This window comes from Dokdonella aquatica (assembly GCF_051987395.1).
Lineage (GTDB): Bacteria > Pseudomonadota > Gammaproteobacteria > Xanthomonadales > Rhodanobacteraceae > Dokdonella.
The window spans coordinates 2,055,413-2,170,755 of sequence record NZ_CP197094.1; the positions used below are offsets into that span (position 1 = coordinate 2,055,413).

Here is a 115,343-nt window from a genome sequence, read left to right on the forward strand (position 1 = left end):
AAAGTGCGGGCAGGAACAGCAAGGTCAATACGGTCGCGACGGTCAATCCGCCCATGATCGCGACGGCCATGGGACCGAAAAAGGCGCTGCGCGACAGCGGGATCATCGCCAGCACGGCCGCGAGCGCGGTCAGCACGATCGGGCGGAAGCGGCGCACCGTGGCGCCGACCACGGCGTCGTACGGCGCCACGCCGGCGGCGATGTCGTGGTCGACCTGGTCCACGAGGATCACCGAGTTGCGCATGATCATGCCGAACATCGCGATCGTGCCGAGCATCGCGACGAACCCGAACGGCACCCGGAACACGAGCAGGAACAGGACCACGCCGATGATGCCGAGCGGTGCCGTGAGCACCACGAGCATGACGCGCTGGAAGCTGCGCAGCTGCAGCATGAGCACGCTCAGCACGACGACCAGGAACAGCGGGATGCCGGCATTGACCGAGCCCTGCCCCTTGGCCGACTCCTCGACCGCGCCGCCGACCTGCAGCAGGTAGCCGGGTGGCAGGTCCGCGCGGACCGCGTCGAGCGCAGGCAGGATCTGTGCGGTGACCGTGGCCGGTTGCATCGTGCCGTCGGTGTCGGCGCGCACGGTCACGGTCGGCAGGCGGTTGCGGCGCCAGATGATGCCTTCCTCGAAGCCGTACTCGAGCGTCGCGATGTGGGCCAGCGGCACGCTGCGGCCCGAGGCGGTCGGCACCGACAGGTTCGCCAGCAGGCTCAGGCGCGCGCGCTCCTCGGCAGTGCCGCGCAGCACGACGCCGATGAGCTGGTCGCGCTCGCGGTAGGTCGTGATCGGCACGCCGGTCAGCGAACTCTGCATGAAACCGGAGAGATCCTGCGAGGTGACGCCGAGTGCACGTGCGCGCTCCTGGTCGACGACGAGGCGAACGGTCTTGCTCGGCTCTTCCCAGTCGAGGTTGACGTTGCGTGCGTGCACGTTGCCACGCACGACGTCGGCGACACGTCGTGCCAGCGTGCGGACCGTGGCGAGATCCTCGCCGGACACGCGGAACTGCACCGGATAGCCGACCGGCGGCCCGTTCTCGAGGCGCACGACGCGCGCGCGCAGCTCGGGGAAGTCGTTCTCGAAGAGCGCGAGCAGGTCGCCGCGCAGCTTCTCGCGCTCGGGCAGGCTGTGGGTGAGCAGCACGAACTCGGCGAAGCTCGCCTGCGGCAGCTGCTGGTCGAGCGGCAGGTAGAAGCGCGGCGAACCCGAGCCGACGTAGCTCACGTAGTTCTCGAGTTCCGCGCGCTCGGCCAGCCAGGCCTCGAGCTTGCGCACCTGCTCGGCGGTCGCATCGAGCGAGGCGCCCTCGGCGAGCTTGAGGTCGACGAGCAGCTCGGGACGCGTCGAATCGGGGAAGAACTGCTGCTGCACGAAGCGGAATCCGTACACCGAGAGGCCGAACAGCAGGATCGTGGCCGCGATGACGATGCGGCGGTGATCCACGCACCAGCCCACGAGGTCGCCGAAGCGTCGGTAGAACGGTGTCGCATAAGGATCGGCGGCATGCGCCGCATTTGCGCCACCACCGCCGAGCCAGCCCGGCAGGCGTGCCCGCAGGCTCGCGAAGCGCGCAGCCAACGAGCCCGGTGCCGGTTCACGCGCGGCATGCGGGTCGGGCAGCAGGCGATGGCCGAGGTAGGGCACGAACACGACCGCGGCGATCCACGACAGCAGCAGCGCGATCGTGACGACCTCGAAGATCGCGCGCGTGTACTCGCCGGTGCCCGACTTCGCGGTCGCGATCGGCAGGAAGCCGGCCGCCGTGACCAGCGTGCCGGTCAGCATCGGGAACGCCGTCGAGGTGTAGGCGAACGCGGCCGCGCCGGCGCGGTCCATGCCCTGTTCCATCTTGATGGCCATCATCTCGACCGCGATGATCGCGTCGTCGACGAGCAGGCCGAGCGCGAGCACGAGCGCACCGAGCGAGATCTTGTGCAGGCCGATGCCGAAGTAGTGCATCGATGCGAACGTCATCGCGAGCACGAGCGGGATCGTGATCGCCACGACGAAGCCGCTGCGCAGGCCGAGCGAGAAGAAGCTCACGAGCAGCACGATCGCGACCGCCTCGGCGAGCACCTGCACGAACTCGCGCACCGAGCGCTGCACCGCGGCGGGCTGGTCGGACACCTTGTGCAGCTCGAGACCGACCGGCAGCGAGGCGCCGATGCGCGCGGTCGCGGCCTCGAGGTCGTGGCCGAGCGCGATGATGTCACCGCCGCTGCGCATCGACACCGCGATGCCGATCACGTCGCTGCCCATGAAGCGCATGCGCGGCTGCGGCGGGTCGACGTAGCCGCGCTCGACCGTGGCGATGTCGCCGAGCCGGAACGTGCGACCGTTCGAGCCACGGATCGCGAGCTCGCGGATCGCCTCGACCGAGTCGAGCGCGCCGCTCGTGCGCACGTGGATGCGGTCGGTCGCGGTCTCGAAACTGCCGGCCGGGATCACCGCGTTCTGCGCCTCCAGCGTGCGCTGCACTTCGGCGAACGTCACGCCGAGCATCGCCAGCTTGGCGTTGGACACCTCGACGTAGACCTTGGGATCCTGCCGCCCGACGAGTTCGATGCGCGCGACGTTCGGCACGCGCAGCAGCTCCAGGCGCACGCGCTCGGCGTACTCGCGCAGGGCCTCGTCGTCGAAGCCTTCGCCGCCGAGTGCGTAGATGTTGCCGTAGGTGTCGCCGAACTCGTCGTTGAAGAACGGGCCGCGGATGTCGGCCGGCAACTGGTGGCGCATGTCGCCGATCTTCTTGCGCACCTGGTACCAGACGTCGGGCACGCGCGAGGACGGTATCGAGTCGCGCACGATGAAGAACACCTGCGACTCGCCCGGGCGCGCGTAGCTGCGCAGGTAGTCGAGCTCGGGGAGTTCCTGCAGCTTCTTCTCGATCGCCTCGTTGATCTTGTCGGCGACCTCGGTCGCGGTCGCGCCGGGCCACAACGTCTGCACGACCATGATCTTGAACGTGAACGGCGGATCCTCCGCCTGGCCGAGCCCGCGGTACGACCAAGTGCCGATCGCGCCGAGCAGCACGATCACGTAGAGCACGAGCGCCTTGTTGCGCAGCGCCCAGGCGGAGAGGTTGAAGGCGGACATGCGTCGCGACCGGCTCGTGGGAAAAGGCCTCCCCGCCGTGCCGCCGCCTGGGGGAGGGCGTTGCGGCGACGCAGCGGGGAGGGTTTGACCTCGGGATTCAGAACATCACGGGACGATTGCGTGCATCGACCGGCCGCACGACCTCGCCGTCGCGCAGGCGGTGCACGCCGGCGGTGACGATCCACGCGTCGGGCGTGACGCCGCCGACGATCGCGCCGTGTTCCCCGTAGCTCGCGACCGTGACCGGCACGAGGCCGACCTGGTGCGTCTTCGCGTCGATGCGCCACAGTGCCGGCTTGCCGTCGCGCTCGTGCAGCGCGCTCAGCGGCACCAGCCACTGGTCGGCGGCTGCGTCGCCGCCGAAATGCACGCGTGCGGTCTGGCCGAGGCGCGGCGGTGCCGCGTCGCCCTCGAAGGCGACGCGCACGCGGTAGGTGCGCGTGGTCGCGTCGGCGCCCGGTGCGACCTCGCGCACGCGGCCGCGGCGCGGCTCGCCACGATCGGCCCACAGGTCGATCATGGCGTCCTGGCCTGGCGCATAACGTGCGACCTGCTGCTCCGGCACGCTGATCTCGACCTCGTTGGCCCCGTCATGGGCGAGCTGCACGACCACGTGGCCGGCCGCCACGACCTGACCCGGTTCGGCGCCGACGGCGGTGATGACGCCGTCGGCATCGGCGCGCAGTTCGGCGTAGCCCGCCTGATTGCGCGCGACGTCGAGCGCGGCGCGCGCTTCGGTCGCACGCGCCTGCGCCGCGGCGAGGGCGTTGGCCTTGGCGTCGAGCTCGAGCTGGCTCACGAAACGCTTCTCGTGAAGTGCTGCGAACCGCTCGTGCTCGGACTCGGCGAGCTTGAGCGCGGCCAGCGCGGACGCATGTCCCGCGGCGGCGCTTGCGCGCCCGAGTTCGAGGTCGCGCGGGTCGAGTTCGGCGAGCAGGTCGCCCTTGGCGACGCGCGAGCCGACGTCGGCATGGCGCGTGCGCAGCTTGCCGGCGACACGGAAGCCGAGCCCGCTCTCGTGGCGCGCGCGTACTTCGCCGGGATAGATTGCTAGGATCTGTGCATCGGCCGGTTGCGGCTGGGCCGCCCGGGCCACGCGGGGCGGCGGAGGGGGTTCGGCGTGCGAGCTGCAGGCATGGCAGGCGACGGCCAGCAGGGCGGCCAGCGCGCGCGTGACGACCGTCGAGGCATGCATCGTTCGAAATCCCTGACGACAGATGATGAACTGCGTGGTATAGTAATTAAACAGAACCCGTCAGTCCAGTATTTTTTTAGATGAACGCAGCCATCGCCAGATCGTCCGGTCCGGGTCGTCCGAAGGACCTCGAGAAACGAGCCGCCATCCTCGAGGCCGCCAAGCGGCTGTTTCCCGAGCACGGCTTCGAAGGCACCAGCATGGACGCCATCGCGGCGTCGGCCGGTGTGTCGAAGCTGACCGTGTACAGCCACTTCAAGGACAAGGAGACGCTGTTCGCCGAGGCCGTGCGCATCAAGTGTGTCGAGCAGTTGCCGCCCGAGTTGTTCGACGTGCCCGTCGAAGGCTCGCTGCGCACGCAGCTGCACGTGATCGCGCGCGCGTTCTTCGGCCTCATCGTCAGCGAGGAGTCGATCGCGCTGCACCGCCTGCTCACGGCCGGCACGGGCAGTTCGCAGAAGCTTGCGCAGGTGTTCTGGGAAGCCGGGCCGCAGGTCGTGCAGCGCGTGTTCGGCGACCTGCTGCGCCGCGAGATCGCGGCCGGGCATCTCGAGATCCCTGATGTCGAGCGCGCCTCGTCGCAGTTCTTCTGCCTGCTCAAGGGCGAGCTGCACGCGCGCCTGCTGTGCGGTTGCTGCGGCGGGCCGTTCGGCGAGGCCGAGATCGAAGCGCACCTCGGCGCCACCGTGGACATGTTCCTGCGCGCCTACGCGACGCGCGGCTGACCGGCGTCCTTCGCCCTAGTCGGCGAGGTCGCCGAGCCAGGATTCGACGACCGCGCGATCGTGCGGGGCGATGTCGATGAACTGGAAGCCGATCCAGTACTGGCCGGGCACGTTCGCGGGCTCGCTCCACTGTTCGTGCACGCCGACCTCGAGCGCATGCGGTCGGCCGTCGGCGTCGGTGAGCTCGAACGTGAGCTGGAACAGCGCGTTGTCCATCACCGCGCGGTTGCAGACGAGCAGCATGCCGTCGGCCGACAGGTTGCCGATGCGGCCGAACGGTTCTTCGGTCATCGCGTTCGTGACGGGGATCGTCACGTAGGCGGTCTTGCGCGGCGAGCGGCGGTGTTCGTTCATCGCAGGCCCCTCACGCGGGCATCGCGTTGCCGGGATGCCCGGCGAACTGCTGCAGCGTGCCCATGATGGCCTTCCAGGCACGGTCGATCATGCTCTCGCCCTCGGCGTTGTAGAGCTTCACCTGGCCGCGTACGAGGTCGCGCGCGAGCTGGTCCATCGAGCGTTCCTCGGCGCGCGCGCCGCGCTGGTTCACGAACAGGCAGCGCCCCGTGACGGTCGAGAACCACGCGAGCTTGCGGCGCACCGTGGCGCCCTGCTGGTTGGTGACGAACTCGAACCACGTGCCGAACGGCAGCGATCGGATGCGCTGCAGCATGCGCTGCTCCTCCGCGGTCAGCGGTGCGGGTGCGACCTTCTCGGCCGGCTCGGCCGGCTCGTGCGTGGCACCGTCGACGCCGAGGCGAGGCTTGCTCTTGAGCGTGAAGGCGAGCTCGGTGTGGCTGGTCTTCTTCTCGCCGGCAGTCCCGCCCGGATCGAACAGCTTGCCGACCACGCCGTCGACCTCCTCGGCGTGCAGGCCGACCTGCACGAGGCCGTTACGCACCTCGTCGCGCAGCGCGGCGTCGACGCGAGAGGCGGCATCGCCCTCGCCGAGCTTGAGCAGCTGGTCGGCGACGGCGAGGCGACGACGATACGCCTGGCTCTCCTCGCCCTGGCGCAGCAGCGTGAGCGCAAGGACATCGGTCCACGCCTGTTCGAGCACCGCGCGCACCATCGGCGGCACCTTGCCCGACCGTGACAGCAGCCGCGTGATCGCGCCGTTGGCGCGCTCGCGGGCGAGATCGAGCTTCTCGCGGCCCTTGGCGGCATCGATGTGGCGGCGCTCGGCCATCTCGGCACGGCGCGTGAGCTGGGCGACGTGGCGACCGAGGTCGCCGACGAGGTTCTCGATCAGCGACACGTCGCCGTCGAACTCGTTCGTCACGCGGTCGACGAGCGAGGTCATCTTGTCGGCGAAGCCGCGGTCGCCGTCGTCGTCACCCATCCACAGCGTGCCGGCCTCGGCCACGCTGTTGAGCAGCACGCGCGCGGGATGCTCGCGGTTGGTGAAGAACGTCTTGTCGCCGAGCGCCGTGCGCAGCACGGGTACCTGCAGCCGCGACATCAACGACTGCGCGGCCGCGCCCTGCGTGCCGAGGCTCTGCGCGATGTAGTCGAACAGCATGCCGACGAGGTCGATCGTGTCGGAATCCTCCTCGGCCAGGACCGGTGCGCGCCCTTGCGGACTGTGCGCGCGCAGCTGGTTGAGGAGGTCGTGCTTGAGATGGCCCGGCGCCCGTCCGCGCGGATCGCCGATCGAGCCGGCGGGACGCTTCTGCAGCGTGTCGAGCACGCTGCGCAGGTCGTCGCGCGTGGCGAGGTAGGACGCGGCCGGAGCCGTGTTCGTCACGCCGAGGCTGCGGCGACGCTCGGCGAGCAGCTGGCGCAGGGTGGAGAACAGCACGGCGTCGCGCTGGGCGGCGAGATCGGCCGAACCGGGGGGCGGTGGCGACGGCGCGGGATCATGCGCGGCAGGCGACGCCGTGGCGTCGCGAGGGGAGTCCGCCCGCGGATTCGCCGTGCCGGTTCCCGCTTGCGCCGCCGCCTGCGGTGTCGCCGCGTCGTCGTCGGGTGACGGCGATGCCTTCGCTTCGGATGCCTTCTGCTCGGCCTTGGCCTGCGGGTCTGCCGCCTTCTGGGGCACGTGCCGCTGCACGCGCGGCTGCAGGTTCGCGAGCACGCGCTGGTCGGAGAGGTACTGGTTGCAGGCCTCGTAGAACGTGCCGACCTGGCCCATGACGACGCGGTCGAAGGCCTGGAAGACGAGGATGCGGTCGTTGACCCCGATGTCGACGGCCTCGATCGCGTAGCGCATGGCCTCGACGAGCGCGAACGGCGCGAGTGGCATGTCCTCCGCGTCGAACGCGGGGCGGCCCGCCATCACGCCGAGGCGGTGGCCGAGCATGTGCAGCGCCTGGGTATGGCGGATCTCGCTCTTGCTCGCGATGTCCTGCATCGCGAGCGACACCTCGAGATCGCTAGAGTCGACGAGTTCGAGCTTGGTCGGTGACGACGCACGCGTCGTCGGGGTGCTGTCACGCAGCGACGCGATCTCGTCGAGCTGGGCGAGGCGCGTCTCGAGGTGCACGAGGAAGCGCGGCATGATATCGGCCTTGCCGCGCTTGATCGCGCGGATCGACTCGAACATGCGTGCCTGTTGCTCGTTGGTATGGGCCCGATCGGCCTGCTTGAAGAGATGCTGCTCGATTTCGTCGAACAGCAGCGACAAGGCGGTGTCGAAGAAGGCCGTGCGTGCGAGCAGACCCTCGAGAAGGGCGCGCACCCGGCGCGGAAACGTGCGCTCGGCCACGCGCACGACGCGCAGAGCGCCATCCTGCGATCCCGTCCCTCTGGCCATCCGGTCCACGGCGTCTCCCCGTCCGCGTGCCTCGGCATTCTGGCACGGCCGCGAGGGGGCGAACAGGCCCGATCCGCCGCACCGGGAAGGCGCGGCGGATCGGGGGCGTCACTTTGCGGGCGACCAGGTCACTTCGACGAAACCGGTGCGGCCCGGCGTGTTGTAGCCGTAAGCGAGCTCGTAGTCGCGATCGGTCACGTTCTCGACGCGCGCGGCGAGCGACCAGTCCGCGGCGAGGCGCCACGTCGTGCGCAGGTTGAGCAGCGTGTAGCTCGACAGGTCGATGCCGCCGACGTCGTCGCGGCTGCCGGCATGCAGGACTTCGGCGCCGACCGTGCCCGCATCGCCCAGGCGGTAGTCGGCGACGGCAGACACCTTCTGCTTCGTGCGGCGCAGCAGCATGGTGTCGGTGTCCTCGTTGCGCGGATCCTGCCAGGTGAACGTCGCGCCGAGGTTCCAGTCGCCGAAGCGGCCGTCGTAGGCGAGCTCGCTGCCGCGGATCTTCGCGCGGGCGACGTTCTCGGCCTGGAAGTCGACACCCGTGAAGCTGATCAGGTTGCGCACGCGGTTCGAGAACACGTTGACCTTGAAGCGCTGTCCCTCGGCGGGCGTGAACTCGACGCCGATCTCGGCATTGCGCGACTTCTCGGGATCGAGCTCGGGATTGCCGGCATAGAAGCCACCGAAGCCCGGCGAGAACTGCTCGTTGAGCGTCGGCGCACGGAAGCCCTGGCCGTAGCTCGCGTAGGCACGGGCGGCGTCGCCGAAACGCCAGCCGAGCGCCCCCGATCCCGTCGTCGCGTTGCCGAACTCGCTGTTGTCGTCGTGGCGCACCGAAAGGTCGGTGTCGATCGCGCCGAAGCTGCCGATCCAGCCGAGGTGCAGGCCGGTGTTGTCGCGCTTCTCGACGTAGCTGCCGCGGTTGTCGCCTTCCTCGCGCACGTGGTCGATGCCGGCGACGATGCGCTGGTTCCCGGCGATCGCGACGTCGTGGCGCCAGCCGATGCTGTCGCGGCGGCTGCGGTAAAGCGAGAAATAGGCCGGCGTCTCGTAGTCCTCGCGCGTGTTGCCGAGCTGCAGGCGGTGCTGCCACTGTGCGCCGAGCGCGCCCTCGAGCACGCCGCTGATCACCTGCTGCGTGAAGCTCGAGTCGCCGCCGGCGAACTCGACGTCGCCTTCGCTGCGCGTGATCGAGCCCGACAGCGTCTGCGTGCCGAGGCGCGCATCGCCGCCAACCGTCGCGTAGTGGTTCTCGAAACCGTGGTCCCTGGGCTCGTAGCCGAAGCCGTTCTCGTTCTGGCTCGGGAAACCGTCGGTCGCGCGCCAGCCGAACTGCACGGCGAAACCGCCGGCGTCGCCGCGCGCGCCGTAGCCGGCGGTCGCCTTGCGGTCGTTGTCGCTGCCGTAGCCGAGGCTCACGCGCGCGCCGTCGAGCTTGCGCGTGAAGATCTGGATCACGCCGCCGATCGCGTCGGAGCCCCAGTAGCTCGCGCGTGGGCCGCGCACGATCTCGATGCGCTCGATCGTGTCGAGCGGAAGCGCTTCCCACGTGAAGGCGCCGGTGCCGAGTGCGGCGGCGCGCACGCCGTCGACGAGCACGAGCACGTGGTTGCTGTTGGTGCCGCGCAGGAACACCGAGGTCTGGCTGCCCGGGCCGCCCGTGCGCGCGATGTCCACACCGGCCTGCAGGCGCAGCAGATCGCTGGTGTCGCGCGCGACGCTGGCGTCGATGTCCTGGCGCGTGATGATGCTGACGTCGGCGAGCACGGTGTCGACGGTCTGCGACACGCCCGAAGCGGTCACGACCACTTCGGGCTGCTCGGTGGCCTCGAAAGCCGAGGCGGGCGCCGCGAACGCGGCGAGGATCGAAACGGAAAGCAGGGAAGGACGGAACATGGGGTTTCTCCGGTACGCGCACCCGCGACACCAGGCGCGCACGGAGGAACGGGCGGACGAAGCCGGGCTTCGTGCCATCCGGTCCGTCGCCCGCCGCGACGCCTGGAACTGTGGACGTCGTCGACGTCCGCCACGGGCCGGTCTCCGGGCTTGCAAGCGATGCCTTGCGGCATCGACCCGGTCGCCTTCCCGTGCTCGGCACAGTGGCGTTTCGACCAGGCTTGGCTTGCCTACCGTTGCGGGGGCAGCGCCGGAATGGAAGGTGCGGGCGATCGTCGCCCGAAGCAGTCTTCGCACCGGCTTCCCGTTTCACCCCGACGTCATGGACGGCAGGGCACCTGCGGCGGCGCGGAGTGTAGGTGCCGCCCGGGGTGCCCGCAAGCGAAGGGGGATCGGAGGCGCGTCATCGCGCCGCAGGCCGTCAGTCGCTGTCGCGGCGCGTCGACACGCCGACGAGCTCCTCGTCCTCGCCGACCTGCACGTGCACCTCGATCGGGCGACAGCAGATCGCGCAGTCCTCGACGTAGGCCTGCGAGCCGGCCGAGCAATCCACGCTGGTCTCGAAGCCTTCGCCGCAATACGGGCAATGCACGACGACGAACTCAAGCATGCTCGCGCTCCGGCAGGAACAGGCCGATCACGTCGTTGAGCAGGCGCTGGCCCTCGTCCGTCGTGCGCAGCACGGCCTCGTCGCGTGAGATCCAGCCGCGTGCCGTCGCCTCGCCGAGCGCGTCGGCGAGGGCGGTGTCGTCGAGGCCCGTGCGCGCGGCGAAGTCCGCGCGCGGCACGCCGTCGACGAGGCGCAGCGCATTCATCATGTACTCGAACGGCAGGTCGGCCGATGCGAGTGACGTGTCGCTGGCGATTCGTCGCGCCGTCGCCGCGTGTTCGAGATAGGCGCGCGGCGTGCGCTGCTTGGCGCGTCGCGTGATCGTGCCGGCCGCGGCATCGGTGAGCTTGCCGTGCGCGCCCGCGCCGATGCCGAGGTAGTCGCCGAAGCGCCAGTAGTTGAGGTTGTGCGCGGCGCGCCGGCCCGGGCGTGCGTAGGCCGAGACTTCGTACTGCGCGTAACCCGCCTCGGCCAGGCGCTGCTGGCAGTGCTCCTGCATGTCCCAGGCGGCGTCGCTGTCGGGCAGTGGCGGCGGTCGCGACGCGAACAGCGTGTTCGGTTCGAGCGTGAGCTGGTAGTGCGAAAGGTGTTCGGGCGCGAGCGCGAGCGCGCGCTCGACGTCGGCGAGCGCGCCGTCGAGATCCTGCGTCGGCAGCGCGTACATGAGGTCGAGGTTGAGGTTGTCGATGCCGGCGTCGCGCGCCTCGCCGATCGCGCGGGCGGCGTCGTCGGCCGAATGGATGCGGCCGAGCCGGCGCAGCTTGTCGTCGTCGAAGCTCTGCACGCCGAAACTCACGCGGTTGACACCCGCGCTCCGGTAGCCGTCGAAGCGGCCGTGCTCGATCGTGCCGGGATTGGCCTCGAGGGTGATCTCGATGCCGGGCGCGAAGCCGAGGCGCCGCTCGGCGCCGTCGAGGATGCGGCCGATCGAGGCCGGCGAGAACAGGCTCGGCGTGCCGCCGCCGAAGAACACGCTCGCGAGCGGGCGGCCATGCGACGCCGCGCCGAAATCCGCGAGGTCGCCGTCGAGGTCGGCCAGCAGCGCGTCGACATAGGCGTCCTGCGGAATGCCGTCGCGAACCGCGTGCGAGTTGAAATCGCAGTACGGGCACTTCTTCACGCACCACGGGATGTGCACGTAGAGCGACAGCGGTGGTGCGGTCAGCGGCATGGGATCACAGCATGGTGGCGCGTCGGCGGCCCGGCAAGGCACGCGGCGGCTTCAGGCGAGCCGCCCCTCCGCGGGCCAGAGGGCGCGCAGCCGCTGCAGCGCCTGGCCGCGATGGCTGATCGCGTTCTTGTCGGCGGGGTCGAGTTCGGCCGCGCTGAGGCCGCTGGCCGTATCGAGGAACACCGGATCGTAGCCGTGCCCGCCGGCGCCGCGCGGGGCGTCGAGGATCGCGCCGCGCCAGCGCCCTTCGGCGACCAGCGGGGCCGGATCGTCGGCGCTGCGCAGCAGGGCGAGCACGCAATGGAAGTGCGCGCCGCGCCGGTCGTCGGAAACGCCGTGCAGCGCGAGCAGCAGCTTGGCGATGTTGGCCGCGTTGTCGCCATGGCCGCCGGCGTAGCGCGCCGACAGCAGTCCCGGTGCGCCGCCGAGCGCGTCCACGCACAGGCCCGAATCGTCGGCGAGCGCGGGCAGCCCGCTCAGGGCGGCCGCGTGGCGTGCCTTGAGGATCGCGTTCTCGACGAACGTGAGACCGGTCTCCTCGGCATCGCCGATGCCGAGCTCGGACTGCGCGACGAGCGTGATGCCGGTGTCGGCGAGGATGTCGCGGATCTCGGCGAGCTTCCCGGCGTTGCTGCTGGCCAGCACGATGCGTGTCATCGAGTTCTCCGCGTCGGGTGGCGGCGGACCGTAGGCCCGCCGCCTCAGCCGGCCGCGAGCGCCTCGCGCTGCAGGCGGCACAGTTCGGCGATGCCGGTCGAGGCGAGGCCGAGCAGGGCGTCGAGCTCCTCGCGCCGGAACGCGTGCCCTTCGGCCGTGCCCTGCAGCTCGATGAAGCCGCCGCCGTCGTTCATGACGACGTTCATGTCGGTGTCGCAGGTCGAATCCTCGGCGTAGTCGAGGTCGAGCACGGGCATGCCCTGCCAGACGCCGACCGACACCGCGGCGATCGCGCCGACGATCGGGTCGCGCTTGAACGCGTTGCGCGCCTTGAGGCCGGCGATCGCGTCGACGAGGGCCACGTAGGCGCCCGTGATCGCGGCCGTGCGCGTGCCGCCGTCGGCCTGCAGCACGTCGCAGTCGAACGTGATCGTGCGCTCGCCGAGCGCGCCGCGGTCCACGCAGGCACGCAAGCTGCGCCCGATCAGGCGCTGGATCTCCATCGTGCGGCCGCCCTGGCCGCCACGCGCGGCTTCGCGCTGGGTGCGGTCCTTGGTGGCGCGCGGCAGCATGCCGTACTCGGCCGTGAGCCAGCCCTCGCCCTTGCCGCGCAGGAACGGTGGCACCTTGTCCTCGACACTGGCCGTGCAGAGCACGCGCGTGTCGCCGAACGAGACGAGGACGGAGCCTTCGGCGTGGCGCGTGAAGCGCCTTTCGAAGGTGACGGGGCGCAACTGGTCGGGCGCGCGGCCGCTGGGGCGCTGCAAGGACATGCGGGAGGGGGTGCTTTGGCAATCCGGCCGCGCAGTTTACCATTGCGGGCCTTTCCCCGATGGCCGGCGCCCCATGATCCGCAGCATGACCGCTTTCGCGAGCGCAGAACGCGAGACGGCGCACGGCAACCTCGGCATCGAGTTGCGCTCGGTGAACCACCGATACCTCGAGCTGAGCCCGCGCCTCCCCGACGACCTGCGCAGCTTCGAGCCGCAGCTGCGCGACACGCTCAACGCGCGACTGTCGCGTGGCAAGGTCGACGTTACCGTGCGTTTCAAGCCCGCCTCCACGCGCGCGGCGGCGCTGGTGGTCGATCAGGAGGTCGTCGACCGTCTCGCCGACACGGCGGCCGCGCTGACCTCGCGCTTCCCGTCGATGCGCGTGAGCTTCACCGACGTGCTCGGCTGGCCCGGCGTGCTTCGCGACACCTCGCCCGACGCCGACAGCCTGCGCGAGCAGGCGCAGTCGCTGCTCGACGAGGCGCTGGGCGAGTTCATCGCCACGCGCGAACGCGAAGGCGAGCGACTTGCCGGCTTCGTGCGCGAGCGGCTCGACGGCATCGAGGCGATCGTCGCAGGCGTGCGCGAGCATCTGCCGGAAGTGCGTGCCGCTGCACGTGCGCGGCTCGACCTGCGCCTCGCCGAGATCAAGCAGCCGGTCGATCCGGGCCGCATCGAGCAGGAAATCGTCATGCAGCTGCAGCGTCTGGACGTCGACGAGGAGCTCGATCGCCTGAGCTCGCACATCGTCGAGGCGCGCCGCATCCTCGGCCTGCGCGAGGCGGTCGGCCGCCGCCTCGACTTCCTCATGCAGGAGTTCAACCGCGAGGCCAACACGCTGGGCTCCAAGGCCGCCGATCCGCGCACCACCAAGGCCGCCGTGGAGCTCAAGGTGCTCATCGAGCAGATGCGCGAGCAGATCCAGAACCTGGAGTGACCGTGTCCGGCACGCTCTACATCGTCGCCGCGCCATCGGGCGCAGGGAAGACCAGCCTCGTCAAGGCGCTGCTCGAGCGCGAGCCGTCGATCGCGCTGTCGGTCTCGTACACGTCGCGCCCGCCGCGTCCCGGCGAGGTCGATGGCCAGCACTACCACTTCGTCTCGCGCGAGGTGTTCGAGCACATGGCGCAGGCCGGTGCGTTCTTCGAGTACGCCAACGTGCACGGCGACTACAAGGGCACGGCACGCGCCGCGGTCGAGCCGCTGCTCGCCGAAGGCCGCGACGTGCTGCTCGAGATCGACTGGCAGGGCGCGCGCCAGGTGCGCGAGAAATGGGAGGAGGCGCTCAGCATCTTCATCCTGCCGCCGTCCCGCGCGGAGCTCGAGCGCCGCCTGCGCACGCGCGCGTCCGACAGCGCCGAGCAGATCGCGCGGCGCATCGCCGATTCGCGCGTCGAGATCGGGCGCGCGGTCGATTTCGACTACGTCGTGATCAACGACGAATTCGGACAGGCGCTCGCGGACCTGCGCGCGATCTTCATCGCGCGGCGCCTGCGCCGCGACGTGCAGCTCGTGCGCAACTCGGTGCTGCTCGACGACCTGTTGAAGCCCGAATGACGACGACGTCCGGCGTTTCCGCGGCGCCGCCCGCCGCCTCGGCCGTCGAGGTGCGCGGCCTGCGCACCGTGCTCAACGGCAAGATCATCTTCGACGGCATCGACCTCGACATCGCGCGCGGTCGCGTGACCGCGATCATGGGGCCGAGCGGTACCGGCAAGACCACGCTGCTGCGTCACGTCACCGGCCAGCTCGCGCCCGACGCGGGCAGCGTGCGCGTCGACGGCGAGAACGTGCCGACGCTGTCGCGCGCGAAGCTTTTTGCGCTGCGCGAGAAGATCGGTTACCTGTTCCAGAATTCGGCGCTGCTCACCGACTTCACGGTGTTCGAGAACGTCGCATTCCCGCTGCGCCAGCACCTGCGCCTGCCCGAGGAACTCGTGCGTACGATCGTGCTCACGCGCCTGCAGGCGGTCGGCCTGCGTGGTGCTGCGCACCTCATGCCGGCGGAACTCTCGGGCGGCATGGCGCGTCGCGTCGCGCTCGCTCGCGCTATCGTGCGCGACCCCAGCCTCATGATCTACGACGAGCCGTTCGTCGGACTCGACCCGATCGCGCTCAACCAGGTGCTCAAGCTCATCCGCACGCTCAACGACACGCTCGGCATCACGAGCATCCTCGTCGCCCATGAGTTCGCCGCGGTGCGCCGCGTCGCCGACCATGTCTACCTCATCGCGGGTGGCAAGGTCGCCGCGCAAGGCCATCCCGACGAACTCGCCGAGCGCGACTCGCCGTGGACGCGCCAGTTCTTCGGCGGCGAGGCCGATGGCCCGGTGCCGTTCCAGTACCCGGCGCGCGACTACGCGGCCGACCTCGGTTTCCCGGAGGCGCGCCGATGAATCTGCCGCGTCGTCCTTCCGTCGTCTCCGAGTCGCTGGCCCAGCTCGGCTCGGCGGGACTGTTCCTGTTCGGCATCCTCGCCGCGATCCCGCGCAGCCTGCGCCACTTCCAGGAAACGGTGCGCCAGGTCTGGTTCGTCGGTGCGATGAGCCTCGTCATCGTCATGACCTGCGGCCTGTTCGTCGGCATGGTGCTGTCGCTGCAGCTCTACTACACGCTGTCGATCTTCGGCGGCACCGCGGCGCTCGGCACGGTCGTGGCGCTGTCGCTGTTCCGCGAGCTCGGGCCGGTCGTCACCGCGCTGCTGTTCGCGGGCCGCGCCGGCACCTCGGTCACCGCCGAGATCGGCCTCATGCGCGCGACCGACCAGCTCTCGGCGATGGAGATGATGGCGGTCGACCCGATGGCCTACGTCGTCGCGCCTCGTTTCATCGCCGGCATCCTCGCGATGCCGCTGCTCGTGTGCGTCTTCAATGCCCTCGGCATCCTCGGTGCGCACCTCGTCGGCGTGAGCTGGCTCGGCCTCGACAATGGCACCTTCTGGGGCAACATGACCGCGAGCGTCGACGTCTGGAAGGACGTCGTGAACGGCGTGGTCAAGAGCACCGTGTTCGGCGCGGTGATCGCCCTCATCGCCACCTTCCAGGGTTACACGACGCCTCCGACCAGCGAGGGCGTCGCTTACGCGACGACGCGCACGGTCGTGTCGTCGTCGATCGTCGTGCTCGCGCTCGACTTCGTGATGACCGCCTTCCTGATGTGACCGGACCCGCCATGACCCAATCCAAACGTTCGTTCCAGATCGGCAGTGGCCTGTTCATCCTGCTGGGCTTCGCCGCGCTGGCCTACCTCGCCACGCAGACCACGTCGCTGGCCAACTACCGGCAAGGCGACACCTACGTCGTCAAGGCGCGTTTCTCCAACATCGGCCAGCTCAAGCTGCGCGCGCCGATCAAGATCGCCGGTGTGCGCATCGGGTCGGTGCAGTCGATCGCCCTCGACGACAAGGCGCTCGACGCGGTGGTCGAGCTCGCCATCGACACGCGCTTCGCGGCACTGCCCGACGACTCCGCGGCCGCGATATTCACCAGCGGTTTACTGGGTGATCAGTACGTTGGCATTCAGCCGGGTGGCTCGCCCGACGTGCTCAAGAACGGCGACGAAATCGTGTTGACCCAATCCTCGATGCAGCTCGAGGACCTCATCGGCAAGTTCCTCGTCGGCGGCGACAGCAAGACGCCCGCCAAGACGGACGGCGCCGAGGCGTCGCCCCAGCCATGAACCTGATCAGGAGATCCACCATGCAGCGTGTGCTCGGATGGGCCGCGGCCCTCGCCCTCGTGTTCGCGCTCACCGTGCCGTCCGCACAGGCACAGGGCACGCTCGCGCCCGTGCAGGTCGTGCAGAAGATCGCCGACGACCTCGCCACGACGATCGGCGCGCGCCGTGAGGAGCTGCGCAAGGACCACGACAAGCTGATCCAGGAGATCGACGGCATCCTGCTGCCGCATTTCGACATCGACTACGCGTCGCTGCTCGTACTCGGCCAGTCCGCGCGCACCTCGTCGCCCGAGCAGCGCTCGCGCTTCGCCAAGGCGTTCTACAACTCGATCGCCCATCGCTACGCCGAAGGCCTGCTCAACTACACGCGCGGCAACGTGCGCGTGCTGCCGTTCAACGGCGAGCTCAACGACAAGCGCACGATCGTGCGCACCCAGGTCGTGCTCGACGACGGCAAGACGGTCGCGGTGGATTACGCGTTCCGCAAGTCGTCGGCGGGTGACTGGAAGGCCTACGACGTCATCATCGAGGGCATTTCCTACATCACCAACTACCGCAACCAGGTTGCCGCCGAGATCAAGGCCTCGAGCCTGGATTCGCTGATCCAGCGCCTCGAGACACAGGGCGAGAAGGCGCTCGAGGGCATGGAGAAGCGCCAGCAGGGCGGCGCGTGAGCGGGACGGCCTTCTCGATCACGCCGGTCGAGGCCGGCGTGCGCGTGGCCGGCACGATCGATGTCGGCAACGCGCCGCGCGTGCTGCGCGAAGGCGACGCCGCGATCGCCGCGGCGAAGCAGCCGGTCGTGGATGTTTCGACGCTCGCAAGCGCCGACAGCGTGACGCTCGCGGTGCTCGTCGCATGGTCGGCGCACGCCGCAAAGGCCGGGCGCCCCGTCTCGTTCCGTGGCCTTCCCGAGCGCCTGCGTGCGCTGGCCCACCTCAGTGACGCCGAAGGCCTGCTCGGCCTCGCCTGACGTCCTGGTCCCGTCTCAGGGCGACGTGCCGCCGCCCTTGTCCTTCTCGTAACGCTGCTGTTCCTCGAGCAGCGAGTCGATGTCGTCGTCGTCGATGCCCTGCATCTCCTGGATCGCGTCGATCGGCGGCTCGCCGTCGTAGATCAGGTAGAGGCGGCGCTGGCGATACGCATCGCGGTAGAACACGTATGGATCGTACGTGCCCTGCAGCAGGTTCTCGGCGTCGATCGCCCCCGCGCGCAGCGTGACGAGGAACAGCATGTTGGGCCAGTGCTGCTGCTTGTACGGGTGGTCGTGCCGGCGCGCGTAGCGCGACATCGGGTCGAAGTAGTAGCTGTCGACCGGCATGCGCCAGATGTCGCGCGCGGTGGACGATCCGACGAACGGCAGCACGAGGTAAGGGCCTTCGCCGACACCCCATTTGGCCAGGGTCACGCCGAAGTCGGTTTCCTGCTTGGGCAGGCGCAGCTGGCTGGCTGGGTCGAAGAAGCCGAGGAAGCCCGCCGTGCTGTTGACGACGAAGCGCCCCGTGCCACGCGCCGCGTCCTTGACCTCGCCCTGCAGCAGGTCGTTGGCGATCGTGATCGGCATGCGCAGGTTGGCGAAGAAGTTGCTGATCAGGCGCCGCGTGTTCGGCGTCGTGACCTTGCGGTAGCCGACCGCAACCGGGCGGATGACCGCGCGGTCCATCGTGTCGTTGAACGCGTAGACCTTGCGGTTGAACTTCTCCCACGGATCGTCGGTGCGCGGCTTGGCGACGGCGCAGCCGGAGACGGCAGCGACCATCGCGAGCGCGGTGACGAGGCGGGACGGGACGCGGAAGCGTGCGGGGAACGACACCATCAGGGGAATCCTTGCGTCTCCGCGCACGTGGCGGAGGTCGGCGACCGAAGTCCAGACCGGGAAGCGTATGCGAAACGGCCCCCGTACGTCATGCGCCGTGCTTCGCCCGGCGTGCCCGTGGCAGATGCGGGCGGAGGGGGCGCCGGGCAAGGGCAGGCGGGCCTGTTTGCACCGCACAAACGCCCACCGGTACACTACACGCCAAACACCCGTCGCCGGGCGGCGGACGTATCCCTACTTTTCCATAGGCTCCATACGATGGCGCGCATCACCGTGGAAGACTGCCTGCAGGTGGTCGACAACCGTTTCGAACTCGTCCTCATGGCGACCAAGCGCGCTCGCCAGCTCGCCAAGGGTGCCGAGCCGGCGGTCAATGCGTTCAACGACAAGCCGACCGTCGTGTCGCTGCGCGAGATCGCCGCGCGCAAGGTCGATCAGGGCATGATCGACGAGATCGACCGCCAGGCCCGCGAGAAGGCCGAACGCGAAGCCCTCGAGTGGGCCGCGGCCGAAGTCGACGACGACCTCTCCAAGGGCGGCGACGACATCTGATCCACGCTACGCCACGCGGAAGCGCCGATCGCGCTCCGCGCTGATCGCCCACGCACGCCGAGGTGGTGATGAAGGCAGCCGTCGAGTCGCATGACGCCAAGGCGGGCAAGCCTCCCGCCTACGTCGTCGCGCTCGAGGATCGGCTGTCGTACCTCCCCGCGGCGCAGCTCGCGCTCGTGCGCCGCGCCTATGAGGTCGGCGCGCGTGCGCATGACGGCCAGACCCGCAAGAGCGGCGAGCCGTACATCACGCACCCGATCGCGGTCGCCGGCATCCTTGCCGACCTCGGCATGGACGTCGAGACGATCATCGCGGCGATCCTGCACGACACGCTCGAGGACACCCCGCTCAGTCCGGACGAACTGACCACCGAGTTCGGTGCGACGGTCACCGAACTCGTCGACGGCGTCACCAAGCTCGACAAGCTGCACTTCAAGAATCGCCAGGAAGCGGCCGCCGAGAGCTTCCGCAAGATGCTCCTCGCGATGGCGCGCGACTTGCGCGTCATCCTGATCAAGCTCGCCGACCGCCTGCACAACATGCGCACGCTGGGCTCGATGGAAGTCGGCGCGCGCCGCCGCATCGCGCGCGAGACGCTCGAGATCTACGCGCCGATCGCGCAGCGCCTCGGCATGAACCGCTTCAAGGCCGAGCTGCAGGACCTCGGTTTCCGCGCGCTGTACCCCGATCGCCACCGCGTCATCGCGGCGCGCATCCGCACCGTGCTCGGCAACCGTCGCGAGGCGATGGGCAAGATCGAGGCGTCGCTCGAGGCGCGCCTGACCGCGGAAGGCATCACGCATCGCATCGTCAGCCGCATCAAGTCGCCCTACAGCATCTACACGAAGATGCGTGGCGAGCAGAAATCGTTCGCGCAGGTCATGGACGTGTACGGTTTCCGCGTCGTCGTCGATTCCGTCATGCAGTGCTATCACGCCCTCGGCGCCGTGCACGCGCTGTTCAAGCCGCTCGACGGGCGCTTCCGCGACTTCATCGCGATCCCGAAGGCGAACGGCTACCAGTCGCTGCACACGGTGCTGTTCGGCTCGTTCGGTGCGCCGATCGAGATCCAGATCCGCACGGCCGACATGGACGCCGTGGCCGATCGCGGTGTCGCCGCGCACTGGTCGTACAAGGACGGCTCGGGTCCCGGCAACAGCGCGCAGAACCGCGCGCGCGAATGGCTCTCGGGCCTCGTCGACGACCAGACGCGCACCGCGTCGTCGCTCGAGTTCATCGAGAACGTCAAGATCGACCTGTTCCCGGACGAGATCTACCTGTTCACGCCGCGTGGCCGCATCCTGTCGCTGCCGCGCAATTCGACCGCGCTCGATTTCGCCTACGCGGTGCACACCGACGTCGGCAGCCATGCGGTCGCGGCGCGCGTCGACAAGAAGCTAGCGCCGCTGCGTGCGCCGCTGACCAGCGGCCAGACCGTCGAGATCATCACCGCGCCGTCGGCCGTGCCGAGCACGCAGTGGCTCGAGTGGGTCGTCAGCGCCAAGGCGCGCACCGCGATCCGCCACTTCCTCAAGCGCCTGCAGCACGAGGATGCGATCGAACTCGGCCACCGCATGCTCGACCGCGCGATGGACGCGCTCGGTGCCTCGCTCGAGGTATTGCCGCCCGATGCGCTGACGCGCTACCTCGAGGAGAACAAGCTGCGCGCGCTCGAGGACCTGCTCGCCGACATCGCGCTCGGCAACCGCGTCGCCGACCAGGTCGCGCGCGCGCTGATGCATATGCAGGAAGGCTTCGCGGCGTCGTTCCGCCCGCATGCCGCCGAGAAGATCCTCATCACGGGCACCGAACGCGGCGTGCTCACGTTCGGCAACTGCTGCCATCCCGTGCCGGGCGACGAGATCATGGGTTACCTGTCGACCGGCAAGGGCATCGTCGTGCACCGCATCGAGTGCCCGAACGTCGCCGAGTACCGTGCGTTCCCCGAGCGCTTCATCGAGATGGCCTGGGACCGCGACGTCAGCGGTGACTATCGCGTCGAGCTGCGCATCATCGTCGCCAACAAGCCCGGCGTGCTCGCCCAGGTCGCCGCGGCCGTCGCCAACGCGAGTTCGAACATCGAGAACGTCGAGTACAAGGAGCGCGACCTCATGACCGCGACCCTGCTGTTCACGATCGAGGTGTCGGGACGCAAGCATCTCGCCGACGTCATGCGCGGCGTGCGCCGCCTCGCCGTCGTCAACGCGGTCTACCGCCATCCCATCTGAACCCGGAGTTCCACGCATGGCCTCGCGCAGCATCATCCAGACCGCCGACGCGCCGCAGGCGATCGGTCCGTACTCGCAGGCCGTGCGCGCCGGGCAGACGCTGTACCTGTCGGGACAGATCCCGCTCGATCCGGCCACGGGCCAGCTCGTCGACGGCGACATCACGGTGCAGGCCGAACGCGTGTTCGCGAACCTCGCCGCCGTGCTCGGGGCGGCCGGTGCGACGTTCGCCGATGTCGCGCGCGTCGGCATCTACCTCACCGATCTCGGCGACTTCGCCGCGGTCAACGCGGTCATGGCGCGGCACTTCGAGGCGCCGTTCCCGGCGCGCTCGACGATCGAGGTATCGGCGCTGCCGCGTGGTGCTGCCGTCGAGGTCGATCTCGTTGCCGTTCTGGACGACTGACGCGCGCTGCGTGCGCGGCTAGTCTAGGCGGATGCCCCGAGCGCCCGCGCCCGCCGACACCTCCCTCGATCCCGCCCTTGCGCCGGTCACGACGCTCGCCGGCGTGGGCCCCGCGCTCGCCGAAGCGCTTGCGCGCCTCGGCATCGTGCGCGTGCAGGACCTGTGGTTCCACCTGCCGCTGCGCTACGAGGACCGCACGCGCATCACCGCGATCCGCGACCTGCAGCCCGGCGCTCACGCGCAGGTCGAAGGGCGCGTCGCCGCGGTCGAGCGGGGGTTCCGTTTCCGCCCGCAGCTGCGCGTCGCGATCGAGGACGACAGCGGTGCGACGCTGACGCTGCGGTTCTTCCACTTCCGCAAGACGCAGGTCGACCAGCTCGCGCCGGGCACGCGCCTGCGCTGCTACGGCGAGGTGCGCGTCGGCCATCAGGGCGCCGAGATCGTGCATCCGCAGTACCAGCGCGTCGAGGCGGCCGGCGCGCCGGTCGAGGAGCGGCTGACGCCGGTGTATCCGGTCACCGAGGGCCTGAGCCAGAAGCGTTTCGCGACGTTGACCGGCCTCGCGCTGAGGCACCTCCCTGACGAAGCCGCGCTCGAACTCGTGCCGGTCGGTCTGCGGGGTGGGCTCGCGTTGCCGTCGCTGCGCGCCGCGCTGCAGCTCGTGCACCGCCCGCCGGCAGATGCCGACGTCGCGGCGCTGTTGCGTGGTGCGCACCCGGCGCAGAGGCGCCTCGCACTCGAGGAGTTGCTGAGCCACCACCTGAGCCTCAAGCGCCTGCGCGCGCAGGTGCGCGAGCATCGCGCGCCGGCCCTGCGTGGCGACGGGCGCCTGCGCGAGGCGTTCGCGTCGCGGCTGCCGTTCGCGATGACCGGCGCGCAGCAGCGCGTCAGCGTCGAGATCGAGGCCGATATAGGGGCTTCGTCGCCGATGCTGCGCCTCGTCCAGGGTGACGTCGGCTCGGGCAAGACCGTCGTCGCGGCACGTGCTGCGCTCGCCGCGATCGAGGCCGGCCACCAGGTCGCGCTCATGGCACCGACCGAGCTGCTCGCCGAACAGCACCTGCGCAACCTGCGCACATGGCTCGAGCCGCTCGGCATCGCGCCGTTGTGGCTCGCCGGCAAGGTGCAGGGCAGGGCGCGCCGCAGCGTGCTCGAGGCGATCGCGGGCGACGGTGCGCTCGTCGTCGGCACCCATGCGCTCATGCAGGAGGGCGTCGTGTTCCGGCGCCTCGGCCTCGCGATCATCGACGAACAGCACCGCTTCGGCGTGCACCAGCGCCTCGCGCTGCGCGACAAGGGCCGTGAAGGCGACAGCGTCCCGCACCAGCTCGTGCTGACCGCCACGCCGATCCCGCGCACGCTCGCGATGACCGCGTATGCGGATCTCGACGTGTCGGTCATCGACGAGTTGCCGCCCGGGCGCACGCCCGTGCAGACCGTGGTGGTCTCGGCGGCGCGTCGAGGCGAGGTCGTCGAACGCATCCGCGCAGCCTGCGCCGAGGGTCGCCAGGCCTACTGGGTCTGCACGCTCATCGAGGAGTCGGACCTGCTGCAGGCCCAAGCCGCCGAGGTCGCGCTGGCCGAACTCACGGCTGCGTTGCCGGGCCTGCGCGTCGGTCTCGTGCACGGCCGCATGAAGGCGGCCGAGAAGGCCGAGGTCATGCAGGCGTTCCGCAACGGCGCGATCGCACTGCTGGTCGCGACCACGGTGATCGAAGTTGGCGTGGACGTGCCCAATGCGAGCCTCATGGTGATCGAGAATCCCGAGCGTCTCGGCCTCGCCCAGCTGCACCAGCTGCGCGGCCGTGTCGGTCGCGGACAGGTCGCTTCGAGCTGCGTGCTGCTGTACCAGGGGCCTCTGTCGGCGCTCGCGCGCGCGCGCCTCGAGGCGATGCGCGAGAGCAACGACGGTTTCTTCATCGCCGAGAAGGACCTCGAGCTGCGCGGCCCGGGCGAGCTGCTCGGCACGCGCCAGACCGGCCAGCTCGCGTTCCGCGTCGCCGACCTCGCCCGCGACGCGGATCTCCTGCCCGAAGTGCAACGCATCGGCGCGGCGATGCTCGAGCAGCATGCGGAGCTCGCCGAGCGGCTGGTTGCGCGCTGGATCGGAGGTGCGACACGCTACGCCGGCGCGTGAAGCGCGAATGCACGCACGGATGCCCGCATGCCCCGCTGGAATACCTGGCTCGATCCACCTCCCGTCCTGGCCGACCGTCTGGGGCGGGGCCCCGACAATGTCCGCCTGCTGCGCCACGTCGCGGCGGCGATGGTCGTCGTCGGGCATTCCCCCGGTCTTGCCTGGCAGGCTTCGGGGTTCGACCTGCTCGCCGTGTTGCTGCCGGGGTTCTACACGGGCAGCGTCGCCGTCTGCGTGTTCTTCGCGCTGAGTGGCTGCCTGCTCATGCACAGCTGGCGGCGACATTCCTCGTGGCCGCGTTTCGCGCTCGCGCGGGTCAGGCGCGTCTATCCGGCCTACCTGGCCTGCCTGATCTTCGGTGTCGCACTCGGCGCGGCGTTCACGTCGCTCGACCTGCAGGCCTACGTCGCGGCACCGGAGTTGCGCGAGCATCTCTGGCGCAATCTCGATCTCGCCGGCCTGTCCTATACGCTGCCCGGTGTGTTCGAACACAACCGCGCGCCGGGTGTCATCAACGGCTCGCTGTGGTCGCTCGCGCTCGAGGTGCGGTTGTACGTGATCCTCGTCGTGCTTGCCGCGATCGGCATGCTGTCGAGGCGGCGCCTGCTCGTCGCCGTCGTGCTCGCGTGGATGTTGTGGACAATGGCCGGCTGGTGGCGCGAGGCACCGGGCCACCAGGACAGCGACGCGCTGACCGCGCTGTTCTTCGCCGGGGTGGTTGCTGCGGCATTCCCCGAGCGCGTCTGGCTGTCGACGCGCCTGCTCGTCGTGCTGGGTGTCGTCGCATTCGCGGCGCAGGGAACCGTGACGGCCGTGCCGGCGACGATGCTCGGCATCGGCTACGCCGCGTTCTGGCTCGCGTGGCGCGTGCCGCCGCTGCCCCTGCCATGGCGCGGCGACTACTCGTACGGCGTGTTCCTGTACGGGTTCCCGGTCCAGCAGGCGATCGCCGCACTATGGCCCTCGCTGCCGTCCTGGGGCTTGTCGCTCGTCGCGCTGCCCGTGGCACTGCTGCTCGCCGCGATCTCGTGGCATGCACTGGAAAGCCGGGTCCTCGCAGTGGAACAATCCCCGGTTTCTCCGAAGGCCTTCGCACGATGACGATTCCCCTGCTGATCGACACCGATCCCGGCGTCGACGACGCACTCGCGATCCTCATGGCGTACGCCGAGCCGTCGGTCGAGGTCGTCGCGCTGACCGTCACGGCCGGCAACGTAGGACTCGCACACACGAGCGCGAACGCGCTCAAGCTCGTCGACCTCGTCGGTGCCGAGACGCCCGTGCACGCCGGCTGCGCGACGCCGCTCGTGCGCCCGGCCGAGGACGCCGCCTACGTGCACGGCAACGACGGCTTTGGCGACACGGGCTACGAGCGTTCCACGCGCGAACTGGCGGCCAGCCACGCCGCGCAGGCGATCCTCGAGGCCTCGCATGCGCACCCCGGGCAGCTCATGATCGTGGCGCTCGGGCCGCTGACCAACCTCGCACTCGCGTTGCGCCTCGATCCGAGCCTGCCGCAGCGCGTCGCGCGCCTCGTCGTCATGGGCGGCGCGGTGACGGGGCGCGGCAACACCCATCTCGTGCCGGCCGAGTTCAACATCGGCTTCGATCCCGAGGCCGCGCACGTGGTGTTCTCGGGCTGGCCGTCGTTCGAACTCGTCGACTGGGAAGCCACCGTGCGTCAGGGCCTCGCGTTCGAGGACGTCGAGCGCTGGCTTGCCGCCGCCGATCCTCGCGCGCGCTTCTACGCCGCGATCTCGCAGCGCACGCGCGACTGGACGCGCGAACGCGGACGCGGCGGCCTGCTCGTCGCCGATGCCCTCGCCATGGCGGCCGCACTGGAGCCGGCCGCGTGCACACGTGTGGAAACGCGCCACGTCGCGATCGAGCTCGACGGCACCCTCACGCGCGGCGCCACCGTAGTCGACTGGGAGGGCCGCATGGGCCGACCGGCCAACGCTCGCATCGTGCTCGAGGTGGCACAGGCGCGTTTCGAGGCCCGCGTGGCCGGCGCGCTCGGCGCGGCCTGAGGGCTTGCGGGCTTCGCCAAGGGCCCGCTATACTCGCGCTCTTTTCTTTCCGCCCGATTCCGGATCCGACTCATGAAGCCCGATACGCACCCGAAGTACAAGGAAGTCGTCTTCCAGGATCTGTCCAGCGACTTCTCGTTCCTGACCCGTTCGACCATGTCCAGCAAGGACACGATCAAGTGGGAAGACGGCAACGAATACCCGCTGATCAAGATGGAAATCACGAGCCACTCGCACCCGTTCTACACGGGCAAGCACAAGATCCTCGACACGGGTGGTCGCGTCGACAAGTTCCGTCGCCGCTACGCGAAGTAATCGCGCGGCACCCGGACGCCACGGCGCCGGGCGACATGTTCCACGAAGACGCCGGCCCCGTGCCGGCGTCTTTCGTTTGCGCGCTTGTCAATAGGACCCTCGTTACCTGCCGGCGGCGTGGTGCTATGCAATAATCCGCGGCATACGGTCGCGCATGTGCACGCACGTGGGCGGTCGCTAAGCCGGTGGATTTCCCGCCGCGCCAACCCCTTCCAAGCCCGCCCGCGGCGCATGCGCCCGCGCGGCGTGTCCAGCCCCGAGGAGTCCGCCGTGTCCGACAAGTCCGTCCAGCTCACCGACGCCGCCAACGACCGCAGCACGTCGCTGCCCGTCGTCACCGGCACGCTCGGTGATCCCGCGCTCGATATCGCCAAGCTCAACAAGGACACCGGGTACTTCACCTACGACCCGGGCTTCGTCTCGACGGCGAGCACGCGCAGCGCGATCACGTTCATCGACGGCGACAAGGGCGTGCTGCTGTATCGCGGCTACCCGATCGAGCAGCTCGCCAAGCAGTCGACGTTCCTCGAGACCTCCTACCTGCTCATCAACGGCGAGCTGCCGAACAAGCAGCAGTTCGATGCGTTCGAGCACGAGGTCACGCATCACACGATGATGCACGAGGCGCAGAAGAACTTCCTCAACGGCTTCCACTACGACGCGCACCCGATGGCCGTGCTGTGCGCCTCGATCGCATCGCTCTCGGCGTTCTACCACGACACGCTCGACATCAACGATCCCGAGCAGCGCCGCCTCGCCGCGATCCGCCTGCTGGCCAAGATGCCGACGATCGCCGCGGCCGCCTACCGCTCGTCGATCGGCTGGCCGATCCGCTACCCGCGCAACAACCTCGAGTACGTCACGCGCTTCCTGCACATGATGTTCGAGGTGCCGAGCGAGCCGCTCGAGATCAACCCGGTCGTGGCCAAGGCGCTCGACCTGCTGTTCATCCTGCACGCCGATCACGAGCAGAACGCGTCGACGTCGACCGTGCGCCTGGTCGGCTCCACCGGCGCGAACCCGTACGCCTGCGTCGCGGCCGGCATCGCCGCGCTGTGGGGCCCGGCGCACGGCGGCGCCAACGAGGCCGTGCTCGAGATGCTGCAGGACATCGGTGACGCGAAGAACGTCGCCAGTGCCGTCGCCAAGGCCAAGGACAAGAACTCGGGCTTCCGCCTCATGGGCTTCGGCCACCGCGTGTACAAGAACTTCGATCCGCGCGCGACGATCATCCGCGAGATGACCCACAAGGTGCTGGCCGACCTCAACGTCAGCGATCCGCTGCTCGACGTCGCGGTCGCGCTCGAGGAGGTCGCGCTCAAGGATTCGTACTTCGTCGAGCGCAAGCTGTACCCGAACGTCGATTTCTACTCGGGCATCATCTACAAGGCGCTCAAGATCCCGACCGAGATGTTCACGGTCATGTTCGCGATCGCACGCACGGCCGGCTGGGTCGCGCACTGGCTCGAGCAGCAGGTCACGCCGGACGCGAAGATCGGCCGTCCGCGCCAGGTCTATACGGGTGCCACGACGCGCGACTACGTCGCGCTCGACAAGCGCGGCTGATCCGGCCGCGTGATCGACCGCGGTGGCGCAAGGCCCCGCGGTCCCGGTCGACGCCTCAATCCTTGGGCGGGGCGTCGCCTTCCGAAGCCAGCAAGGCCTGCAGCGCGGCCAGTGTCATGCGTCGCATCGGCTGACCGCTGACGCGATCGAGCGGTGCGTGCGCGAGGCGCTCGGGTGGCAAGATGGTCAGGTCCACGTCGACGTCGCCTGCCGACAGCACGAGCACGGCGTGGTCCTTGGTATCGTCATGCGCGGTACGCAGGCGGCGCGTACGTTCCTCGAACGGGATGCGGTGATCCTCGAGGAACATGAGCACCTCGCCCGGATCGTCGCGGAACAGGTGCAGGGTCACGCTCGAATGTGCATCCGCGGTGCCTTCGGCAACCGGCCCGACCAAGCGCGGCTCGAAGCGTGCGAGGAAGCGCATGGCCTCGACGGCCGCCTCGCGCAGGCGGCGCAGCTGACCCGGTTGCGACCCTGACTGGAACAGGCGCTGGTGTTCGCGCAGCGCCTCCTCGATCTCGGTGTTGCGCGGCAGCGCGTCGTCGTCGTGGATGCCGAGCCGGCGCGCGGCCTTGAGCTTGGCATCGTGGTAGTCGCGCAGGCCCTGCTCGGCGATGAGCCGCGCGGCCTCGACGGCGATGCGACGGCGCATGGTCGACACGCCGTCACGCGGGGAGCGCGTCGGACGCCGCGCCATCAGAACACGTCGTAGGCTTCGCGCTGCTCTTCCGAGGGTTGGTCGGGGCGCGTGGCGAGCCTGGCGACATCCTCGGTCCTGAAGAACTCGTTGATGGCGTCGGGATCGCCGGCCGGTGCGAGCAGGCCGCTCTCGCGGTCGACGCGCGCGGTCGTGATGCCGGGCGGCATGTCGAACGGGCGTTCCTCGACGTCGCGCACCGCTTCGCGCATGAAGTCGATCCAGACGGGCAGTGCAGCCTTGGCGCCGAACTCGCCGCGTCCGAGCGAACTGAAATCGTCGAAACCGACCCATGCGCTCGCGACCATGCTCGCATTGAAGCCCGAGAACCAGGTATCGCGGTGGTCGTTGGTCGTCCCGGTCTTGCCGGCAAGGTCGCCACGCTTGAGCACGAGCGCGGCCGAGCCCGTGCCGCGGCGGATCACGTCGCGCATCAACGACGTGACGAGGAACGCGTTGCGCGCGTCGATGACGCGAGGCGCGAGGCGCGGTTCGCCTGGCGCGCGCGGCACATCCGCAACGGCCGCATTGGCGCTGCGGATCGGACTCCAGCCCTGCGAGGCGGGTGCCACGCCCGGGGCGGGCGCCGCGCCGAGGCGCTCGCGCTCGTCCTCGAGCAGGCGCTGCGGGCAGTCGCGGCATGCGCGCACCGGATCGGCCGTGTAGACGATCTTGCCGTCGCGATCGGCGATCTCGGCGATGAAGTACGGATCGACGAGAAAGCCGCCGTTCGCGAACACGGCGTAGCCGCGGGCCATCGCGAGGGGCGGCACCGCGGCCGTGCCGAGCGACATCGAGAGGTTCTCGGGAACCTGCTGCGGAGACAGGCCGAAGCGCGTCACGTACTCGTGCGCGTAGCGCACGCCGATCGCATCGAGCAGGCGTACCGAGACGAGGTTCTTCGAGCGCACGAGGGCTTCGCGCAGGCGGATCGGGCCATCGAACTTGCCGTCGTCGTTGGACGGCGTCCACAGGCCGTTCGGGCGCGACACGTCCGGGAACACGAGCGGCGCATCGTTGACGACCGATGCCGGGGTGAAGCCGTGTTCGAACGCCGCCGAGTAGATGAAGGGCTTGAAGCTCGAGCCGGGCTGACGGTTCGACTGCGTCGCGCGGTTGAACTTGCTGCGTCCGAAGCTGAAGCCGCCGACCAGCGAGCGGATCGCGCCATCGTCGGGATCGATCCCTGCGAGTGCGCCTTGTACGGACGGTAGCTGGGCCAGCGTCCACGCGCCTTCGTCGTCGCGCGACAGGCGCACGATGTCGCCGGCCTTGATCACCTCGTCGACACGCTTCGGCGCCGCACCGCGCCGGCTTTCGTCGAGATAAGGGCGTGCCCATTCGACGGCCTTGAGGTCGAGGCCGACGTCCTGGCCATCCGACAGCAGCACCTGCGCTTCCTTGGCATCCGACACGACGACCACGCCGGGTAGCAAGCCCGCGACGGCGCGATAGCCCTCCAGATGCTTGACCTGGTCCTCGGGCGTGCCGTCCGCGCCGAGCTCGACCTTGGCTTCCGCACCGCGGTAGCCGTGGCGGCGGTCGTAGGCGATGAGGGCGTCGCGCAGCGCGCGGTTGGCCGCATCCTGCATGCGCGACTCGACCGTCGTGCGGATCACGTAGCCGTCGTTGAGCGCCTCGTTGCCGAGCCTTTCGATGGCCTGCTGGCGCACCATCTCGGCGACGTACGAGGCCTCGATCTCGATCGGCGGCTCGTGCGCGAACGAAAGGTCGGGCTCCTTCGTCGCCACGTCATGCGTGGCCTGGTCGATGTAGCGCAGGTCGAGCATGCGCCGAAGGACGTAGGCGCGGCGCAGCAGCGCGCGCGGGCGGTTGTTGATCGGGTTGCCGGTCGACGGGAACTTGGGCAACGAGGCCAGCATGGCCGACTCGGCGAGCGTGAGCTGGTCGAGCGTCTTTCCGTAGTAGAACTCGGCTGCGGCGGCGATGCCGTAGGCGCGATTGCCGAAGAAGCTCTTGTTGAGGTAGAGCTCGAGGATCTCGTCCTTGCTCAGCGCGCTCTCGATGCGGAAGGCGAGGAACATCTCCGACAGCTTGCGCGTGTAGGTGACCTCGGGGCTCAGGAAGAACTGGCGCGCGACCTGCTGCGTGATCGTGCTGCCGCCGGCGACGTGCTTGCTGCCCGTGGTCGCGACGAGCCACACCGCGCGCAGGATGCCGCCGATGTCGATGCCGCTGTGGCTGTAGAAGTCGGCGTCCTCGGCAGACAGCACGGCCTGCTTGAGGCGGTCCGGTACGTCGCCCATGCGGATCGGGATGCGGCGTGTTTCCCCGAAGGTCGCCATCAGCTTGCCATCTGCGGAGAACACCCTCAGCGGCACCTGCAGGCGCACGTCCCGGAGGGTCTCCACGGGGGGCAGGCGCGGCGAGATCAGCCAGTAGGCCACGCCGACGGCGGCGGCTCCGGCGACCACGCCGGCGAGCCCGAGATAGAGCGCGTAGCGCGCCAGGCGAAGGAGGATTCTCATGCCGCGGACAGGACTTGTGATGTCAGTCAAGGTTAGTGACGCAAGCCCCGGAGTATAGAGCTATTGCCGTTTCCGGGACGCGGGGAAAGGTGTCCGGATGAGGGCAAAACGGGGGCAAAACGCCGATTTGGAGACGGGGTCGACGTCTTTGACGACCCCCTGTTGATAATTGGTTAAAGTTTGGATTTAATGTTGTGGCGCATCTTTCGCTCGTAAGAGCGCGTGGGAAGGGGAAAAAGTGTGGGACTCTTCACTCCTAAAGCTCCGCCGCTGATCGGTGTGGACATCAGCTCCACGGCCGTCAAGCTGCTTCAGCTTGGCCAGACCGGCGGGCGCTACCGCGTCGAGCACTATGCCGTCGAGCCGCTGCCGCCGAACGCCGTCGTCGAGAAGAACATCGTCGAGGTCGAAGCCGTGGGCGATGCGATCCGCCGCGCGCTGAACCGTTCAGGCACCAAGACCAAGTACGCCGCCGCCGCCGTGGCCGGCTCGGCCGTGATCACCAAGATCGTGCCGATGCCCGCCGACCTGTCCGAGGAGGACATGGAGGCGCAGATCCAGATCGAGGCCAACCAGTACATCCCGTACCCGATCGAGGAAGTCAGCCTCGATTTCGAGGTGCTCGGCCCGGTCAAGGACAACCCGGACATGGTCAACGTCCTGCTCGCCGCCTCGCGCACCGAGAACGTCGACCTGCGCGTCGCCGCGCTCGACCTCGGTGGCCTCGGCGCGAAGACGATGGACGTCGAGGCGTTCGCGATGGAGAACGCGTTCAAGCTCATCTCCGACCAGCTCTCGGTGCCGAAGGAAGCCGTCGTCGCGGTCGTGGACGTCGGCGCCACGATGACCACGCTCATCGTGCTGCGCAACCAGCGCACGATCTACTCGCGCGAGCAGGTCTTCGGTGGCAAGCAGCTCACCGACGAGGTCATGCGCCGCTACGGCCTCAGCTACGAGGAGGCCGGCCTCGCCAAGCGCCAGGGCGGCCTGCCCGAATCCTACGAGATCGAGGTGCTGGAGCCGTTCAAGGAGGCCATGGTCCAGCAGATCAGCCGCCTGCTGCAGTTCTTCTTCGCCGGCAGCGAGTACAGCCGCGTCGATCAGGTCGTGCTCGCCGGTGGTTGCGCCTCGATCCCCGGCGTCGCCGACATGGTCGAGGAGCAGCTTGGCGTGCCCTGCGCGGTCGCCAACCCGCTCGCGAACATGTCGCTCTCCAACCGCGTCCAGGCCCAGACCCTCGCCCAGGACGCGCCGGCGCTCATGATCGCTTGCGGCCTCGCCATGAGGAGTTTCGACTGATGGCAAGAATCAACCTATTGCCGTGGCGCGCGGAGCGGCGCAAGCAGCGCGAGCGCGAGTTCTACATGATGCTCGGCGCGTCGGCCGCCGGTGCCGCGCTGGTGGTGTTCCTCGCGTACTCGTGGATGGGCTCGCGGATCGAGGCGCAGAACGGGCGCAACACCTACCTGACGGAGCAGATCAAGCTCCTCGATACCAAGATCGAGCGCATCAAGGACCTCGAGAAGACGCGCGACCAGCTCCTCGCGCGCAAGCAGATCATCGAGGACCTGCAGTCGAACCGCTCGCAGATGGTCCACATGTTCAACGAGCTCGCGCAGACGATCCCGGACGGGACGCGGCTGACCTCGCTCAAGCAGGCCGGCGAGATCCTCACGCTCGAAGGCGTGTCGGAATCGAACACGCGCGTCGCGACCTACATGCGCAACGTCGAGACCTCGCCGAATCTCGGGCGCTCCGATCTCGCCAAGATCGAGAACATGGCCGGCAAGCAGAATGCCGATCGCCGCATGCCGTACGAGTTCCAGCTCGCGATCAGCCTCCGCAAGCCCAGCGTGAACGGCGAGGAGCTCCCGCTGCCGGGAGCCGACGCGACGGGCGCGGCGATCCCGCCGGCCGCGCCGCCGCCCGCGGTGCCTGCACCCAGCGTGGAGAAGAAGCCGTGAGCATCATCGACGACTTCCGCAACCTCGACCGCAACAACGTCGGTGGCTGGCCCCAGCGCGTCAAGACGGCGCTGGCCATCCTCGTCGTACTCGTCATCGTCGGCCTCGGCGCGTACCTCTACATCCTCCCGCAGCAGGACGAGCTCGAGCTCGCCGAGAACAGGGAGGCCACGCTCAAGGCCGACTTCGCGAAGAAGCAGGCCCAGGTCGTCAACCTCGAGGCGTACGAGAAGCAGCTCGAGGACATGAAGGAAGAGCTGCGCCAGCTGATCGGCCAGCTGCCCAGCAAGACCGAGATGCCCGAGCTGATCCTCGCGATCTCGCAGGCCGCGCTGCGTTCGGGCATCGAGACGGAGCTGTTCCAGCCCGGTCCCGAGGTAAGCAAGGAAGGCTTCTACGCCGAGAAGCCGATCCAGTTGCGCATGGTCGGTACCTATCACCAGTTCGGTGCCTTCATCAGCACGGTCGCTTCGCTCGAGCGCGTGGTGATCCTGACCATGCACGACGTCGCGCTGCGCCCGGGACAGGGCGGCGCCGCGGCGCCGCGCGCGCCGGGCGCCGCAGCGCCTGCAGCGCCCGGGACGCTGACGCTCGAAGGCACGGTCAAGACGTACCGCTACCTCGATGCCGACGAAGTCGCGCAGTACGAGGCCGAGCACGCCGCGGCCGCGGGCCAGCCGCCGGGCGCCGCCCCGGCCACGGGAGGTAAGTGACGTGCGCGCACCATTCGACAGGATGATCCGTGCCGCCTGTGCGTTCGCGCTGTGCGCGACGCTCGCCGCATGCGATTCCGGACGCGGCAGCGTCGAGGACTGGGTCGCCCAGGAAAAGGCCAAGAAAGGCGCTCCCCTGCAGGCACCGCCCGTCATCAAGACCTTCGAGACGGTCGAGTACACCGCCCAGCGGCGCGGTCTGCGCGACCCGTTCGAAGGCGGTACGAACGAGGAAGAGCTGGCGACGACGAGCGGCCCGCGTCCCGACGAGAACCGTCCGAAGGAACCGCTCGAGGCGTTCGCGCTCGACGGCCTGCGCATGGTCGGCACGCTCGGCGCGCCGTCCGCGCCGGAGGGGCTGGTCAAGGACCCCGAAGGCGTGATCCACCGCGTGCGCTCGGGCAACTACCTCGGGCAGAACTACGGGCGCATCACTTCCGTTGCCGAAGATCACATCGAGCTTGTCGAACTGGTGCCGAACGGCACCGGTGGCTGGATGGAACGTCAAACCACGATTGCGTTGGCGGATGCCAACCCGAAATGACCGACCCGTTGGGGGTAACGATGATGTTTACGACAGCGACTGACTTCCACGGGCGTGGCAAGCGCGCAGCGCGGGCAGGCCGATCGCGCCTGGCGGCGTTGCTCGTGCTGCTCGGGCTCGCCGGCGCGATGCCGGCGTCTGCGCAGAACGTCCTCGAGGACATGACCTACGTGGCCCAGCCAGGCGGTCGTGTCGAGCTGACGCTGCGTTTCGCCGAGGCGGTCAGCGATCCCCAGGCGTTCACGACCGAGACGCCGCCGCGCATCGCGCTCGATCTTGCTGGCACGCGCAACGGCCTCACACAGCGTCGCATCGACATCAACGCGGGCGCGACCTCGGGTGTTTCCGCGGTCGAAGCCGGTGGCCGCACGCGCGTCGTCGTCGACCTGTTCCGCCCCGCCTCGTACGAGACGCGCATCGAGGGCAACAAGCTCGTCGTCGCGATCGCCTCGAACCTCGGCGGTGCGACACCTGAAGCCAAGTCCCTCGCGAGCGCCGACCCGACCAAGGCCATCGGCGGTCGTGACATCCAGCTGGCCAATGTCGATTTCCGCCGCGGCAAGGCGGGCGAGGGCCGCATCATCGTCAACTTCTCGGCGCCGGGTGCCGCAGCCGACCTGCGTCGCGAAGGCGACCGCGTCCTGCTCGACGTCACCAACGCGAAGCTCACGCCCGAGGCCGCGAAGCGCTTGGACGTGCTCGATTTCGCCACGCCCGTGCAGTTCATCGAGACCCGCGGCCGCGGCAATGGCGCACGCATCGAGATCACCGCGAAGCCGCCGTTCGAGCAGCTCGCCTACCAGACCGGCAACGAGTACGTCGTCGAGATCGCGCCCAAGCGCGAGGACAAGCCCAAGGACAAGAACGCCGAACCCGTCTTCAATGGCAGCCGCGTGACGTTCAACTTCCAGGACATCCCGACGCGCTCGGTGCTGCAGCTCATCGCCGACGTTTCCGACCTCAACATCGTGGTCGCCGACAGCGTGCAGGGCAACGTCACGCTGCGCCTCATCAACGTGCCGTGGGACCAGGCCCTGCACATCGTGCTGCAGGCCAAGGGCCTCGACCAGCGCCGTCAGGGCAACGTGATCTGGGTTGCCCCGCAGAAGGAGATCGCCGATCGCGAGCAGGCGCTCGCCGATGCGCGCCTGCAGATGGAGGACAAGGTCGAGCTGATCTCCGACTACATCCCGATCAGCTACGGCAACGCGAAGGACATCGCCGCGCTGCTGACGCAGGAGACCAAGGGCAACCAGCAAGGCGGCAGCCAAGGCCAGGACCAGAACTCCCGCCGCGGCTTCCTCTCGCAGCGCGGCACGGTGACCTACGACGACCGCACGAACACGCTGCTGCTCAGCGACACGCCGCAGAAGGTGCAGGAGATCCGCGCCCTCATCACCGTGCTCGACCGTCCGGTCCAGCAGGTCCTGATCGAGTCGCGCATCGTCATCGCGACCGACTCGTTCGCACGCGAACTCGGCGTCAAGTTCGGCATCAGCGGTGGCTACGAGGACCACAACGGCAACGTCGTGTCGACCGCGGGCACCGCCACGGGCACCGACCGCATGAGCAACCTCGCATTGACCAACCGTTTCGGCGGCGGCCGCGGGCTCCCGGTGTTCCGTCCGGGCACGGTGCCGTCGAGTTCGGCGGGCACCGGCGGCGGCATCGCCGTGCCGAGCCTCGACGACCGCCTCAACGTGAACCTTCCCGCGTCGACCCCGGCGGGCAGTTTCGGCCTCGCGATCCTCGGCGCCGACTACCTGCTCGACCTCGAGCTCTCGGCCGCGCAGACCGAGGGTCGCGGCGAGGTCGTCTCGAGCCCGCGCGTCGTCACGGCCAACCAGCGCGAAGCCGTCATCAAGCAGGGCCAGGAAGTCGGCTACGTGACGTTCCAGAACTCCGGCGGCGGTGCGGGGAGCGGTACCGCGACCGTGCAGTTCAAGGAAGCGGTCCTCGAACTCAAGGTCACGCCCACGATCACCGCCGACGACCGCGTCGTGCTGAACCTCGCGGTCAAGAAGGATGCGATCGCCGGCTTCATCGCCAATCCGGGCGGCGGCCAGGTGCCGCAGCTCGACAAGCGCGAGATCAACACGTCCGTGCTCGTCGACAACGGCCAGACGGTCGTGCTCGGCGGCGTCTACGAGGTCGAGAAGCGCGACGACATCACGAAGGTGCCCGTCCTTGGAGACGTGCCCGTGCTCGGCAATCTCTTCAAGCGCAAGGGGCGCACGGACACGAAGGCCGAACTGCTGATCTTCGTGACGCCGCGCATCCTCAGCGAGAGCCTGAAATAAACCACGTCCAGGGGCGGGAACCCACGCGTGCGGGGGTTCCCGGGGTGACGACGAGCCACAACAAACCACGATGCGATCCTGGAGAACTCCCATGAGACTTCCCTTCAAGCCCCTCGGCCTGCTCCTCGCAAGCCTGGCGCTCGCCAGCTGCGGCGGCGGTGGCGGGGATGGCGGTGGCGCGACGTCGCCGCCCGCCAACGGCACGATCACGCTGTCGGCGACGCGCACGACGTTGCCGTTGAACCCGACCAACGTCGGTCCCTACATCGGCTCGCCCTACATGGCGGAAGTCGCCGTGTCGTTCCGCAACGCCGCGGGCACGCTCATGGCGCCGAACGGCCAGGCGACGATGACGATCGCGCCGTCGACGGTCGCGGCCATCTCGCCGCCGGATGATCCGACGACCACCGACGTCAACGAGTTCACGACGTTGATGGTCTCGTTCCCGCAGATCCTCAACAACGGTTCGGGCACGGTCTACGTGCACAGCGGCGACGTGGCCGGCACGGCCACGCTGACGGTGTCCGCGGTCGATCCGAACACGGGCCGCACGGTGTCCGCCACGCAGACCTTCACCATTGCGGGCGCGACGCCCCTGCCGGCGTCGGTGGCCGCGGTGGCCAATCCGTCGGTCCTGTATGTCGGCGGCACGGGCGGCGCGACCAGCGCACTCGTCCGCGCCAATGTCCTCGACGGCGCCAACCAGCCCGTGCCCGACCCGGGTGCCGCCGACAACGTGCGCTTCGAGATCATCGGCAATGCAGGCGGCGGCGTGCTCTCCTCGAACACGGGATCGGGCTCGTCGGTGACGGCCAAGACCGTCAACGGCATCGCCACGGTCTCGTTCCAGGCCGGCACCACGCTGCCGCCGGACAATCCGGTGCAGATCCGCGTCACCGCGGACCGGACCGACAACAACGTGTCCAACGGCATCGCCAACCCGGTGTCGACCACGACCAGCATCGCGATCTCCGACGGCCAGCTGTTCTCGCTCGTGATCACGTCGCCCGACGTCGAGGCCATCACGCAGAACCTGGTCTATGACGGCGTCGACGCCGAGGGCAACCCGGTCGGTTCGCCCGACGGCACCTACAGCTTCACGATCAGCGCGCTCGCGACCGATCGCCAGGGCAACCCGGTCGCGCCGGGCACGACGATCCAGTTCGGCGTCATCGACGCGCCGGTCACGGGCTTCCCGGGCCAGGGCGGCGGTACGTTCCAGATCGCCGGCAGCAACGGCAATCCGCTCGAGGGCGGCACGACCTTCACGGCGCCGACCGGCCAGTTCCGCACGGCGGGTGGCGGTGCAGGCCCCGGTGACACGGTGCTCGTGTTCGGCCAGCTCGTCACGGGCAACGCCGACCTCGAGAACATCCGCTTCGTGCAGACCGTGCCGACGCAGACCACGCTGACCACGACGACCGCGTTCAACCGCAACGACACGACCGGCGCGTCGGTCGACTACGGTCCGGTGCTGCCGTACGTGATCGGCCGTGCCACCGAGGTCAACGTCACGGCCAGTGCGACGACCAACAGCCTCGGCGTCGCGACGACCAAGATCAACTATCCGGTCTCGCGCCTCGGCAAGCAGGTCATCGTGTGGGCGCAGGGCAATGCGCAGACGTCGGCGACGCCGAAGACCGTCGGCGACATCCAGCCGCTGCGCCTGCCGGGCGTCGCTCCCGCGACCCTCACGATCAGCCCGACGCCGATCGCGGGCAACCGCTCGACGCAGGTCACCGCTTGCCTCTTCGATGCCTACCAGTCGCCGATCCTCGGCGCCTATATCGGCTTCAGCTTCTCGGGCCTCGGCGTCGGCACCGGTTCGATCGACGGGACCTCGGGCTCCGGCGTCATCGCCGCGCCGACGGGTCTCGACGGCTGCACGACCGGCCTGCTCGTGACCGCGGGCCTGTCCTCCGCGGACGACGACGCGTCCGTCGTCTTTACCGCGGGCGGTCAGCCGGTCGAGGTTCCGATCATCACGGGCACGGAACTCGTGCTGCAGGCGTTCCCGTCGACGGTCGTGGCGGGTACGGGTACGTCGAGCGTGAACCTGCGTCTCAGCGACGGTGCCGGCAACGGCGTGCCGAACACGCAGCTGTCGGGTACCTGCGAGGCCGGTGCCTCGATCACGGGTCCGATCGCACCGACCAACGCGACGGGCAATACCACGGCCAACCTCTCGGGCCTCGGCCTCTCGGTCACCTGCCCGGGCGAGGAGCGCGACTCCGCGCAGTGCACGTTCCGCACGCCCGTGAACGGTGGTCCGACGGCGGTCGTCACCGTCCTCGGCGTGGTGTCGGGTGACGTGTGTTTCAGTCCCAACACCTGCACCTGCCCGACGACGCCTCCGTCGACCCCCTGACGGGACGAGATGGTGTCAAGGAGAAAGGGCCGCGCAAGCGGCCCTTTTTCTTTGTGGAACTCGGGTAGCATCGCGGAGAGGGACGCCGCCGACGACGCCCCGAGACACGCGTGCCCCGGGGGAGATCGGTATGGCTGCAGACCGCTTGCGCATCGCCGCGGGAGCGACCGTGTTCGTCGAGGGGGATCCGCCGACGACCGCGTTCCTGATCGAGGCGGGCCGTGTGCGCGTCAGCACGCACCAGCACGGCGAAGCACGCGTCCTCGGCGACCTCGGTGCAGGCGCACTGCTCGGTGAAATGGCCGTCATCGACGATTCGCCGCGCTCGGCGACCGCCACCGCGATCGAGGACTGCGTCCTCACGCCGATCGACCGGCACCAGTTCGCCGAGCGTCTCGAGGTCGCCGATCCCATCGTGCGCGCGTTGCTGCTGAGCCAGGTGTCGCGTTACCGGTCGGCGCTCGCCACGCTGACCGGGGACGGCGACCGCGGTCCGGTCACGTCGCGGACTCCCGACGAGGCCGACGCCTTCGACAAGATCAGGCTCGAGAGCGAGCTGCGCGGCGCGCTCGAGCGCGCCGAGCTGAAGGTGTTCCTGCAACCGCTGTTCGACCTCGAACAAGGTCGCGTCGCCGGCTACGAGGCGCTCGTGCGCTGGCATCATCCGGAGCGAGGCGCGGTGTCACCGGGCGAGTTCATCCGCCTCGCCGAGGAAACCTCGCTGATCGTGCCGGTGGGCGACTACGTGCTCGCGCGCGTCTGCGAGATGCTCGCCGAGCTGCGGCGTCGAGGACGCACACCCTTGCCGTTCATCGCGCTCAACGTGTCGGCGCGCCAGATCGAGGACGAGTCGCTCGTCGACCGCATGCTCGCGCGGCTCGCCGAACACGGCCTGCCACCCGATCGGCTCGAGGTCGAGATCACCGAGAGCCTCGTGCTGGACAGCCCGCGCGTCGCCGCGCTGATCGCGCGCTGCCACGCCGCCGGCATGCACGTCGCGCTCGACGATTTCGGTACCGGATACTCCAACCTCGCGCCACTGCTCAAGCTCGACGTCGACCGCATCAAGCTTGACCAGGCGTTCGTGCGCGCGCTCGACACGCCACGTGGCGCGGCGCTCGCGGCCGCGATCGTCGGCATGGCACACGCGCTCGACTGCGAAGTCATCGCCGAAGGCGTCGAGACCGACGGGCAGCGCGATACATTGCGCGGGATGGGCTGCCGCTACGCGCAGGGATGGCTCATCGGGCGCCCGACGCCGCTCGACGACGTGCTCGCGTCGGGCTGATCCGTCCGAAACGGGCGCGCTCCTGCGTCTCAATCTCCGGCAACTTCCTGCTTCCGCCGCGGTCCGAGCCTGTCTCCCGTCCGCGTGCCATCATTCCGGACCCCGTCGCCGATCCCATGGACATGCCCGAACCGACCACGGCTGCGGCCGCCTTTGCCGACCTGCGCCAGGAGCTCTCCCGCTGCATCCTCGGGCAGGAGGCACTCGTCGACCGCCTGCTCGTCGCGCTGCTTGCCGACGGCCACCTGCTCGTCGAAGGTGCCCCCGGCCTCGCCAAGACCACCGCGATCAAGGAACTCGCCGCGCGCCTGGAGGCCGATTTCCACCGCGTCCAGTTCACGCCGGACCTGCTGCCGGCCGATCTCACCGGCACCGAGATCTACCGGCCGCAGACCGGCCTGTTCGAGTTCCAGCGTGGCCCGTTGTTCCATAACCTGATCCTCGCCGACGAGGTCAACCGCGCACCGGCCAAGGTGCAGTCGGCCCTGCTCGAGGCGATGGGCGAGCGCCAGATCACCGTCGGCCAGACGACCTATGCGCTGCCGCCGCTGTTCCTCGTCATGGCGACGCAGAACCCGATCGAGCAGGAAGGAACCTACCCGCTGCCCGAGGCCCAGCTCGACCGCTTCCTGCTCCACGTGCGCATCGGCTACCCGGGCGCCGATGCCGAGGCCGCGATCCTGCGCCTCGCGCGCGACCGCGCCCGCGCGGGAAGCGTGACCGGCGCGACGCCCGAGTGCCGCGTCACGCAGACGCAGGTGTTCGCCGCACGCGCCGAGGTGCTCGACCTGCATCTCGCGCCCGCGCTCGAGGCCTATCTCGTCCAGCTCGTGCTCGCGACGCGCGAACCGGCTGCGTACGGAGCCGAGCTCGCGCGCTGGATCGCCTATGGCGCGAGCCCGCGCGGCACCATCGCGCTCGACCGTTGTGCACGCGCACACGCCTGGCTCGCGGGCCGCGACTATGTCACCCCGGAGGACATCCACGCCGTCGCGCCCGATGTGCTGCGCCACCGCGTGCTGCTCAGCTACGAGGCAGAGGCCGAAGGCGTCGATGCCGACCGCGTGCTCGGCCTGCTGCTCGAACGCGTGCCGTTGCCCTGAGCGGCGGATCACGAGTCCACCTTCGATGACGACCCTTGACGCGCCCGGTCCCGGTGTCCGTGTCGCGCTCGACGAGCTGCTCGCGCTCGTCGCGCACGCACGCGGCACGCGGCTCGCCGAAGTCCGCAGTGCCGCGCAGCGCAGCGGCCCTCACGGGTCGCGCTGGCGCGGGCGTGGCGTCGACTTCCGCGAATCGCGTGTCTACCAGGCCGGCGACGACATCCGTCACATGGACTGGCGCGTCACCGCCCGCAGCGGGCGGCCGCACACGAAGCTGTTCGAGGAAGAGCGCGAGCACGGACTGCTGCTGCTCGTGGATCACAATCCGTGCATGCGCTTCGGCACGCGCGTGCGCTTCAAGAGCGTGCAGGCCGCGCGCGCGGCCGCGTTGCTCGCGTGGATCGCCACCGCAGGCGGCGACCGCGTCGGCGCGATCGGCTTCGGCGGCGGCATCCGTGGCGAGGTCAAGCCCGCCGGTGGCCGGCGCGGCGCGCTGCGCGTGCTGCGCGCGCTGCGCGACTGGGACGCCGCGGCGATCGGCGTCGCCGAGCCGCTGTCCGCCGCGCTCGAGCGCACGCGTCGCCTGCTGCGCCCGGGCATGCGACTCGTCGTCGTCAGCGACGGCTTCAGTGTCGACGCGGAAGCGTCGTCGGTGCTCGCGCGGCTCGGCGCGCGCCACGAACTCGGACTCGTGCTCGTCGCCGATCCGCTCGAGCTCGCGCCGCCGCCACCGGGACGTTACGCGCTGAGCCTCGGTGGCACGCGCCGGTTGCTCGACTTCGGCGAGCGCCGCCTCAGGCACGCATGGCCGCAACCGTTCGCCGCGATCCGCGAGCGCCTGCGCGAGGACGCACTGCGCGCGGGCGGGCGCGTCGTCGACGTCACCACCGACGGTGACGTGCGCCGCGCGATCGCACCGCTCACCGCTCGACCGGTCGCCCCGATGGACTCGTCCGCGTGAACGCAGACGGTCCGGTCCTGCGCGACATCCACCTGCCGCCCGATCCGTCGTGGTGGCCGCCGGCGCCGGGCTGGTGGATCCTCGCCACGCTCGTCCTCGTCGGGATCGCCGTGCTGGTGCGTGCGGTCCGCGGCATGCGCCGGCGCCGGCGCTGGCTGCGCGCGCTGCACGGCCAGATCGACCGCCTCGATGCGCTCGACGTGCGCGACGGCAGTGCACTCGCCGCCGACGTGTCGCAGCTGCTGCGGCGAGCGACGCTTCTCGTCGATACGCGTGCGGCGGCGTTGACCGGTCCGGAATGGCTACGGTTCCTCGATGCGCGCCTCGGTGGTGATGCGTTCGAGCACGGCGTTGGGCGTGCCCTGCTGGATGCACCGTGGCAGAAGGGCGCCGTGATCGACGGTGCCGCGCTCGTCGCGCTCGCGCGACGCTGGATCACCACGGTACTGGCGGAGCCTCCGCGCCATGCTTGAGCTGGCCTGGCCCTGGTGGCTCGCCGCATGGCCGTTGCCGTTCCTCGCGGCATGGCTACTGCCGCGCGTGCACGACACACCCGGTGCCGCGTTGCGCCTGCCCCATGCCGGCGTCGCACTGCCCGAGACCGCCACGCATGCCGGCGCGCCGCGTGCGCGGCGCTGGTTCGCGTTGCTCGCGTGGACGCTGCTCGTGTTCGCCGCGGCCCGTCCGCAGTGGCTGGGCGAGCCCGAAGACGTGCCCCGCAGCGGTCGCGACTTGCTGCTCGCGGTCGACACGTCGGGCAGCATGAGCATCCAGGACATGCAGCTCGGCGCGGCGGAGGCGGACCGCTTCTCGACCGTGCAGGCGATCGCGACCGACTTCGTCGAGCGTCGCCATGGCGACCGCGTCGGCCTCATCCTGTTCGGCTCGCGCGCCTATCTGCTCACGCCGCTCACGTTCGACCTCAAGACCGTCGCACGCCAGCTCGACGACGCGACGATCGGCCTCGCCGGTCGCGAGACCGCGATCGGCGATGCGCTCGGACTCGCGGTCAAGCGCCTGCGCGACCGGCCCGAGAACCATCGCGTGGTCGTGCTGTTGACCGACGGCGTCAACAACGCCGGCGAGCTCGATCCACCCAAGGCGATCGACCTCGCGGTCGCGAACAAGGTGCGCGTCTACACGGTCGGCATCGGCGCCGATTCGGTGCGCGTCGACAGCCTGTTCGGCAGCCGCACGTTCAATCCGTCGGCCGAGCTCGACGTCGCGCTGCTCACGTCGATGGCCGAGAAGACCGGCGGGCGATTCTTCCGCGCACGTGACACGGCCGAGCTCGCCGGCATCTACCGCGAGATCGATGGCCTGGAGCCGGTCGACGCCGATGCCGAGGCGCTGAGGCCGGTCGCCGAGCTCTACACGGTCCCGCTGGCGCTCGGCGCGTTGTCGGCGCTGTTCGCGTTCGTGCCCGTGGGGCGTCGCCGCGTGTCGCGGACCGAGGGCTTCGCGTGAGCGGCGCACTCGCGGATTTCCATTTCCTGAGGCCGTTGTGGCTGATCGCGCTCGCGGGATTGCCGTTGCTCGCCTTCGCATGGCGGCGCGCGCGGACGGCGTCCGTGGCCTGGCGTGGTGTCGTCGATGCACACCTGCTGCCGCACCTCGTCGATCGCGACGCCGTGACGCGAGGATCGCGTGGTGCATGGATCGCGGTGGCGGTATGGACGGTCACGACGTTCGCGCTCGCGGGGCCGGCGTGGGAGCGCGAGGCGTTGCCGCTCTACCGCAACGAGGCGGCCCGCGTCATCGCGATCGAGCTTGCGCCGACGATGCTCGCCGCCGACCTCAAGCCGAACCGCCTGGCCCGTGCGCGCTTCAAGATCAACGACATCCTGCGTGCGAGCCGCGACATGCAGACGGCGCTCATCGGTTACGCCGGCGACGCCTACGTGGCCGCGCCGCTGACCGACGACGTGAACACGGTCGCCAACCTCGTCGATGCGCTCGATCCCTCCGTGATGCCTGTCGCGGGCAATGCCGCCGAGACCGCCATCCGCGAAGCCGTGAAGCTCGTCGAGCAGGCAGGCCGCAAGCAGGGTGAGCTCATCCTGCTCGCCGACGGTGCGAGCAGCGCCGCGATCGACGCCGCGCGCGAGGCACATGCGCGAGGACTCGTGGTTTCCGTGCTCGGTGTGGGCACGCCGGCCGGCGCGCCGGTCGCACTCCCGCAGGGCGGCTTCCTGCAGGATGGTGCGGGCAACATCGTCGTGCCGAGACTCGACGAGGGATCGCTGCGCTCCCTCGCCGAGGCCGGTGGCGGTCGCTACGCAACCTTGTCGACCGATCGTGTCGACCTCGATCTCGTGCTCGGTGCGGGAGTCGATGCGTCGTCCACGGCACACGAGGGCGATGCGGGGGACGCGACGAGCGAACGCTTCCGCGATCGTGGCCCCTGGCTCGTCCTCGCGCTGTTGCCGCTTGCACTGCTCGCGTTCCGACGCGGCTGGCTCATGGCGTTCTCGCTCGTGCTGGTGCTACCTGCCGGGCGCGCGCATGCGTTCTCGTTCGCCGACCTGTGGCTGCGTCCGGACCAGCAGGCCGCGCGCGCGCTTGCCGAAGGTGATGCGCAGCGTGCACGGGAGCTCGCGCGTGATCCCGCGTTGCAGGGCGGCGCGGCGTACCGGGCCGGCGACTTCAAGGGTGCCGAGGAGGCGTACACGCGGGCCGCTGGTGCCGAAGCCGACTACAACCGCGGCAACGCGCTGGCGCGGCAAGGCGACTACGAAGGCGCGCTGAAGGCCTACGCAAAGGCCGTCGAAGCGCAACCCGGCCACGAGGACGCGCGCGCCAACGAGCAGGCCTTGCGCGAGTGGCTCGAGAAGCAGGACGCGCAGTCGCCGGACCAGCAGGGCGACAACAGCGACGAGAGCGGCAAGGGCAAGAACGATCCGTCGAAGGGCGGCGAGGGCGAGCGCAAGCCCTCCGACGAGCAGCAGCCCAACGAGGGTGCGTCGGCACAGGAGGGCGAGCAGGGCGACAAGGACGAGCGGCGCTCCGAGCAGAAGAAGCCGGAGCAGGGCGACGACGAAGCGACCGGCAAGGATGCGCAGGGCGATGCGTCGCAGGAGAGCGAAGCGCAGGCGCGCGAGAAGCAGCGCGAAGGCCAGCAGCAGCTCTCGCAGGCGATCGACGAGGCGATCAAGGACGCGCCTCCCGAGAAGGACGCCGCACAGGTCGCTGCCGATCCCGAGCAGGAAGCCGCACGCGAGCAGGACCAGGCGCTCAACCAGTGGCTGCAGCGCGTGCCCGACGATCCTGGCGGGTTGCTGCGGCGCAAGTTCCTGCTCGAGCACGAAAGACGACAGCGCGGTGGAGGTGGACGATGAGGCGATGGCTCTGGATGCTGCTGGTCGTCTCGATCGGCGTGATCGCGTGGCCAGCGATCGCGTCGGCACAGGCCGCGCGTGCGTGGCTCGATCGTGACTCGATGCAGCTCGGCGAGACCGTCACGCTCAACGTCGAGGTCGACGGCAACGCCGGCATCGAGCCCGATTTCTCGGTGCTCGGCAGCGACTTCAACCTGCTCGGCACGCAGTCGAGCCGGCAGTTCAGCCTCGTCAACGGACAGAGCACGGCCAAGACGGTGTGGGCCGTCGGCCTCGAGCCGAAGCGCGCCGGCGCACTCGCGATTCCCGCACTGACGATCGGCAACGCATCGACCGCGGCGATCACGCTGACCGTGCTGCCCGCACCGGTCGGTGCGCAGGGCAAGCCGGGCGACAATGTCTTCGTCGAGGTGACCGCCGATCCGGTGTCGCCCTATGTGCAGCAGCAGGTGCGTTATACGGTCAAGCTGCACTACGCGATCGATCTCACCGAGGGTTCGCTCGACGAGCCGACCGCGGCCGGCGTCGTGGTGCAGAAGCTCGGACGCGACCGCCAGTACGTCGCCACGCTCGGCGAGCGTCGCTACAACGTGCTCGAGCGTCGCTACGCGCTGCTGCCCGAGCAGAGCGGCACGCTGACCCTGCCTGCGCTCGCGTTTCGCGGCAGCACGCCCGACACCTCGGATCCGACCGGCTTCTTCCGGCGTGGCCGTGCGGTCGGTGCACGTTCCGATGCGGTCACGCTCGATGTACGTGCCAAGCCGACGACGTGGGGCGCAGCGCCGTGGCTGCCCGCGGTGTCGCTCACGCTCACCGACGACAACGCGATACCGCCCGAGGTGCCGGTCGGCGAGCCGATCACGCGCAGCGTGCGACTGCGCGCGCAGGGCCTCGGTTACGAGCAGTTGCCCGAACTGCGTTTCGAAGCCCCGGCCGGGACCGAGGTCTATCCCGACAAGGCCGAGACGCAGACGCGCGACGATGGTGCATGGCTCTACGGCGAGGTGTCGCGGAAATTCGCCGTCGTGCCGACGCGACCGGGCAAGCTCGTGCTGCCGGCCATCGAGGTGCAGTGGTGGGACACCGCGCACGAGCGCATGACGAAAGCCGTGCTCGCTGCACACGAGGTCAACGTGGTGCCGGCCGTCGGTGCCGCCGCGAACCCCGCGGCACCCGCGCCGGAGCCCTCGAGCCCGCCGTTCGTGATGCCGGGCGGCGACGTGAGCGCTCCCGCGGTCGCCGATGACACGCACCTGCGTGCCTGGCGCACCGCGGCGATCGGACTCGGCATGCTGTGGCTCGCCACGCTGGTGCTGTGGTGGCGTTCGCGTCGTCGCGTCGTCGTCGCGCCGGCGGTGCCCGAAGCGCCCCGCGGTGGAGACGCGCGTGCGGCGTTCCTGCGCATGTGTGCGCTCGGCGACATCGCCGGCGCCGAACGCGCGCTCGTCGCGTGGGCGCGCGCCGAGCGTGCAGGCGTGCGCAACGCGGGCGACCTCGCATCGTTGCTCGACGACGCGGCACAGCGCGACGCGATCGCCGACCTGCAGCGCGCACGCTATGCCGGTGGTGCGCACGACGGCCTCGGTTCGCGCCTCGAAGCGGCGTTCCGCGGCGGTCTCGCATGGATCCGCGTCGCCGCGCCCGCGCCGGAGCCCTTGCCGGATCTTTACGACCGCCGCCGTTGAGTCGCGGCCGCGCGGTTTGGCGGCCACGGAGGCATGCGGCACACTAGCCGCCTGACCGTCGAGCGTGGGGAATTCCGGGTGAAGTGCAGCGAGACCAGGCGACACGCCATGACCACGGGATTCCACCGCCGTTCGGAGCACGCCGCATGAACACGACCGGCGGCATGCCGCTGCACACGAAGATGCTCATCGGCTTCGTCGCGGGCCTCGCGATCGGCCTCGTCGTGCACGCGACCGCCGATGGCGGCAAGGCCGAATGGGTGCAGCTGCTCACGACCTGGGTCACGCAGCCGATCGGCCAGCTGTTCCTGCGCCTGCTGTTCATGCTCGTGATCCCGCTGCTCTTCTCGGCGCTCGTCGTCGGCATTGCCGAAATGGGCGACATCCGCTCGCTCGGCCGCGTCGGCTGGAAGACGCTCGGCTATACGGTCATCGTGTCCTCGATCGCGGTGATCATCGGCCTCGTGCTCGTCAACGTGTTCCGGCCGGGTGACGGCGTCGATCCCGCCGTCGCGCAGAGCCTGCTCGCCGACGCGAGCGAGGGTGCGCAGAAGATCGTCGCCGGCAGTGCGCTGCAGGGCTCGGGACCGAGCCTCGTGCTCAACATCGTGCCGACCAACGTGATCCGTGCGGCCGCCGACAACGACATCCTCGCGGTGATGTTCTTCGCGCTCATGTTCGGCATCGGCATCGTGCTGACGCGCTCGCCGCTCGCACAACGCACCAAGGAGGTCGTCGAGGGCGTCTTCGAGATCGCGATGAGCCTCATCCATCTCGTGATCCGCTTCGCGCCCTACGCGGTCGCCTGCCTCGTGTTCAACCTCGCCGCGCAGTTCGGCTGGGAGCTCATCTTCAAGCTCGCGGGCTTCGTCGGCGTCGCCGTGCTCGCGATGGCGATCCACTTCTTCGTCGTCTACTCGGCCAGCGTGCGCCTGCTCGGCGGCATGTCGCCGGTGCGCTTCTTCAAGGGCTCGCAGGAAGCGATCGTCATGGCGTTCTCGACCGCGTCGAGCAACGCGACGCTGCCGACCGCGCTCAAGGTCGCCGAGGAGGACCTCAAGCTGCCGCGCAAGGTGTCGCGCTTCGTGCTCACGATCGGCGCGACCGCGAACCAGAACGGTACTGCGTTGTTCGAGGGCATCACGGTGCTGTTCCTCGCGCAGTTCTTCAACATCGAGCTGAGCCTCGGCCAGCAGCTCGTCGTCATGCTCGTGTGCATCCTCGGCGGCATCGGCACGGCCGGCGTGCCGGCGGGATCGCTGCCGGTGATCGCGATGATCTGCGGCATGGTCGGCGTGCCGCCCGAAGGCATCGGCCTGATCCTCGGTGTCGACCGGTTCCTCGACATGTGCCGCACGACGCTCAACGTGACCGGCGATCTCGCGGCCGCAGTAGTCGTGTCCAACGGCGTCGTCGAGGACCCGGCGGAGTCGTCGACCGGCTAGGTGTGAACAGGGGGAGGGCATGGCGGAGCGGAGTCGTCGCGCGGTCATCGGATGCGTCGCGTTCGCGTCGCTCGGCGGCGCGTGCGAGGCCGAGGCGCTGCCATGGGAGGTCTGGTCGTCGCCGCTGCACTTCGCCGAGCTCGACGGCAACGACATCGTCGTCACGCATTCGAGCCGTTGTCCCGACGGTTGCCGCTACGACCGCAGCCTGCGCGGGCCCGAATCCGTCCAGACCAATCCGTTTCCGCTGCGCTGGCTGTACCGCGACGGTGACGAAGCCGTGCTGTTCGACGAACGTGGTCCCGGTGCGTTGACGCGCCTGTGGATGACGACCGGCGACGGCATCTCGCGCTGCATCGATCCGGCGATCCGCGTGCGCTTCCGCTTCGACGGCGAGGCCGTGCCGTCGATCGACCTGCCGCTTGCTTCGCTCTTCGACGGCTCGACGCCGCCGTTCACCCCGCCGCTCGTCGCCGATCGGCTCGCGTCGAGCGGTGGCTACACGATGCACGTGCCGATGCCCTACGCGCAGTCGCTGCGCGTGAGCCTGCTCGGAGCCGAGACGCCGTCGACCGTCTGCGATCCGAGCGGCTGGGGGTTGCTGTGGTACCAGTTCACCGCACACCGGCTGCGTCACGGCACGTCGGTCACGTCGTTCCCGGCATCGCCCGATGCACCGGCGTGGCGGGATTTCGTCGGCCATGCGGGCGACGATCCCTGGCACGGCATGCTCGCACCGCAGCCGTTCTCGGGTGTGCTCGCCGCGGGCGAGACACGCGTGCTCGTCGACGAGGTGGGTGAAGGTGTGCTGCGCGGCCTGCGTCTCGACATCGCCGCGGCCGCCCGTGCCGACGTCGTGCTGCGTGTCGAGATCGACGGCGCGACGGCGGTCGACCTGCCGTTCGATGCGTTCTTCGCCGCATGGACCGATGCACCGCTTGCCGCGCGCAACGCGCTGTTCGGCGAGGACGTCGGTGGACGACTCTATTCATGGTGGCCGATGCCGTACACGCAGTCGCTGCGCGTCACGCTCGTCGCCGACGCTTCGCGTCCGTCACCCGGCGCGTTCGCAGGTGACGTGTCGATCGCCGTGATGGTCGTGCCGCCAGAGGTCGGGCGCTATCGCGCCTGGCGCAGCGAAGCCTGTGCCGCGGGCAGCGACATCGAACTCGCGAACCTGCACGGTGCCGGGCGCATCGTCGCGCTCTCTACGCGCCTGCGCGCCGATGGCGCTTCGACGCTGGCCTACCTCGAAGGCGACGAGCGCATCGTCGTCGACGGTGCGCGCGCACCGTCGTGGCATGGCACCGGCGTCGAGGATCTCTACTCGGGCGGCTTCTACTTCGATCAGGGCGTGTTCGTCGGCCCGTTCGGCGGCGCGACGCGCGTCGACCTCGACGGCAGCGGCACGACGGCCGCGCATCGGCTCATGGCGACCGATGCGCCCGTGTGGTCGAGCACTCTGCGCATGACGCTCGAGGCAGGTCTTTCACCGGCCGAACCCGTGCCGATGTGTGCGCAGCACGTGGTCCACGCCTACGTCAGCGACTATGCGACGAGCGTTGCTCGCGGCGGCTTCGACGTCGGTACGCCGGCTGCGTCGGCACATGCCTACGTACTGCCCGCAGGCACGTCGTGCGAGGCCCGCACGGGACGCTTCTCCGACGAACCGCCCACCGTGCGCAACGCGGCGGTGTGCGGCTTCGCCTCCGGCACGAGCCGCTTCACGTTCACGCTGCGCGAGCCTGCGCAGGGGCTGCGCCTGCGCCGCACGATCGATGTCGCTTCGGGCGAACCGGGACGTGTCGCCGGTGCGCCGGCAGCGCGTGTGCGCATCGATGGTGTCGAGGTCGGACATTTCCCGCCCGCCGCGGCGAATCCTGCGCGGCGCTGGGACGAGCAGGAGATCCTTCTCGCCGGCCAGTACGATGCGGGGGAACTCGCCATCGAGATCGTGCCCGAGCATGGCGTGCATGCTGCGATGCACGGCGAATCGGGCTGGTCGCTGTACAGCGCGTGGATCGACGCGATCCATCACGACGGCTTCGACGGAGAAACGGTGCGATGAGCCTTCGCGATGACGCCGCACGCATCCAGGCCTTGTTCGGCGAGGTGCGCGACCTGCCCGCGACGGCACGCCATCGCCGCCTCGCCGAGCTCGGTGCCGATACGGCCGCGATCGCGCAGGTCGAAGCCCTGCTCGCGGCCGACGACGAAACCTCGGCGATTGGCGCAGGAAGCGAAGAAGCGGGCAGCGAGTGGAGCGCCGGCGACCTGCTCGGCGCATGGCGTCTTCTCGGCGAGATCGGCCGTGGCGGCATGGGCGTCGTGCATCTCGCCGAGCGTGCCGACGGACACTTCGAGCAGCGCGCCGCGATCAAGCTCATGCGCGGCATTCCCGATGCGCAGACCTTCGTGCACTTCGCGCGCGAGCGGCAGATCCTCGCGACGCTGCAGCACCCGGGCATCGCGCGCCTGCTCGACGGCGGCGCGACACCGGGCCACCAGCCTTACCTCGTCATGGAGCATGTCGAGGGCGAGCCGATCGATGCCTACTGCAGGCGCCTCGGTCTCGGGCTCGCAGCGCGCTTGCGCCTGTTCCAGAAGGTCTGCGAAGCGGTGCAGTTCGCGCACCGGCGTTTCGTCGTGCACTGCGATCTCAAGCCGTCCAACGTGCTCGTGCGCGAGGATGGAACACCGGTGCTGCTCGACTTCGGCATCGCGCGCGCGCTCGACAAGACCGCCGGCGCCGGTGACCGCGCCGCGGCCGCGTGGATCACGCCGCGCTATGCGAGCCCGGAGCAGCTGCGCGGCGAAACCGTGACGACGGCGAGCGACGTGTTCTCGCTCGGCCTGATCCTGTTCGAGCTGCTCGCGGGTCGCAGCGCGCGCCTCGATGCCGACGACCACACGATCACGCTGCTCGGTCGTGCCGCGGTCCGGCCGAGCGATCTCGCCGCGGCGATGCCGTGGCGGCAGCGCCTGCGCGGCGACCTCGATGCGATCGTGCAGCATGCGACGGCGTCCGAACCGGTGAAGCGCTACGCTTCGGTCGATGCGCTCGCTGCCGACATCGACCGCCACCTCGCGCTGCGCCCGGTGCATGCCCGCGGTGACGATCGCGCCTATCGCGCGGCGCGCTTCGCGCGCCGCCACTGGATCGCGTTGTCGGTCGCCGCACTCGCCTGCGTGTTCACCGGCGTCTCGATGTGGCGCATCGCCGCCGAACGCGACCGCGCGCTCGTGGCCGAGCGCGAGTCGGCGATCCAGGCCGGCACCGCGAACGAGGTCAGCGCGTTCCTCGTGTCGGTGTTCAACGTGTCCAATCCGCGCGTCGCGACGACGCGCGGTCTGAGCGCGCGCGACGTGCTCGATCAGGGTGCGACGCGCATCGGCACCGAACTCGACGACCAGCCGCGCGTCAAGGCGAAGCTGCTCGAGGTCCTCGGCACGGCCTACCGGCACATCGGCGAGCCCGCACGCGCGAGCGACCTGCTGCGCCAGGCCGCGGCGCTCTACCAGTCGCCGGACGTCGACGATCCGCTCGCCGCGGCGTCGGTGCTGAGCCAGCTCGCCGTGGTGCTCGGCAACCTGCGCATGCCCGGAGGCGAGGCCGAGCGCATCGCGCACGAGGTGCTGCGCCTGCGCGAACGGCATGCGTTGCCTGGTTCCGCGGAGATGGGCGATGCCTACAACACGCTCGGTGTCGTCGCCGAGGGCGAAGACCGCCTCGACGACGCCGAAGGCTTCCTGCTCAAGGCGCTCGCGATCCGCCGCACGTTGCCGGCTGGGCCGGGGAACTCGATTGGATCGACGCTGCACAACCTTGGCCTCGTCGCACGTGCACGCGACGACCATGCCGGCGCGGAGCGCTGGTTCGGCGAGGCACTCGTGATCAAGCGCGCGCAGTCCGGCGAGCGCAGTGCCGACACGCAGAGCACGCTCGAGTCGTATGCGATCGAGGTCGGCAAGAACGGCGACCGTCCGCGCGCGATCGCGTTGCTGCGCGAGAACCTCGCGATGGCCGTCGAGCTCTACGGCCCCTCGGGGCGCGATGTCGGCGACGCCCACAACGAGCTAGGCTCGCTGCTGCACGACGACGGCCGGTTCAACGATGCGGCAGGCGAGTACCGTGCCGCGCTCGACGTCGCCAACGCGCAGCCCGAATCGGTGGAGCAGGCCGCACTCTTCCCGCTCAACAACCTCGCTTCGGCTTACGAGGACATGGGTGACTACGCTGCGGCCGAACCGCTGTTCCGCGACTCGCTCGAACGCCGGCGCAAGCTGCGCGGCGACGAGGACATGTCCGTGCTGCGCGCCGAGTACAACCTCGCGCGCGTGCTGACGCGCGCGGGCAAGCTCGCCGATGCGAGACCGCTGATCGATCGCCTGGCCAAGGGCTATGCGGTGCGCATGGGGCCGACGCATTCGAACGCGGCCAAGGCGATCCTGCTCGAGGCGGAATGGCTCACACGGTCCGGCAGGCCCGACGATGCCGCGCGCGTGTTCGCGACCCTGCTGCCGTCGAAAGATCCGGCGCTGCTCGCGCGCACGCATGCGATCGCCTCGCGCATCGCGCTCGCGCAGGGACGCGGCGGGGATGCCATTCGCGAGGCCGAGGCATCGGTCGAATCCGCGCGCAAGGCGTACGGCGAGCAGCATCCGCTCACCGCCGAGTACCGCCTTGCCGAGGCGGCCGTGCAGGCGCGTCTCGGCGAGGCCGCGCAGGCCAGGGACATCGCAGCGGGCATCGCCGAACGCATCGAGGCCTCGTTCGCGCCCTCTTCACCGCAGCGTGCGGATCTCCAGGCACTGCTCGCATCGCCGGGCGTCGCGCGGCGCTGAGGCACAAAAAAGCCGGCCTGCTTTCGCAGGCCGGCGGCAAACGGCAAACAAGCCTGTGGTCGCCGTTGGAGTGCCCTTTAGAAGCGTGCCTCGGCGCTGACCGAGACGAGATCGGTCTTGAGGTCCAGCCTGTTCTTGTCGACCTTGTAGTAGTCGTAGTTCAGGCCCACGCTGAAGTTGTTGCTGAAGTCGTAACCGAAGCCCGCGCCGGCGTACCAGCTGTTCTTCTTGTCGTCGCCGCTGACCGGCAGGCCCGCGACGAGGTAGTCGCCCTTCGCGTCGGCGCGGAAGATGCCCGTGCGACCGCTCAGATACCAGTTGTCGGTGACGTTGAAGTGTCCGTTGACGCCCGCGTTCCAGCCTTTCAGTTCGGCCTTGCGCAGGAACTCGCCGCTCGGCAGCACGCCGACCGCGCCGGACTTCGGCGAGAACGTGCCGAGGTCCGTGTAGCCACCTTCGACACCGAGCGCCACGTTCGGGTTCAACGCCCAGCGGTAACCGAGATTGACGCCGTAGCCGGTGTCGTCGTCGTCGTACACGCCACGGTCGAGGTTGGCCTGGCCGGCGTTGCCGTTGACGAAGAAGCCGCCCTTGTCCTGGCCTTGCGCATGCGCAGCGGACGAGACGGCGACGAGACCCGCACTGGCGAGGGCAACCGCAAGCATCGTGTTTTTCATGATCGTACTGCTCCAGCTTGTTTCGGGGGACGCACGCGGCGGGGCGCCGCAGGCATCGCGAACTTCGACGGCAGGAGCGCTCTGGCGTTCCCGTCGTGGTCGCGAGTCCTAAGCTGGTGTTCATGCCTCCGTATTTCAATACTTATGGGTTTAGTTATTGTTCATCGACGTGACTTCATGAGTAAAATCAGTGCCTTGCTTCATGCCTCGTGGCGTGCCGTTCAACGCTTTTCCAACATTCCGTGCATGCCTTCTCCACGGTTTCTCTTCGATCGCGAAGCGGCGCATCGCAACTGCCGCGTTGTGGCTTCGTCCAGCCTCCGAGCGCCGCCACGGGGGGACAAGCCGGGACGGATCGGCGACAATGCGCGCCCCTCGCGGCCGGCCGTCGGGCACGCCGCTCCCCTCCGAGTCGAGTCGATCAATGCCGAGCCGTACTGAACTCGCCAACGCGATCCGCGCGCTGGCCATGGACGCGGTCGAAGCCGCGAAATCCGGTCACCCCGGCATGCCGATGGGCATGGCCGACCTCGCCGAGGTGCTCTGGAACGACGTGCTGCGCCATAACCCGGCGAACCCGAAGTGGGCCAACCGCGACCGCTTCGTGCTGTCGAACGGCCATGGCTCGATGCTCATCTACGCGCTGCTGCACCTGACCGGCTACGACCTGCCGATCGACGAGCTCAGGCGCTTCCGCCAGCTGCACTCGAAGACCGCCGGCCATCCGGAATACGCCGAGACACCTGGCGTCGAGACGACCACGGGTCCGCTCGGCCAGGGCCTCGCCAATGCGGTCGGCATGGCGCTAGCCGAGAAGGTGCTCGCCGCGCGCTTCAACCGCGACGGCTTCGACGTCGTCGACCACCGCACGTTCGTGTTCCTCGGCGACGGCTGCCTCATGGAAGGCATCTCGCACGAGGCCGCGTCGCTGGCCGGCACGCTGCGCCTCGGCAAGCTCGTCGCGGTATGGGACGACAACGGCATCTCGATCGACGGCGAGGTGCACGGCTGGTTCACCGACGACACGCCGGCGCGCTTCGAAGCCTACGGCTGGAACGTCGTGCGCGGCGTCGACGGCCACGATCCCGACGCGATCGCCAGGGCGCTCGCCTCGACCGCCGCTGCCGACCGTCCGACGCTGATCTGCGCGAAGACCATCATCGGCTTCGGCGCACCCAACAAGCAGGGCAAGGAAGCGAGTCACGGCGCGCCGCTCGGCAAGGACGAGATCGCCGGTGCGCGCGAGCGCCTCGGTTGGTCTCACGCGCCGTTCGAGATCCCCGCCGACATCTACGGTGCGTGGAACGCGCGCGAGCGCGGTGCGCAGCGCGAAGCCGAGTGGAACACGCTGTTCGCGGGCTACCGTGCGGCGCATCCCAAGCTCGCCGCCGAGTTCGAGCGCCGCCAGGCCGGCGTGCTGCCCGAAGGTTTCGGTGCCGCGGCCGACGCGTGGATCGCGAAGCTGCAGGCCGAAGGCCCGGTCGTCGCGTCGCGCAAGGCCTCGCAGATGGCGCTCGACGCCTACGGCCCGCTGCTGCCCGAACTGATCGGCGGTTCGGCCGACCTCGCCGGCTCGAACCTCACGATCTGGAAGGGCTCCAAGGACGTCAACTCGTCCGATGCCTCGGCCAACTATGTCTACTACGGCGTGCGCGAGTTCGGCATGAGCGCGATCGCGAACGGCCTCGCCCTGCACGGTGGCTTCATCCCGTACGACGCGACGTTCCTCGTGTTCTCCGACTACGCGCGCAACGCGGTGCGCATGAGTGCGCTGATCCCGACGCGCGCGATCCACGTCTACACGCACGATTCGATCGGCCTCGGCGAGGACGGCCCGACCCACCAGCCGGTCGAGCACCTCGCGAGCCTGCGCATCATCCCGAACAACCACGTCTGGCGCCCGGCCGACGCGGTCGAGTCGGCGGTCGCGTGGAAGGCCGCGATCGAGCGCAGCAACGGCCCGTCGTGCCTCGTGTTCTCGCGCCAGAACCTCGCCCACCAGGCGCGCACGCCCGAGCAGGTCGGCGACATCGCGCGTGGCGGCTACGTGCTGTCGGATCCGGCCGAAGCGCGCTTCGACGTGATCCTCGTCGCGACGGGTTCGGAAGTCGAAGTGGCCATGCAGGCGATGCGCATCCTCGCCGACCGCGGCGTCGCCGCGCGCGTCGTGTCGATGCCGTGCACGAACGTGTTCGATGCGCAGTCGCCCGAGTACCGCGAGGGCGTGCTGCCGTCGTGGTGCCGCAAGCGTGTCGCGATCGAAGCCGCCGTGACCGATTTCTGGCGCAAGTACGTCGGTCTCGATGGCGAGGTCGTCGGCCTCGACACGTTCGGTGCCTCGGCACCGGCCGATGCGCTGTACCGACACTTCGGCGTCACCGCCGAGCGCACGGCCGACGTCGCCGCCGCGCTGCGTTGATCGCAGGCCGCGCCCCGTCCGCGGGGCGCGGCCGCATGTCGCGCGTCGCCCATGCGGCGCGTCGACACGGCACAATGTGCGGGTCCGTCGCCTGCGACCGGACCCGATGCGCATCGCGAACCCGCCGGTCCACGCGATGCCATGCCAGCGTCACCGTGCCGCAGCCTCGCAGCCCGGATCGCCAGCCCTTCTTGATCTCCGCCAAGGCGCCACGGCGCCGGGCTTTCGACCATGCGGATCCCGACGGCGCGTCTGCGCCGCGATCCTCCGACAGGTGACAACGTGGCAGCCTTCAACACCGAGCACGTGCTGAGCGTGCGGCACTGGAACGACTTCCTCTTCAGCTTCACGACGACGCGTGATGCCGGCCTGCGTTTCGAGAACGGCCAGTTCATCATGATCGGCCTGCCGGTCGAGGGGCGCCCGCTGCTGCGCGCGTACAGCATCGCGAGCGCGAACTACGAAGAGCAGCTCGAGTTCTTCAGCATCAAGGTGCCGAACGGTCCGCTCACCTCACGCCTGCAGCACCTCAAGGTCGGCGACGAGATCCTGATCGGCAGCAAGCCGACCGGCACGCTGCTGCTGCACGACCTCAAGCCCGCGAAACACCTCTACCTGCTGTCGACCGGCACCGGCCTCGCGCCGTTCCTCGCACTCGTGCGCGATCCCGAGACCTGGGAGCGCTTCGACAAGGTGATCCTCACGCACGGCGTGCGCACGGTCGCCGATCTCGCCTACCGCGACTATTTCGAGCACGAGCTGCCGAACCACGAGTACTTCGGCGAGGCTGTGCGCGAGAAGTTCGTCTACTACCCGACCGTCACGCGCGAAGCGTTCCGCAACACGGGTCGCCTCGACGAGCTGCTCGACAGCGGCAAGCTGTGCGCCGACATCGGCCTGCCGCCGCTCGATCCCGCCAACGATCGCGCGATGATCTGCGGCAGCCCCGCGATGCTCGCCTCGATCTCGGCGCTGCTCGACCGCCGCGGCTTCGTCGTCTCGCCGCGCATCGGCACGCCGGGCGACTACGTGATCGAGCGCGCGTTCGTCGAGCGCTGAGCCGGCGCGCGTTCGCGGCAAAAGCGAAGGTTCCTATCGTCACGAAGGGCGCCGGCGACATCGGCGCGCCCGACGCTTGACTTGATCGTTTACGCATGTAATCGTCAGTCATCGATTACGGATGTAAACGACATGCAGATCAGTGATGCCGAAAGCATCGTGATGGACGCGCTGTGGGGGCGCTCGCCGCTCAGCGCCGAGGAGATCGTCGCACGCACGGCCGACGCGCAAGGCTGGCAGGAGGCGACGGTCAAGACCCTGCTCAACCGCCTGCTGACGAAGAAGGCGATCGCGGCCGAGCGCGACGGACGGCGCTACCTGTACCGGCCGCTCGTGCCGCGCAGCGACTACGTCGACGCCGAGAGCACGTCGCTGCTCGATCGGCTCTTCGGTGGCCGCGTCGCGCCGCTCGTCGCGCATTTCTCCGAGCAGCGCAAGCTCACGAAGAAGGACATCGCCGAGCTCAGGCGCCTCATCGCGGAGATCGACGATGGCGAATGATCCCGCCCTCATGCTGCTGTGGTCCGCAATCGTGTCGAGTGCCGCGATCGCGCTGGTGCTCGTGCTGCGCGGAACCCTGCTCGCACGCTTCGGCGCGCGCCTGGCCCATTCCGCGTGGAGCCTCGTGCCGATCGTCACGCTCGTCTCGATGCTGCCGGGAGGCGAGCAGGTCGGTGACGTGCAGAGGTTCGTCTTCGACGCGCCGCAACCGCTCGTGTTGCCTGTCGTGGGTGCAGCCGGCGACACCGCGGCCGTCGCCATCGATGCGCGTCCGTGGCTCATGGCCGGCTGGGCACTCGGTGGCATCGCGTACGCGATCGTGCTCGTGCGGCGGCAACGGCGCTTCGTGCGCTCGCTCGGTCGGTTGCAGGATGCGGGATCGGGCATCCTTCGCGCGTCGAGCAGCACGCACGCACCGGCACTGGTGGGCCTGCTGCCGGCGCGCATCGTCGTGCCGGCGGATTTCGATACGCGGTATGATCAGGACCAACGCGAGATGATCCTGCGCCACGAGCGCGTCCACCGCGCACGTGGCGACCACTGGTGCAACGCGTTCGCGTCCCTTTGGCAATGCGTGTTCTGGTTCAACCCTCTCATGCATGCGGCGGTGTCGCGTTTCCGCCGGGACCAGGAAATGGCATGCGACGCCTGCGTCGTCGACGGTTGCTCGCCGTGCCAGCGCCGCGCGTACGCGAGCGCGATGCTCGATGCGGAGTCTGGCGCGACGCCGTTGCCTGCAGGCTGCACGTGGCGGTCCGTCCATCCCTTGGTCGAGCGCGTCGGGATGTTGCGCCATGGCGACGTCGCACCGACCCGACATCGTCTCGGTGTCGCGATGGTTGCCGTGCTGACGGCATCGGCCAGCCTCGTCGCATGGTCCACGCAACCCGCGACGCCGTCACAGCAGATCGCCGTCGAACTGACGTTCGCGGCAAGCGGCCGGGCCGGCACGCCGGACGTGTCGACCCGCCGTGCATTGCTCGCCGTGGGAGCGCCGCTCGTCGTGAGCGTGGGCGAGGGCGCGTCGCGCAAGGAGCTCGAGATCACATTCCAGCCGTCCGCCGGCGGTGCGATCGAGGCGCGTGGCGTCGTCCGCGACAATGGCATCGTCGTCAGTTCGCCGTCGCTGGTCTTCATGCCGGGGCGATCCGCGTCGATGAGGATGGGCGAGCCTGGAGCCGAGGCAATTTGGACGCTCGAGGTCGCGGCGCGGTTCGTCGGCGCAGGGACAATGGGCGAATCGGACCGGAGCGGGAACGAGGCGCAGGCCGCCATGCCCTCCGCGGGATCCACCACGCTATGCGCGCATCAGTCCGCCCATCCAGCCGAAAGACGATAACGGTCGGTCGATCGAAGGGCGCGTGCACCTCGACGTGCTCGTCGGGCGTGACGGCATGCCGCTCGACATCGTGCGCGGACGTATCGAACCCGAAGCGCTGCACGTGGCGCTGGCCGACCGTCTCGCGGACAGCGCGATCGCCGCGGTGCGGGCCTGGACATTCGAGCCCGCGATGCGCGATGGCGCGCCGTACGAGGCTCGCGTGATCGTGCCGATCGCGTTCGGCGCTGGTGTTGCCGCCGATGTCGCGGCGGCGGCCGACGGAGACGTCACGGCACTCGACACGATCGTCGTGCGCGAACCCTGACGCGGGCTACGGTTCCGCATGTGGGCAAGCGCCGCCGGCTCTTCGCGCCATGCGGTGCCGGGCTGCGGCACCGCGCGTGCGCGCATCAACGCACCAGAGCGCGCTCGAGTGTCGCCGCGAGGCGCGTGGCAGCTTCGCGCACGCGGCGCTCGGCGAGCGGGCGCATCGTTACCGGATACGACGACTCGAGCTTGTGCTTGCTCGGATAGACGCCGTCGTCGCGCGTGATGCGGCACGACTCTTCGGCCCAGTCGCGCGGCATGCCGGCGACCTCGAGGCGCGGTTCCTTCGCGAGGCGCTCGGCATAGTCGCTCCAGCCGATGCGGCGGCTGCCGAGGATGCGCGAATCCCACACGGTGTGCAGGTTGGTGCCCTTGCCGTCGAGCTGCACCTGGTAGTCGTTGCCGCCGCGATCGGTACGGTAGCCCGCGTGCAGCGGCTGGTGCGCATCGCCGACGAAGTGCACGACGAAACTCAGCGCATCGGCGCGTTCGGCATCGGGCTTCGTGCGGTCGCCGAGGATCGCGGCGTAGGTCGCGACACCGCCGACCACGCACTGACCGCCGGCGCAGTCGCGCGCGGCATCGTAGCGGCAGGTCGAATCCGCGAAGTTGATGAAGTGCAGGCGCGAGGTCGCTTTCGACAGCGCGCGCTGCTTCGGATCGTCGCGCAGTTCGTCGGGCCAGGTGGCGACATCGGCGAGGTGTGCCGCGCCACGCACGGCGAGCAGGCGCTGCGCTTCGGCACGCGCGGCCGGCGAGAGCTGGCGTTCGGCGAGCTCGGCGATCATGCGATGGCCGGCACCGCTCCACGCGAGCGCGGTCGTCGGCAACAGGACGGAAAGCACGAGCGCGGCACACGCGGCGATCGAGCGAATGGGAGCGCGGCGTGCGTGTGGAACGGTCGAAGGGAAGCGTGGCATCGTCCTAGTGTGCGCGATCGCGTGTGACGCTTCGACCCTCGTTCGTCACATGGGCGCGGCCGGCGAGCCTGCGGCACGGTGCCGCGGTGACGCGTCGTGGAACCTCTCCGGTGCCGATCCGGCCTGTTCCGGGCGTGTGGCGAGGTCCGGGCGATTGGCCCCATCGGAGTGGCTCCGTGCGACGCAAGGGCAGGGCCGCTAGAATGCCGGTCCCCTTTTCCGTCGCCCTTCGAGGAGTGTTCCCATGGCAGTCAAGGTCGCCATCAATGGCTATGGCCGCATCGGCCGCAACGTCCTGCGCGCGCTGTACGAAGCCAAGCGCAACGGCGAGATCCAGATCGTCGCGGTCAACGACCTCGGCAACGCCGAGACGAACGCGCACCTGACCCAGTACGACACCGCACACGGCCGCTTCCCGGGCGAGGTGGCGGTGGAAGGCGGCGACCTCGTCGTCAACGGCGATCGCATCAAGGTGTTCGCCGAGCGCGATCCGGCCAAGCTGCCATGGGGCGACCTCGGCGTCGACGTCGTGCTCGAGTGCACGGGCCTGTTCACGAGCAAGGCCAAGGCCGGTGCGCACCTCGCCGGTGGCGCGAAGAAGGTCATCATCTCGGCGCCGGGCGACAAGGACGTGGACGGCACGTTCGTCTACGGCGTCAACCATGATGGCCTCAAGGCCTCGCACGAGGTCATCTCGAACGCGTCGTGCACGACCAACTGCCTCGCCCCGCTGGCCAAGGCGCTGCACGAGAAGATCGGCATCGTCCACGGCCTCATGACGACGATCCACGCCTACACGAACGACCAGGTGCTGACCGACGTCTACCACTCCGACCTGCGCCGCGCGCGTTCGGCCACGCAGTCGCAGATCCCGACCAAGACCGGCGCTGCCGCCGCGGTCGGCCTCGTGCTGCCCGAGCTCAACGGCAAGCTCGACGGTTTCGCGATGCGCGTGCCGACGATCAACGTCTCGGTCGTCGACCTCGTGTTCACGGCCGCGCGCGCGACGACGAAGGACGAGATCGACGCGATCGTGAAGGCGGCCGCCGAAGGCCCGCTCAAGGGCGTGCTCGGCATCAACGAGAAGCCGCTCGTCTCGATCGACTTCAACCACAATCCGCTGTCGTCGATCTACGACGCGACGCAGACGCGCGTCATGGACGGCACGCTGGTCAAGGTGCTGAGCTGGTACGACAACGAGTGGGGTTTCTCCAACCGCATGCTCGACATGACGCTGGCGCTGGTCGCCGCGAAGTAAGCGTCACGGTCAGGTGGTCACGAAGAAGGCGCGCTCCGGCGCGCCTTCTTCGCTGCGGCATCGCGCGTGCTCAGTGCGCGACCAGCAGCGGGATGTCGCTGTGCTGGAACAGGTGGCGCGTGGCGCCGCCGAGCACGAGTTCGGCGATGCGCGACTGGCCCCAGGCGCCGGTGACGAGAAGATCGGCCGCGTGCGAGCGCGCGGCCTCGAGCACGGCAGGGCCGTGCGCACCGTCCGGCCGGAACGCGTGGAAATGCGCATCGATGCCGCGTCGCGCGAGCCACGCGCGCAGGTCGAACGCGGGCAGCGCATTCGGCATCGCAGGATGCGGCGGCAGGCCGTCGAGCACGTCCACGGACGCCGCGAGCCGCAGCAGCGGCAGCGCGCCGCGGATCGCGAGCATCGCCTCGCGGCTGCCGTTCCACGCGATCACGATGCGTTCGCCGATCGAGGCGACGCGCGCGACGTCGGGCACCACGACCACCGGCGTCGCCGCGTCGAACACCGTGCGCGAGACGATGCCCCAACCCACGGGCGCATCGGGGTTGCTCACCGGGCGCTCGGCGACGACGAGATCACACCAGCGCGCCGCGTGGCACAGCGCATCGACGGGATCGCCCTGCACGACCTGGAACGCACCTTGGACGCCGAAACGCGCGAGCTGCGCGTCCCACCAGGGTTCGCGTGCACGCGCCTCGTCGCTGAGATGGTCGGCCTCGTTGACGTGCACGGCCACGGCTTCGGGCGAAACGAACGCGGCGGGCGGAATCGCGACGACGTGAAGTCCGAGCGCGTGCGCGCCGAGGCGCGCGGCGAGGCGCAGGCCCGCTTCGGCGGCGATCGGTTCGCCTTCGCAGCGGCGCAGGTGGATGACGAGATCGACGTCGGACATGGCGTGGCATCGGCGATCGGCAGGCCGGGAGCATACGACGGCGCGACGTGCCCGCGCGATGAACGAGGCCCAACCGCGAGGGTCGTCCCCGATTGTGCGCGACATGTGCCGCTGCGCAGAATGGCGATCCGTCATGCAAGAGGGATCGCCATGTCCAGGTCATTCGTGCTCGCCGCCGCGCTCGTGTTCGCCGGCACCGCGACGTCGGCATCGGCCGCCAAGCTCGATTGCGAGATGACGTTCTCGATGTCGGGCTGGTCCGCGTTCTACAAGACCGCCTCCGGCAACGGCACCGTGCGCTGCAGCAACGGCACCTCGATGAAGGTCAAGATCAGCGCGAAGGGCGGTGGCGTGTCGTTCGGCAAGTCCGAGATCGACGACGGCATCGGCAAGTTCTCCGAGGTCTACGACATCGAGGACATCATCGGCGGCTACGCGACCGCCGAGGCGCACGCGGGCGCCGTGAAGTCGACGAGCGCGCGCGTCGTCACCAAGGGACCGATCTCGCTCGCGCTGAGCGGCAAGGGCCGCGGCTGGGATCTCGGCGTCGCGTTCGGCAGCTTCATCATCGAGAAGCGTTGAGGCCACGCGTCGCCTGAGTCATGCTGGACGCCCGTCGCGAGACGGGCCCTGGCGCAGCAGACGAGGTGGTCGCGATGGCCCCTGCCGGCACATTCGATTCCCGCATCACGTTCCGCGACGAGCTCGCCTCGACGGCGATCCACGGTCTCGGCATCGTCCTCAGCATCGCCGGCCTCGCCGTGCTCGTCGCGTTCGCGAGCCTGTACGGCAACGCCTGGCACATCACCGCGAGCGCGGTGTACGGCACCACGCTGATCCTGCTCTACACCGCGTCCACGCTCTACCACGGCATCCCGAATGCCGGCGCCAAGCCGGTGTTGCAGCTCATCGACCATGTCGCGATCTTCCTGCTCATCGCGGGCACCTACACGCCGTTCACGCTGATCGGTCTCGGTGGCGTGTGGGGCTGGTCCTTGTTCGCGGCGGTGTGGACGCTCGCGATCGTCGGCATCGCGATGAAGCTTGCGCGTGTGCGGCGCCACGGCATCGTCGTGGCGTTGTACCTCGGCATGGGCTGGATCGGCATGCTCGCGGCGGTGCCTCTGTCCGAACGCCTTGGCGCCGGCGGCATGGCACTGCTGATCGCGGGCGGCGTCAGCTACACGCTCGGCGTGCCGTTCTACCTGCGCGAACGCATGCCTTACCACCACGCGATCTGGCATGTGTTCGTCCTGCTCGGCAGCGTGCTGCACTTCTTCGCGATCCTGTTCCACGTGCTGCCGGACGCGCCGGGCAGCCGTTGATCGCCGCGTATCGCTCGCTCAGATCAGCAGCGCGAGCACGAAGATGCCAAGCATCGTGAAGCACAGCGCGATCTTGGCCAGCGTGCCGAACACGAAGCCGAGCCAGGCGCCGACGCCGACGATCGCCGAGCGGCGCAGCGTACCGCCGGCGATCAGTTCGCCCGCGACCGCGCCCACGAACGGCCCGAACAACAGGCCCGGGATGCCGAAGAAAAGGCCGACGAACGTGCCGAGGCCGGCACCGAACAACGCCCAGCCACTCGCGCCGACACGCTTGGCGCCGAGCACGCCGGCGACGAAGTCGACGATGATCGAGAGCACGCACAGCACGCCGAGCAGGGTCAGCGTCGGCCAGCCGATCAGTGCAAAATCACCGGCCCAGGCGGCCACGAGCATGCCGACGAACACCAGCGGCACGCCGGGCAGGGCCGGGAGGATCGTTCCGGCGATGCCGACCAGCACGAGCACGGCGGCGAGCACGTAGAGCAGGATCGTGACGGTCATGGGCGGCGGGGTCGGGGCGGGTCGCGCAGTCTAGGGCAAGTGAGCTGCCCGGCAGCGCCGCGACCGTGTGACCCGAGATGTAAAGATGTGATATGGCGCACTGCACGATGCGCCTGGCCCGTGGTCATGCCCGATAATGCGCGCCGCATGAACACCGAACTGCTCAAGGCCGACGCACTCGGCCGCATCGAGACCTGCCGCGACGGCGAGCGCATCTGGATCCGCCGCGACACGCGTGCGGCGCACCTCGGCGTGCGCTGGATCGCGCGTACCGCCGCGGCGCGCGAGGCGCGCGTGCTCGATGCGCTCGAAGGCGTCGATGCGGTCCCGGCGCTGCTCGGCTGGCAGGCCGGCGTGCTCGAGCGCAGTTTCATGCCGGGCATCCCGATGCAGCAGGCCAAGCCCCGCGACCCGGGTTACTACCGCGCGGCACACCGCCTGCTCAAGGCGATGCGCGCTCGGGGCGTGGTCCACAACGATCTCGCCAAGGAGCCGAACTGGCTGCAGCGCGTCGACGGCTCGCCGGCCGTCGTCGATTTCCAGATCGCGTGGTTCCGTCCACGCCGCGGACGGCTGTTCCGCCTGCTCGCGCGCGAAGACCTGCGCCACCTCCTCAAGCACAAGCGCACGTACTGCCCTCAGCACCTCACGCCAACCGAGCGTCGCGTGCTCGCGCGTCGCTCGTGGATCGCCGAGGCCTGGCGCGCCACCGGCAAGCGCGCCTACAAGTTCGTGGCCCGCAAGCTGTTCGGCTACTGGGACAACGAAGGCAACGGCCGCGTCCGTCCCTAGTCGGCACGCAATCTGAATGGCCGGCCACCCAAAGGCCCAAAACGCCACTCCTCAGGGCATGCCTGTCGCAGCGTGAGACAGGCTGCGTGATGGCGCAATTCGGATAATTGGCCTCATCTCATTGATTTTCATCAATTAACCGCTTCTTGTGGGCGGGTGATCATGTTGTTTGTGAACAGGTATACAAGTTGCATCTTCCTCGCGTCCCCTCGTGCGCGGCCGTCGCCGACGCCGGTGAAGGGAGGAAGCCCATGGCCACCGACAACCCTGAGTGCATCGAATCGGCATCGCCCCGCAGCGTCGCGCGGCGCCTGCCGCTCGAGTTCGGCCTGCTGATCGTCTTCGCCGCCGTTGCCGCGGTACTGACCTCGACCGTCCTCGAGATCCAGGCAGGTGCAACGGCCTACATCGTCGGCGAGAGCCACTGGTCCAAGGGCCAGCAGGATGCCGTGCGCGAGCTCTACCAGTACGCGGAGCACGGCCAGAACGAGGACCTCGTCCTCGCGCGCGAGGCACTCGCGGTGCCGCTCGGCGACCTGCGTGCGCGTCTCGCGCTGGACCTCGATCCTCCCGACCTCGCCGCCGCACGCGAAGGCTTCCTGCAGGGCGGCAACGCGCCGCAGGAAGTGCCACGCCTCATCCGCATGTACCGCTACTTCCGCCACGCCCCGTACTTCCGTGATTCGGTCAGGCTGTGGCGCGAGGCCGACGACCACATCCTGCAGCTCGCCGCGCTTACCGACGAGATGGAGCGGCGCATCAGCGCCGGTCCGATCACGACGGCGGAAGGCAACGCGTTCCAGGAGCGCGTCATCGTGCTCGACGAACGCATGCGCCCGCTCGAACTGGCGTTCTCGGCATCGCTCGTGCACGGCGCGCGCGCGCTCAATGCCGTGCTCATCGCGAGCAGCGTCGCGCTGTTCGCCGTGATCGCGTGGCTCGCGCTGCGCATCCTGCGTTCGACGTTGCGCCGCATCGCCGAGAGCGAGGGCATCTACCGTGCGGCGTTCCACCAGGCCACGGTCGGCATGCTCAAGATGGACCGGCAGGGCCGCTTCATCGAGGTCAACGACGCGATCGGACGCATCCTCGGCTGGCCCGCCGCCGCGCTGCGCGGCAAATGCCTCGACGACATCGCCCATCCCGAGGAGCTCGAGGCGCTGCGTGCCGATCTCGTCACGCCGGCCGGAGACCGTCATGCACCGCCGACGGATCACCGCTTCGTGCATCGCGACGGCGGTACGCGCCTGCTGCGCTGGAGCACGTCGCACGTGCAGGTCGCGGGTGGCCGTGAGCCGCGCGTATTCGCGCTCGCCGAAGATGTTTCCGAAGCGCGCGAGCTCGCGGGCGAGATGGCGTGGCAGGCGAGCCATGATGCGCTGACGGGTCTCATCAACCGCCGTGAGATCGAGCGGCGCCTCGAACGCGCCACGGCGAGCGCGCGCGCGAACGGTACCAACCACACGCTGTGCTTCATCGATCTCGACCAGTTCAAGATCGTCAACGACACCTGCGGGCATGCTGCGGGCGACCAGCTCCTGCGCGAACTCGCGGCGCTCCTGCAGAGCCATCTGCGCGCGAGCGACTGGGTCGGACGACTCGGCGGCGACGAGTTCGCGCTGCTGTTCGAGCGCACGGCGATCGACGAAGCCGAGCGGGTCGCCGAGCGTCTCGGTCGCGCGATGGCCGACGCGGCATTCGTGTGGGAAGGGCGCAATTTCGGCGTCACCGGCAGCATCGGCCTCGTCGAGATCGACGGCCGCACGCGCGACGTAGGCGACCTGCTGCGTGCCGCGGACCGCGCCTGCTACGTGGCCAAGGACCAGGGCCGCAACTGCATCCGCACCTACCGCGACACCGACGAGGCGATCTCGCGGCGTCGTGACGCGATGGCCTGGGTCGGCGGTATCCGCAAGGCCGTGCAGGACCGCCAGATCCTGCTCTACGCGCAGCGCATCCAGACGCTCGGTGCACCGGACACGCTCGGCTACGAGATCCTGCTGCGTCTGCGCGACGACGCGGGCCGGCTCTACATGCCCGGCGAGTTCCTGCCGGCGGCCGAGACCTACGGCGAGATCGTCGCGCTCGATCGCCTCGTCGTCGCGACCACGCTCGAGCGCCTCGCCGAATCGCCGCAGCATCTCGCGCGACTCGGCCTGTGCCACGTCAACGTGTCCGCGCAGTCGATCGTGCAACCCGCGTTCCGTGCGCACGTCAGCGCACTGCTCGAGCGCTTCCCGGCCGTCGCGCGCAAGCTCTGCTTCGAGATCACCGAGACCGCCGTCATCGCCGACCTCGTGCAGGCACGTGCGTTCATCGACGACGTGCGCGCGCACGGCTGCAGCGTGGCGCTCGACGATTTCGGCAGCGGCATGTCGTCGTTCGCCTACCTCAAGAACCTGCCGGTCGACATCCTCAAGATCGACGGCGCGTTCATCCGTGACCTCGCGCGCAACGACGTCGATCCCGTGCTCGTGCGCTCGATGTGCGAGATCGCGCGCTGCCTCAAGCTGCGCACGGTCGCCGAGTCGGTCGAGAGTTCGCGCGTGCTCGCCAGCCTTCGCGAACTCGGCGTCGACGCCGTGCAGGGTTTCGCGATCCACACGGCCGTGCCGCTCGACGACCTCATCGCCGAGTCGGTCGTCGAGCCGGCGGTGCAGGAAGGGCCGCACGCCGAGTTCGCGTTCGCCGTGCGCCCCGCGTTCGCCTGAGGCTTCAGCCGCGGTCGATCGTGAACGCGATCGGCACGAGGCCCCACGCCGGTCGCGGCACGCCGTCCACGATGACGGGCCGGAAGCGCGATTTCTGCACGGCGTCGCGTGCGGCACGATCCAGGCGCTGCGAGCCGCTGCTGCGTGCGACCTCGATCGTGTCGACGCGTCCCTCGACGTCGACGAGCACGCGCAGCAGCACGGTGCCTTGTTCGCCCTTCTTGCGCGAGGCATCCGGATAGCTCGGCTGCACGAGGGCGGCGTAGGCCAGCGTCACGTTGGCGCCGGCCGACGTTCCCGGGCCCGGATCGGCGACCGGTGCGTCGACGATCGCCGGGCCTTCATCGATCACGTCGGCGACGGGTGGCACCGGCATCGACGTGGTCGCTTCGGCGACGATCGGGATCGGCTGGGGACGCGCGACGGGAACGGGCTCGCGGCGCGGGCGAGGCCTGGGCTGAGGTTCCGGTGGCGGCGGCAGCATCACGGGCTCGGGAGGCTTCTCGTGCATCGTGATGGTCGTCGCGACCACTTCGCGCACCGCCGCCACGGGCGCGGTGCCGGGCAGGGCGAGCATCGCCACCGCGGCGACGTGCACCGCGAACGTACCGGCCATGCCGGTGATTCTCTGTGCGCTCCAGCGCGTGTCGTGCCGCGTCGATGCCTGCGTCGCCATGTGCGTCCCCTCGGGCCAGTGACGCACGATCCAACGTGGCACGTGGCGCGGCGGGGTTCGGCGTCGGTCGCATTGCTGTCCGAGAAGGGTTCGAAGCGAAGGCTGGGAAGCGTTGCCGCATCAGACATCCGGCGATGAATGCCGGGATGTCGACTCGTTCTCGCGGCAACGCGGCATCGCGTGCTTTCTTTTCCTTCTCCCTCCGGGAGAAGAGCCTGCCCCGTACCCCGGTACGGGGTGGCCCGCAGGGCCGGATGAGGGTCCGGGATCGCGACATTGATCGGACGTGGTCACGATCCCGCACCCTCTCCCCAACCCCTCTCCCGGAGGGAGAGGGGCTCAAGCGCAACGCCAGTGGGGAAGACGTGTCGAGACTGTGGAGTCGCACGACGCCGAGCGCCGGGAACCACCACGCGACAGCCCCGCTGACGGCGCGACGCGGTGCGCGGATTTTCCCCTGACAGCAGTAGCGTCAGTCGAGGCGTTTGCGGAAGCGCCGCACGGCGATCGAGAGCACGATCGTGATGAAGGCGGCCAGCGCGGCGAGCGAAGGCCAGAGCTCGTCGAGGCTTGCGCCGCGCAGCATGATGCCGCGGATCAGGCGCAGGAAATGCGTGAGCGGGAACACCTCGGCCAGCCATTGCGCGGCGCGCGGCATGCCGTCGTAAGGGAACATGAAGCCCGACAGCAGGATCTGCGGCAGGAACAGGAAGAACGCCATCTGCATGGCCTGGAACTGTGTCTTCGCGAGCGTCGAGACGAGCACGCCGAGCGCGAGTGCAGCGCTGATGTAGGCGAGCGCGGCGACGTAGACGTCGACGAGCCCGCCGCGGATCGGCACGTCGAACACGGCAATGCCGAGCAGCAGGATCAGCGTGACCTGGATCAGGCCGATGCCGATGTACGGCAGCACCTTGCCGAGCGTGAGCTCGAACGACGACAGCGGCGTCGCGATGAGCATCTCCATGTTGCCGCGTTCGCGTTCACGCACGATCGCCATGGCCGTGAACACGACCATCGTCATCGTCAGGATCACGCCGATCAGGCCCGGTACCGTATTGACCGGCGCGCGCCGCTGCGGGTTGTAGAGGTTGACGATCTCGACGGCCGGTGGCGTCGCCTTGGTGCCCGCGCGCAGCGAGGCCGTCGGGAATGCCGCGAGCTGACGCGCGGCGGCCTGCACGGACTGGTCGGCGCCGTCGACGACGAGCTGCCACGCCGGCTCGCCACCGGTCTCGAGGCGGCGCTCGAGATCGCGCGGGATCACCACGACGGCGCCGATCTCGCCGCGTCGCAGCAGCTCGTCGGCCTGCTGCGGCACGGCCAGGCGATGACGGAAGTCGAGCACCTGCGATGACGCGAGTTCTGCGACGAGTTCGCGCGAGCGCCACGTGCCGGCTTCGTCGAGCACGGCGGCGGGCAGGTGGCGCACGTCGAGGTTGATCGCGAAGCCGAACAGCAGCAGCTGCAGGGTCGGGATGCCGACGATCATGCCGAACGTGAGGCGATCGCGGCGTAGCTGGCGCAGCTCCTTGGTGACGACGGCGAGCAGACGCGAGAGCTTCACGGCGACGCCTCGCGCGCGCGCGTCGCGGCGACGAACACGTCCTCGAGGTTGGGCGGCGTGTCGTCGACGTCCGCCTCGAGGCCGCGCTCGCGCAGCGTCGCGGCAAGCCAGGTGACGCCGTCGTCGCGGCGGTCGGTGAGCACGCGCAGGCTCGCGCCGATCTGCGCGACGCCGATCACGTGCGGCTCGTGCGCGAGCGCCTGCTGCAGGCGCCGCGGTGTCGGCGTGTCGACACGCACCGTGCTGCCGGGCAGAGCGGCCATGAGGTCGTGCGGCGTGCCGTCGGCGACGAGGCGGCCGCGGTCGAGGATCGCGAGGCGGTGGCAGCGCTCGGCCTCGTCCATGTAATGCGTCGACACGAGCAGCGTCGTGCCGGCATCGGCGAGATCGAACAGCGCGTCCCAGAAGTCTCGCCGCGACTGTGGATCGACCGCACTGGTCGGCTCGTCGAGCAGCAGCAGCTCGGGGTCGTGCAACACCGCTCCTGCCAGTGCGAGGCGCTGCTTCTGGCCGCCCGACATCGCGCCCGCGAGGCGTCCGCGCAACGCACCGAGGTGATAGCGCTCGAGCAGTTCGCCGATGCGTGCACGCCCCTTCGTGCCGGCGAGGCCGTGCACGGCGGCGAGGAACGCGAGGTTCTCGCCGACCGTGAGGTCCTCGTAGAGCGAGAAGCGCTGCGTCATGTAGCCGATGCGGCGCTTGACCGCCTCGGCGTCGTCGGGCAGCTCGTGGCCGAGCACGCGCACGCTGCCCTCGCTCGCGCCGAGCAGGCCGCAGAGCATGCGGATCGTCGTCGACTTGCCGCAGCCGTTGGGGCCGAGGAAGCCGTAGACCTCGGCGCGCCGCACGGTGAGGTCGAGGTGATCGACCGCGACGACATCACCGAAGCGTTTGGTCAGGCCACGCGCGACGATGACGGCATCGCCGCCCGGATCGCGCGTATCGGCATCGCTTCGGGCAATCGCGTTCACGGCGTCGCGCCCGGTTCCCTGCGTTCGCAGTCGGCCTGCACGGGCAGGCCGGCCGGCAGGCGCACCGCCGCGACGTCGTCGAGCACGATCTCGGCACGGTAGGCGAGGCGGCTCGCGTCGTCGCCCGACAGCGCGTAGTACGGCGTGAACGCGGGATCGGCGCGCAGGCTGCGCAGGTGCGCGCCGTAAGGCGTCGCGATGCCTTCGACGACGACCTGGCAGCGCGCCTGAAGATCGAGGCCGGCGCGCAGGCTCGCCGGCACGTAGACGCGCGCATAAGGCGCCTCGCCCGCGAGCAGGCTCACGGCCGTCGCGCCGAGCGGCGGCTGGTCGCCGAGCTTGAACGGCAGGGCGTCGACGCGCGCATCGCGTGGTGCGCGCACTTCGAGGCGCTCGCGCACGAGCACGAGGCGATCGCGCGCCGCGCGCGCGGCGTCGAGCGCGGCTTCGGCCTGGTCGAGATCCTCGATGCGCGCGCCGTTGCCGAGTTCGCGCAGGTTCGCACGCGAGCTGCCGGCTTGCGCCTGCGCGGTGCGCAGCGCCGTCTCGGCGCGGTCGAGGTCGGCCTGGGCGACGAGCCCGCGTGCACGCAGGTCGGCGAGGCGGTCGCGCTCGCGGCGCGCGTTGGACGCTGCGGCGTCGGCGCCGGACAGCGTCGCGCGGGCCGCATCGAGCGTCTCGCGTCGCGTGCCGTGGCGCAGCTCGTCGAATGCGGCTTCGGCACGCCGCACCTCGGCTTCGGCCTGGGCGAGTTGCGCGTCGGTGCGGCGCGTGTCGAACGCGAGCAGTGGCGCACCGGCCTTGACGTCGTCGCCTTCGGCGACATCGATGCGGACGATCGGCTCAGAGGCTTCGACCGCGACCCCGATGCGCTCGCGTTCGAGCGTGCCCATGAGCGGCAACGGAGCTTCGCGCCGGCATCCGGTGGCGAGTGCGAGCGGCACGAGGGCGACGGCGGACAGGATCCGGGTGCTTCTCATCGGGGCGGCTCCAGGACACGTTCGAGCAAGGCGATCGTGTGGTCGGCGAGTATGGTCGTGGTGATGTCGTCGGCCTCGAGCAGCGGACGCCAGACCGGCGCGGCCGCGTGCGGGAAAAGGGTCAGCGAGATCAGCGACACCACGAGCAGGCGCGGGTCGAGTCGCGCGTCGATGACGCCCTGGGCCTGCGCGCGCGCGAAACGATCGCGCAGGCCGCGCGCGACCGGCGTCGCGAACGTGCCGACGAGGCGCTCGCGCAGCAGCCCGCCCTCGCTGAGCACCTCGCGCAGCCACAACGGTGGAAACCAGGGGTGGGCGGTAACGCCCTCGGACATCGCGCGCACGAACACGCGCACGATGTCGCGCGGCGCATCGGGCGCCGCCGCGACCGCGGCACCGATCGCGCCGATCGCAGGCGCGATGCGCTCGTCGACCAGCGTGTCGACGAGACGGTCCCGGTCGCCGAAGTAGTAGTGGAGCAGCGCGGGCGCGACATGCGCCGCACGCGCGATCTGCGTCATCGAGGTCGCTGCGATGCCTTGCCGGCTGAACAGCTCGATGGCGATATCAAGGATGCGTGTGCGGCGGTCGGCGTCGTCGCCGGCACCGGGGCGGCCGCGCGTGCGCGGTGGGGAGGGGCGAGACATGTGTGAAATATTAAATTGAACAATAATTCAATTTCAAGCGCCGCGGTTGGAGGCAGGAGTGGCCGTCGCGGGGTTCGGCGTCGACGCCGTCCCCGAGCCTGGACGGCGCGCACGTGGATCTCGTCGTCCTCCGCCCCCTCTCCCCCGGCCCCTCTCCCGCGAGGGGAGAGGGGAGGCAAGCGTTTTCGTCACGCCGTGCTGGCCTGCGCCCGTGGACGCTTCCGCGGCGATTCGCGGTTGTCCGGCAGATACTCCACATCATGCTCGTCGCCGGCATACGGCATACGGCATACGGCATACGGCATACGGCACAAGGAGCAAGGCACAAGGAGCAAGGCACAAGGAGCAAGGCACAAGGAGCAAGGCACAAGGAGCAAGGCAAAAGGAGCAAGGCACAAGGAGCAAGGCACAAGGAGCAAGGCACAAGGAGCAAGGCACAAGGAGCAAGGCACAAGGAGCAAGGCACAAGGAGCAACACGTCGCGACGCGGAAGGCGTGACCATCTCCCGGCGTGGGGGCGCTGAAGGCGCGACCCTTTCCAGGCGGAATGCCGCCTCATCTCCCCACCTAGGGCTGCTGAAGGTGTGCCTACCTCCCCTCTCCCCTCGCGGGAGAGGGGCCGGGGGAGAGGGGGCGGACGGGCGACGAGCGCTCATGCATGTGTCGTCGAGGCTTAGCCACATCGTCCCGCCCGCACTTCGCGCCGGGTCGTTCGGCCCGACATCACGGGCGCCCCGTCAGCGCGGTTCCATGTCGCAGCGCATGACCGGGTAGAGGTTGGACGCCCCGGGGTCAGGTTCATTTTCCAGGCAAGGCTGGCCACCCTTTGCCGGCCACGAAGAAAATGAACCTGACCCCATGCGGCATCGCGCCCGCGAAGCCCGTCCGCGTGACGCCGTGTCGCTGTACGTCACGGGACAGGGAGTCGAGCCCGGGGTCAGGTTCATTTTCCAGGCAGTGCCGGCGGCGCTCTGCCCGCAACGAGAACATCACCCTGACCCCAGGTCGGGGTCGGCGCCCGAACAGCCCCTCAGTGCGGTTCGACGTCGCTGCGCATCACCGGATACAGGTCGAGGCGCTCGTCCCACGAGCTGTGGCGGCGCGCGAAGAACTCGAGGCGGGCCGCCGGACTGCGCGCGAACGCCTCGTCGGTCGCGAGGCGTTCGTTGAAGGCCTTGGCGACCGCTGGATCGTCGCGCAGCATCGCGCGGGCCACGTCCTCGGCGACGTACTCCTCCATGTATTCCTTGCGCTCGAACGCGGTGTTGAAGCCGCCCCAGGCTGCGATCGAGTCGGGCGCCTGCGGTTCGAGGATCGCGACGACGAGGCGTGCCTTCGGCTGCGCGATCGGCACGTACAGCGCGCCGGCCGGGATGTCGCGCGGTTCGTGCTGCCAGCGGCCTTCGAGGGCAAGGCGCTGGTGGCCTTCGACGGTGCCCGTGCCGAACGTCGCCTTGGTCGCCCGGAACACCTCGACATCGGCGTGCGGCCGTGCGGCGTCGAGCGTGCGGAACGTGATGCCGTGGCGCGTGAGCCATGCCGACACGAGCGCGGCATGCGCGGGCGGGACGATGTAGCCGCCGCGCGGTGCGGTCACCTGCAGCTGCGGTTGCACGTCGTCGCGCAGCGGGATGTTCCAGACCTGCGGGGTGCGCTCGTCGTAGCGCGTCATGAGCGCGCCCGAGACTTCCGACGGCGTGCGCGTGTAGGCGTAGCCGCGGAACGCGATCGTGCGCGCCTTGTCGGTGGCCTTGTAATCGAGCGGCACGACCGTGCCGCCGAGCTGGGCTGCGGCGGCATCGGCCTTCGTGGCGAGCACACGCCAGCGCGCACCGTCCTTCGCCGCGTGCTCGACGAGCGCGACGATCGTGTTGCGCGTGATGCGCACGCGGGTCGGGTAGTCCTTCCACGAATGCGTCTCGACGAGCACGCCGAAGCGGTTGCGCAACGGGAAATAGCCGTGCGAGAAGCGCGGTGTGGCGACGTTGTCCTCGAAACCCGAAGCCGGGTTGTCGTACTCGACGAACGACGGATAGAACGGCAGCGGCAGCGAGCCCTGGCGCGTGAGGTCGGCGAGCAGCGCGTCGCGCAGCGCGACGCCGGCCTTGCGCAGGCCCGGGTCACCCGAATGCGAGGGCTCGAGGTTGATCGAGATGTCGTGCTCGAACTGCGCGCCGTCGGTCACGTGCAGATCGGTGTAGGCGATCGGGTCCCAGGCGTCGACGAGGCGCAGCATCGCCTGCATCTCGGGCGCATCGGCCTTGACGTAGTCGCGGTTGAGGTTGAGGTTCTGCGCGGTGGTACGCCAGCCCATCTCCTCGGGGCCGCGCTGGTTGGGGCGGTTCCAGCGTCCCGTGCGCTCGTGGCCGTCGACGTTGAATACCGGCACGAACACCACGACGACGCGCTCGAGCGCGCCTTTCGCGGCGGTGCCGTCGAGCATCTCGCGCAGTGCGAGGAAGCCGGCATCCTTGCCGTCGATCTCGCCGGCGTGGATGCCGCCCTGCACGAGCAGGACCGGCGTGCCGCGGCGACGTGCATCGGCTGCCGTGAGCGCGCCGCTGCGCGAGGCGACGAGGGCAAGCATGGGGCGACCTTCGGGGGTGCGGCCGAACGTTTCGCATCGCACCGCATCGGGCCAGCGCTCCGCGTAGGCCGTGCACAGCGATTCGACCTCGGCGTAGCGGCCCGTCTGCGTGAATCCGGAGCGCTCGGCGTGCGTCGTGATCGGTTCCGCCGCCATGACGGGCAGGGACAACGCGGCGATCAGCGAGGCAGCGAGGCGGAAACGCATGTCGGGAATCTCCTGCGGGAGCCGGCGATGGTAGCCGTCGCGCCGGCCCGCGGGCAGGGCCACCGGGGCGCGGATGGACCGGTACCGCCGGCAGGAACAGCTTCGGCGCCTCCATTCACCTAGCTGCACGGAAGATGAACAAGGCGGTCCACCGACGAGTCGGTCGCGAGAATGTGGAGGCTGCCGCTGCGCTTCTTTTCGCCATCTTCGGGAATCTTTGCATCGGACGTGACTCCCAGCACCTCGCGGAAACGCCGTGATCCGTGGATCATTCGCGCCCCGGAGCGTGCCTCGGCCCGCCCGGTCGCCATGCGCCGGCAAGTCGACACCTCGCCGGCACCGTAGCCCAGATGAAAGGAATGCAGCGCATGTCGCGCGGAAAGTGGATCGGTATCGCCGTCGTGGCGCTCGTCGCGTTGGCAGTGGGCTCGAGGTTCGTCGGCCGAGAAGGCCAGAAGCGCGGTCCGCATGAGGGACGCGACGATGCGCCCGTGCCGGTGACCGCGGTCGCCGCGGAAGCCCGCGATGTCCCGCTGTTCCTGACCGCGCTCGGCACCGTGCAGGCGCTCAACACGGTCACCGTGGCCGCGCAGGTCGGCGGCCAGCTGCAGGCCGTGCATTTCCGCGAAGGCCAGGAAGTGCGCAAGGGCGACCTCATCGCCGAGATCGATCCGCGCACCTACCAGGCCGCGCTCGACCAGGCGCTGGCCAAGAAGAAGCAGGACGAGGCCCAGCTCGCCGCATCGCGCAGCACGCTCAAGCGCTACGAGGAACTGATCGGCCAGAAGTTCGTGTCGGCGCAGGATCTCGAGAACCAGCGCCAGACCGTGCGCCAGCAGGAGGCGCTGATCGCCTCCGACGATGCCGCGATCAGCAACGCGCGCACCCAGCTCGGTTTCACGCGCATCGTCGCGCCGATCGACGGCCTCGCCGGCATCCGCCAGGTCGACGTCGGCAACCTCGTCACCGCCAACGGCAGCGGCATCGTCGTGCTGACCCAGGTGCAGCCGCTCAACATCGTGTTCAACCTGCCGCAGCAGGACATGGCCAAGGTGCGCGAGGCCGACGCGACGCCGCTCAAGGTGCTCGCGCTGTCGCGCGCCGATGCGAAGACGATCGCCGAGGGCGAACTCGTGGTGATCGACAACACGATCGACACGAGCACCGCGACGTTCAAGCTCAAGTCCGAGTTCGCCAACGCCGACCGCAAGCTGTGGCCGGGCGAGTTCGTCAACGTGCGCCTGCAGGTGCGCACGGTACAGGGCGGCGTGGTCGTGCCGGCGACGGGCGTGCAGCAGGGCCCGGAAGGCGAGTACGCGTGGCTCGTGCAGGGCGACGACACCGTGAAAATGCACAAGCTCGTGACCGGCGGCACGCTCGACGGCGGTGACGTGCTCGTCACCGAGGGCCTCGCGGTCGGCGACCGCATCGTCACCGAGGGCCAGTTCCGCCTCAAGGCCGGTACGAAAGTGAAGCCGATGGCGCCGGGCGAAGTCGCCGCGCCGACGCCGCCGTCGGCACCGGTCGACGGCAAGCCCGCGGCCGGCGGCTGACCACGCCGTTCGACCCACCCGAAGCCGCGGCCGACCGCCGCGGCGCCACGCTCCAGCAGGAATCCTGACCCGTGGGCTTCTCCACTCTGTTCATCCGCCGCCCGGTCGCGACCTCGCTGCTCATGGCGGGCCTGCTGCTGCTCGGCTTCATCGGCTACCGCCAGTTGCCGGTGTCGGCGCTGCCGGACATCGACGCGCCGTCGATCCAGGTCACCACGCAATACCCGGGCGCGAGCCCGACGACGATGGCGGCGCTCGTCACGACGCCGCTCGAGCGCCAGTTCGGCCAGATCTCGGGCCTGTCGGTGATGACCTCGGATTCGTCGGCCGGCCTGTCGACGATCCTGCTCACGTTCGCGATGGACCGCGACATCGACGCGGCCGCGCAGGACGTGCAGTCGGCGATCAATGCCGCGCGCGGCACGCTGCCGAACAACCTGCCGTACCCGCCTGTCTACAACAAGGTCAATCCGGCCGATGCGCCGATCCTGACCCTGGTCATGCAGTCTGACGCGCTGCCGCTGCGCGAGGTCAACAACTACGCCGATTCGATCCTGTCGCAGAAGCTCTCGCAAGTCGCCGGCGTCGGCCTCGTCAGCATCGCCGGCAACGTGCGCCCGGCCGTGCGCATCCAGGTCGATCCGGCCGCGATCGCCAACCAGGGCCTCACGATCGAGGACGTGCGCTCCGCGCTCACGCAGGCCAACGTCAACGGCCCCAAGGGCACGATCGACGGCGCCGCGCAGTCGTTCACGATCGGCGCGAACGACCAGATCTCGAGCGCCGACGAATACCGCAGCACGATCGTGAGCTACAAGGGCGGCGCGCCCGTGCGCCTCGGCGACGTCGCGCGCGTCGTCGACGGTGTCGAGAACGACCAGCTCGCGGCATGGGCCAACGGCAAGCCGGCCGTGTTGCTCGACGTGCGCCGCCAGCCCGGCGCGAACATCGTGCAGACCGTCGACGCGATCAAGGCGATGCTGCCCGAGCTGCGCCAGGTGCTGCCGGCCAACGTGCACCTGGACGTGTTCGCCGACCGCACCGTGACGATCCGCGCCTCGGTCGAGGACGTCGAGTTCACGCTCATGCTGACCGTGTGCCTCGTCATCGCGGTGATCTTCGTGTTCCTGCGTCGCCTGTGGGCGACCGTGATCCCGAGCGTCGCGGTGCCGCTGTCGATCATGGGCACGTTCGCGCTCATGGCGTTCGCGAGCTTCTCGCTCGACAACCTCTCGCTGATGGCGCTGACCGTCGCGACCGGCTTCGTCGTCGACGACGCGATCGTCATGATCGAGAACATCGTGCGCTACCTCGAGAAGGGGCGCTCGCCGAAGGAAGCCGCCGAGGAGGGCGCGCGCGAGATCGGCTTCACCGTGCTGTCGCTGACCGTGTCGCTGATCGCGGTGTTCCTGCCGCTGCTGCTGATGCCCGGCGTGACGGGACGCCTGTTCAAGGAGTTCGCGGTCGTGCTGTCGATCGCGGTCGCGCTGTCGATGGTGGTGTCGCTGACGCTGACGCCGATGATGTGCGCCTACCTGCTGCGCCGCGAGAACGCGCCCAAGGAAGATGCCGAGGACGACCATACGCATCCGCCCAAGCGCGGTGCGACGTGGTGGGATCGTCTCGTGCACGCCTACGCGCGCAGCCTCGACTGGGTGTTCGAGCACCGCGCGCTGACCATGCTCGTGCTGACCGCGACGGTCGCGCTGACCGTCGCGCTGTTCGTGCTCATGCCCAAGGGCCTGCTGCCCGACCAGGACACCGGCATGGTCACCGGCGTCGTGCAGGCCGACGAGACGATCGCATTCGAGGCGATGCTCGAGCGCACGCAGCGCGTCGCCGAGGCCCTGCGCGCCGATCCAGCGGTCAGCGGCGTCGCCGCGTTCATCGGCGCAGGCTCGATCAATCCGACCCTCAACCAGGGCCAGCTCAGCATCGTGCTCAAGCCGCGCGCCGAGCGCGGCGGGCTCGCCGAGGTGCTGCCGCGCCTGCAGCGCACGGCGGCCGACATCCCGGGCATCGCGCTGTTCCTCAAGCCCGTGCAGGACATCGCGCTCGACAACCGCATCGCGCCGACCGAATACCAGTACGCGCTCACCGACGTGAACGCCGAGGAGCTCAACGCGTTCGCCGAGAAGATGACGGCGGCGCTGCAGCAGCGCCCCGAACTCGCCGACGTCGACAACAACCTCGCCGCGAACGGCCTGCAGCTGCAGCTCACGATCAATCGCGACCAGGCCAGCCGCCTCGGCGTGCCGATCCAGACCATCGACGACACGCTGTACTCGGCGTTCGGCCAGCGCCAGATCTCGACGATCTTCACCCAGATCAACCAGTACCGCGTCGTACTCGAGGTCGATCCGCAGTACCGCACGAGCGCCGACCTGCTCAACCGCCTCGCCGTGCGCGGCAGCGGCAACGGCGCGCTGACCGGCAGCAACGCGACGACACTCGGCCAGGTCACCTCGAGCAACTCGGCCACGCCGAGCGGCATCGGTGCGCAGGGCAACACGGGCATCTCGCTCGGCGGCGGCGGCACGATCCCGATGGCGTCCCTGGTCGAGGCCAAGGTGATCAACGCGCCGCTCGTGATCAGCCACCAGAACCAGCTGCCCGCGGTGACGATTTCGTTCAACCTCGCACCGGGCTACTCGCTGTCCGACGCGGTGCGCGCGATCGAGGACATCGAAGGCACGATCGGCATGCCGCCGCAGGTGCGCGGCAACTTCATCGGAAAGGCTGCGCAGTTCTCGGCCTCGATGACCGACGAGGTGCTGCTGATCCTCGCCTCGCTGATCGTCATCTACATCGTGCTCGGCGTGCTCTACGAGAGCTACATCCACCCGATCACGATCATCTCGACGCTGCCGCCGGCCGGTGTCGGCGCGCTGCTCGCGCTCGCCGTGTGCGGCTTCAGCCTGTCGATCGACGGCATCGTCGGCATCATCCTGCTGATCGGCATCGTCAAGAAGAACGCGATCATGATGATCGACTTCGCGATCGACGCGCAGCGCGAGGGCATGGCCGCGCACGACGCGATCCGCCGCGCCGCGCTGCTGCGCTTCCGGCCGATCCTCATGACCACGGCGGCGGCGCTGTTCGGCGCGCTGCCGCTCGCGCTCGGCACCGGCATCGGCTCGGAGCTGCGCCGCCCGCTCGGCGTGTCGATCGTCGGCGGCCTGCTGCTGTCGCAGCTCATCACGCTGTACACGACGCCCGTGCTGTACCTCTACATGGAACGCGTGTCGGACTGGCTGAAGGCGCGCCGCGAGCGCCGCGCGCTCGCGCACGCGGGGAGGGTGGCGTGATCACGCCGTCGCCCAGGGTCGCGCGTCCGGGCGGGGTGCGTCCGTGAACATCGCCGCGCCGTTCATCCGTCGTCCGATCGGCACGATCCTGCTCGCGCTCGGCGTATTCGTGGGCGGCCTCATCGCCTACTTCCAGCTCGGCGTGGCCGCGCTGCCGAACATCGAGTTCCCGGTCATCTTCGTCGTCGCCAACCAGCCCGGCGCCGATGCCGAGAACATGGCCTCGACGGTCGCCGCGCCGCTCGAGCGCCACATGGGGCGCGTGTCGGGCGTCGACCAGATGAGTTCGAACAGCCGCCAGGGCACCGCCGTGGTGATCCTGTTCTTCAAGCTCGACAAGAATATCGATGCGGCCGCACGCGACGTGCAGGCCGCGATCAACGCCTCGATGGCCGACCTGCCTGCCGGATTGCGCACCGCGCCGATCTACCGCAAGGCCAACCCGAACAACGATCCCGTGCTGCTGCTGTCGCTGACGTCGAAGACACACACCACGGCCGACCTCTACAACATGGCCGATTCGCTGCTCTCGCAGCGCGTGCGCCAGCTGCCCGGCGTCGCCGACGTCAACATCACGGGCGGCGCGACGCCGGCCGTGCGCGTCGACGTGGACCTGCGCAAGCTGTCCTCGATGGGCCTCTCCGCCGACCAGGTACGCAACGCGATCTCGGCCGCCAACGTGACCTCGCCGCAGGGCTTCCTGAGCAACGGGAAGTCGATGATGACGATCGCCGCGAACGACGCGCTGCGCGACGGCGCCGATTTCGCCGACATCGTCATCGCCGTGCGCGACGGCGTGCCGATCCGCCTGCGCGACGTCGCCGAGGTCGGCGACGGACAGGAGAACAAGAACCAGGCCGCGTGGTTCAACGGCGAGCGCGCGATCCTCATGGTGATCAGCAAGCAGGCCGACGCCAACGTCATCAAGACCGTCGACAGCATCTACGACCAGCTGCCGCTCATGCGCAGCTGGCTGCCCGAGGGCGTCGAGCTCACGCCGTTCAACGACCGCACCGCGACGATCCGTGCCTCGGTCATGGAAGTGCAGATCACGCTGCTGATCAGCGTCGCGCTCGTCATCATGACGATGCTGCTGTTCCTGCGCCGCGTCGCCCCGACCGTGATCGCGGGCCTGTCGGTACCGCTGTCGCTGGCCAGCGCGTTCATCGTCATGTACGCGTTCGGCTTCACGCTCGACAACCTCACGCTGATGGCGCTCGTGATCTCGATCGGCTTCGTCGTCGACGATGCGATCGTCGTGATCGAGAACATCGTGCGCCACATGGACATGGGCAAGCCGCGCCTGCAGGCCGCGCTCGATGGCGCGAAGGAGATCGGCTTCACGATCGTCTCGATCACCGCGTCGCTGATCGCGGTGTTCCTGCCGCTGCTGTTCATGGGCGGCTTCATCGGCATGTTCCTGCACTCGTTCGCGGTGACGATCTCGGCCGCGATCGCGATGTCGGCCATCGTGTCGCTGACGCTGACAGCTGCGCTGTGCGGCCGCTACCTGCAGCCGCACGAGGAGCGCCCGCCGACCTGGCTCGGCAGGCGCATCGACGCGATGCACGCGGGCATGCTCGCCGGTTACCGCAGCGCGCTCGACTGGTCGCTGCGCCATCCGCGCTTCATGAGCCTGCAGCCGCTGCTGCTCATCATCGTGACCGTCTGGTTGACCACGTTCCTCCGGTTCGGCTCGGTGCCGCAGCAGGACACCGGCATGATGCAGGGCACGACGGTCGCGAGCGCGACCGTGTCGTACGAGACGATGGTGACCCTGCAGCGCACCGTTGCCGACGTCGTCATGGCCGATCCGGCCGTGGTCAGCGTGGGTTCGTCGCTCGGCAGCGGCGGCGGTCCGAATGCGAGTGCCAACCGCGGCCAGCTCTTCATCAACCTCAAGCCGCTCGGCGACGGCCGCGAGGAGTCGACGTTCGCGGTCATGGACCGCCTCACGAAGAAGACGTCCGACATCGCCGGCATCCAGCTGCGCCTGCGCAGCGTGCAGGATCTCGGCGGTGGTGGCGGCGGACCGCGCGGCGGCGACTCCCAGTTCAGCTATTCGCTCAAGGGCAGCAACTACCAGGAGCTGCTCGAGTGGGGGCCGCGCCTCGCCGACGAGATGAAGAAGCTGCCGCAGCTGACCAGCGTCGGCACCTCCCTCGACGACGGCGGCATCGAACAGAACCTCGTCATCGATCGCGACACCGCGGCGCGCCTCGGCGTGTCGATCGGCGCGATCTCGAGCGTGCTCTACAACGCGTTCGGCCAGCGCCAGATCTCGACGATCTACTCCGACCTCAACCAGTACCGTGTCGTCCTCAATGCGATCACCGGCGAGACGCCCGGCATCGACACGCTCAAGCGCCTCTACGTGCGCGCCAACAGCGGCGCGATGGTGCCGCTCGACGCGCTCACGCGCATCGAGCCGAGCCGTGCGCCGCTGACGATCCAGCACGACTTCCAGTTCCCCGTGTTCGACCTCACCTTCAACATGGCGAAGGACGTCAGCATGGACCAGGTCATCCCGCTGATCGACCAGACCATGCGCAACCTGCGCATGCCGGGCAGCATCAGCGGCGAGTTCGGTGGCGAGCTGCGCCGCTTCCAGCAGCAGCAGTCGAGCCAGGGCTTCCTGCTCATCGCGGCGATCATCGCGGTCTACCTCGTGCTCGGCATCCTCTACGAGAGCCTGATCCATCCGGTCACGATCTTGTCCACACTGCCGTCGGCCGGCATGGGCTGCCTGCTCGCGATGATCGCGACCGATACCGAGCTTACGCTGATCTCGATCATCGCGATCGTGCTGCTGATCGGCATCGTCAAGAAGAACGCGATCATGATGGTCGACTTCGCGCTCAGTGCGGAGCGCGCCGGCGCGACGCCGTTCGAGGCGATCCGCGAGGCCTGTCTCGTGCGCTTCCGTCCGATCATCATGACCTCGATGGTCGCGATCCTCGGCGCGGTGCCGCTCGCGATCGGCTTCGGCGTCGGTTCCGAGCTGCGCCAGCCACTCGGCGTCGCGATGATCGGCGGTCTGCTCGTGTCGCAGACGCTGACGCTGCTGTCGACACCGGCGCTATACCTCGTGTTCGCGCGCATCGCCCTGCGTCGCCGCGAGAAGCGTCGCGCGCGTCGCGAGGCGCGTGCGCTGGCCCGCGCCGCATCGTGAGGCTGCCGCGAGTCATCGGGGATTAATCCCCGTCCGCCGTGATGGCGGCACCATCCCTTCACCGGCCCTGCGACGACGCGTCGCGCGCGGTCGATCTTCTCGAGGAATCGTCATGGCATCTGGTCACTTCCCGCGTGCGCGTCACGCGCCGCTCGCGCTTTCCGTCGCCGTCGTCGCCGCGCTCGGTGCGGGTGACGCGATGGCGAGCGCATTCCAGCTCAAGGAAAACAGCGCGCAAGGCCTCGGCCGCGCGTTCGCCGGCAACGGCGCGGCACCCGGCGACTACGCCGTCGTCGTCAACAATCCCGCGGCGATGTCGGAGCTCGAGCGGGCCGGCTTCCAGGCCGATCTCACCGGCATCAACGTCAGCATGAAGTTTCATGGCGAAGGAACCGACGCGCTCGGTCGGCCGCTCACGGGCAGCAATCGCCAGGATGCCGGTGCGACCAAGCCGGTGCCTGCGATGTATTACGCGACGCCGGTCGGCGAGCGCTGGGCGTTCGGCGTCGGCGTGAGTGCGCCGTATGGATTCGTGTCCGAATACGACGCGGGCTGGGTCGGCCGCTACCACGCGCTCAAGTCCGAGCTGCAGTCGATCGCGACCACGTTCTCGGCGTCGTACAGGCTCAGCGACAGCTTCTCGATCGGCGGCAGCGTGATCGCGCAGCACACGAGTGCCGATCTTTCCAAGGCGATCGATTTCGGCGCGATCCTCGCCGGTCCGACCGGCGGCGCGGTGCTGCCGCAGGCGGCCGACGGCAAGGTGCGCATCGAGGGTGACGACTGGGGGTATGGCTGGCAGCTCGGCCTGCTGTGGAAGCCGACCGACCGCGACCGCATCGGCCTCAACTACCACTCCAAGATCGACCACGAGATCCAGGGCGATGCGACGTTCACGGTGCCGCAGGCGATCGCGCCGCTGCTCGGGCCGACCTTCCAGAGCACCGGCGGCAACGCCGACTTCACGACGCCGGCGTTCGCCGAGCTGAGCTGGTGGCACACCCACGACGAGCGCCTGAGCTACGGCGCGACCTACGGCTGGACGCGCTGGTCGACGTTCAAGGACCTCACGGTCACGTTCGACAACCCGGCCCAGCCCGACAGCAGCGAGATCTTCCGCTGGCGTAACTCGACGTTCGGCTCGGTCGGCGCCGAGTACAAGCTCAGCGACGCGCTGGTGCTGCGCGGTGGCCTCGCGGTCGACGGTTCGCCGACCTACGAAGGCACGCGCTCCCCGCGCGTGCCCGATGCGACACGCCGCTGGGTCGCGCTCGGCCTCGGTTACGCGCCGAGCGACGCGATGCGCTTCGACGTCGGCTACGCGCACCTGTTCGTGAACGATTCGCACGTCGACGTGCGTGGCGAGACCGGTGATCACGTCGTCGCGCGCTACGAGAACTACGGCAATCTGCTCGCCGTGTCGGGGCAGTTCCGGTTCTGAGCCCGCTCCGCCGCCCTCCCGTGCGGAGGGCGGCGGACGTTGCAACGTTGTGCGGCGCGCTCGTGCAGGCGGCGCCATCGAGATGGGCGACGCGTGCGCGAGTCCACGTCGCGAGTGTCGATCGCGTCACGCCGGCTCGCCCGACTCGGCCGCGAGGTTCCCTTGTCACGCCAAACAAGGCACGCTTGGGGGCCCAGGAAGGAGGAATCCCATGAAGCGTTCCCGCACCGTCGCCCTGCTCGTCATGGGCACCGCGCCGTTGTTCCTCGCTGCGTGCAGCAAGGAGTCGGAAGTCGAGGGTCTCTACACCTCGCTGGAATCCTGCGTCGCGCAGACCAATGACAGCTACACCTGCGGCGAGGCGTTCAAGAACGCCAAGCAGGAAGCCGAAGCGACCGCGCCGCGCTACGCGTCGCGCGAGGAATGCGTCGCCGCGCACGGCGAAGGCCAGTGCGAGGCACGCCAGGCCGGCAGCCAGTCCTATTTCATGCCGCTCATGACGGGCTTCCTGCTCGGCCAGATGCTGCGCGGCGGCCAGACCGCCGGCTTCACGAGCAGCCCGGCTTTCAAGGACCGCAACGGCAACTGGCAGCGCCCCGCGCCGGGTGCCGGTGCCGGTGGTGTCTACCGTCCCGGTGCCGCCACGGCGATGGCGCCGGTCTCGCAGCAGCCCGACCGCAAGCCGACCGCGTCGCGTGGCGGCTTCGGCGACCGCAGCGGCGATCGCGGCGCGGCGACCTGATGCGTCGACTCGCGATGCCCGAGCGCGTCAACTGGCGCGCGCGTGCGGCCGACAGCGGGTTCGTGTTCCACACGATCGACGGCGAGCCGTACTGGGACGAGAGCGCCTGCTACGCGTTCACGATGCGCGAGATCGAGGAAGGCCTCGAGGCGCCGACCGAGGAACTGCACGGCATGGCGCTCGACCTCGTCGGCGACATCGTCGCGAGCGAGGCGCGCATGCGCGAGCTCGACATCCCCGAGCCGTTCTGGGACTGGATCGCGCGCAGCTGGAAGAACGGCGACCCGCACCTGTACGGGCGCATGGATTTCGCCTGGGACGGCCACGGCCCGGCCAAGCTGCTCGAGCTCAACTACGACACGCCGACCTCGCTGTTCGAGTCGGCGTTCTTCCAGTGGCAGTGGCTCGACGACCAGCAGTCCTCGGGTCGCCTGCCGGCCGCGGCCGACCAGTACAACTCGATCTACGAGAGCCTCGTCGAGGCCTTCGGTGCGATCGCGCGCCGGCTGCCGCGTCCGTTCCTGTTCGCGGCCGTGCGCAACTCGGCCGAGGACCAGGGCACGATCGACTACCTGCGCGACTGCGCGGTGCAGGCCGGCATCGAATGCGGCTCGATCGCGATCGAGGACATCGGCCTGACCGCCGACCAGCGCTACACCGACCTCGACGACAACGTGATCGGCACGCTGTTCAAGCTGTATCCGCTCGAGGACCTGTTCCGCGAGCCGTTCGGCGCGCACCTGCCGAACGCGGGCACGCTGCTCATCGAGCCGCCGTGGAAGGCCGTGCTCAGCAACAAGGGCATCCTGCCGCTGCTGTGGGATCGCCACCGTGGCCATCCGAACCTGCTGCCCGCGTTCTTCGACGACGGCCGAGACGCGCTGCCGCCCGGCTGGGTGCGCAAGCCGCTGCACTCGCGCGAGGGCGCGAACATCCAGATGCACCTGCCGCACGGCGAGCACCTCACGTCGACGGGGCCCTACGGCGGACCGTTCGTGCGCCAGCAGTTCCACGCACTCGCCGCGCACGACGGTCGCCATGCACTGCTCGGCAGCTGGGTCGTCGGCGACCGCGCCTGCGGCCTCGGCGTGCGCGAGGACGCCTCCGCGATCACGCGCGACGGCGCACGTTTCGTCCCGCACGTGATCCTCGAGGAAGACGGCGGCGTGCTCGAGGCGTGAGCTTTTTTCTCCCTTCTCCCTCCGGGAGAAGGTGGCCCGAAGGGCCGGATGAGGGTGCGGTGGAAGGGCGAGGCTGAAGCCTCGTCTCATCCGGCATCGCCTTGCAACCAGAACATTGCAGCTTCGTGCGGGAACATCCTGCGGAGTGACGACGGAACCCGCGCGGATTCCGTCGTCCCATCGCATGCGTCGACCCTCACGGGTCGACGCCATCGATCAACGCGGCGACAGCTCCAGCGACGGCGGCAGCAGGCTGCCGCGCGAGGCTTCGCGACGCGTCTCCTCGCTGACCTGCGCGACCGACACGAAACGCGCGGCATTCGAGTCGACCTTCGCGGGCTCGGCGTGTGCGATCACGCGCACGGTCGGCAGCGTCGTGGTCGCGAGCAGGTCGGCATCGGCGCTCACCGACACGACCGGCAGCAGCGTCGTCGGCAGCGTCTCGGCCTGCGCGGTGACGGTGACGGTCGGCATCAGCGTGACGGCGAGCGGCGCCGTGTTCGCGACGCTCCAGGTCGGTTCGCGCGAGGGATCGTTCGCATCGGCGACGATGCTCATGGTCGGCATCAGCGTCGCCTGCAGCGGGGCACGCGCCTCGACCGAGAACGCGGCATCGGACGCGTGGGCGCTTGCGGTGGCGCAGGCGAGCACGGCGGCCAGGCCTGCGATGCGGATCGTGGAGGTGCGGAAGGTCATGATGTTCTCCTGAAGACCGGTTGTGCAGGGGAGGTATCGCAAGCACCGTGCCAGCGCGTACCCGGACGTGGTCTTCGGGAAATCAGATGCAGGGACAAGCACTTGGGTTGCTAGTCCGGAAGTCATGCATCGCCAGCGGACGCTTTTCGCGGACGTTCGCGTGTCCGGCCGCGGACGCGTGGATGCGTCGTCCACAGCGCGTTCGACGCGTCAGCGACGCGTGCCGCCGAATGTCGTCGAGGCGTACGGCAGGCCGTTGAGCCAGCCCTCGATGGCGTCGGCGCAAGCCTTCGCACGCGCCTGCAGCAGGAAGTGCGGACCATCGATCTCCCGCACGTCGTGGTGCGCACCGTAGAGCGCACCGTCCATGTGATGGCGAAACACGAGCCGGTCGTGCGTCGGGCGCAGGCAGAGGATCGGCAGATCCGATGGAAGGCTGTCGGTGCTCTCGTCGAGATCGCGCAGCAGGCGCAGGCGCGACCGGAGCACGGCCGTCGGCATCGCGAGGATCGCGGCGCGCAGGGTGGCGAGGTCGGCGGGCGTCGCCCCGCTGCCGAGGCAGAGCGCGCGCAGCACCGCATCGTGCGTGGCGAGCGTGCGCATGCGCGGCGACGCGGCGATGCCGATCAGTGCGCACGCGAGCGGCAGCAGCGGATGCGGCGAGGCGTGGAAGCTCGCGACGAGCACGAGTGCGGCGAGACCGTCGGGTGCCGTGCGCGCCCAGCGCAGCGCGACCGGGCCCGAGAACGACTCCGCGACCGCGACGAACGCGCCGCTGCGCGGGCGCTGGCGTTCGACCTCGGCGACGCAGGCGTCGAGGTCGGTATCGGGATGATCGGGATACCGCACGATCGTCGTGGCGGCGTCGTCGCGTGCCGCCACGAGGTTTGCGAACAGCGTGCCGCCACCGTCGAGGCCGGGCAGCAGCAGCCAGGGCAGCGTGGCCGCCCCGGCCATGCGCTTACTCGCCGAGCGTCAGCAGCGAGGCGTTGCCGCCCGCGGCGGTCGTGTTGACGGTGACGGTGCGCTCGGTCGCGAAGCGCACGAGGTAGTGCGGGCCGCCGGCCTTCGGGCCGGTGCCCGAGAGGTTCTCCCCGCCGAACGGCTGCACGCCGACCACCGCGCCGATCTGGTTGCGGTTGACGTAGCAGTTGCCGACCTTGGCGCGGCGCACGATGTGGTCGATCGTGTCGTCGATGCGGCTGTGGATGCCGAGCGTGAGGCCGTAGCCGGTCGCGTTGATCGCGTCGATGACCTTGTCGAGCTCGCTGGCCTTCCAGCGCACGAGGTGCAGGACGGGGCCGAACACTTCGCGCTTGAGCGTGGCCAGCGACGGGATCTCGTAGGCGCGCGGCGCGAAGAACGTGCCGTGCTCGGTGCTCGCGCCGAGCGCGACCTCGCCGATGCGCGTGGCCTCGCGCTCCATGCGCTCGGCGTGCTCGACGAGGATGCGGTGCGACGCCTCGTCGATGACCGGGCCGACGTCGGTCGAGAGCAGGCCCGGATCGCCGATCGTGAGCTCGGCCATCGCGCCGGCGAGCATCGTCTTCACCTTGTCGGCGATGTCCTCCTGCACGAACAGCACGCGCGCGGCCGAGCAGCGCTGGCCGGCCGAATCGAATGCGGAGGCGACGACGTCCTTGACGAGCTGCTCGGGCAGCGCCGAGGAGTCGGCGATCAGCGCGTTCTGGCCGCCGGTCTCGGCGATCAGCGCGGCGATCGACGAGTCGCGCGCGGCCAGCGTGCGGTTGATCGTCCATGCGGTCTCGGTCGAACCCGTGAAGCACACGCCGGCGATCTCGGGACGCGTGAGCAGCAGGTTGCCGATCATCGAGCCCTTGCCCGGGATGAACTGCAGCACGTCCTCGGGCACGCCGGCTTCGTGCAGCAGCTTCACGGCGGCGTGGCCGATCAGCGTGGTCTGCTCGGCCGGCTTGGCCAGCACGCTGTTGCCGGCGGCGAGCGCGGCGACGACCTGGCCCATGAAGATGGCGAGCGGGAAGTTCCACGGGCTGATGCAGACGAACACGCCACGGCCGTGCAGGAACAGCTGGTTCGACTCGCCGGTCGGGCCCGGCAGGATCTCGGGCTGGCCGAACAGCTTGCGCGCGAGCGCCGCGTAGTAGCGCAGGAAATCGGCCGCCTCGCGCACCTCGGCGATCGCGGCCGGGATGGTCTTGCCGGCCTCGCGCACGGCCATCGCGATGAACTCGGCGCGGCGCGTCTCGAGAAGATCGGCGGCATGTTCGAGGATCTTCGCGCGGCTCGCGGCGGGCAGTGCATCCCAGCCGGGCTGCGCGGCGACGGCATTGGCGAGCGCCTTCTCGATCGTCGCGGCGTCGGCGGCGACGTACTCGCCGATCGTGCGGCGGCGGTCGGCCGGATCGGTCACGGCCTTGGCTTCGTTCGTGGACTTCGCACCCGGCACGAGCGGAGCGGCGCTCCACGGTCGGCGCGCCGCGTTGACGCTGTCGGCGAGGGTGCGCAGGTCGATGTCGTTGGCGAGGTTGGCGCCCATGGAATTCTTCCGTTGTTCGCCGAACAAGGCGATCGGCTGGGGGATGCGGGGATGCGGCTTCTGGTCGAGGTGGCGCACGAGCTCGCAGGGATCGGCGACGAGGTCGCGGATCGACACGTCCTCGTCGACGACACGGTTGACGAAGCTCGTGTTGGCGCCGTTCTCGAGCAGGCGGCGCACGAGGTAGGGCAGCAGGTCCTCGTGGCTGCCGACCGGCGCGTAGACGCGGCACGGCACGCCGAGGTTGCGCTCGCCGATGACCTCGGCGTACAGGTCCGCGCCCATGCCGTGCAGGCGCTGGTGCTCGTAAGGGCGGCCCTTGGCGTAGTGGTGGATCGCCGCGATCGTGTGCGCGTTGTGGGTCGCGAACTGCGGGTAGATCAGGCTCGCGCCGGCCTCGAACATCTGCCGTGCACAGGCGAGGTAGGAGACGTCGGTATTCGGCTTGCGCGTGTACACCGGGTAGCCCGCGAGGCCGTTCTCCTGCGCGCGCTTGACCTCGGAATCCCAGTACGCGCCCTTGACCAGGCGCACGCACCAGCGGCGGCCGGCCTTGCGCGCGGTCTCGGCGAGCCAGTCGATCACGAACGGCGCGCGCTTCTGGTAGGCCTGCACGGCGAGGCCGAAGCCGTTCCAGCCTTCGAGCGACGGATCCGCGAACACCGCGCCGATCACGTCGAGCGAGAGCTCGAGGCGGTCGGCCTCCTCGGCATCGACGGTCATGCCGATCGCGTTGGCCTTCGCCAGCTGCGCGAGCTCGAGCACGCGCGGGGTCAGTTCGGCGAGCACGCGGGCACGGTTGGCGACGTCGTAGCGCGGATGGATCGCCGACAGCTTGACCGAGATCGACGGTGCCTCGAGCACGTCGGTCCACGGGCCGCGGCGGCCCAGCGAGGCGATCGCGTCGCGGTAGGCCTGCAGGTAGCGCTCGGCGTCGCGCGCGGTCAGCGCGGCCTCGCCGAGCATGTCGTAGGAATACCGGTAGACGCGGTGCTCCTTGCCCTCGGAACGGTCCTGCGCCTCCTCGATCGTGCGGCCCATGACGAACTGGTGGCCCATGATGCGCATGGCCTGGCGCACCGCGAGGCGGATCACCGGCTCGCCGGCACGGCCGACGAGGCGCTTGAGCGCACCCGTGAAATTGCTGCGGGTCTCCTCGGCGAGGCTGACGAGGCGGCCGGTCAGCATGAGGCCCCAGGTCGAGGCGTTCACGAACAGCGACTCGCTGGCGCCGACGTGCTTCTTCCAGTCGGCGTCGCCGAGCTTGTCGCGGATCAGCTTGTCGGCGGTCTCGGCGTCGGGGATGCGCAGCAGCGCCTCGGCCACGCACATGAGCAGCACGCCTTCCTCGCTGGAGAGGTCGTACTCGCGCATGAACGACTCGACGGCACTCTGGTCGGAGGCCTTGGCGCGCACGCGCGCGACGAGTTCGGCGGCGCGGGCCAGCACGAGCTCGCGCTCGGCGGGCGGCAGGCTGGCCTGGGCCAGCAGTTCGTTGACGGCCTCGGTCTCGTCGCGCAGCCAGGCGGCGGTGATGCGCGCGCGCGCAGGCTCGGCCGGGCCGGGCAGTTCGGGGCTCAGGATGTCGCTCACGGGATGCGTTCTCGCGGGCTGGCGGGGCGGCACGGTGCCGCAGGTCGGCTAGTGTAGTGAGGGGCCCGATGGCGGCCAAGCACGCGCTGCGGCACATTGACCCAGAGCGGTCCGGGCGGGGGGAGGCCGTTGTTGCCGCTGGCTCGGGGCGTCCACTATCATTCGGCGGTTCCACGCCTGTTGTTTTGACGGACAGCGGGCGCCGCGAGGGGTCGAGCGCGGCGTGTGGGTACCCAGGGTTGCGTGTCGTGACGACCGGTCCTCCGGCGCACGATCCGAATGTTTCCGTATTCCAAGGTGATGGCAATGACGTCAGTAGGGACCTCGCGAATCCGCCGCGTGCTCGGCGTGTCGACCCTGATGGTTTCGGGCCTGCTGGCCAGCGCCGCGCAGGCCGCCAACCCCGAGCGTTGGCAGCTCAACATGACCAGGGGCGTCACCGAGACGGCCCGCGACGTCCACGACATCCACATGGTCATGCTGTGGATCTGCGTGGTCATCGGCATCGTCGTGTTCGGCGTCATGTTCGTGGCGATGTTCCGCTTCCGCAAATCGCGCGGCGCGGTCGCGCAGACGTGGAGCCACAGCACCAAGCTCGAGGTGGCCTGGACGGTCATCCCGATCCTCATCCTGATCGGCGCCGCCTGGCCGGCGACGGCCCTGCTGCTGCGCATGGCCGACACCTCGGAATCCGAGATGACGATCAAGATCACCGGCTACCAGTGGAAGTGGCGCTACGAGTACGTGGACTACTTCGGCCAGGCCACGCCGGTCAATTTCATGTCGACGCTCAAGCACGATTCCAACCGCGTGCGCCAGCTCGGCTCGGGCATCGACCCGACCTCGGTCAAGGACGGCGAGTACGCGAGCTACCTGCTCGACGTGGATCGCCCGCTCGTGCTGCCGGCCGGCGTCAAGGTGCGCTTCGTCGTCACCGCCGACGACGTGATCCACGCGTGGTGGGTGCCGTCGCTGGGCTGGAAGCAGGACGCCATCCCCGGGATCATCAATTCGGCCTGGACCAAGGTCGACGAGCCCGGCGTGTACCGCGGCCAGTGTGCGGAGCTGTGCGGCAAGGACCACGGCTTCATGCCGATCGTCGTCAAGGTCGTGCCGAAGGCCGAGTTCGAGCAGTGGCTGGGCGAGCAGTCCTCCCCCGCCGCGCCGGCCACCGCCCAGACCATCGTTCCGTCGTCGGCCCCGCAGGGCTGAATCCCGAATCCGCAATTGAGGTGCAGGCCATGGCCCACGCTGCCGTCCACGACGACCACCACGACGACCACGACCACAAGCCCAAGGGCTTCCTGAATCGCTGGCTGTTCACGACCAACCACAAGGACATCGGTACCGCGTACCTGGTGTTCTCGCTGCTGATGTTCTTCATCGGCGGCTCGATGGCGATGGTCATCCGCGCAGAACTCTTCCAGCCGGGCATGCAGCTCGTGGAGCCCGAGTTCTTCAACGAAATGACCACGATGCACGCGCTGATCATGATCTTCGGCGCGGTCATGCCGGCGTTCGTCGGCCTCGGCAACTGGATGATCCCGCTGCAGATCGGCGCGCCGGACATGGCGCTGCCGCGCATGAACAACTGGTCGTTCTGGATCCTGCCGTTCGCGTTCACGCTGCTGCTGTCGACGCTGTTCATGCCGGGCGCCGGCCCGCAGGGCGGCTGGACGCTCTACCCGCCACTGTCGATGCAGGGCGGCAACTCGGTGGCCTTCGTGATCTTCGCGATCCACCTGATGGGCATCAGCTCGATCATGGGCGCGATCAACATCATCGCGACGATCCTCAACATGCGCGCGCCGGGCATGGACCTGCTGAAGATGCCGATCTTCGTGTGGTCGTGGCTGATCACGGCGTTCCTGCTGATCGCGGTGATGCCGGTGCTCGCGGGCGCGGTGACGATGCTGCTCACCGACAAGTTCTTCGGCACGAGCTTCTTCAACGCCGCCGGCGGCGGCGACCCGGTGATGTTCCAGCACATCTTCTGGTTCTTCGGGCACCCCGAGGTCTACATCATGATCCTGCCGGCGTTCGGCATCGTCTCGGAGATCATCCCGACGTTCGCGCGCAAGCCGCTGTTCGGCTATCAGGCCATGATCTACGCGATCGCCTCGATCGCGTTCCTGTCGTTCATCGTGTGGGCGCACCACATGTTCACGGTGGGCATGCCGCTCGGCGGCGAGATCTACTTCATGTACGCGACGATGCTGATCGCGATCCCGACCGGCGTGAAGGTGTTCAACTGGGTCACCACGATGTGGGAAGGCTCGATGACGTTCGAGACGCCGATGCTGTTCGCGCTCGGCTTCGTCATCCTGTTCACGATCGGCGGCTTCTCGGGCCTCATGCTCGCGATCGTGCCGGCCGACTTCCAGTACCACGACACCTACTTCGTCGTCGCGCACTTCCACTACGTGCTGGTGACCGGCGCGGTGTTCGCGATCATGGCCTCGGCGTACTACTGGCTGCCGAAGTGGTCGGGCAACATGTACAGCGAGCGCTGGGGCAAGATCCACTTCTGGTCGAGCGTGATCTCGGTCAACGTGCTGTTCTTCCCGCAGCACTTCCTCGGCCTGGCCGGCATGCCGCGCCGCATCCCGGACTACAACGTCGCGTTCGCCGACTTCAACATGATCAGCTCGATCGGCGGCTTCTGGTTCGGCGCCTCGCAGCTGATCTTCGTCGGCGTGATCATCCACTGCGTATACCGCTCGAAGAACCGCGCCACGGCGCAGGTCTGGGAAGGCGCGCGTGGCCTGGAGTGGACGGTGCCGTCGCCGGCGCCACACCACACGTTCACGACGCCGCCGGTGATCGACGATTCCAAGCTCGCCCACGGCGACGTGACGCACTGAGCGATTCCACCGGACCGGCCCACGCCGGTCCGGTGAACGCAGACATGACATGACCTCCACGACCGCCCCGGGCAGCGTCAGCAACGCCGGCATCGCGAAGACCATCGGCATGGTCTCGCTGGCCGCGTTCCTGTTCGGCTTCGCGATGATCCCGATCTACCGGATCGCCTGCGAGCACGTGCTCGGCATCAAGCTGTCGCCCGAGGGCATCTCGAACGACAAGGCCGCGTCGATGGTGGTCGACACGTCGCGGTCGGTGACGGTCGAGTTCGTCGGCAACGTCAACAGCAAGCTGCCGTGGGACTTCCGTCCGGAAGTCACGCGCGTGAGCGTGCATCCGGGTGCGCTGACCGAAGTGTGGTTCGACGCGACCAACCAGTCCGGCGACCCGATCGTCGGCAACGCGGTACCCAGCGTCGCGCCGAGCGAGGCGTCGCTGTACTTCAACAAGACCGAGTGCTTCTGTTTCACCGAGCAGCTGCTCGCCGCAGGCGAATCCCGGCGCATGCCGGTCCGCTTCGTCGTCGACCCGCAGTTGCCGGCCAACGTGAAGACGCTTACGTTGTCCTATACGTTCTTCGCGAACGACATCGCCACGCGACGCCTCGGCCAGGTGCCGGCGTCGGACGCAGCGGTCGCGGCGAGCGGATCCATTCCGAGCGTGGGGTCCTGAGATCATGGCGCAAACACAAGGTGCTTATTACGTCCCCCACGGCAGCCACTGGCCGATCGTGGGCTCCATCGGCCTGTTCACGACGGTCATCGGCGCCGCGCAGTGGATGAACGGCGTGAGCGGGTTCTCCGCGCTGCCGCTCATGTACGTCGGCATCGCGATCCTGCTGTTCATGATGTTCGGCTGGTTCGGCACGGTCATCCGCGAATCGGTCGCCGGCCTCTACAACAAGCAGGTCGACGTCTCGTTCCGCATGGGGATGATCTGGTTCATCTTCTCGGAAGTGATGTTCTTCGCGGCGTTCTTCGGCGCGCTGTTCTACGCGCGCGTGCTGTCGGTGCCGTGGCTCGGCGGCGAAGGCCACGGTGCGCTGACCAACCACTTCCTGTGGCAGGGCTTCACGCCGGCGTGGCCGACCAATGGCCCGAGCGAGATCGGCGGCAGCTTCCAGACGATCCCCGCATGGGGCCTGCCGCTGCTCAACACGATGCTGCTGCTGGCCTCGGGCGTGACGATCACGCTCGCCCATCACGCGCTGCGTTCGGGCCACCGCAAGGCCACCGTCGCGTGGCTCGCGGCGACCGTCGCGCTCGGCGCGGTGTTCCTCTACTACCAGGCGCACGAGTACGCGGAGGCCTACGGCCACCTCAACCTGACCCTCGGCAGCGGCATCTACGGCTCGACGTTCTTCATGCTGACCGGCTTCCACGGCATGCACGTCACGCTCGGCGCGATCATGCTGGTCATCATCATGCTGCGCGTCGCCAAGGGCCATTTCACCGCGGACAACCACTTCGGCTTCGAGGCCGTCGCGTGGTACTGGCACTTCGTCGACGTGGTGTGGCTCGGCCTGTTCGTCTTCGTCTACGTCCTCTGACGCGACATGCAGCGGGCGCCGACGCGCCCGCTGCGCTTTCCCGCCGATCGATCAGCCGTTGATGCCGTGGGGCTGGATGATGCCCGTGGCGATGCCGATCAGGATCAGCACGATCAACGCGACCGAGAGGCCGATGCGTCGCGTCAGCGCGTTCACGGTCCGGTTGCTGCCGCCCTTGTCGGTGATCATGTAGTAGAGGCCGGCGCCGAGGTTCCAGACGATGGCGACGAGAAACACGACGATCACGATCTTGCTGAGCATGGCGGTGGTCCGTGGCGGGCGAATCGGCCCGGCGTGGCCGCGAGTATAGGGCCGGCCCCGTGAGCGCACGCTGGAAGTCGCCGTCGTGGTTCGCGATCACGCTGCTCTGCGCGGGGCTCGCGCTGTTCTGCACGCTCGGCACCTGGCAGCTCAAGCGCGCGCACGAAAAGGAAACACTGCTCGCGTCGTTCAGCGGTGCAGCAGCACAGCCGACGCTGACGCTGGCCGAGGCGCGACGAACCACCGCAGACGCCGTGCACCACCCGCACGTGCGCGTGGAGGGCCGTTTCGACGCGCGTCACGCGTACCTGCTCGACGACCAGGTGCGTGACGCGCGGCGCGGCGTCATCGCGTTCGCGCTGTTCGAGCCGGTCGACGGCAGCCTGCCGATCCTCGTCAACCGCGGTTTCGTGGCGCGCGAAGGCGCCTCGGCACCCGCGCTGCCGCCGCTGCCCGAGGGCGACCTCGTCGTGTCGGGGCTGTATGCTCCGCCGCCCGGGTCCGGGCTGCGCCTCGGCGGCAATGCACTGCCGAACCAGGCCGGCCCGACCAAGAGCACGATCTACATCGACCTCGGCGAGATCGGCGAGGATGCCGGACGCCGCATCGACACGTCGGTGCTGCTGCTCGACGCGGAACCCGGTTCCGGCTTCGAGCGCACCTGGACGCCGCAGATCCTGCCGCCCGAGCGCCACCGCGGCTATGCACTGCAGTGGTTCTCGTTCGCGATCGCCGCGATCGTCATCTTCATCGTGCTGCACCGCCGCCGCACGCCGCCCCGCTGAGCGCGAAGCGCCAGGTTCCTCCGAGACACGCCATGCAAACGAGATCCCGCAAGCGCCTGCAACTGGTCCTGATCTGGGCGATCTTCTTCGCGCCGATGGTCGTCGCGGGTGTCATGGCCGCGATGGGCTGGATGCCCGGCACGCGCAGCTTCGGCGAAGGCATCGTGCCGCAGCGCTCGGTCGAGGACGCGGTCGCCGAACGCCCCGACGGCAGCCTGCTGCCGTGGCGTGATCCGGACTGGCGCTGGAGCGTGGTCGCGCTGCCGGGCAAGACCTGCGGCGAGATCTGCATCCGCCAACTCGACCAGGTCCATCGCGCGCGCGTGTCGCTCAACCAGAAGTCCGCGCGCGTGCGCCTCGTGTATCTCGGTGTGCCGCCGCACGGCGAGGGCGGCGCCGAGGTCATGACCGCGTGGGAGCCCGCGCGCGACGCGACCGGCGCGTTCAACACATGGATTCCGCAGGTCGACGACGGCCTCGCCCTCGTGCTCGTCAAGCCCGACGGCATCGCGCTGACGCTGTACCGCGACGGCTTCAACGCCAGCGGCCTGCGCAAGGACCTCGGCAAGGTGACCAAGTGATCGCGCGCTTCCTGCGCCTGTCCTGGCCGGCGCGGCTGGCCTGGATCGCCACGCTGCTCGCGCTCGGCGTGATCGTGTTCGGCGCGTTCGTGCGCCTGTCCAACGCGGGCCTGTCGTGCCCGGACTGGCCGACCTGCTACGGCAAGGCGACGTGGCCGGGCCACGAGCACGAGATCGAGCACGCCAACGCCAACTTCGACCGTCCGGTCGAATCGCACAAGACCTGGCGCGAGCAAGGCCACCGCATGGTCGCCGGCACGCTCGGCGTACTGATCCTCGCGCTCGCGCTCACTGCGGCGTGGCGGCGGCCGTTCGCGCGGCTCTGCGTGATCGTCGCGGCGATCGCGGCCGCGGCCGGCGTCGTCACGTACATGAAGGGTTCGCACACGTTGTCGGGCACGCTGTCGGTATTCGCACTCGGTCTGCCCGTGATCGCCGCGGCGACCCTGCGGCGTACCGGCGCGTGGCGCGTCGCGGTGCTGCTGCTCGGCGTCGTGATCTTCCAGGCCATGCTCGGCATGTGGACCGTGACCTGGCTGCTCAAGCCCGTCGTCGTGATGGGCCACCTGCTCGGCGGCCTGACCACGTTCGCGCTGCTCGCCTACGTCGCGTTGCGCCTGTCCGGCGCGGGGCGTGACGATCTCTCCGAGGAGCGCGTGCGTGCGCTCGTCGCGTTCGGCCTCGTCGTGCTCGGCCTGCAGATCGCGCTCGGTGGCTGGACCAGCGCGAACTACGCAGCCTGGGCCTGTGGCACCAATTTCCCGACCTGCCTCGGCCAGTGGTGGCCGCAGACCGATTTCGCCGAGGGTTTCGTGCTCTGGCGCGGCATCGGCGTCGACTACGAGGGCGGCGTGCTCGACGGGCCTGCGCGCACGGCGATCCAGATCGCGCACCGCATCGGTGCGGTCGTCGCATTCCTCTACGTCGGCTGGCTCAGCGGCCGCCTCGCGCGCGCAGGCCTGCGCGGTGTAGGGCGCGCGCTCGGCGCGGCGCTGCTCGTGCAGGTCGCACTCGGCATCGCCAACGTCAAGCTCGGCCTGCCGCTGCACGTCGCGACCGCGCACGTGTTCGTCGCCGTCGTGATGCTGTTCCTGCTCATCGTCGCGTTCGCACGCCTGCAACCGCGCAGCGACCTCTCGACTTGACCGCGCGCCGTCCCGACGGCATACGTCCGACCGAACCCGAAGCGATTCCCGCATGCCCTCCATCGCGAGCCAGTACCTCGAACTGACCAAGCCGCGCGTCGTCGCGCTGATCGTCTTCACGGCGATCATCGGCATGTTCCTGGCGGTGCCGGGCTGGCCGCCGCTGCGCGAGTCGGTCGTCGGCTTCATCGGCATCTGGCTCGCGGCCGGCTCGGCGGCCGCGATCAACCACCTGATCGACCAGCGCATCGACCGCCTCATGGCGCGCACGTCGCACCGGCCACTGGCCACCGGCACGCTCACGCCGACCCAGGTGCTCGCGTTCGCGATCGGCCTCGGCACGCTGTCGATGACGCTGCTGATCGCGTTCGTGAACCCGCTCACCGCGGCGCTCACGTTCGCGTCGCTGATCGGCTACGCGGTCGTCTACACCGCGTTCCTCAAGCGCGCGACGCCGCAGAACATCGTCATCGGCGGTGCCGCCGGTGCCGCACCGCCCGTGCTCGGCTGGGCCGCGGTCACCGGCGAAGTCCACCCGTACGCGCTGCTGCTGTTCCTGATCATCTTCGTGTGGACGCCGCCGCATTTCTGGGCGCTCGCGATCTTCCGCCGCGAGGACTACTCGCGTGCGCAGGTGCCGATGCTGCCCGTGACGCACGGCGTCACCTACACGCGCTGGCACGTGCTCGCGTACACGATCCTGCTTGTGATCGTGACCGTGCTGCCGTATCTCACCGGGATGAGCGGCCTGTTCTATCTCGGTGGCGCGCTCGTGCTCGGCGCAGGCTTCCTGTGGTACGCGATCGTGCTGCTGAACCCGCCCGACGAACTGTTCGCGATGAAGGTGTTCAACTACTCGATCATCTACCTCATGGCGCTGTTCGCGTTCCTGCTCGTCGACCACTACCTGATGCCCGAAGCGGCGCCGGTCGGCGGCTTCTTCCTCGAGAAGGTCGGCGGCTGACGCGGGTGGGGTTTCAGCGCGCGGGCGGCTTCGCGCAGAACGCGAGGTTGCCTTCGATGCGCGGACGGTCGGCGGCGGGAAGGCCCGGCCACGCGAGCAGCCGACGGCTGAGTTCCGCGCATTCGTCGCGACGGCCGACGTAGAACGCCGCGACCGCGCGCTCATCGATCGCGCGCCACGTGTAGACGGACAGGTCGAGGAACAGCAGGTCCTCGGGCACCGGCATCTCGGAGGCGACGCGTGCCTGCGCGTAGGCGCTGCCGAAGCGACCCTGGTTGCGCAGGAAGCGCGCGAGCTCGCACAGCGGCTCGGCGCGCACGGGACGCGCATCGAATGCGGCGAGGTAGGCGTCGATGACCTCGACCGCCGGCGCCTGCAGGCGCTCGAGCAGCGTGGCGACCTGGAACTTCGCGTACCAGACCTCCTCGGCGAAGCCGGCCATCGTGGCGCGCTTGCGGTAGGCCTCGAGCGCACCGGCGTGGTCGCCGGCGTCGCGCAGGCTCTGCGCGAAGTAGAACGCGTAACGCGTGTTGTCCGGTTCGGCCACGAGCGCCTTGCGCAGCACCTCGGCGTCGTCGCGGTACTTCTCCTTCAAGGGCCGCTGGCTGCGTGCGCCGTCGGGGTAGCTGCGCACGCGCAGGCCGGGCAGGTCGAGGATGCGCGGATCCGAAGGCGCGGCCGGGTACTCGTGCAGCACGCCGTGCCAGCGCCAGCCGAGCTCGTGGCGCAGCACCTTCGCGCTCGCGTATTCGAACTGGCTGCCGTCGAGCACCTGGCGCACGAAGTAGCCGGGGCCATCGAGCCGCTGCGTCGGCAGCGCCGCCTCGGGCATGCGCTCGAGGATCTCGTCGGCGTCGATGATCAGCGCGTACTCGCCGTGCGCACGCGCGAGGTCGAGCGCCTGGTTGCGGTTCGTCGCGAAGTCCACCCATGGGCGTTCGATCAGCTCGCCGGGCAGGTCGGCCATGAGCTCGCGCACGAGTGCCTGCGTGCCGTCCGTCGAGCCCGTGTCGACGATCGCCCAGGCGCCGATGTACGGGCGCACGGAGGCGAGGCAACGCGCGATCACGGGCGCCTCGTTCTTCACGATCATGCTCAGGCACAACTGGGGGGCGAACGCGGCGCGCGCCGGCGTCGGATGGCTCATGCGGGAGTCCATGCGTCGGTGGGAATCGCGAGGATAGCAGCGCCGTCGTTATCGGGCCGTGTGCTGCGTCGCCTGCGCGCGTCGCGCGTAACGCTGGGCCAGCAGCGCGCAGGCCATGAGCTGCACCTGATGGAACAGCATGACCGGCAGCAGCACCATGCCGAGCGCGGGATGGCCCGCGAACAGGATCTTGGCGATCGGCACGCCGCTGGCGAGGCTCTTCTTGGAGCCGCAGAACACGATCGCGATCTCGTCTTCGCGCGAGAAGCCGAGTGCGCGGCTACCCCACATCGTCATCGCCAGCGCAACGGCGAGCAGCACGATCACGACACCCGCGACGGCGGCCAATGCGGGCAGCGGTACGTGCTGCCACAGGCCTTCCACGACCGAGGCGCTGAAGGCGACGTAGACCACGAGCAGCACGGTGCCGCGATCGGTGTAGGAGAGCAGCGTGCGCCGGCGCTCGACCCAGCCGCCGACCCACGGCCGCGCGAGGTGCCCGGCCACGAACGGCGCGAACAGCTGCAGCGCGATCTTGCCGATCGCGTCGAGCGGCGAGCCCGTGTCGCCGTGCGTGGCGAGCAGGATCGACACGAGCACCGGCGTCAGGAACACACCGAGCAGGTTGGACAGCGACGCGCTGCACACGGCCGCGGGCACGTTGCCGCGCGCGATCGAGGTGAACGCGATCGACGACTGCACGGTCGACGGCAGCGCGCACAGGAACAGCACGCCGGTGAACAGCTCCGGCGTCAGCAGCCACGGCGCGACCGGCTTGAGGGCGAGTCCGAACAGCGGGAACGCGACGAACGTGCTCGCGAACACGGCCAGGTGCAGGCGCCAGTGCACGATGCCCGCGACGATCGCCTCGCGCGACAGGCGCGCACCATGCAGGAAGAACAGCAGCGCGATGCCTGCCGTCGTGGCGAGGTCGAACGCCTCGGCCACTGCCCCGCGGCACGGCAGCACGGCGGCGAGCACGACCGTCGCGACGAGCGCGAGCGTGAACGGATCGAGGAAGGCGGGCAGTCGGCGCATCGGAAGCGTTTGAATGGAGGAGGACTCTGGAACGGAGTACGACCGCTTCGGCGCGTGTGCCCAAGTCGACGCGTGAGCGCGCGCCGCGTCGCCGACCGCATGGCTCGTGCATGATCGCGGCTGCCTGCACCGGCCTGCAAGGCGCGAACGTCATGCAGACAGCCGCGCTGGCGCCGGGGCGATGCCATGGCGCGAGCGCTCCGGCGAAGCGTCCTTCAATGGCTGCGCAGGCCGCTGAGCGATGCCCTTCGGCCATCGTCGACCGCAGCACGCGGTGGTATACCTGCGCGCCGTGTCGACACCACCGGAACCCGCCGCATGACGCCCGCCGCCCACGGAGCCCTGACCCGCCGCGACCTTCGCACCCTGCTGCTCGCGGCACTCGGCGGTGCGCTCGAGTTCTACGACTTCATCATCTTCGTGTTCTTCGCGGCGGTCATCGCGCAGCTGTTCTTCCCGCCCGACACGCCCGAATGGCTGCGCCAGCTGCAGGCGTTCGGCATCTTCGCCGCGGGCTACCTCGCGCGCCCGCTCGGCGGCATCGTCATGGCGCACTTCGGCGACCGCGTGGGACGCAAGCGCATGTTCATGCTGAGCGTCCTGCTCATGGCCGTGCCGACCCTGCTCATGGGCCTGTTGCCGACCTACGCCGAGATCGGCCTCGCCGCGCCGTTGCTGCTGTTGCTGCTGCGCCTCGCGCAGGGCGCGGCGGTCGGCGGCGAGGTGCCCGGCGCGTGGGTGTTCGTGTCCGAGCACGTGCCGGCCTCGCGCACGGGTTTCGCCTGCGGCGTGCTCACCGCGGGCCTCACGCTCGGCATCCTGCTCGGCTCGCTCGTGTCGAGCGCGCTCAACACGTGGTGGACGCCCGAACAGGTGCTCGACGGCGTCTGGCGCGCGCCGTTCGTGCTCGGCGGCGTGTTCGGCCTGCTCGCCGTGTGGCTGCGCCGCTACCTGCACGAGACGCCCGTGTTCGAGGAGATGCGCCGCCGCCGCGCCCTCGTCGACGGCCTGCCGCTGCGCATCGTGCTGGCCGGCCATGCACGCGACGTCGCGACCTCGATGCTGCTGACGTGGCTGCTGACGGCCGGCATCGTCGTGGTGATCCTCATGACGCCGACGCTCGTGCAGCGCCTCTACGCGATCGCGCCGGCCACCGCGGCACAGGCCAACAGCCTCGCGACGTTCGCGCTGTGCTTCGGCTGCATCGCCTACGGACTCGCCGCGGACCGCTTCGGTTTCCGCCGCGTGATCGCGATCGGCGCGCTCGTGCTCGCGGCGGTCGTGTTCGCGCTCTACACGGGCACGCGCGCCTTGCCGCAGCACTTCACCGCGCTGTACGTGCTGACCGGGTTCTGCGTCGGCGTGGTCGGCGTCGTGCCGACCGCGATGGTGCACGCGTTCCCGCCCGCGATCCGCTTCTCGGGCATCTCGTTCGCCTACAACGTCGCCTACGCGATCGCCGGCGGCACCACGCCGCTGCTGATCGCGTGGTGGCTGCGCAGCGCACCCGATGCGCCGGTGTACTACGTGGCGCTGGCCTGCCTCGCCGGCATGATCGCGGCGAAATGTTCACGGCCGCATCCCGCGGGCTGATCGCGGCACGTGCGCCCGCCATGCGGGACGCAGTAGCATCGCGACGGGGGCAATCCAGCAGTACGCGGCAGATCGATCGGGCGCCGAGGAGCGGCAGCCCGCGCAGGGAGTCGCGGATCGTTCAGGGGACGACAACGTGGGAATCTTCAAGGCCGCCGTGTATGCGGCGTTCGGCTTGGCTGTCAGCGGCTCGTGCGCGGCAGCCACGGTGTGGGAACACTATCCTCCGCTGAGGAATGCCGGCACGTCCGGAATCGTCATCGGCGACTTCGATGGCGACGGGCGTCAGGACGCCGTCGTCACGGCCGGACCCGACAACCAGATTGGTTGGGTGGCGAGCAATGCGCAGGGCAGGCTGTCGCTGCGCTCGCTGATGGCGCTGCATCCGGGGACATTGACGACGTCGATGAGCCGATTCCTCGGCCCGCTCAGGCTCATGCCGCGTGAAGGGCCGTCCGATCGTGTCATCGGTATCGTCTCCAGCGACTACTCGGATGCGTCCAATGAGATCGTCGTCTTCGGCGGCGTGCCGTTGCGAGTCCTGCGCACGATTCCCGTACCCGGTGTCAGGAAGATCGCGACCGTCGCCGATGTCGACGCGGATGGTGCGCTGGAGATCGTTGCGGTGGCGCGGGCCGTCAACGGCTCGGTCGACACGCCCGTCATCCTCGACTACGCGACCGGTGCGCAGGAGTGGCGGGGAACGCTGCATACCAGCGACGTCGCCGTCGCCCAGCTGGACAATGATCCCGCGCTCGAACTGATCCTCACAGGCATGCCGGGACGCATCATCGACGGTGCGACACGCGAGGAAGAGTGGTCGTGGCCTGACGGCTTCCTCAGCGACATCCTCGTGGGACGCTTCGCCGGGGACCAGGGTGCTCCGACCTTCGCGATCCGCAGGAGCCGGGATGTCCAGGTGTTTCGCAGCCAGCCTTACGGCTTGATCGGCCAGCTGCCGGAGCCCGCGCTGCGGGGTGCGTTCGTCGTGCGGTACGCCGGTGCCGATCGCCTCGCGCTCGACATGTACGGCAGCAACATCGCGATCCGCGACGCCGTGTCCGGAGCGACGCTGTACAGCGAGCACGTTCCGCGGCTGCCGATGGTCAACGCGTTGTCGGTCGCCGACATCGACGGCGACGGACGGCCGGAGATGATCTACGGCGCGTCGGGGCCGACCTACGGCATGCTTCGCGTCGTCGACATGGTGACTCGGGTCGACGACTACGCGGAACGTGAGGAACTCGGGCCGCACGCGGCGATCGCGCGCGGCGACTTCGCCGGCAATGGATCGGATCAGGTGGCTTTCGCGACCGTCTCCACCGAAAGCAACGGTCGGCAGGGTCTCCATATCCTGGATGCGGGAACCGGCGAGCTCCTGCGCTCGCGGCCGGGCGAGGTCGATGGCCGTGCGAGAGGCAACCCGAGTCTCTCGGTCGCGCAGCTCGACATGGATCCCCAGATGGAAATCGTCCTGGTGGGCGATTCGATTCGCGGCATGTCGGTCGCCGTGTTCGACGGCCTCACCCTGGAGGAGCAGTGGCGTGTCGGCGACTTCGGGGGATCCGGGAACGCCGCACACGCTTTGGTCGATACCAACGCCGATGGCACAAGCGATGTCGTCGTCGGTATGGAGAGCGGGCATCTCGTCGTATTCGACGGTCGCGATGGCACGTTGCTGTGGCAATCGGTCACGATCTCGGGCGATACGCCATGGTCGATCGAAACGGTCGCATCACCGCCGCGCATCATCGCGAGCCGTGGCAACGGCGTGTACGTCTTCGATGCCTCCACCAAGCTGCTCGAGGCCGTCGCCAAGACGCCGAGGAGCATCCGCGCGATGTCGCGGTGGGGCGAGGGTGCAATGTGCCGCCTGGGACTGCTCGATGCCACGTCGTCGCTGCGCATCCACGCCTGTGCCGACCTCGCCTTCATCCATGAATGGACACTGCCTCCGGCCACGACGTTCTTTCGCGCGCTCGATGCGGCGGGCGACCACATGGTCACGGTCAGCGACAACGTGGTCCATCAGGCGCGTCGCGGACAGTCCGCAACGGCGGCGTCGGCACCTCTGGGACTGTATTCGGCATTCGGCAACCGCGGCATCGTGGTGCCGCTGGAGGACGGCGGCCACGACGTGATCGTCGGAACGACGCATATGGTCACGCGCATACGACTCGATCCCGATCCGATCTTCTCGGGAGATTTCGAATGAACAGGTCGAACGGAGAGGGATCCCGGATCGGGTCGATCGCGTGGAGTCTCCGTGCACGGACGTGCCGCGATCAACGCGTGCGTTCGGACGGTCCAGCGTCCTGCGCCGTCCGGACGGCTCGTGTCGTGCAGCATTCCGGGCCCGGATGGGCACGAGTGCGCGGTTGCCTCGTATCCGCCGTGGTCGTCCTGCTGCTCGCCCTTGCGCCGATCGGCCATGCCCAGGCAACCCCGGAGTGGGAGTACTACGTGCCGATCCGGGCCCCCGGCGGGCTCGGCATGCACTTCGGTGACTTCGACGGTGACGGGAGGGGCGAGCTGGTGCTCGCAAGTGACGGTTACGAAGGCGGGGGCACGGGCGTCTCGTACCGACTAGGGGTCCTTGCATCGACCGGCGTGAACACCTACGCCATGCGTTCGGTCGACGCGCACGTCGGCGGCGTGAAAGGAGTGACGATCGCGTGGACGCCATCCGACGGCGTGATGCGTGTCGCGGCGCTCGTTCGCGGCGGCACCCAGACGTCGATCGTCATCCACGCGGGCACTTCGCCGTCCACCATCGAGCGCGTCCTGCATGCTCCGCTCGTCGTGGGCCTCGAGCTTGTCGCCGACATCGACGGCGACGGTAGCCTGGAGATGGTCGTCCGGACATCGACGGGCTCCTGGTCGGACCAGAAGGTCGCTGCGCTCGCGCTCGAGTCCGGGCAGATCAAGTGGGTTTCACAATACGGTAGCGATAACGGGAATGTTGCCGCCGGCCAGCTCGATGCCGATCCCGCGATGGAACTCGTACTGGCCGGAACGCCCGGGAGGATCCTCGACGGCGCTTCGGGTGCCCTCGAATGGTCGTACCCGAGTGGATTCGGTCCCCGTGTCATCGTCGGCCGCTTCGGCGACGACCCGACGAAGGACGCGATCGTGGCGGGGCTCTTCGAGAGCGTGATCCTGTTCCGGTCCCAGCCGTACTCACCTGTTCGCGAGGTGCGCACGACACGCGGTGCGTTCACGAGGGCGCCGCGTACGGGAGGTGGTGACCTGCTGGCGCGCGGAAGCTTCGTTTACGATCTCCGCACGGGTGACGCGGTTGCAGGTGACCATGCCGACGAGACCTCGTCCGTTGCCGTGGCCGATCTCGACGGCGATGGTGATCTCGAGATCGCGTTCAACGACGGACTCCTGAATACCAGTGGCGACCGCCTGATCGTCCGCAGCCTGACGGACAATGCCACCGAGCTGATGATGGTGCAGGAATTCGGCCCGCATACGGCGATCGCGACCGGCGACATCGCCGCCACGGGGAAACAGGAAGTCGTGTTCGCGTCGACTGGCGTCGAGAGGTCGTCCGATCACACGACCGTCGGTCCCAAGGTCAGGGTTCTCGATGCGGAGACCGGTGCGCTTGTTCGCGAGCGTGGCGATCTCTTCCACGCTATCAGCTCGACCCGCATCGCGCTGGCGCAACTCGATGCGGATCCCGCGCTCGAGATCGTCCTGAGTGGGACCGATTCGCAGTCGCATAGCCTGATGGCGTTGGACGGAGCCACGCTGCAGACGCAATGGATCGCCACGCAGACACCCCCCGGCGATCGATCCATCTACGCCATGTCGCTCGTCGACATCGATGGAAGCGGTGTACCCGCCGTGGTCGTACTCACCGCGCAAGGGCGGCTTGCACGCTACGATGCCGCGACGGGAGACTTGGTGTGGTACACCGAGCCCTATCCCGCCCTGCAGTACGGAGGCATGGCGGTCTACCGCGATCATGCGGGAGTGCCCAAGGCGATCACCCACGACCGCTACCGCTCGCTGCGCGTGTTCGATCTGCGGTCCCGTGAGTTCATCCTCAGCATGACCTTCCCGTCGGACAACAGCATCGCGGGAGTCGATGTCTTCCAGGACGCCGATGGATCGTGTCGCATCGGCGTGCTGAGGGAAGCCGTCGTGCACATCCTCGCGTGCGAGACCCTGGCGCAGATCGACCAGTGGCCCACGCCCGCCGGAGCAGTGTTCGTGCGGTGGATCCGCGGTGGTTCGAGCATGCTCGTCGCAGCCGGCGGCGTGCTTCATCTGATTGGCAGCACCGGTTCCGCGCAGCCGTTGAGCGGTTTCATGGGAAATTCCCTCGGCGCTGGAAACCGCGCGGTGCTCCGGGAAGATGTCCAGTCCGGCGAGATCGACCTCATGATCGGCTCGGGGCACATGGTCAAGCGCACGCGCATCCCTCGTGATGGGATCTTCTCGGGCGACTTCGACGCGACCAGGGAGGGGCGATGACGGCTCCGGGCGTCGGCATGTCGTCCGCCGATGCTGGCCGCGGATCGCCGCGGCGTGGATGATACGGGCATGACGACGAGCCCACGTTTCGACGCGATCCTCATCGGCGCCGGCCACAACGGCCTCGTCTGTGCCACGTACCTGGCGAAAGCCGGTCTCAAGGTGCTCGTGCTCGAGCGGCGCGACGTCGTGGGCGGTGCCGCGGTCACCGAGGAATTCCATCCCGGATTCCGCAACTCGGTGGCCTCGTACACGGTGTCGCTGCTGCAGCCGAAGGTCATCGCCGATCTCGATCTGCACGAGCACGGGCTGCGTGTGGTCGAGCGCTGGCGCAACAACTTCCTGCCGCGTCCGGACGGCACGTACCTGCTCACGGGCGCGGGGCAGACGCAGGCCGAGGTCGCGAAGTTCTCGCGGCGCGATGCCGAGCGCCTGCCCGCGTACGAGCAGCGCCTCGATGCGATCGCCGATGTGCTGCGCGCGCTCGCGCTCGAGCCGCCGCCGAACGTCACCGACGGCGGCTGGTGGAAGGCGCTGCCCGAGCTCGTGCGCGCGGGCAGGCTCGGCCGTCGCCTGCACGGGCTCGACGCGTCGCTGCGCCAGGAACTGCTCGACCTGTTCACGATCTCGGCGGCCGAGTACCTCGACCGCTGGTTCGAGAGCGAGCCGATCCGCGCCGTGCTCGGCTTCGACGGCGTGGTCGGCAACTACGCGAGTCCGTACACGCCGGGCAGCGCCTACGTGCTGCTGCACCACGTGTTCGGCGAGGTCAACGGCGTCAAGGGCGCGTGGGGTCACGCGATCGGCGGCATGGGCGCGATCACGCAGGCGATGGCGAAGGCCGCGACGGCCGCCGGCGTCGAGATCCGCACGGGCTGCGGCGTGCGCGAGGTGGTCGTCGAGAACGGCCGCGTCACCGGCGTCGTGACCACGCAGAGCGACCTCGTGCATGCGCGCGCAGTGGTCGCCAACGTCAACCCGAAGCTGCTCTACGAGCAGCTGCTCGCCCGCGACGTGGTGCCTGCGCCGACGCGCGAGCGCATGGCGAACTGGCGCTGCGGCTCGGGCACGTTCCGCATGAATGTCGCACTCGATCGCCTCCCGGATTTCACCGCGCTGCCCGGCGAGGGCGATCACCTCACGGCCGGCATCATCCTCGCGCCGAGCCTCGACTACATGGACCGCGCCTACCGCGACGCGCTCGCGCACGGCTGGTCGCGCGAGCCGATCGTCGAGATGCTGATCCCGTCGACGCTCGATGATTCGCTCGCGCCGCCGGGCCAGCACGTCGCCAGCCTGTTCTGCCAGCACGTCGCCCCGCAGCTGTCCGATGGTCGATCGTGGGACGACCATCGCGAGGAGGTTGCCGACCTCATGATCGCGACCGTCGACCGCTACGCGCCGGGTTTCGCCGCGAGCGTGCTCGGCCGGCAGATCAAGAGTCCGCTCGACCTCGAGCGCGATTTCGGTCTCATCGGCGGCGACATCTTCCACGGCGCGCTGAGCCTCAACCAGCTGTTCAGCGCGCGGCCGATGCTCGGCCAGGCCGACTACCGCGGTGCACTGCCGGGGCTGTACCTGTGTGGCGCCGGCACGCATCCGGGCGGTGGCGTCACCGGTGCGCCCGGGCACAACGCGGCGCGTGTCATCGAGAAGGATCTGCGCTGACCGGGATCCTCGCGTCGCGCGGCCCGCCGGCGCCTGCCGGGTCGTGATCCCATCGAGACCGCCACGGCGGAGCAGGCGCATCACCACAGGGGCATCAGGGAATGAGGAAGCGTTGCATCGTAGGAGCGTTCGCGCTCGCCATGTTCGGGGCGTCGATCGCCCACGCGGGGAAGAAGGTCGAGACCTCGGTGTTCCACGGCAAGTCGAAGGAGGAGGCCGGCAAGGCGTTGCTCGACATCGCGTTGCGCCAGGCCGGAGACGGCAGCTGGGAACGCATCGGCGTCGGTCGCGTGCTGTACCTCGCGGGATCGCGCAGCGAAGGCCAGGCCTTGTTCGATGCGGTACTCGCGAAGAAGCCTGCCGCGAGCGACCTCATGCGCATCGGCCGCGTGTACATGGAGGCGGGCGAGTGGGCGAAGGCCAAGCCGCTGTTCGACCGCTATGTGCGCGAGAACCCGCGGGATGAAAAGGAGATGGCCGAGATCGGAGCCTATTACCTGATCCATGACGACCGCACCACGGCCGACACGCTGTTCGCGCGCTCGTTCCAGGTCACCGACGCATTCTGGGCCACGCTCGCCGCGGCGGCGGCCTACCACGGCGTCGCACCGCAGCCGTGACGGTACGGCCCGTCACGGGCAGGCCGTTCCATCGACGACAACACACACACACAGGGGAAGCGTGATGAAGAAGGGTTTGTTCATGGCCGGCGCGCTCGTGTTCGCGCTCGGTGTCGGCACGGGCATGGCCGCGAAGGTGCGCATCGACATCAATGCCTACAAGGCGATGCCCGAGAAGGACGCGGGCAAGGCGCTGCTCGAACAGGCGCTGGTGCAGGCCGGCAAGGGCAGCTGGGAGCGCATCGCGGTCGGCCGCATCTACCTGCTCGCGGGCATGAAGGCCGAGGGCAAGGCGATCTTCGACGCGCTGCTCGCCGGCAAGCACCAGAGCAGCGACGTGCTGCGCATCGCGCGCGCCTACCGCGAGGCCGGCGACTGGCAGAGCGCCAAGGTGCTGTTCGACCGCTTCGTGCGCGAGAACCCGAAGGACGAGAAGGACATCGCCGAGATCGGCGCCTACTACCACCTGGCCGGTGATCGCGCGGGCGCCGAGGCGTTGTACGCGAAGTCGTTCGCGATCACCGACGAGTTCTGGTCCACGGTGACGGCGGCGGCCGGCTATCTCGGGGTCAGGCCGCAGGAGTGAGCTGACGCGGCGTTGCGGAGGCGATGGCGAAGGCGTGCCGCTCTCCGGGGCGCGCCTCGACGTGGCCTCCGATGCCCTACGGCCACCATGCTGCCGGCAGTGCGTAGCCCATCTCGGCGAGGCCGTAGGCGACGAAGCCGAGCCACATCATCACGACCGCGAGCGCCGTGAAGCGACGGCCGCGCCGGGCCAGCGCGAACAGCAGCGCTGGTGCGGCCAGCGACGCGGCGACCACGCCGGTTGTCGGCAGCCAGCGTCCCTGCTCGAGATGCCCGAGCGCCCAGCGTGCGAGCGCGAGCGTACCCACGCCGAATGTCGCGATGCCGAGCAGGAGGTAGGGCACGCTCTCGATGCCGGCGAGACGGTCCATCATGCGTTTGATGTCGTGGTGCGATCGGCCATCGGCGTCCATGACCGCAGGGTACACCCGCGGGCATGGCGATGGTCAGGCGAGCGAGGCCGCACGGGATCAGGCGCGCGTCGACGCGGGTACCGGTGCCGCCATCGGCACCGGTACCCGGATCTCAGCCCTTCACGCACACCACCTGCCGCAACGTGTGCACGACCTCGACGAGATCGGCCTGCGCCGCGATCACCGCGTCGATCGGCTTGTACGCGGCCGGCGACTCGTCGATGACGGCGTCGTCCTTGCGGCATTCGACGTGCGCGGTCGCCTCGCGGTGCTGCTTGAGCGTGATGCTGCGGCGTGCCTCGGTGCGGCTCATGACGCGGCCCGCGCCGTGGCTGCAGCTGTGGAAGCTCTCGGCGTTGCCCTTGCCGCGCACGATGTAGCTCTTCGTGCCCATGCTGCCCGGGATGATGCCGAGTTCGCCCGCGCGCGCGCTGACCGCACCCTTGCGCGTGACGAGCAGCGACTCGCCACCGTGCGTCTCGCGCTGCACGTAGTTGTGGTGGCAGTTCACCGCGACGCGGTCGAGCTGGAACCTCGGCAGCGTGTGGCGCATCTCGGCGAGCACGCGCGCCATCATCGCCTCGCGGTTGTGGCGTGCGTAGTCCTGAGCCCACGACACCGCCTCCACGTAGTCGTCGAACAGCGGCTCGCCTTCCATGAAGAACGCGAGGTCCTTGTCCGGCAGGTAGAAGCCGAGCACGCGGTGTGCCAGTTCCTCGCGGGCACGTTCGATGAAGTAGGTGCCGATGAGGTTGCCGGTGCCGCGCGAACCCGAGTGCAGCATCACCCACACGCGATCCTCCTCGTCGAGGCAGACCTCGATGAAGTGGTTGCCGCCGCCGAGCGTGCCGAGCTGGCGATCGAGCTTGTCGGTGCGGATGCGCCGGTGCTTGTCCTTGATCGCGTCGAGGCGGGACGCGAGGCCCGAGTCCGCGACGCGCGTGTCGATGCCGTCGGGCAGCTTGCGGTGCTCGCCGCCGGGGCCGTTGCCGACCGGTACGGTGCGTTCGATCGACGCGCGCAGCGGCGCGAGCGAGTCGGGCAGGTCGCGTGCGCGCAGCGTCGTGCGCACCGCGGCCATGCCGCAGCCGATGTCGACGCCGACCGCGGCCGGGATGATCGCGCCGCGCGTCGGGATCACCGAGCCCACGGTCGCGCCCTTGCCGAGGTGCACGTCGGGCATCACCGCCACCCACGGTCCGACGAACGGGATCGCCGCGATGTTGCGCAGCTGCGCGTGGGCCTGCGCTTCGAGCGGCACGCCGCGCACCCAGCCCTTGATCGGCGTGGTGCTGCCTTCGGCGTGCAGGAATTCGTACGAGGTGTTCATGTCCTTGTCCGTGTTGGATCCTTTCCGGCCGGCGCGGCGGCTCCTGCCGCCGCGCCGGGTCCTCACTTCAATGTCACCAGCTGCTTCAGCACGCCGTCCAGGCCGCCGAACACGGTGAGCTTGTCGACCTTCTCTGTCACCTTCTCGAGCGCTTCGAGCTCCTTGAGGCGCATGAGCACCGGGCTCTCCTCGATCAGCTTCGCGGTGTTGAGCAGGGAGCGCGTGGCGTTCGCCTCCTCGCGACGGCGGATCACGTTGGCCTGGGCCGCCTTCTCCGCCTGCACGACGCTGTTGAGGATCTCCTTCATGTCGCCCGGCAGGATCACGTCCTTGACGCCGACGCCGAGCACCTCGATGCCGAAGCCGCCGACCTTGCCGCGCACGCTGGCGAAGATCTCGCCGTCGAGCGCGGCCTTGTCGGCGAGCAGCTCGTCGAGGGTCTTCGTCGAGACCGCCTTGCGCAAGCCGAACTGCAGCTCGCGGTAGACGTGCTCGCTGGCCTTGGCGACCTTGGTACGCGCGGCGACCGCGTCGGTCACGCGCACGTTCGCCGACAGGTTCACGCGCAGCGAGACCTTGTCGCGCGTGAGCAGCTCCTGGCCCGATACCTCGACCGCCTGCACGCGCAGGTCGACGACCTCCGCGGACACGTTGCGGCTGAAGTTCCAGAACGCGTACGCACCCGGTTCGAGCGTGCGTGCGAGCTTGCCGTCGACGAACACGAGGCCGGTCGACTCGACCGGCACGTCGACGACGACCGCGAGCTTCGCGAGCGTGCCGAGCTGGCGCAGGCGGCGCACGACCTCGGGCGCGACCTCGAGCGACTCGCCGAGGTGCACGCGGTCGATCGCGATGCCGACGAGGCCACGCCAGTAGAGCTTGCGCGTACCCGGCGGGAGCACGTCCTCGAGCTTGCCGTTCTTCAGCACGAGGCCGGCTTCAGCGGTGCCGAGGTCGGCCAGCACGAAGTGTTCGCCGAGGCGCTCGCCGAGGCGCGCGACGAGCGTGTCGACGTCGCGCCCGGTGTACTCGCCCTGCGCGATCGCGTGCACGACCACGTCGAGGCGTCCGCGCGGATCGAACCAGCGATACTCGCCCGGCCCGATCACGCGTTGCAGCTGACGGTTGCGATACACCAGGCCGCGCTCGCCGTCTCCGATCACGACCGTCTTGGTCCAGAACATGGTGTTCTCCTTTGGCTCTGGTGGTCCGGTCCGTACGGGTGTCACGTCCGCGCGCCGACCGGTTCGCGCGTGGGGTGTCCGTGCAGGCGTTGCCTGCACATGAAGAGGGGGAAACGCCCCTGGCGACCGGCATCGCGGAACCCGCGTGCCCGCCCGTGGGGGACTTGCCGTCACCGGCCTCGATCCGTGCATGCCGCGTGCGCAAGGCCGCGCGGGGCAGGGGGCGTGGGTCCGGCGATGCCGCCGCTGCGGTGGTGCCTTCGTGCGCCACGCTTGCGCGTGGTGCATTCCGGAACCGCCGCACGGGGCGTTTCCTGGTGGAGGGACTTGCGTCCCGTGTCATGACGTAACAGGTCATGTTGGAGCGGGAATCGAACCCGCGACCGCTGGAGTCAACGTCCAGAGCTCTAACCGACTGAGCTATCCAATGGGGTGACGTGCAGGACTCGAACCTGCGACCCGCGGCACATGCCGCTGCTCTACCTCTGAGCCAACGTCACTCTGCGCAGCACTCCGTGCGGGTTCGGGCATGCGCGAGCGGCAGTGCCGTGCGCACCGGACGGCATCGATGCCGTACCGCAGGAATCCGTCGGTGATGCCGTGCATGGTCGCCCGTTCGGGGCACCATGAGGTGCGGTCATGCCATCGCGAAAAGCGGTCCCGTGCACGGCCTCGTGATTATCCCGAGGCATGCCGTGGAGGCGATGGAAAGCCTCCGGCATGCATCCGGAATAATCGAATGAAAAACATTATCTCGATGCGCACGAAAAACCGTTCCGCGGCATGGCCGCGTGATCTTGATCTCCTTGTGCGAACGCGCAAATGAAAACGCCCCCGGAATGGCATCCGAGGGCGTTCGTGTTCCTCGGAGATCGGGTGACCGATCTCCGCGAGGCGGGGATCAGTCGGGCGGGTTGCCGCCGCAGAACCGCTGCATCCTGCAGCCGTACGCGAGCGCGATCGGCACGCGCACGGGGCGCGGCGAGCAGGCTTTGGCGTGGACGGGAAGGCGGTTCATCGTGACGGTCTTCAAAGATGGAAATGGGATCGCCCGCTGGCGATGGCGCGGACATTACGCGTGCGGGAGAGGCATTGCAAGCATTTTCAATCGGTCGTCGCGATTATTTTTCCTGGTCGCTCGTGGGTGAATGTTTCGCGTCGTCATGTCGTGCTGTCGGCGCGGTCGATAATCCTTTCTGCGAGGCGGTGGAGAAGGCAGGTTCCGG

At 69.2% G+C, this 115,343-nt stretch carries 92 protein-coding genes, 2 tRNA genes, 1 pseudogene and 1 riboswitch (1 of these 96 cut by a window edge); of the genes and pseudogenes, 62 read left to right on the forward strand and 33 right to left on the reverse strand.

Going from position 1 to position 115,343, the window contains the following annotated elements; all coding sequences use genetic code 11:
• Window positions 1-3,106, reverse strand: partial view of an efflux RND transporter permease subunit gene (locus tag ACQQ2N_RS09065; RefSeq protein ID WP_440225391.1) — the 5' portion only. Its footprint begins 71 nt before the window's first position; the window shows 3,106 of its 3,177 coding nt (coding positions 1-3,106); it begins with the start codon at window positions 3,104-3,106; the stop codon falls past the left edge of the window.
• 97 nt (window positions 3,107-3,203) lie between these two features.
• Window positions 3,204-4,301 carry an efflux RND transporter periplasmic adaptor subunit gene (locus ACQQ2N_RS09070; protein ID WP_440225392.1) on the reverse strand — a complete coding sequence of 366 codons (1,098 nt, stop codon included), beginning with the start codon at window positions 4,299-4,301 and terminating at the stop codon, window positions 3,204-3,206.
• A gap of 80 nt (window positions 4,302-4,381) precedes the next feature.
• On the opposite strand from ACQQ2N_RS09070, the gene ACQQ2N_RS09075 reads away from it, so the two are divergent.
• Window positions 4,382-5,026: a TetR/AcrR family transcriptional regulator gene (locus ACQQ2N_RS09075; RefSeq protein ID WP_440225393.1), complete on the forward strand. Its 645-nt coding sequence runs from the start codon at window positions 4,382-4,384 to the stop codon at window positions 5,024-5,026.
• A 15-nt stretch (window positions 5,027-5,041) separates the two neighbouring features.
• Here the strand turns inward: ACQQ2N_RS09075 and ACQQ2N_RS09080 are convergent, their stop codons facing one another.
• The 7 genes from ACQQ2N_RS09080 to rph all read right to left on the reverse strand — a co-directional run bounded on the left by ACQQ2N_RS09080 (window position 5,042) and on the right by rph (window position 12,885).
• Window positions 5,042-5,380, reverse strand: coding sequence for a PilZ domain-containing protein (locus ACQQ2N_RS09080; protein WP_440225394.1), 339 nt, complete (start codon window positions 5,378-5,380; stop codon window positions 5,042-5,044).
• Window positions 5,381-5,390: 10 nt separating this feature from the next.
• Window positions 5,391-7,703, reverse strand: coding sequence for a DUF1631 domain-containing protein (locus tag ACQQ2N_RS09085; RefSeq protein WP_440225395.1), 2,313 nt, complete (start codon window positions 7,701-7,703; stop codon window positions 5,391-5,393).
• A 183-nt stretch (window positions 7,704-7,886) separates the two neighbouring features.
• The gene (locus tag ACQQ2N_RS09090) at window positions 7,887-9,674 is read right to left on the reverse strand and encodes a TonB-dependent receptor domain-containing protein (protein ID WP_440225396.1); all 1,788 of its coding nucleotides are present in this window, start codon (window positions 9,672-9,674) and stop codon (window positions 7,887-7,889) included.
• Window positions 9,675-9,792: 118 nt separating this feature from the next.
• Window positions 9,793-10,031: riboswitch (cobalamin riboswitch) on the reverse strand.
• A gap of 64 nt (window positions 10,032-10,095) precedes the next feature.
• Complete coding sequence (locus tag ACQQ2N_RS09095) at window positions 10,096-10,284, reverse strand: CPXCG motif-containing cysteine-rich protein (protein ID WP_440225397.1); 189 nt, start codon at window positions 10,282-10,284, stop codon at window positions 10,096-10,098.
• The gene (gene hemW / locus ACQQ2N_RS09100; protein ID WP_440225398.1) at window positions 10,277-11,455 is read right to left on the reverse strand and encodes a radical SAM family heme chaperone HemW; all 1,179 of its coding nucleotides are present in this window, start codon (window positions 11,453-11,455) and stop codon (window positions 10,277-10,279) included. Before hemW ends, ACQQ2N_RS09095 begins: the two co-directional genes overlap by 8 nt.
• 51 nt (window positions 11,456-11,506) lie before the next feature.
• Entirely contained in the window at window positions 11,507-12,112 is a 606-nt protein-coding gene (gene rdgB / locus ACQQ2N_RS09105) for an RdgB/HAM1 family non-canonical purine NTP pyrophosphatase (RefSeq protein ID WP_440225399.1), read from the reverse strand.
• A gap of 44 nt (window positions 12,113-12,156) precedes the next feature.
• A complete protein-coding gene (gene rph, locus ACQQ2N_RS09110; protein WP_440225400.1) occupies window positions 12,157-12,885 on the reverse strand; it encodes a ribonuclease PH in 729 nt (242 codons plus the stop codon).
• A gap of 73 nt (window positions 12,886-12,958) precedes the next feature.
• Here rph and ACQQ2N_RS09115 point away from each other — a divergent pair, with 73 nt between their 5' ends.
• From ACQQ2N_RS09115 to ACQQ2N_RS09145, 7 genes are read left to right on the forward strand one after another with little or no spacing between them, the layout of a single operon-like run.
• Window positions 12,959-13,822, forward strand: coding sequence for a YicC/YloC family endoribonuclease (locus ACQQ2N_RS09115; protein ID WP_440225401.1), 864 nt, complete (start codon window positions 12,959-12,961; stop codon window positions 13,820-13,822).
• Window positions 13,823-13,824: 2 nt separating this feature from the next.
• Window positions 13,825-14,442, forward strand: a complete 618-nt coding sequence (gene gmk / locus ACQQ2N_RS09120) for a guanylate kinase (RefSeq protein WP_440225402.1) — start codon at window positions 13,825-13,827, stop codon at window positions 14,440-14,442.
• On the forward strand, window positions 14,439-15,281 hold the full coding sequence (locus ACQQ2N_RS09125) for an ABC transporter ATP-binding protein (RefSeq protein WP_440225403.1): 843 nt from the start codon (window positions 14,439-14,441) through the stop codon (window positions 15,279-15,281). The genes gmk and ACQQ2N_RS09125 overlap by 4 nt, the downstream gene beginning before the upstream one ends.
• Window positions 15,278-16,045, forward strand: a complete 768-nt coding sequence (gene mlaE, locus ACQQ2N_RS09130; RefSeq protein WP_440225404.1) for a lipid asymmetry maintenance ABC transporter permease subunit MlaE — start codon at window positions 15,278-15,280, stop codon at window positions 16,043-16,045. The genes ACQQ2N_RS09125 and mlaE overlap by 4 nt, the downstream gene beginning before the upstream one ends.
• 11 nt (window positions 16,046-16,056) lie before the next feature.
• Entirely contained in the window at window positions 16,057-16,563 is a 507-nt protein-coding gene (gene mlaD / locus ACQQ2N_RS09135; RefSeq protein WP_440225405.1) for an outer membrane lipid asymmetry maintenance protein MlaD, read from the forward strand.
• Between the two features lie 20 nt (window positions 16,564-16,583).
• Window positions 16,584-17,237 (forward strand): MlaC/ttg2D family ABC transporter substrate-binding protein, encoded by a 654-nt coding sequence (locus tag ACQQ2N_RS09140; RefSeq protein ID WP_440225406.1) that lies wholly within the window; start codon window positions 16,584-16,586, stop codon window positions 17,235-17,237.
• The gene (locus tag ACQQ2N_RS09145; protein WP_440225407.1) at window positions 17,234-17,536 is read left to right on the forward strand and encodes an STAS domain-containing protein; all 303 of its coding nucleotides are present in this window, start codon (window positions 17,234-17,236) and stop codon (window positions 17,534-17,536) included. Before ACQQ2N_RS09140 ends, ACQQ2N_RS09145 begins: the two co-directional genes overlap by 4 nt.
• 15 nt (window positions 17,537-17,551) lie before the next feature.
• Here ACQQ2N_RS09145 and ACQQ2N_RS09150 read toward each other — a convergent pair whose 3' ends face one another.
• Window positions 17,552-18,379 (reverse strand): MlaA family lipoprotein, encoded by an 828-nt coding sequence (locus tag ACQQ2N_RS09150; protein WP_440225408.1) that lies wholly within the window; start codon window positions 18,377-18,379, stop codon window positions 17,552-17,554.
• Between the two features lie 258 nt (window positions 18,380-18,637).
• Between ACQQ2N_RS09150 and rpoZ the strand changes: the two genes are divergently transcribed.
• The 8 genes from rpoZ to ACQQ2N_RS09190 all read left to right on the forward strand — a co-directional run bounded on the left by rpoZ (window position 18,638) and on the right by ACQQ2N_RS09190 (window position 27,613).
• Entirely contained in the window at window positions 18,638-18,931 is a 294-nt protein-coding gene (gene rpoZ / locus ACQQ2N_RS09155; protein WP_440225409.1) for a DNA-directed RNA polymerase subunit omega, read from the forward strand.
• A gap of 68 nt (window positions 18,932-18,999) precedes the next feature.
• Window positions 19,000-21,159 carry a RelA/SpoT family protein gene (locus ACQQ2N_RS09160; protein WP_440225410.1) on the forward strand — a complete coding sequence of 720 codons (2,160 nt, stop codon included), beginning with the start codon at window positions 19,000-19,002 and terminating at the stop codon, window positions 21,157-21,159.
• Between the two features lie 16 nt (window positions 21,160-21,175).
• Window positions 21,176-21,565, forward strand: a complete 390-nt coding sequence (locus ACQQ2N_RS09165; protein WP_440225411.1) for a Rid family detoxifying hydrolase — start codon at window positions 21,176-21,178, stop codon at window positions 21,563-21,565.
• Between the two features lie 31 nt (window positions 21,566-21,596).
• Window positions 21,597-23,702 carry an ATP-dependent DNA helicase RecG gene (gene recG, locus ACQQ2N_RS09170; protein ID WP_440225412.1) on the forward strand — a complete coding sequence of 702 codons (2,106 nt, stop codon included), beginning with the start codon at window positions 21,597-21,599 and terminating at the stop codon, window positions 23,700-23,702.
• A 27-nt stretch (window positions 23,703-23,729) separates the two neighbouring features.
• A complete protein-coding gene (locus ACQQ2N_RS09175; RefSeq protein ID WP_440225413.1) occupies window positions 23,730-24,803 on the forward strand; it encodes an acyltransferase family protein in 1,074 nt (357 codons plus the stop codon).
• Entirely contained in the window at window positions 24,800-25,732 is a 933-nt protein-coding gene (locus tag ACQQ2N_RS09180; RefSeq protein ID WP_440225414.1) for a nucleoside hydrolase, read from the forward strand. Before ACQQ2N_RS09175 ends, ACQQ2N_RS09180 begins: the two co-directional genes overlap by 4 nt.
• Before the next feature lie 72 nt (window positions 25,733-25,804).
• On the forward strand, window positions 25,805-26,047 hold the full coding sequence (locus ACQQ2N_RS09185; RefSeq protein ID WP_440225415.1) for a type B 50S ribosomal protein L31: 243 nt from the start codon (window positions 25,805-25,807) through the stop codon (window positions 26,045-26,047).
• Between the two features lie 270 nt (window positions 26,048-26,317).
• Window positions 26,318-27,613, forward strand: coding sequence for a citrate synthase (locus tag ACQQ2N_RS09190; RefSeq protein ID WP_440225416.1), 1,296 nt, complete (start codon window positions 26,318-26,320; stop codon window positions 27,611-27,613).
• A 55-nt stretch (window positions 27,614-27,668) separates the two neighbouring features.
• Here ACQQ2N_RS09190 and ACQQ2N_RS09195 read toward each other — a convergent pair whose 3' ends face one another.
• A complete protein-coding gene (locus ACQQ2N_RS09195; RefSeq protein WP_440225417.1) occupies window positions 27,669-28,268 on the reverse strand; it encodes a hypothetical protein in 600 nt (199 codons plus the stop codon).
• Window positions 28,269-28,312: 44 nt separating this feature from the next.
• Entirely contained in the window at window positions 28,313-30,802 is a 2,490-nt protein-coding gene (locus ACQQ2N_RS09200) for a penicillin-binding protein 1A (protein ID WP_440225418.1), read from the reverse strand.
• A gap of 240 nt (window positions 30,803-31,042) precedes the next feature.
• Between ACQQ2N_RS09200 and ACQQ2N_RS09205 the strand changes: the two genes are divergently transcribed.
• From ACQQ2N_RS09205 to ACQQ2N_RS09280, 16 genes are all read left to right on the forward strand, one after another.
• Window positions 31,043-32,101 carry a pilus assembly protein PilM gene (locus tag ACQQ2N_RS09205; protein ID WP_440225419.1) on the forward strand — a complete coding sequence of 353 codons (1,059 nt, stop codon included), beginning with the start codon at window positions 31,043-31,045 and terminating at the stop codon, window positions 32,099-32,101.
• Window positions 32,101-32,766: a PilN domain-containing protein gene (locus ACQQ2N_RS09210; RefSeq protein WP_440225420.1), complete on the forward strand. Its 666-nt coding sequence runs from the start codon at window positions 32,101-32,103 to the stop codon at window positions 32,764-32,766. Before ACQQ2N_RS09205 ends, ACQQ2N_RS09210 begins: the two co-directional genes overlap by 1 nt.
• The gene (locus tag ACQQ2N_RS09215) at window positions 32,763-33,479 is read left to right on the forward strand and encodes a type 4a pilus biogenesis protein PilO (protein ID WP_440225421.1); all 717 of its coding nucleotides are present in this window, start codon (window positions 32,763-32,765) and stop codon (window positions 33,477-33,479) included. The genes ACQQ2N_RS09210 and ACQQ2N_RS09215 overlap by 4 nt, the downstream gene beginning before the upstream one ends.
• Window positions 33,480-33,501: 22 nt before the next feature.
• The gene (locus tag ACQQ2N_RS09220; protein WP_440225733.1) at window positions 33,502-34,023 is read left to right on the forward strand and encodes a pilus assembly protein PilP; all 522 of its coding nucleotides are present in this window, start codon (window positions 33,502-33,504) and stop codon (window positions 34,021-34,023) included.
• 104 nt (window positions 34,024-34,127) lie between these two features.
• A complete protein-coding gene (gene pilQ, locus ACQQ2N_RS09225) occupies window positions 34,128-36,323 on the forward strand; it encodes a type IV pilus secretin PilQ (protein ID WP_440225422.1) in 2,196 nt (731 codons plus the stop codon).
• 91 nt (window positions 36,324-36,414) lie between these two features.
• Window positions 36,415-38,691, forward strand: coding sequence for a beta strand repeat-containing protein (locus tag ACQQ2N_RS09230; protein WP_440225423.1), 2,277 nt, complete (start codon window positions 36,415-36,417; stop codon window positions 38,689-38,691).
• 130 nt (window positions 38,692-38,821) lie between these two features.
• Complete coding sequence (locus ACQQ2N_RS09235; protein ID WP_440225424.1) at window positions 38,822-39,979, forward strand: EAL domain-containing protein; 1,158 nt, start codon at window positions 38,822-38,824, stop codon at window positions 39,977-39,979.
• 116 nt (window positions 39,980-40,095) lie between these two features.
• Window positions 40,096-41,082 (forward strand): AAA family ATPase, encoded by a 987-nt coding sequence (locus tag ACQQ2N_RS09240; protein ID WP_440225425.1) that lies wholly within the window; start codon window positions 40,096-40,098, stop codon window positions 41,080-41,082.
• A 25-nt stretch (window positions 41,083-41,107) separates the two neighbouring features.
• Entirely contained in the window at window positions 41,108-42,043 is a 936-nt protein-coding gene (locus tag ACQQ2N_RS09245; protein WP_440225426.1) for a DUF58 domain-containing protein, read from the forward strand.
• On the forward strand, window positions 42,040-42,516 hold the full coding sequence (locus tag ACQQ2N_RS09250; RefSeq protein WP_440225427.1) for a DUF4381 domain-containing protein: 477 nt from the start codon (window positions 42,040-42,042) through the stop codon (window positions 42,514-42,516). Before ACQQ2N_RS09245 ends, ACQQ2N_RS09250 begins: the two co-directional genes overlap by 4 nt.
• Entirely contained in the window at window positions 42,509-43,510 is a 1,002-nt protein-coding gene (locus tag ACQQ2N_RS09255; RefSeq protein ID WP_440225428.1) for a vWA domain-containing protein, read from the forward strand. Before ACQQ2N_RS09250 ends, ACQQ2N_RS09255 begins: the two co-directional genes overlap by 8 nt.
• Window positions 43,507-45,381 (forward strand): VWA domain-containing protein, encoded by a 1,875-nt coding sequence (locus ACQQ2N_RS09260; RefSeq protein WP_440225429.1) that lies wholly within the window; start codon window positions 43,507-43,509, stop codon window positions 45,379-45,381. Before ACQQ2N_RS09255 ends, ACQQ2N_RS09260 begins: the two co-directional genes overlap by 4 nt.
• A complete protein-coding gene (locus ACQQ2N_RS09265) occupies window positions 45,378-47,066 on the forward strand; it encodes a BatD family protein (RefSeq protein WP_440225430.1) in 1,689 nt (562 codons plus the stop codon). The genes ACQQ2N_RS09260 and ACQQ2N_RS09265 overlap by 4 nt, the downstream gene beginning before the upstream one ends.
• A gap of 146 nt (window positions 47,067-47,212) precedes the next feature.
• On the forward strand, window positions 47,213-48,511 hold the full coding sequence (locus tag ACQQ2N_RS09270) for a dicarboxylate/amino acid:cation symporter (RefSeq protein WP_440225431.1): 1,299 nt from the start codon (window positions 47,213-47,215) through the stop codon (window positions 48,509-48,511).
• 19 nt (window positions 48,512-48,530) lie between these two features.
• Window positions 48,531-50,579: a DUF2961 domain-containing protein gene (locus ACQQ2N_RS09275; protein WP_440225432.1), complete on the forward strand. Its 2,049-nt coding sequence runs from the start codon at window positions 48,531-48,533 to the stop codon at window positions 50,577-50,579.
• Window positions 50,576-53,356 (forward strand): tetratricopeptide repeat protein, encoded by a 2,781-nt coding sequence (locus ACQQ2N_RS09280; protein WP_440225433.1) that lies wholly within the window; start codon window positions 50,576-50,578, stop codon window positions 53,354-53,356. Before ACQQ2N_RS09275 ends, ACQQ2N_RS09280 begins: the two co-directional genes overlap by 4 nt.
• A gap of 77 nt (window positions 53,357-53,433) precedes the next feature.
• Here ACQQ2N_RS09280 and ACQQ2N_RS09285 read toward each other — a convergent pair whose 3' ends face one another.
• The gene (locus ACQQ2N_RS09285) at window positions 53,434-54,033 is read right to left on the reverse strand and encodes a porin family protein (RefSeq protein ID WP_440225434.1); all 600 of its coding nucleotides are present in this window, start codon (window positions 54,031-54,033) and stop codon (window positions 53,434-53,436) included.
• Between the two features lie 424 nt (window positions 54,034-54,457).
• Between ACQQ2N_RS09285 and tkt the strand changes: the two genes are divergently transcribed.
• The 5 genes from tkt (at window position 54,458) to ACQQ2N_RS09310 (ending at window position 59,658) form a co-directional block, all read left to right on the forward strand.
• Window positions 54,458-56,452, forward strand: coding sequence for a transketolase (gene tkt, locus ACQQ2N_RS09290; protein ID WP_440225435.1), 1,995 nt, complete (start codon window positions 54,458-54,460; stop codon window positions 56,450-56,452).
• A 231-nt stretch (window positions 56,453-56,683) separates the two neighbouring features.
• Entirely contained in the window at window positions 56,684-57,511 is an 828-nt protein-coding gene (locus tag ACQQ2N_RS09295) for a ferredoxin--NADP reductase (RefSeq protein WP_440225436.1), read from the forward strand.
• A 132-nt stretch (window positions 57,512-57,643) separates the two neighbouring features.
• Window positions 57,644-58,012: a BlaI/MecI/CopY family transcriptional regulator gene (locus tag ACQQ2N_RS09300; protein ID WP_440225437.1), complete on the forward strand. Its 369-nt coding sequence runs from the start codon at window positions 57,644-57,646 to the stop codon at window positions 58,010-58,012.
• Window positions 58,002-59,351, forward strand: coding sequence for a M56 family metallopeptidase (locus ACQQ2N_RS09305; RefSeq protein ID WP_440225438.1), 1,350 nt, complete (start codon window positions 58,002-58,004; stop codon window positions 59,349-59,351). The genes ACQQ2N_RS09300 and ACQQ2N_RS09305 overlap by 11 nt, the downstream gene beginning before the upstream one ends.
• A 10-nt stretch (window positions 59,352-59,361) precedes the next feature.
• On the forward strand, window positions 59,362-59,658 hold the full coding sequence (locus tag ACQQ2N_RS09310) for an energy transducer TonB (protein WP_440225734.1): 297 nt from the start codon (window positions 59,362-59,364) through the stop codon (window positions 59,656-59,658).
• Between the two features lie 85 nt (window positions 59,659-59,743).
• Here the strand turns inward: ACQQ2N_RS09310 and ACQQ2N_RS09315 are convergent, their stop codons facing one another.
• A complete protein-coding gene (locus ACQQ2N_RS09315) occupies window positions 59,744-60,505 on the reverse strand; it encodes a S1/P1 nuclease (protein WP_440225439.1) in 762 nt (253 codons plus the stop codon).
• A gap of 319 nt (window positions 60,506-60,824) precedes the next feature.
• Here ACQQ2N_RS09315 and gap point away from each other — a divergent pair, with 319 nt between their 5' ends.
• Complete coding sequence (gene gap / locus ACQQ2N_RS09320) at window positions 60,825-61,838, forward strand: type I glyceraldehyde-3-phosphate dehydrogenase (protein WP_440225440.1); 1,014 nt, start codon at window positions 60,825-60,827, stop codon at window positions 61,836-61,838.
• Between the two features lie 70 nt (window positions 61,839-61,908).
• Here the strand turns inward: gap and ACQQ2N_RS09325 are convergent, their stop codons facing one another.
• Entirely contained in the window at window positions 61,909-62,730 is an 822-nt protein-coding gene (locus ACQQ2N_RS09325; protein WP_440225441.1) for a universal stress protein, read from the reverse strand.
• Between the two features lie 150 nt (window positions 62,731-62,880).
• Between ACQQ2N_RS09325 and ACQQ2N_RS09330 the strand changes: the two genes are divergently transcribed.
• Window positions 62,881-63,312 (forward strand): hypothetical protein, encoded by a 432-nt coding sequence (locus tag ACQQ2N_RS09330; RefSeq protein WP_440225442.1) that lies wholly within the window; start codon window positions 62,881-62,883, stop codon window positions 63,310-63,312.
• 74 nt (window positions 63,313-63,386) lie between these two features.
• Entirely contained in the window at window positions 63,387-64,055 is a 669-nt protein-coding gene (gene trhA / locus ACQQ2N_RS09335) for a PAQR family membrane homeostasis protein TrhA (RefSeq protein WP_440225443.1), read from the forward strand.
• 18 nt (window positions 64,056-64,073) lie between these two features.
• Here trhA and ACQQ2N_RS09340 read toward each other — a convergent pair whose 3' ends face one another.
• Window positions 64,074-64,559: a DUF456 domain-containing protein gene (locus ACQQ2N_RS09340; protein WP_440225444.1), complete on the reverse strand. Its 486-nt coding sequence runs from the start codon at window positions 64,557-64,559 to the stop codon at window positions 64,074-64,076.
• A gap of 147 nt (window positions 64,560-64,706) precedes the next feature.
• On the opposite strand from ACQQ2N_RS09340, the gene ACQQ2N_RS09345 reads away from it, so the two are divergent.
• Window positions 64,707-65,351: an RIO1 family regulatory kinase/ATPase domain-containing protein gene (locus ACQQ2N_RS09345; protein WP_440225445.1), complete on the forward strand. Its 645-nt coding sequence runs from the start codon at window positions 64,707-64,709 to the stop codon at window positions 65,349-65,351.
• 251 nt (window positions 65,352-65,602) lie between these two features.
• Complete coding sequence (locus ACQQ2N_RS09350) at window positions 65,603-68,062, forward strand: putative bifunctional diguanylate cyclase/phosphodiesterase (RefSeq protein ID WP_440225446.1); 2,460 nt, start codon at window positions 65,603-65,605, stop codon at window positions 68,060-68,062.
• Between the two features lie 4 nt (window positions 68,063-68,066).
• Here ACQQ2N_RS09350 and ACQQ2N_RS09355 read toward each other — a convergent pair whose 3' ends face one another.
• From ACQQ2N_RS09355 to ACQQ2N_RS09380, 6 genes are all read right to left on the reverse strand, one after another.
• Window positions 68,067-68,738: an energy transducer TonB gene (locus ACQQ2N_RS09355; protein WP_440225447.1), complete on the reverse strand. Its 672-nt coding sequence runs from the start codon at window positions 68,736-68,738 to the stop codon at window positions 68,067-68,069.
• Window positions 68,739-69,210: 472 nt separating this feature from the next.
• Window positions 69,211-70,305, reverse strand: coding sequence for an ABC transporter permease (locus ACQQ2N_RS09360; protein WP_440225448.1), 1,095 nt, complete (start codon window positions 70,303-70,305; stop codon window positions 69,211-69,213).
• Complete coding sequence (locus tag ACQQ2N_RS09365) at window positions 70,302-71,219, reverse strand: ABC transporter ATP-binding protein (RefSeq protein ID WP_440225735.1); 918 nt, start codon at window positions 71,217-71,219, stop codon at window positions 70,302-70,304. The genes ACQQ2N_RS09360 and ACQQ2N_RS09365 overlap by 4 nt, the downstream gene beginning before the upstream one ends.
• A 53-nt stretch (window positions 71,220-71,272) precedes the next feature.
• Entirely contained in the window at window positions 71,273-72,256 is a 984-nt protein-coding gene (locus ACQQ2N_RS09370; RefSeq protein WP_440225449.1) for an HlyD family secretion protein, read from the reverse strand.
• Window positions 72,253-72,903, reverse strand: a complete 651-nt coding sequence (locus tag ACQQ2N_RS09375) for a TetR/AcrR family transcriptional regulator (protein ID WP_440225450.1) — start codon at window positions 72,901-72,903, stop codon at window positions 72,253-72,255. The genes ACQQ2N_RS09370 and ACQQ2N_RS09375 overlap by 4 nt, the downstream gene beginning before the upstream one ends.
• A gap of 1,030 nt (window positions 72,904-73,933) precedes the next feature.
• Window positions 73,934-75,697, reverse strand: a complete 1,764-nt coding sequence (locus tag ACQQ2N_RS09380; protein ID WP_440225451.1) for a M14 family zinc carboxypeptidase — start codon at window positions 75,695-75,697, stop codon at window positions 73,934-73,936.
• A gap of 368 nt (window positions 75,698-76,065) precedes the next feature.
• Here ACQQ2N_RS09380 and ACQQ2N_RS09385 point away from each other — a divergent pair, with 368 nt between their 5' ends.
• From ACQQ2N_RS09385 to ACQQ2N_RS09410, 6 genes are all read left to right on the forward strand, one after another.
• A complete protein-coding gene (locus ACQQ2N_RS09385; RefSeq protein ID WP_440225452.1) occupies window positions 76,066-77,250 on the forward strand; it encodes an efflux RND transporter periplasmic adaptor subunit in 1,185 nt (394 codons plus the stop codon).
• 71 nt (window positions 77,251-77,321) lie between these two features.
• A complete protein-coding gene (locus tag ACQQ2N_RS09390) occupies window positions 77,322-80,558 on the forward strand; it encodes an efflux RND transporter permease subunit (RefSeq protein ID WP_440225453.1) in 3,237 nt (1,078 codons plus the stop codon).
• Window positions 80,559-80,601: 43 nt separating this feature from the next.
• Window positions 80,602-83,730: an efflux RND transporter permease subunit gene (locus tag ACQQ2N_RS09395; protein WP_440225454.1), complete on the forward strand. Its 3,129-nt coding sequence runs from the start codon at window positions 80,602-80,604 to the stop codon at window positions 83,728-83,730.
• 112 nt (window positions 83,731-83,842) lie between these two features.
• On the forward strand, window positions 83,843-85,171 hold the full coding sequence (locus ACQQ2N_RS09400; protein ID WP_440225455.1) for an OmpP1/FadL family transporter: 1,329 nt from the start codon (window positions 83,843-83,845) through the stop codon (window positions 85,169-85,171).
• Between the two features lie 211 nt (window positions 85,172-85,382).
• Window positions 85,383-85,913 carry a DUF1190 domain-containing protein gene (locus ACQQ2N_RS09405; protein WP_440225456.1) on the forward strand — a complete coding sequence of 177 codons (531 nt, stop codon included), beginning with the start codon at window positions 85,383-85,385 and terminating at the stop codon, window positions 85,911-85,913.
• Window positions 85,913-87,094, forward strand: a complete 1,182-nt coding sequence (locus tag ACQQ2N_RS09410) for a glutathionylspermidine synthase family protein (RefSeq protein ID WP_440225457.1) — start codon at window positions 85,913-85,915, stop codon at window positions 87,092-87,094. Before ACQQ2N_RS09405 ends, ACQQ2N_RS09410 begins: the two co-directional genes overlap by 1 nt.
• Before the next feature lie 216 nt (window positions 87,095-87,310).
• Here ACQQ2N_RS09410 and ACQQ2N_RS09415 read toward each other — a convergent pair whose 3' ends face one another.
• From ACQQ2N_RS09415 to putA, 3 genes are all read right to left on the reverse strand, one after another.
• Window positions 87,311-87,790, reverse strand: a complete 480-nt coding sequence (locus ACQQ2N_RS09415) for a hypothetical protein (protein WP_440225458.1) — start codon at window positions 87,788-87,790, stop codon at window positions 87,311-87,313.
• Between the two features lie 210 nt (window positions 87,791-88,000).
• A complete protein-coding gene (locus tag ACQQ2N_RS09420) occupies window positions 88,001-88,747 on the reverse strand; it encodes a hypothetical protein (RefSeq protein WP_440225459.1) in 747 nt (248 codons plus the stop codon).
• Between the two features lie 4 nt (window positions 88,748-88,751).
• Window positions 88,752-91,934, reverse strand: coding sequence for a bifunctional proline dehydrogenase/L-glutamate gamma-semialdehyde dehydrogenase PutA (putA, locus tag ACQQ2N_RS09425; RefSeq protein ID WP_440225460.1), 3,183 nt, complete (start codon window positions 91,932-91,934; stop codon window positions 88,752-88,754).
• A 327-nt stretch (window positions 91,935-92,261) separates the two neighbouring features.
• Between putA and coxB the strand changes: the two genes are divergently transcribed.
• From coxB to ACQQ2N_RS09445, 4 genes are read left to right on the forward strand one after another with little or no spacing between them, the layout of a single operon-like run.
• Window positions 92,262-93,113 carry a cytochrome c oxidase subunit II gene (gene coxB, locus ACQQ2N_RS09430; RefSeq protein WP_440225736.1) on the forward strand — a complete coding sequence of 284 codons (852 nt, stop codon included), beginning with the start codon at window positions 92,262-92,264 and terminating at the stop codon, window positions 93,111-93,113.
• Between the two features lie 29 nt (window positions 93,114-93,142).
• Window positions 93,143-94,765: a cytochrome c oxidase subunit I gene (ctaD, locus tag ACQQ2N_RS09435; protein ID WP_440225461.1), complete on the forward strand. Its 1,623-nt coding sequence runs from the start codon at window positions 93,143-93,145 to the stop codon at window positions 94,763-94,765.
• Window positions 94,766-94,814: 49 nt separating this feature from the next.
• Window positions 94,815-95,438 (forward strand): cytochrome c oxidase assembly protein, encoded by a 624-nt coding sequence (locus ACQQ2N_RS09440; RefSeq protein ID WP_440225462.1) that lies wholly within the window; start codon window positions 94,815-94,817, stop codon window positions 95,436-95,438.
• Between the two features lie 4 nt (window positions 95,439-95,442).
• The gene (locus ACQQ2N_RS09445; RefSeq protein WP_440225463.1) at window positions 95,443-96,315 is read left to right on the forward strand and encodes a cytochrome c oxidase subunit 3; all 873 of its coding nucleotides are present in this window, start codon (window positions 95,443-95,445) and stop codon (window positions 96,313-96,315) included.
• 51 nt (window positions 96,316-96,366) lie between these two features.
• Here ACQQ2N_RS09445 and ACQQ2N_RS09450 read toward each other — a convergent pair whose 3' ends face one another.
• The gene (locus ACQQ2N_RS09450; RefSeq protein WP_440225464.1) at window positions 96,367-96,576 is read right to left on the reverse strand and encodes a twin transmembrane helix small protein; all 210 of its coding nucleotides are present in this window, start codon (window positions 96,574-96,576) and stop codon (window positions 96,367-96,369) included.
• Window positions 96,577-96,635: 59 nt separating this feature from the next.
• Here ACQQ2N_RS09450 and ACQQ2N_RS09455 point away from each other — a divergent pair, with 59 nt between their 5' ends.
• From ACQQ2N_RS09455 to cyoE, 4 genes and pseudogenes are all read left to right on the forward strand, one after another.
• Window positions 96,636-97,361 carry an SURF1 family protein gene (locus ACQQ2N_RS09455; protein ID WP_440225465.1) on the forward strand — a complete coding sequence of 242 codons (726 nt, stop codon included), beginning with the start codon at window positions 96,636-96,638 and terminating at the stop codon, window positions 97,359-97,361.
• 32 nt (window positions 97,362-97,393) lie between these two features.
• The gene (locus ACQQ2N_RS09460; protein WP_440225466.1) at window positions 97,394-97,942 is read left to right on the forward strand and encodes a hypothetical protein; all 549 of its coding nucleotides are present in this window, start codon (window positions 97,394-97,396) and stop codon (window positions 97,940-97,942) included.
• Window positions 97,939-99,087, forward strand: a complete 1,149-nt coding sequence (locus tag ACQQ2N_RS09465) for a COX15/CtaA family protein (RefSeq protein ID WP_440225467.1) — start codon at window positions 97,939-97,941, stop codon at window positions 99,085-99,087. The genes ACQQ2N_RS09460 and ACQQ2N_RS09465 overlap by 4 nt, the downstream gene beginning before the upstream one ends.
• A gap of 31 nt (window positions 99,088-99,118) precedes the next feature.
• Window positions 99,119-100,051, forward strand: a pseudogene (gene cyoE / locus ACQQ2N_RS09470) (heme o synthase); the annotation flags it as partial.
• Between the two features lie 13 nt (window positions 100,052-100,064).
• Here cyoE and ACQQ2N_RS09475 read toward each other — a convergent pair.
• A complete protein-coding gene (locus ACQQ2N_RS09475) occupies window positions 100,065-101,198 on the reverse strand; it encodes a glycosyltransferase (protein WP_440225468.1) in 1,134 nt (377 codons plus the stop codon).
• Window positions 101,199-101,246: 48 nt separating this feature from the next.
• Window positions 101,247-102,236 carry a bile acid:sodium symporter family protein gene (locus ACQQ2N_RS09480; protein WP_440225469.1) on the reverse strand — a complete coding sequence of 330 codons (990 nt, stop codon included), beginning with the start codon at window positions 102,234-102,236 and terminating at the stop codon, window positions 101,247-101,249.
• A 318-nt stretch (window positions 102,237-102,554) separates the two neighbouring features.
• Here ACQQ2N_RS09480 and ACQQ2N_RS09485 point away from each other — a divergent pair, with 318 nt between their 5' ends.
• The 6 genes from ACQQ2N_RS09485 to ACQQ2N_RS09510 all read left to right on the forward strand — a co-directional run bounded on the left by ACQQ2N_RS09485 (window position 102,555) and on the right by ACQQ2N_RS09510 (window position 111,191).
• Window positions 102,555-103,829, forward strand: coding sequence for an MFS transporter (locus ACQQ2N_RS09485; protein ID WP_440225470.1), 1,275 nt, complete (start codon window positions 102,555-102,557; stop codon window positions 103,827-103,829).
• A 136-nt stretch (window positions 103,830-103,965) separates the two neighbouring features.
• Window positions 103,966-106,044 (forward strand): outer membrane protein assembly factor BamB family protein, encoded by a 2,079-nt coding sequence (locus ACQQ2N_RS09490; protein WP_440225471.1) that lies wholly within the window; start codon window positions 103,966-103,968, stop codon window positions 106,042-106,044.
• Between the two features lie 179 nt (window positions 106,045-106,223).
• Window positions 106,224-108,317, forward strand: a complete 2,094-nt coding sequence (locus tag ACQQ2N_RS09495; protein ID WP_440225472.1) for a hypothetical protein — start codon at window positions 106,224-106,226, stop codon at window positions 108,315-108,317.
• A 69-nt stretch (window positions 108,318-108,386) separates the two neighbouring features.
• Window positions 108,387-109,985: a phytoene desaturase family protein gene (locus tag ACQQ2N_RS09500; protein ID WP_440225473.1), complete on the forward strand. Its 1,599-nt coding sequence runs from the start codon at window positions 108,387-108,389 to the stop codon at window positions 109,983-109,985.
• A 101-nt stretch (window positions 109,986-110,086) separates the two neighbouring features.
• Window positions 110,087-110,605 (forward strand): tetratricopeptide repeat protein, encoded by a 519-nt coding sequence (locus ACQQ2N_RS09505; protein ID WP_440225474.1) that lies wholly within the window; start codon window positions 110,087-110,089, stop codon window positions 110,603-110,605.
• Between the two features lie 64 nt (window positions 110,606-110,669).
• The gene (locus ACQQ2N_RS09510; protein ID WP_440225475.1) at window positions 110,670-111,191 is read left to right on the forward strand and encodes a tetratricopeptide repeat protein; all 522 of its coding nucleotides are present in this window, start codon (window positions 110,670-110,672) and stop codon (window positions 111,189-111,191) included.
• 76 nt (window positions 111,192-111,267) lie between these two features.
• Here ACQQ2N_RS09510 and ACQQ2N_RS09515 read toward each other — a convergent pair whose 3' ends face one another.
• The 5 genes from ACQQ2N_RS09515 to ACQQ2N_RS09535 all read right to left on the reverse strand — a co-directional run bounded on the left by ACQQ2N_RS09515 (window position 111,268) and on the right by ACQQ2N_RS09535 (window position 114,617).
• Window positions 111,268-111,564 carry a hypothetical protein gene (locus tag ACQQ2N_RS09515; RefSeq protein ID WP_440225476.1) on the reverse strand — a complete coding sequence of 99 codons (297 nt, stop codon included), beginning with the start codon at window positions 111,562-111,564 and terminating at the stop codon, window positions 111,268-111,270.
• A 151-nt stretch (window positions 111,565-111,715) separates the two neighbouring features.
• Window positions 111,716-112,933: an RtcB family protein gene (locus tag ACQQ2N_RS09520; protein ID WP_440225477.1), complete on the reverse strand. Its 1,218-nt coding sequence runs from the start codon at window positions 112,931-112,933 to the stop codon at window positions 111,716-111,718.
• A 62-nt stretch (window positions 112,934-112,995) separates the two neighbouring features.
• Window positions 112,996-114,117, reverse strand: a complete 1,122-nt coding sequence (locus ACQQ2N_RS09525) for a slipin family protein (protein WP_440225478.1) — start codon at window positions 114,115-114,117, stop codon at window positions 112,996-112,998.
• Between the two features lie 356 nt (window positions 114,118-114,473).
• A tRNA-Gln gene (locus tag ACQQ2N_RS09530) sits at window positions 114,474-114,547 on the reverse strand.
• A tRNA-OTHER gene (locus ACQQ2N_RS09535) sits at window positions 114,546-114,617 on the reverse strand. The genes ACQQ2N_RS09530 and ACQQ2N_RS09535 overlap by 2 nt, the downstream gene beginning before the upstream one ends.
• Between the last annotated feature and the right edge of the window lie 726 nt (window positions 114,618-115,343).

What these genes read in the sequence shown, in the direction of transcription:
- ACQQ2N_RS09150 (WP_440225408.1), bottom strand. Translation starts at nt 18,379, where the DNA reads ATGGTGTCGTTCCCCGCACGCTTCCGCGTCCCGTCCCGCCTCGTCACC.
- ACQQ2N_RS09220 (WP_440225733.1), top strand. Translation starts at nt 33,502, where the DNA reads ATGATCCGTGCCGCCTGTGCGTTCGCGCTGTGCGCGACGCTCGCCGCA.
- ACQQ2N_RS09265 (WP_440225430.1), top strand. Translation starts at nt 45,378, where the DNA reads ATGAGGCGATGGCTCTGGATGCTGCTGGTCGTCTCGATCGGCGTGATC.
- ACQQ2N_RS09175 (WP_440225413.1), top strand. Translation starts at nt 23,730, where the DNA reads ATGCCCCGCTGGAATACCTGGCTCGATCCACCTCCCGTCCTGGCCGAC.
- ACQQ2N_RS09210 (WP_440225420.1), top strand. Translation starts at nt 32,101, where the DNA reads ATGGCAAGAATCAACCTATTGCCGTGGCGCGCGGAGCGGCGCAAGCAG.
- ACQQ2N_RS09285 (WP_440225434.1), bottom strand. Translation starts at nt 54,033, where the DNA reads ATGAAAAACACGATGCTTGCGGTTGCCCTCGCCAGTGCGGGTCTCGTC.
- ACQQ2N_RS09505 (WP_440225474.1), top strand. Translation starts at nt 110,087, where the DNA reads ATGAGGAAGCGTTGCATCGTAGGAGCGTTCGCGCTCGCCATGTTCGGG.
- ACQQ2N_RS09380 (WP_440225451.1), bottom strand. Translation starts at nt 75,697, where the DNA reads ATGCGTTTCCGCCTCGCTGCCTCGCTGATCGCCGCGTTGTCCCTGCCC.
- ACQQ2N_RS09200 (WP_440225418.1), bottom strand. Translation starts at nt 30,802, where the DNA reads ATGAGAATCCTCCTTCGCCTGGCGCGCTACGCGCTCTATCTCGGGCTC.
- ACQQ2N_RS09140 (WP_440225406.1), top strand. Translation starts at nt 16,584, where the DNA reads ATGCAGCGTGTGCTCGGATGGGCCGCGGCCCTCGCCCTCGTGTTCGCG.
- ACQQ2N_RS09415 (WP_440225458.1), bottom strand. Translation starts at nt 87,790, where the DNA reads ATGACCTTCCGCACCTCCACGATCCGCATCGCAGGCCTGGCCGCCGTG.
- ACQQ2N_RS09400 (WP_440225455.1), top strand. Translation starts at nt 83,843, where the DNA reads ATGGCATCTGGTCACTTCCCGCGTGCGCGTCACGCGCCGCTCGCGCTT.
- gap (WP_440225440.1), top strand. Translation starts at nt 60,825, where the DNA reads ATGGCAGTCAAGGTCGCCATCAATGGCTATGGCCGCATCGGCCGCAAC.
- ACQQ2N_RS09300 (WP_440225437.1), top strand. Translation starts at nt 57,644, where the DNA reads ATGCAGATCAGTGATGCCGAAAGCATCGTGATGGACGCGCTGTGGGGG.
- ACQQ2N_RS09245 (WP_440225426.1), top strand. Translation starts at nt 41,108, where the DNA reads ATGACGACCCTTGACGCGCCCGGTCCCGGTGTCCGTGTCGCGCTCGAC.
- ACQQ2N_RS09500 (WP_440225473.1), top strand. Translation starts at nt 108,387, where the DNA reads ATGACGACGAGCCCACGTTTCGACGCGATCCTCATCGGCGCCGGCCAC.
- ACQQ2N_RS09195 (WP_440225417.1), bottom strand. Translation starts at nt 28,268, where the DNA reads ATGCGCCGTCGCATCGCCGTCGAGGCCGCGCGGCTCATCGCCGAGCAG.
- ACQQ2N_RS09350 (WP_440225446.1), top strand. Translation starts at nt 65,603, where the DNA reads ATGGCCACCGACAACCCTGAGTGCATCGAATCGGCATCGCCCCGCAGC.
- ACQQ2N_RS09410 (WP_440225457.1), top strand. Translation starts at nt 85,913, where the DNA reads ATGCGTCGACTCGCGATGCCCGAGCGCGTCAACTGGCGCGCGCGTGCG.
- coxB (WP_440225736.1), top strand. Translation starts at nt 92,262, where the DNA reads ATGGTTTCGGGCCTGCTGGCCAGCGCCGCGCAGGCCGCCAACCCCGAG.
- ACQQ2N_RS09230 (WP_440225423.1), top strand. Translation starts at nt 36,415, where the DNA reads ATGAGACTTCCCTTCAAGCCCCTCGGCCTGCTCCTCGCAAGCCTGGCG.
- ACQQ2N_RS09460 (WP_440225466.1), top strand. Translation starts at nt 97,394, where the DNA reads ATGCAAACGAGATCCCGCAAGCGCCTGCAACTGGTCCTGATCTGGGCG.
- ACQQ2N_RS09235 (WP_440225424.1), top strand. Translation starts at nt 38,822, where the DNA reads ATGGCTGCAGACCGCTTGCGCATCGCCGCGGGAGCGACCGTGTTCGTC.
- ACQQ2N_RS09370 (WP_440225449.1), bottom strand. Translation starts at nt 72,256, where the DNA reads ATGAGAAGCACCCGGATCCTGTCCGCCGTCGCCCTCGTGCCGCTCGCA.
- mlaD (WP_440225405.1), top strand. Translation starts at nt 16,057, where the DNA reads ATGACCCAATCCAAACGTTCGTTCCAGATCGGCAGTGGCCTGTTCATC.
- ACQQ2N_RS09075 (WP_440225393.1), top strand. Translation starts at nt 4,382, where the DNA reads ATGAACGCAGCCATCGCCAGATCGTCCGGTCCGGGTCGTCCGAAGGAC.
- ACQQ2N_RS09520 (WP_440225477.1), bottom strand. Translation starts at nt 112,933, where the DNA reads ATGAACACCTCGTACGAATTCCTGCACGCCGAAGGCAGCACCACGCCG.
- rph (WP_440225400.1), bottom strand. Translation starts at nt 12,885, where the DNA reads ATGTCCTTGCAGCGCCCCAGCGGCCGCGCGCCCGACCAGTTGCGCCCC.
- ACQQ2N_RS09180 (WP_440225414.1), top strand. Translation starts at nt 24,800, where the DNA reads ATGACGATTCCCCTGCTGATCGACACCGATCCCGGCGTCGACGACGCA.
- ACQQ2N_RS09385 (WP_440225452.1), top strand. Translation starts at nt 76,066, where the DNA reads ATGTCGCGCGGAAAGTGGATCGGTATCGCCGTCGTGGCGCTCGTCGCG.
- ACQQ2N_RS09070 (WP_440225392.1), bottom strand. Translation starts at nt 4,301, where the DNA reads ATGCATGCCTCGACGGTCGTCACGCGCGCGCTGGCCGCCCTGCTGGCC.
- trhA (WP_440225443.1), top strand. Translation starts at nt 63,387, where the DNA reads ATGGCCCCTGCCGGCACATTCGATTCCCGCATCACGTTCCGCGACGAG.
- hemW (WP_440225398.1), bottom strand. Translation starts at nt 11,455, where the DNA reads ATGCCGCTGACCGCACCACCGCTGTCGCTCTACGTGCACATCCCGTGG.
- mlaE (WP_440225404.1), top strand. Translation starts at nt 15,278, where the DNA reads ATGAATCTGCCGCGTCGTCCTTCCGTCGTCTCCGAGTCGCTGGCCCAG.
- ACQQ2N_RS09090 (WP_440225396.1), bottom strand. Translation starts at nt 9,674, where the DNA reads ATGTTCCGTCCTTCCCTGCTTTCCGTTTCGATCCTCGCCGCGTTCGCG.
- ACQQ2N_RS09325 (WP_440225441.1), bottom strand. Translation starts at nt 62,730, where the DNA reads ATGTCCGACGTCGATCTCGTCATCCACCTGCGCCGCTGCGAAGGCGAA.
- ACQQ2N_RS09165 (WP_440225411.1), top strand. Translation starts at nt 21,176, where the DNA reads ATGGCCTCGCGCAGCATCATCCAGACCGCCGACGCGCCGCAGGCGATC.
- ctaD (WP_440225461.1), top strand. Translation starts at nt 93,143, where the DNA reads ATGGCCCACGCTGCCGTCCACGACGACCACCACGACGACCACGACCAC.
- ACQQ2N_RS09440 (WP_440225462.1), top strand. Translation starts at nt 94,815, where the DNA reads ATGACCTCCACGACCGCCCCGGGCAGCGTCAGCAACGCCGGCATCGCG.
- ACQQ2N_RS09275 (WP_440225432.1), top strand. Translation starts at nt 48,531, where the DNA reads ATGGCGGAGCGGAGTCGTCGCGCGGTCATCGGATGCGTCGCGTTCGCG.
- ACQQ2N_RS09510 (WP_440225475.1), top strand. Translation starts at nt 110,670, where the DNA reads ATGAAGAAGGGTTTGTTCATGGCCGGCGCGCTCGTGTTCGCGCTCGGT.
- ACQQ2N_RS09270 (WP_440225431.1), top strand. Translation starts at nt 47,213, where the DNA reads ATGAACACGACCGGCGGCATGCCGCTGCACACGAAGATGCTCATCGGC.
- ACQQ2N_RS09125 (WP_440225403.1), top strand. Translation starts at nt 14,439, where the DNA reads ATGACGACGACGTCCGGCGTTTCCGCGGCGCCGCCCGCCGCCTCGGCC.
- ACQQ2N_RS09515 (WP_440225476.1), bottom strand. Translation starts at nt 111,564, where the DNA reads ATGATGGACCGTCTCGCCGGCATCGAGAGCGTGCCCTACCTCCTGCTC.
- tkt (WP_440225435.1), top strand. Translation starts at nt 54,458, where the DNA reads ATGCCGAGCCGTACTGAACTCGCCAACGCGATCCGCGCGCTGGCCATG.
- ACQQ2N_RS09295 (WP_440225436.1), top strand. Translation starts at nt 56,684, where the DNA reads ATGCGGATCCCGACGGCGCGTCTGCGCCGCGATCCTCCGACAGGTGAC.
- recG (WP_440225412.1), top strand. Translation starts at nt 21,597, where the DNA reads ATGCCCCGAGCGCCCGCGCCCGCCGACACCTCCCTCGATCCCGCCCTT.
- ACQQ2N_RS09475 (WP_440225468.1), bottom strand. Translation starts at nt 101,198, where the DNA reads ATGAGCCATCCGACGCCGGCGCGCGCCGCGTTCGCCCCCCAGTTGTGC.
- ACQQ2N_RS09480 (WP_440225469.1), bottom strand. Translation starts at nt 102,236, where the DNA reads ATGCGCCGACTGCCCGCCTTCCTCGATCCGTTCACGCTCGCGCTCGTC.
- ACQQ2N_RS09345 (WP_440225445.1), top strand. Translation starts at nt 64,707, where the DNA reads ATGAACACCGAACTGCTCAAGGCCGACGCACTCGGCCGCATCGAGACC.
- ACQQ2N_RS09255 (WP_440225428.1), top strand. Translation starts at nt 42,509, where the DNA reads ATGCTTGAGCTGGCCTGGCCCTGGTGGCTCGCCGCATGGCCGTTGCCG.
- ACQQ2N_RS09305 (WP_440225438.1), top strand. Translation starts at nt 58,002, where the DNA reads ATGGCGAATGATCCCGCCCTCATGCTGCTGTGGTCCGCAATCGTGTCG.
- ACQQ2N_RS09485 (WP_440225470.1), top strand. Translation starts at nt 102,555, where the DNA reads ATGACGCCCGCCGCCCACGGAGCCCTGACCCGCCGCGACCTTCGCACC.
- ACQQ2N_RS09450 (WP_440225464.1), bottom strand. Translation starts at nt 96,576, where the DNA reads ATGCTCAGCAAGATCGTGATCGTCGTGTTTCTCGTCGCCATCGTCTGG.
- ACQQ2N_RS09355 (WP_440225447.1), bottom strand. Translation starts at nt 68,738, where the DNA reads ATGGCGACGCAGGCATCGACGCGGCACGACACGCGCTGGAGCGCACAG.
- ACQQ2N_RS09115 (WP_440225401.1), top strand. Translation starts at nt 12,959, where the DNA reads ATGATCCGCAGCATGACCGCTTTCGCGAGCGCAGAACGCGAGACGGCG.
- ACQQ2N_RS09185 (WP_440225415.1), top strand. Translation starts at nt 25,805, where the DNA reads ATGAAGCCCGATACGCACCCGAAGTACAAGGAAGTCGTCTTCCAGGAT.
- ACQQ2N_RS09525 (WP_440225478.1), bottom strand. Translation starts at nt 114,117, where the DNA reads ATGTTCTGGACCAAGACGGTCGTGATCGGAGACGGCGAGCGCGGCCTG.
- ACQQ2N_RS09160 (WP_440225410.1), top strand. Translation starts at nt 19,000, where the DNA reads ATGAAGGCAGCCGTCGAGTCGCATGACGCCAAGGCGGGCAAGCCTCCC.
- ACQQ2N_RS09445 (WP_440225463.1), top strand. Translation starts at nt 95,443, where the DNA reads ATGGCGCAAACACAAGGTGCTTATTACGTCCCCCACGGCAGCCACTGG.
- ACQQ2N_RS09375 (WP_440225450.1), bottom strand. Translation starts at nt 72,903, where the DNA reads ATGTCTCGCCCCTCCCCACCGCGCACGCGCGGCCGCCCCGGTGCCGGC.
- ACQQ2N_RS09095 (WP_440225397.1), bottom strand. Translation starts at nt 10,284, where the DNA reads ATGCTTGAGTTCGTCGTCGTGCATTGCCCGTATTGCGGCGAAGGCTTC.
- ACQQ2N_RS09080 (WP_440225394.1), bottom strand. Translation starts at nt 5,380, where the DNA reads ATGAACGAACACCGCCGCTCGCCGCGCAAGACCGCCTACGTGACGATC.
- ACQQ2N_RS09340 (WP_440225444.1), bottom strand. Translation starts at nt 64,559, where the DNA reads ATGACCGTCACGATCCTGCTCTACGTGCTCGCCGCCGTGCTCGTGCTG.
- ACQQ2N_RS09240 (WP_440225425.1), top strand. Translation starts at nt 40,096, where the DNA reads ATGGACATGCCCGAACCGACCACGGCTGCGGCCGCCTTTGCCGACCTG.
- ACQQ2N_RS09280 (WP_440225433.1), top strand. Translation starts at nt 50,576, where the DNA reads ATGAGCCTTCGCGATGACGCCGCACGCATCCAGGCCTTGTTCGGCGAG.
- ACQQ2N_RS09405 (WP_440225456.1), top strand. Translation starts at nt 85,383, where the DNA reads ATGAAGCGTTCCCGCACCGTCGCCCTGCTCGTCATGGGCACCGCGCCG.
- ACQQ2N_RS09420 (WP_440225459.1), bottom strand. Translation starts at nt 88,747, where the DNA reads ATGGCCGGGGCGGCCACGCTGCCCTGGCTGCTGCTGCCCGGCCTCGAC.
- rpoZ (WP_440225409.1), top strand. Translation starts at nt 18,638, where the DNA reads ATGGCGCGCATCACCGTGGAAGACTGCCTGCAGGTGGTCGACAACCGT.
- ACQQ2N_RS09330 (WP_440225442.1), top strand. Translation starts at nt 62,881, where the DNA reads ATGTCCAGGTCATTCGTGCTCGCCGCCGCGCTCGTGTTCGCCGGCACC.
- rdgB (WP_440225399.1), bottom strand. Translation starts at nt 12,112, where the DNA reads ATGACACGCATCGTGCTGGCCAGCAGCAACGCCGGGAAGCTCGCCGAG.